This is a genomic window from Cupriavidus sp. FW305-46 (genome assembly GCF_058787075.1).
Genome location: NZ_JBYSZI010000015.1, coordinates 1 through 113,641, shown reverse-complemented (window position 1 = coordinate 113,641; position 113,641 = coordinate 1). Strand labels below are relative to the sequence as shown.

General features: G+C 66.8%; 101 protein-coding genes and 2 pseudogenes (1 of these 103 cut by a window edge). 44 read left to right on the top strand and 59 right to left on the bottom strand.

Features of this window, described 5'->3' with window-relative positions; translation table 11 throughout:
- Positions 1-63 carry the 3' end of a helix-turn-helix domain-containing protein gene (locus AC3WON_RS10135; protein ID WP_010809785.1) on the top strand. It extends 198 nt beyond the left edge of the window, so the window shows 63 of its 261 coding nt (coding positions 199-261); its start codon lies off the left edge, out of view; its stop codon occupies positions 61-63.
- On the top strand, positions 60-1,379 hold the full coding sequence (locus AC3WON_RS10130) for a type II toxin-antitoxin system HipA family toxin (protein ID WP_492351737.1): 1,320 nt from the start codon (positions 60-62) through the stop codon (positions 1,377-1,379). The genes AC3WON_RS10135 and AC3WON_RS10130 overlap by 4 nt, the downstream gene beginning before the upstream one ends.
- A gap of 19 nt (positions 1,380-1,398) precedes the next feature.
- On the opposite strand, the gene AC3WON_RS10125 is transcribed toward AC3WON_RS10130, so the two are convergent.
- Complete coding sequence (locus tag AC3WON_RS10125; protein ID WP_492351736.1) at positions 1,399-2,310, bottom strand: substrate-binding periplasmic protein; 912 nt, start codon at positions 2,308-2,310, stop codon at positions 1,399-1,401.
- An 82-nt stretch (positions 2,311-2,392) separates the two neighbouring features.
- A complete protein-coding gene (gene pedF / locus AC3WON_RS10120) occupies positions 2,393-2,872 on the bottom strand; it encodes a cytochrome c-550 PedF (protein ID WP_492351735.1) in 480 nt (159 codons plus the stop codon).
- A gap of 274 nt (positions 2,873-3,146) precedes the next feature.
- On the opposite strand from pedF, the gene AC3WON_RS10115 reads away from it, so the two are divergent.
- Positions 3,147-5,135 (top strand): sigma-54-dependent Fis family transcriptional regulator, encoded by a 1,989-nt coding sequence (locus AC3WON_RS10115; RefSeq protein WP_492351734.1) that lies wholly within the window; start codon positions 3,147-3,149, stop codon positions 5,133-5,135.
- 30 nt (positions 5,136-5,165) lie between these two features.
- Here AC3WON_RS10115 and AC3WON_RS10110 read toward each other — a convergent pair whose 3' ends face one another.
- Together AC3WON_RS10110 and AC3WON_RS10105 are read right to left on the bottom strand one after the other, a co-directional pair.
- Positions 5,166-6,128 carry an MBL fold metallo-hydrolase gene (locus AC3WON_RS10110; RefSeq protein ID WP_492318606.1) on the bottom strand — a complete coding sequence of 321 codons (963 nt, stop codon included), beginning with the start codon at positions 6,126-6,128 and terminating at the stop codon, positions 5,166-5,168.
- A complete protein-coding gene (locus tag AC3WON_RS10105) occupies positions 6,128-7,087 on the bottom strand; it encodes an alpha/beta fold hydrolase (RefSeq protein ID WP_492351733.1) in 960 nt (319 codons plus the stop codon). Before AC3WON_RS10105 ends, AC3WON_RS10110 begins: the two co-directional genes overlap by 1 nt.
- A gap of 92 nt (positions 7,088-7,179) precedes the next feature.
- On the opposite strand from AC3WON_RS10105, the gene pqqA reads away from it, so the two are divergent.
- From pqqA to pqqE, 5 genes are all read left to right on the top strand, one after another.
- On the top strand, positions 7,180-7,254 hold the full coding sequence (gene pqqA, locus AC3WON_RS10100) for a pyrroloquinoline quinone precursor peptide PqqA (RefSeq protein ID WP_010809778.1): 75 nt from the start codon (positions 7,180-7,182) through the stop codon (positions 7,252-7,254).
- A 132-nt stretch (positions 7,255-7,386) separates the two neighbouring features.
- Positions 7,387-8,304: a pyrroloquinoline quinone biosynthesis protein PqqB gene (pqqB, locus tag AC3WON_RS10095; RefSeq protein WP_492318608.1), complete on the top strand. Its 918-nt coding sequence runs from the start codon at positions 7,387-7,389 to the stop codon at positions 8,302-8,304.
- On the top strand, positions 8,301-9,002 hold the full coding sequence (gene pqqC / locus AC3WON_RS10090; RefSeq protein ID WP_492351732.1) for a pyrroloquinoline-quinone synthase PqqC: 702 nt from the start codon (positions 8,301-8,303) through the stop codon (positions 9,000-9,002). Before pqqB ends, pqqC begins: the two co-directional genes overlap by 4 nt.
- The gene (gene pqqD, locus AC3WON_RS10085; RefSeq protein ID WP_010809775.1) at positions 8,999-9,271 is read left to right on the top strand and encodes a pyrroloquinoline quinone biosynthesis peptide chaperone PqqD; all 273 of its coding nucleotides are present in this window, start codon (positions 8,999-9,001) and stop codon (positions 9,269-9,271) included. The genes pqqC and pqqD overlap by 4 nt, the downstream gene beginning before the upstream one ends.
- Complete coding sequence (gene pqqE, locus AC3WON_RS10080) at positions 9,243-10,394, top strand: pyrroloquinoline quinone biosynthesis protein PqqE (protein ID WP_492351738.1); 1,152 nt, start codon at positions 9,243-9,245, stop codon at positions 10,392-10,394. Before pqqD ends, pqqE begins: the two co-directional genes overlap by 29 nt.
- 80 nt (positions 10,395-10,474) lie before the next feature.
- Here pqqE and AC3WON_RS10075 read toward each other — a convergent pair whose 3' ends face one another.
- From AC3WON_RS10075 to AC3WON_RS10035, 9 genes are all read right to left on the bottom strand, one after another.
- On the bottom strand, positions 10,475-10,798 hold the full coding sequence (locus tag AC3WON_RS10075; protein WP_010809773.1) for a c-type cytochrome: 324 nt from the start codon (positions 10,796-10,798) through the stop codon (positions 10,475-10,477).
- A 100-nt stretch (positions 10,799-10,898) separates the two neighbouring features.
- The gene (locus AC3WON_RS10070) at positions 10,899-12,641 is read right to left on the bottom strand and encodes a PQQ-dependent methanol/ethanol family dehydrogenase (RefSeq protein WP_492318610.1); all 1,743 of its coding nucleotides are present in this window, start codon (positions 12,639-12,641) and stop codon (positions 10,899-10,901) included.
- A 201-nt stretch (positions 12,642-12,842) separates the two neighbouring features.
- Positions 12,843-13,814, bottom strand: coding sequence for a quinoprotein relay system zinc metallohydrolase 1 (locus AC3WON_RS10065; protein ID WP_492318611.1), 972 nt, complete (start codon positions 13,812-13,814; stop codon positions 12,843-12,845).
- Positions 13,811-14,590, bottom strand: a complete 780-nt coding sequence (locus tag AC3WON_RS10060; RefSeq protein WP_492318612.1) for a quinoprotein dehydrogenase-associated SoxYZ-like carrier — start codon at positions 14,588-14,590, stop codon at positions 13,811-13,813. The genes AC3WON_RS10065 and AC3WON_RS10060 overlap by 4 nt, the downstream gene beginning before the upstream one ends.
- Positions 14,591-14,607: 17 nt before the next feature.
- On the bottom strand, positions 14,608-15,420 hold the full coding sequence (locus AC3WON_RS10055) for an ABC transporter permease (protein WP_492351731.1): 813 nt from the start codon (positions 15,418-15,420) through the stop codon (positions 14,608-14,610).
- A 7-nt stretch (positions 15,421-15,427) separates the two neighbouring features.
- Complete coding sequence (locus AC3WON_RS10050; RefSeq protein WP_492318614.1) at positions 15,428-16,633, bottom strand: type 1 periplasmic-binding domain-containing protein; 1,206 nt, start codon at positions 16,631-16,633, stop codon at positions 15,428-15,430.
- Positions 16,626-17,654: a PQQ-dependent catabolism-associated beta-propeller protein gene (locus tag AC3WON_RS10045; protein WP_492351730.1), complete on the bottom strand. Its 1,029-nt coding sequence runs from the start codon at positions 17,652-17,654 to the stop codon at positions 16,626-16,628. The genes AC3WON_RS10050 and AC3WON_RS10045 overlap by 8 nt, the downstream gene beginning before the upstream one ends.
- Entirely contained in the window at positions 17,651-18,427 is a 777-nt protein-coding gene (locus tag AC3WON_RS10040) for an ABC transporter ATP-binding protein (RefSeq protein ID WP_492318616.1), read from the bottom strand. The genes AC3WON_RS10045 and AC3WON_RS10040 overlap by 4 nt, the downstream gene beginning before the upstream one ends.
- Positions 18,427-19,422 carry a tripartite tricarboxylate transporter substrate binding protein gene (locus tag AC3WON_RS10035; protein ID WP_492351729.1) on the bottom strand — a complete coding sequence of 332 codons (996 nt, stop codon included), beginning with the start codon at positions 19,420-19,422 and terminating at the stop codon, positions 18,427-18,429. Before AC3WON_RS10035 ends, AC3WON_RS10040 begins: the two co-directional genes overlap by 1 nt.
- 376 nt (positions 19,423-19,798) lie before the next feature.
- On the opposite strand from AC3WON_RS10035, the gene AC3WON_RS10030 reads away from it, so the two are divergent.
- From AC3WON_RS10030 to AC3WON_RS10020, 3 genes are all read left to right on the top strand, one after another.
- The gene (locus AC3WON_RS10030; RefSeq protein ID WP_492351728.1) at positions 19,799-22,240 is read left to right on the top strand and encodes a TonB-dependent receptor; all 2,442 of its coding nucleotides are present in this window, start codon (positions 19,799-19,801) and stop codon (positions 22,238-22,240) included.
- A gap of 226 nt (positions 22,241-22,466) precedes the next feature.
- Complete coding sequence (locus AC3WON_RS10025; protein ID WP_492297108.1) at positions 22,467-24,011, top strand: methyl-accepting chemotaxis protein; 1,545 nt, start codon at positions 22,467-22,469, stop codon at positions 24,009-24,011.
- Between the two features lie 114 nt (positions 24,012-24,125).
- Positions 24,126-24,458: a hypothetical protein gene (locus tag AC3WON_RS10020; protein WP_492318619.1), complete on the top strand. Its 333-nt coding sequence runs from the start codon at positions 24,126-24,128 to the stop codon at positions 24,456-24,458.
- A 37-nt stretch (positions 24,459-24,495) separates the two neighbouring features.
- Here the strand turns inward: AC3WON_RS10020 and AC3WON_RS10015 are convergent, their stop codons facing one another.
- Positions 24,496-25,371: a GntR family transcriptional regulator gene (locus AC3WON_RS10015; protein WP_492351727.1), complete on the bottom strand. Its 876-nt coding sequence runs from the start codon at positions 25,369-25,371 to the stop codon at positions 24,496-24,498.
- 77 nt (positions 25,372-25,448) lie between these two features.
- Positions 25,449-26,474, bottom strand: coding sequence for an AraC family transcriptional regulator (locus AC3WON_RS10010; RefSeq protein WP_492318621.1), 1,026 nt, complete (start codon positions 26,472-26,474; stop codon positions 25,449-25,451).
- Between the two features lie 128 nt (positions 26,475-26,602).
- Here AC3WON_RS10010 and AC3WON_RS10005 point away from each other — a divergent pair, with 128 nt between their 5' ends.
- The gene (locus AC3WON_RS10005; protein ID WP_492318622.1) at positions 26,603-27,514 is read left to right on the top strand and encodes a TauD/TfdA dioxygenase family protein; all 912 of its coding nucleotides are present in this window, start codon (positions 26,603-26,605) and stop codon (positions 27,512-27,514) included.
- Positions 27,515-27,589: 75 nt separating this feature from the next.
- Here the strand turns inward: AC3WON_RS10005 and AC3WON_RS10000 are convergent, their stop codons facing one another.
- From AC3WON_RS10000 to cyoA, 9 genes are all read right to left on the bottom strand, one after another.
- Entirely contained in the window at positions 27,590-28,585 is a 996-nt protein-coding gene (locus AC3WON_RS10000; RefSeq protein WP_492318623.1) for a Bug family tripartite tricarboxylate transporter substrate binding protein, read from the bottom strand.
- A gap of 259 nt (positions 28,586-28,844) precedes the next feature.
- Entirely contained in the window at positions 28,845-29,906 is a 1,062-nt protein-coding gene (locus AC3WON_RS09995) for a beta-keto acid cleavage family enzyme (RefSeq protein WP_010809758.1), read from the bottom strand.
- Between the two features lie 71 nt (positions 29,907-29,977).
- Positions 29,978-30,958 carry a quinone oxidoreductase family protein gene (locus AC3WON_RS09990; RefSeq protein WP_492351726.1) on the bottom strand — a complete coding sequence of 327 codons (981 nt, stop codon included), beginning with the start codon at positions 30,956-30,958 and terminating at the stop codon, positions 29,978-29,980.
- A 289-nt stretch (positions 30,959-31,247) separates the two neighbouring features.
- The gene (locus tag AC3WON_RS09985) at positions 31,248-32,240 is read right to left on the bottom strand and encodes a Bug family tripartite tricarboxylate transporter substrate binding protein (RefSeq protein ID WP_492351725.1); all 993 of its coding nucleotides are present in this window, start codon (positions 32,238-32,240) and stop codon (positions 31,248-31,250) included.
- Between the two features lie 174 nt (positions 32,241-32,414).
- On the bottom strand, positions 32,415-33,401 hold the full coding sequence (locus AC3WON_RS09980) for a hypothetical protein (protein ID WP_492351724.1): 987 nt from the start codon (positions 33,399-33,401) through the stop codon (positions 32,415-32,417).
- A gap of 59 nt (positions 33,402-33,460) precedes the next feature.
- A complete protein-coding gene (cyoD, locus tag AC3WON_RS09975) occupies positions 33,461-33,886 on the bottom strand; it encodes a cytochrome o ubiquinol oxidase subunit IV (protein WP_013952667.1) in 426 nt (141 codons plus the stop codon).
- Complete coding sequence (gene cyoC / locus AC3WON_RS09970) at positions 33,883-34,539, bottom strand: cytochrome o ubiquinol oxidase subunit III (protein WP_010809753.1); 657 nt, start codon at positions 34,537-34,539, stop codon at positions 33,883-33,885. The genes cyoD and cyoC overlap by 4 nt, the downstream gene beginning before the upstream one ends.
- Entirely contained in the window at positions 34,532-36,535 is a 2,004-nt protein-coding gene (cyoB, locus tag AC3WON_RS09965; protein ID WP_492318628.1) for a cytochrome o ubiquinol oxidase subunit I, read from the bottom strand. The genes cyoC and cyoB overlap by 8 nt, the downstream gene beginning before the upstream one ends.
- A gap of 81 nt (positions 36,536-36,616) precedes the next feature.
- Positions 36,617-37,666, bottom strand: a complete 1,050-nt coding sequence (cyoA, locus tag AC3WON_RS09960; RefSeq protein ID WP_492318629.1) for a ubiquinol oxidase subunit II — start codon at positions 37,664-37,666, stop codon at positions 36,617-36,619.
- Between the two features lie 177 nt (positions 37,667-37,843).
- Here cyoA and AC3WON_RS09955 point away from each other — a divergent pair, with 177 nt between their 5' ends.
- The 3 genes from AC3WON_RS09955 to AC3WON_RS09945 all read left to right on the top strand — a co-directional run bounded on the left by AC3WON_RS09955 (position 37,844) and on the right by AC3WON_RS09945 (position 41,158).
- Positions 37,844-39,163, top strand: coding sequence for an MFS transporter (locus tag AC3WON_RS09955; protein WP_492318630.1), 1,320 nt, complete (start codon positions 37,844-37,846; stop codon positions 39,161-39,163).
- A gap of 182 nt (positions 39,164-39,345) precedes the next feature.
- Positions 39,346-40,254 carry a DMT family transporter gene (locus tag AC3WON_RS09950; protein WP_492351723.1) on the top strand — a complete coding sequence of 303 codons (909 nt, stop codon included), beginning with the start codon at positions 39,346-39,348 and terminating at the stop codon, positions 40,252-40,254.
- 343 nt (positions 40,255-40,597) lie between these two features.
- Positions 40,598-41,158 carry a cysteine peptidase family C39 domain-containing protein gene (locus AC3WON_RS09945; protein WP_492351722.1) on the top strand — a complete coding sequence of 187 codons (561 nt, stop codon included), beginning with the start codon at positions 40,598-40,600 and terminating at the stop codon, positions 41,156-41,158.
- A gap of 338 nt (positions 41,159-41,496) precedes the next feature.
- Here the strand turns inward: AC3WON_RS09945 and AC3WON_RS09940 are convergent, their stop codons facing one another.
- Both AC3WON_RS09940 and ppk1 read right to left on the bottom strand, forming a co-directional pair.
- The gene (locus AC3WON_RS09940) at positions 41,497-42,732 is read right to left on the bottom strand and encodes a hypothetical protein (RefSeq protein ID WP_492351721.1); all 1,236 of its coding nucleotides are present in this window, start codon (positions 42,730-42,732) and stop codon (positions 41,497-41,499) included.
- Between the two features lie 543 nt (positions 42,733-43,275).
- A complete protein-coding gene (gene ppk1, locus AC3WON_RS09935; protein WP_492351720.1) occupies positions 43,276-45,411 on the bottom strand; it encodes a polyphosphate kinase 1 in 2,136 nt (711 codons plus the stop codon).
- A gap of 153 nt (positions 45,412-45,564) precedes the next feature.
- Here ppk1 and AC3WON_RS09930 point away from each other — a divergent pair, with 153 nt between their 5' ends.
- The 6 genes from AC3WON_RS09930 to AC3WON_RS09905 all read left to right on the top strand — a co-directional run bounded on the left by AC3WON_RS09930 (position 45,565) and on the right by AC3WON_RS09905 (position 52,446).
- Positions 45,565-45,891, top strand: coding sequence for a hypothetical protein (locus AC3WON_RS09930; RefSeq protein WP_492351719.1), 327 nt, complete (start codon positions 45,565-45,567; stop codon positions 45,889-45,891).
- 87 nt (positions 45,892-45,978) lie between these two features.
- Entirely contained in the window at positions 45,979-46,209 is a 231-nt protein-coding gene (locus tag AC3WON_RS09925; RefSeq protein ID WP_492318636.1) for a hypothetical protein, read from the top strand.
- Positions 46,210-47,742 carry a CYTH and CHAD domain-containing protein gene (locus AC3WON_RS09920; protein ID WP_492351718.1) on the top strand — a complete coding sequence of 511 codons (1,533 nt, stop codon included), beginning with the start codon at positions 46,210-46,212 and terminating at the stop codon, positions 47,740-47,742.
- Between the two features lie 243 nt (positions 47,743-47,985).
- Complete coding sequence (locus AC3WON_RS09915; protein WP_492318638.1) at positions 47,986-49,026, top strand: isocitrate/isopropylmalate dehydrogenase family protein; 1,041 nt, start codon at positions 47,986-47,988, stop codon at positions 49,024-49,026.
- 187 nt (positions 49,027-49,213) lie between these two features.
- Positions 49,214-50,536: a CitMHS family transporter gene (locus AC3WON_RS09910; RefSeq protein WP_492351717.1), complete on the top strand. Its 1,323-nt coding sequence runs from the start codon at positions 49,214-49,216 to the stop codon at positions 50,534-50,536.
- A gap of 686 nt (positions 50,537-51,222) precedes the next feature.
- Positions 51,223-52,446: a polyhydroxyalkanoate depolymerase gene (locus AC3WON_RS09905; protein WP_492351716.1), complete on the top strand. Its 1,224-nt coding sequence runs from the start codon at positions 51,223-51,225 to the stop codon at positions 52,444-52,446.
- Here the strand turns inward: AC3WON_RS09905 and AC3WON_RS09900 are convergent.
- Complete coding sequence (locus AC3WON_RS09900; protein WP_492318641.1) at positions 52,424-53,713, bottom strand: MFS transporter; 1,290 nt, start codon at positions 53,711-53,713, stop codon at positions 52,424-52,426. The two genes, AC3WON_RS09905 and AC3WON_RS09900, sit on opposite strands and share 23 nt — an antisense overlap.
- Before the next feature lie 24 nt (positions 53,714-53,737).
- Positions 53,738-54,895 carry a pyridoxal phosphate-dependent aminotransferase gene (locus AC3WON_RS09895; RefSeq protein WP_492318642.1) on the bottom strand — a complete coding sequence of 386 codons (1,158 nt, stop codon included), beginning with the start codon at positions 54,893-54,895 and terminating at the stop codon, positions 53,738-53,740.
- 287 nt (positions 54,896-55,182) lie between these two features.
- Between AC3WON_RS09895 and AC3WON_RS09890 the strand changes: the two genes are divergently transcribed.
- Positions 55,183-55,626, top strand: coding sequence for a cupin domain-containing protein (locus AC3WON_RS09890; RefSeq protein WP_492318643.1), 444 nt, complete (start codon positions 55,183-55,185; stop codon positions 55,624-55,626).
- A 79-nt stretch (positions 55,627-55,705) separates the two neighbouring features.
- Here AC3WON_RS09890 and AC3WON_RS09885 read toward each other — a convergent pair whose 3' ends face one another.
- Positions 55,706-56,353 (bottom strand): TetR family transcriptional regulator, encoded by a 648-nt coding sequence (locus tag AC3WON_RS09885; RefSeq protein WP_492318644.1) that lies wholly within the window; start codon positions 56,351-56,353, stop codon positions 55,706-55,708.
- Between the two features lie 164 nt (positions 56,354-56,517).
- On the opposite strand from AC3WON_RS09885, the gene AC3WON_RS09880 reads away from it, so the two are divergent.
- Positions 56,518-59,805, top strand: a complete 3,288-nt coding sequence (locus AC3WON_RS09880) for a bifunctional cytochrome P450/NADPH--P450 reductase (RefSeq protein WP_492351715.1) — start codon at positions 56,518-56,520, stop codon at positions 59,803-59,805.
- Between the two features lie 39 nt (positions 59,806-59,844).
- Here AC3WON_RS09880 and AC3WON_RS09875 read toward each other — a convergent pair whose 3' ends face one another.
- Both AC3WON_RS09875 and AC3WON_RS09870 read right to left on the bottom strand, forming a co-directional pair.
- A complete protein-coding gene (locus AC3WON_RS09875; RefSeq protein WP_492351714.1) occupies positions 59,845-61,341 on the bottom strand; it encodes a M81 family metallopeptidase in 1,497 nt (498 codons plus the stop codon).
- A 29-nt stretch (positions 61,342-61,370) separates the two neighbouring features.
- Positions 61,371-62,690, bottom strand: a complete 1,320-nt coding sequence (locus AC3WON_RS09870) for an MFS transporter (RefSeq protein ID WP_058698529.1) — start codon at positions 62,688-62,690, stop codon at positions 61,371-61,373.
- 137 nt (positions 62,691-62,827) lie between these two features.
- Between AC3WON_RS09870 and AC3WON_RS09865 the strand changes: the two genes are divergently transcribed.
- Positions 62,828-63,790 carry a LysR family transcriptional regulator gene (locus tag AC3WON_RS09865; RefSeq protein WP_010809730.1) on the top strand — a complete coding sequence of 321 codons (963 nt, stop codon included), beginning with the start codon at positions 62,828-62,830 and terminating at the stop codon, positions 63,788-63,790.
- Between the two features lie 26 nt (positions 63,791-63,816).
- Here the strand turns inward: AC3WON_RS09865 and AC3WON_RS09860 are convergent, their stop codons facing one another.
- The 6 genes from AC3WON_RS09860 to AC3WON_RS09835 form a co-directional block, all read right to left on the bottom strand.
- Complete coding sequence (locus AC3WON_RS09860) at positions 63,817-64,158, bottom strand: zinc ribbon domain-containing protein YjdM (RefSeq protein WP_492318647.1); 342 nt, start codon at positions 64,156-64,158, stop codon at positions 63,817-63,819.
- Positions 64,159-64,215: 57 nt separating this feature from the next.
- Positions 64,216-64,599: a hypothetical protein gene (locus AC3WON_RS09855; protein WP_035827758.1), complete on the bottom strand. Its 384-nt coding sequence runs from the start codon at positions 64,597-64,599 to the stop codon at positions 64,216-64,218.
- A gap of 122 nt (positions 64,600-64,721) precedes the next feature.
- Positions 64,722-65,732 (bottom strand): Bug family tripartite tricarboxylate transporter substrate binding protein, encoded by a 1,011-nt coding sequence (locus AC3WON_RS09850; protein WP_492318648.1) that lies wholly within the window; start codon positions 65,730-65,732, stop codon positions 64,722-64,724.
- A gap of 114 nt (positions 65,733-65,846) precedes the next feature.
- The gene (locus AC3WON_RS09845; protein ID WP_492318649.1) at positions 65,847-66,905 is read right to left on the bottom strand and encodes a beta-keto acid cleavage family enzyme; all 1,059 of its coding nucleotides are present in this window, start codon (positions 66,903-66,905) and stop codon (positions 65,847-65,849) included.
- Positions 66,906-66,955: 50 nt separating this feature from the next.
- A complete protein-coding gene (locus AC3WON_RS09840) occupies positions 66,956-67,798 on the bottom strand; it encodes a TauD/TfdA dioxygenase family protein (protein ID WP_010809725.1) in 843 nt (280 codons plus the stop codon).
- Between the two features lie 12 nt (positions 67,799-67,810).
- On the bottom strand, positions 67,811-68,791 hold the full coding sequence (locus tag AC3WON_RS09835; RefSeq protein ID WP_492351713.1) for a quinone oxidoreductase family protein: 981 nt from the start codon (positions 68,789-68,791) through the stop codon (positions 67,811-67,813).
- A gap of 162 nt (positions 68,792-68,953) precedes the next feature.
- On the opposite strand from AC3WON_RS09835, the gene AC3WON_RS09830 reads away from it, so the two are divergent.
- The gene (locus AC3WON_RS09830; RefSeq protein ID WP_492318651.1) at positions 68,954-69,952 is read left to right on the top strand and encodes an AraC family transcriptional regulator; all 999 of its coding nucleotides are present in this window, start codon (positions 68,954-68,956) and stop codon (positions 69,950-69,952) included.
- A gap of 9 nt (positions 69,953-69,961) precedes the next feature.
- Here the strand turns inward: AC3WON_RS09830 and AC3WON_RS09825 are convergent, their stop codons facing one another.
- Positions 69,962-70,381 (bottom strand): PaaI family thioesterase, encoded by a 420-nt coding sequence (locus AC3WON_RS09825; RefSeq protein ID WP_492318691.1) that lies wholly within the window; start codon positions 70,379-70,381, stop codon positions 69,962-69,964.
- Between the two features lie 304 nt (positions 70,382-70,685).
- Between AC3WON_RS09825 and AC3WON_RS09820 the strand changes: the two genes are divergently transcribed.
- Both AC3WON_RS09820 and AC3WON_RS09815 read left to right on the top strand, forming a co-directional pair.
- Complete coding sequence (locus tag AC3WON_RS09820) at positions 70,686-72,092, top strand: selenium-binding protein SBP56-related protein (protein WP_492340454.1); 1,407 nt, start codon at positions 70,686-70,688, stop codon at positions 72,090-72,092.
- A complete protein-coding gene (locus AC3WON_RS09815; protein WP_492318653.1) occupies positions 72,089-72,754 on the top strand; it encodes a hypothetical protein in 666 nt (221 codons plus the stop codon). Before AC3WON_RS09820 ends, AC3WON_RS09815 begins: the two co-directional genes overlap by 4 nt.
- 9 nt (positions 72,755-72,763) lie before the next feature.
- On the opposite strand, the gene uraD is transcribed toward AC3WON_RS09815, so the two are convergent.
- Together uraD and AC3WON_RS09805 are read right to left on the bottom strand one after the other, a co-directional pair.
- A complete protein-coding gene (gene uraD, locus AC3WON_RS09810; RefSeq protein WP_492351712.1) occupies positions 72,764-73,282 on the bottom strand; it encodes a 2-oxo-4-hydroxy-4-carboxy-5-ureidoimidazoline decarboxylase in 519 nt (172 codons plus the stop codon).
- 124 nt (positions 73,283-73,406) lie between these two features.
- Positions 73,407-74,351 carry a LysR family transcriptional regulator gene (locus AC3WON_RS09805; protein WP_011616945.1) on the bottom strand — a complete coding sequence of 315 codons (945 nt, stop codon included), beginning with the start codon at positions 74,349-74,351 and terminating at the stop codon, positions 73,407-73,409.
- A gap of 390 nt (positions 74,352-74,741) precedes the next feature.
- On the opposite strand from AC3WON_RS09805, the gene AC3WON_RS09800 reads away from it, so the two are divergent.
- The 3 genes from AC3WON_RS09800 to uraH (AC3WON_RS09790) are packed head-to-tail and all read left to right on the top strand — an operon-like array spanning position 74,742 to position 76,969.
- Positions 74,742-76,091, top strand: coding sequence for an MFS transporter (locus tag AC3WON_RS09800; RefSeq protein WP_492351711.1), 1,350 nt, complete (start codon positions 74,742-74,744; stop codon positions 76,089-76,091).
- Position 76,092: 1 nt separating this feature from the next.
- Positions 76,093-76,602, top strand: a complete 510-nt coding sequence (uraH, locus tag AC3WON_RS09795; protein ID WP_340526673.1) for a hydroxyisourate hydrolase — start codon at positions 76,093-76,095, stop codon at positions 76,600-76,602.
- Positions 76,603-76,633: 31 nt separating this feature from the next.
- Positions 76,634-76,969 (top strand): hydroxyisourate hydrolase, encoded by a 336-nt coding sequence (gene uraH / locus AC3WON_RS09790; protein ID WP_011616942.1) that lies wholly within the window; start codon positions 76,634-76,636, stop codon positions 76,967-76,969.
- Between the two features lie 66 nt (positions 76,970-77,035).
- Here uraH (AC3WON_RS09790) and AC3WON_RS09785 read toward each other — a convergent pair whose 3' ends face one another.
- The gene (locus AC3WON_RS09785) at positions 77,036-77,482 is read right to left on the bottom strand and encodes a winged helix-turn-helix transcriptional regulator (protein ID WP_492351710.1); all 447 of its coding nucleotides are present in this window, start codon (positions 77,480-77,482) and stop codon (positions 77,036-77,038) included.
- A gap of 103 nt (positions 77,483-77,585) precedes the next feature.
- On the opposite strand from AC3WON_RS09785, the gene AC3WON_RS09780 reads away from it, so the two are divergent.
- Positions 77,586-78,842 carry an MFS transporter gene (locus tag AC3WON_RS09780; protein ID WP_492351709.1) on the top strand — a complete coding sequence of 419 codons (1,257 nt, stop codon included), beginning with the start codon at positions 77,586-77,588 and terminating at the stop codon, positions 78,840-78,842.
- Positions 78,843-78,884: 42 nt separating this feature from the next.
- On the opposite strand, the gene AC3WON_RS09775 is transcribed toward AC3WON_RS09780, so the two are convergent.
- From AC3WON_RS09775 to AC3WON_RS09750, 6 genes are read right to left on the bottom strand one after another with little or no spacing between them, the layout of a single operon-like run.
- Positions 78,885-79,871, bottom strand: a complete 987-nt coding sequence (locus AC3WON_RS09775; protein WP_492318659.1) for a Bug family tripartite tricarboxylate transporter substrate binding protein — start codon at positions 79,869-79,871, stop codon at positions 78,885-78,887.
- Between the two features lie 60 nt (positions 79,872-79,931).
- A complete protein-coding gene (locus tag AC3WON_RS09770) occupies positions 79,932-80,693 on the bottom strand; it encodes a cupin domain-containing protein (RefSeq protein WP_492318660.1) in 762 nt (253 codons plus the stop codon).
- Between the two features lie 14 nt (positions 80,694-80,707).
- Positions 80,708-81,535, bottom strand: a complete 828-nt coding sequence (locus tag AC3WON_RS09765) for a GntR family transcriptional regulator (protein WP_492318661.1) — start codon at positions 81,533-81,535, stop codon at positions 80,708-80,710.
- Complete coding sequence (locus AC3WON_RS09760) at positions 81,532-83,322, bottom strand: acyclic terpene utilization AtuA family protein (protein ID WP_492351708.1); 1,791 nt, start codon at positions 83,320-83,322, stop codon at positions 81,532-81,534. Before AC3WON_RS09760 ends, AC3WON_RS09765 begins: the two co-directional genes overlap by 4 nt.
- A gap of 23 nt (positions 83,323-83,345) precedes the next feature.
- Positions 83,346-84,113, bottom strand: coding sequence for an enoyl-CoA hydratase/isomerase family protein (locus tag AC3WON_RS09755; protein WP_492351707.1), 768 nt, complete (start codon positions 84,111-84,113; stop codon positions 83,346-83,348).
- A gap of 2 nt (positions 84,114-84,115) precedes the next feature.
- On the bottom strand, positions 84,116-85,366 hold the full coding sequence (locus AC3WON_RS09750) for a CaiB/BaiF CoA transferase family protein (protein ID WP_492351706.1): 1,251 nt from the start codon (positions 85,364-85,366) through the stop codon (positions 84,116-84,118).
- 147 nt (positions 85,367-85,513) lie between these two features.
- Here AC3WON_RS09750 and AC3WON_RS09745 point away from each other — a divergent pair, with 147 nt between their 5' ends.
- Positions 85,514-86,107, top strand: coding sequence for a hypothetical protein (locus AC3WON_RS09745; protein ID WP_316154142.1), 594 nt, complete (start codon positions 85,514-85,516; stop codon positions 86,105-86,107).
- Positions 86,108-86,155: 48 nt separating this feature from the next.
- Here the strand turns inward: AC3WON_RS09745 and AC3WON_RS09740 are convergent, their stop codons facing one another.
- Positions 86,156-87,058, bottom strand: coding sequence for a LysR family transcriptional regulator (locus tag AC3WON_RS09740; RefSeq protein ID WP_316154143.1), 903 nt, complete (start codon positions 87,056-87,058; stop codon positions 86,156-86,158).
- A 137-nt stretch (positions 87,059-87,195) separates the two neighbouring features.
- Between AC3WON_RS09740 and AC3WON_RS09735 the strand changes: the two genes are divergently transcribed.
- Genes AC3WON_RS09735 through AC3WON_RS09725 form a run of 3 tightly spaced genes read left to right on the top strand, consistent with a single transcriptional unit; the run spans position 87,196 to position 89,966 of the window.
- Positions 87,196-88,191 carry a hydroxyacid dehydrogenase gene (locus AC3WON_RS09735; protein WP_492351705.1) on the top strand — a complete coding sequence of 332 codons (996 nt, stop codon included), beginning with the start codon at positions 87,196-87,198 and terminating at the stop codon, positions 88,189-88,191.
- Positions 88,192-88,235: 44 nt separating this feature from the next.
- On the top strand, positions 88,236-88,940 hold the full coding sequence (locus AC3WON_RS09730; protein WP_492351704.1) for an RraA family protein: 705 nt from the start codon (positions 88,236-88,238) through the stop codon (positions 88,938-88,940).
- 51 nt (positions 88,941-88,991) lie between these two features.
- Positions 88,992-89,966, top strand: a complete 975-nt coding sequence (locus AC3WON_RS09725) for a Bug family tripartite tricarboxylate transporter substrate binding protein (protein WP_492351703.1) — start codon at positions 88,992-88,994, stop codon at positions 89,964-89,966.
- A 52-nt stretch (positions 89,967-90,018) separates the two neighbouring features.
- On the opposite strand, the gene AC3WON_RS09720 is transcribed toward AC3WON_RS09725, so the two are convergent.
- The 4 genes from AC3WON_RS09720 to AC3WON_RS09705 form a co-directional block, all read right to left on the bottom strand.
- A complete protein-coding gene (locus AC3WON_RS09720) occupies positions 90,019-91,608 on the bottom strand; it encodes a gamma-glutamyltransferase family protein (protein WP_492351702.1) in 1,590 nt (529 codons plus the stop codon).
- Between the two features lie 65 nt (positions 91,609-91,673).
- Positions 91,674-92,651, bottom strand: coding sequence for a Bug family tripartite tricarboxylate transporter substrate binding protein (locus AC3WON_RS09715; protein ID WP_316154148.1), 978 nt, complete (start codon positions 92,649-92,651; stop codon positions 91,674-91,676).
- A 273-nt stretch (positions 92,652-92,924) separates the two neighbouring features.
- A complete protein-coding gene (locus AC3WON_RS09710) occupies positions 92,925-94,376 on the bottom strand; it encodes an NAD-dependent succinate-semialdehyde dehydrogenase (protein WP_492351701.1) in 1,452 nt (483 codons plus the stop codon).
- Positions 94,377-94,385: 9 nt separating this feature from the next.
- Complete coding sequence (locus tag AC3WON_RS09705; RefSeq protein WP_492318671.1) at positions 94,386-95,651, bottom strand: 4-aminobutyrate--2-oxoglutarate transaminase; 1,266 nt, start codon at positions 95,649-95,651, stop codon at positions 94,386-94,388.
- A 140-nt stretch (positions 95,652-95,791) separates the two neighbouring features.
- Between AC3WON_RS09705 and pdxR the strand changes: the two genes are divergently transcribed.
- The 4 genes from pdxR (at position 95,792) to AC3WON_RS09685 (ending at position 100,139) form a co-directional block, all read left to right on the top strand.
- Positions 95,792-97,306, top strand: a complete 1,515-nt coding sequence (pdxR, locus tag AC3WON_RS09700; protein ID WP_492318672.1) for a MocR-like pyridoxine biosynthesis transcription factor PdxR — start codon at positions 95,792-95,794, stop codon at positions 97,304-97,306.
- Positions 97,307-97,371: 65 nt separating this feature from the next.
- Positions 97,372-98,556, top strand: a complete 1,185-nt coding sequence (locus AC3WON_RS09695; protein ID WP_492318673.1) for an amidohydrolase family protein — start codon at positions 97,372-97,374, stop codon at positions 98,554-98,556.
- Between the two features lie 136 nt (positions 98,557-98,692).
- Positions 98,693-99,034 carry a hypothetical protein gene (locus tag AC3WON_RS09690; protein ID WP_492318674.1) on the top strand — a complete coding sequence of 114 codons (342 nt, stop codon included), beginning with the start codon at positions 98,693-98,695 and terminating at the stop codon, positions 99,032-99,034.
- 64 nt (positions 99,035-99,098) lie between these two features.
- Complete coding sequence (locus AC3WON_RS09685; protein ID WP_492351700.1) at positions 99,099-100,139, top strand: ribonuclease Z; 1,041 nt, start codon at positions 99,099-99,101, stop codon at positions 100,137-100,139.
- On the opposite strand, the pseudogene AC3WON_RS09680 reads toward AC3WON_RS09685, so the two are convergent.
- Positions 100,136-102,036 (bottom strand): annotated as a pseudogene (locus tag AC3WON_RS09680) (potassium transporter Kup). The gene AC3WON_RS09685 and the pseudogene AC3WON_RS09680 overlap by 4 nt on opposite strands.
- Positions 102,037-102,254: 218 nt before the next feature.
- On the opposite strand from AC3WON_RS09680, the gene AC3WON_RS09675 reads away from it, so the two are divergent.
- The gene (locus AC3WON_RS09675; protein ID WP_492351699.1) at positions 102,255-102,800 is read left to right on the top strand and encodes a ProQ/FinO family protein; all 546 of its coding nucleotides are present in this window, start codon (positions 102,255-102,257) and stop codon (positions 102,798-102,800) included.
- 27 nt (positions 102,801-102,827) lie between these two features.
- Here AC3WON_RS09675 and AC3WON_RS09670 read toward each other — a convergent pair whose 3' ends face one another.
- Both AC3WON_RS09670 and AC3WON_RS09665 read right to left on the bottom strand, forming a co-directional pair.
- A complete protein-coding gene (locus tag AC3WON_RS09670; RefSeq protein ID WP_439672601.1) occupies positions 102,828-103,967 on the bottom strand; it encodes an acyl-CoA dehydrogenase family protein in 1,140 nt (379 codons plus the stop codon).
- A complete protein-coding gene (locus AC3WON_RS09665) occupies positions 103,960-105,156 on the bottom strand; it encodes a CaiB/BaiF CoA transferase family protein (protein ID WP_492351698.1) in 1,197 nt (398 codons plus the stop codon). Before AC3WON_RS09665 ends, AC3WON_RS09670 begins: the two co-directional genes overlap by 8 nt.
- Positions 105,157-105,271: 115 nt before the next feature.
- Between AC3WON_RS09665 and AC3WON_RS09660 the strand changes: the two genes are divergently transcribed.
- Entirely contained in the window at positions 105,272-106,177 is a 906-nt protein-coding gene (locus AC3WON_RS09660) for a LysR family transcriptional regulator (RefSeq protein ID WP_492351697.1), read from the top strand.
- A gap of 114 nt (positions 106,178-106,291) precedes the next feature.
- Positions 106,292-106,516, top strand: coding sequence for a DUF3820 family protein (locus AC3WON_RS09655; RefSeq protein WP_013952607.1), 225 nt, complete (start codon positions 106,292-106,294; stop codon positions 106,514-106,516).
- An 18-nt stretch (positions 106,517-106,534) separates the two neighbouring features.
- On the opposite strand, the gene garD is transcribed toward AC3WON_RS09655, so the two are convergent.
- Entirely contained in the window at positions 106,535-108,100 is a 1,566-nt protein-coding gene (gene garD / locus AC3WON_RS09650) for a galactarate dehydratase (protein WP_492318681.1), read from the bottom strand.
- A 388-nt stretch (positions 108,101-108,488) separates the two neighbouring features.
- Here garD and AC3WON_RS09645 point away from each other — a divergent pair, with 388 nt between their 5' ends.
- Together AC3WON_RS09645 and AC3WON_RS09640 are read left to right on the top strand one after the other, a co-directional pair.
- Positions 108,489-109,544 (top strand): cyclase family protein, encoded by a 1,056-nt coding sequence (locus tag AC3WON_RS09645; protein ID WP_492318682.1) that lies wholly within the window; start codon positions 108,489-108,491, stop codon positions 109,542-109,544.
- 28 nt (positions 109,545-109,572) lie between these two features.
- Positions 109,573-110,814, top strand: a complete 1,242-nt coding sequence (locus AC3WON_RS09640) for an ABC transporter substrate-binding protein (protein WP_492318683.1) — start codon at positions 109,573-109,575, stop codon at positions 110,812-110,814.
- A 104-nt stretch (positions 110,815-110,918) separates the two neighbouring features.
- On the opposite strand, the gene AC3WON_RS09635 is transcribed toward AC3WON_RS09640, so the two are convergent.
- From AC3WON_RS09635 to AC3WON_RS09625, 3 genes and pseudogenes are all read right to left on the bottom strand, one after another.
- Positions 110,919-111,506 carry a helix-turn-helix transcriptional regulator gene (locus tag AC3WON_RS09635; protein ID WP_492318684.1) on the bottom strand — a complete coding sequence of 196 codons (588 nt, stop codon included), beginning with the start codon at positions 111,504-111,506 and terminating at the stop codon, positions 110,919-110,921.
- Positions 111,507-111,988: 482 nt separating this feature from the next.
- Positions 111,989-113,407, bottom strand: a complete 1,419-nt coding sequence (pyk, locus tag AC3WON_RS09630; protein WP_492318685.1) for a pyruvate kinase — start codon at positions 113,405-113,407, stop codon at positions 111,989-111,991.
- Between the two features lie 56 nt (positions 113,408-113,463).
- Positions 113,464-113,641: pseudogene (locus tag AC3WON_RS09625) on the bottom strand (iron-sulfur cluster carrier protein ApbC); the annotation flags it as partial.

Genomic DNA, 113,641 nt, shown 5'->3' with positions numbered 1-113,641 from the left:
AAAGGCAGCGGGCCCGACCGCAGTGCCCGCAGCGCAGTCGACATCTTCCTGGACCAGGAATGAGCTACGAACTGCATCCGCGCTTTCTTGAGGTCCGGCTCTACGACCAGCTATGCGGCTACCTGTGCGAGGCCAGCGGCAATGTCCGGTTCGTGCCATCCGAAGCCTTTCGGGGCGACACGCGCCGCCCCACGCTGAGCCTGTCGATCAGCGTCCCGACCGAGGCCGGCCGCAAGGCCACCGCCGAGGTGCTGGACAACCCCTTTCATCCTGCCGTCTACAGCACGGGCCATGAACTGCCGCCCTACTTTGCCGGCCTGCTGCCCGAGGGCGAACTGCGCAAGCGGCTCGAGGCAACGCGGAGCAATCCCGATGACAAGGACGATTTCGGCATCCTGGCATCGGCCGGCAATGATCTCCCCGGGGCCGTCGTCATCGTGCCGGCGGACATCGGCGCCTTGCCGGAGTATGCGCGGACGTATGGCGTGACCGGCGGCGCGGACAACCTGGAAATTGCCGTGGTGGAGGGCGCCACCCAGGGCGCGGCCTCGGTGTCCGGCGTGCAGAACAAGCTGGCCCTGTCGACGGTGCTGCAGGACAAGCGCTACACCCTGCCAGCCAAGGGCAGGCTGTCCGACATCATCGCCAAGCTTCCTGCCAGGAACGATGATTCGCAGGTGTTCAACGAATCGATCTCGATGCAGCTTGCGGCCGCCGCCGGCGTCCATGTCGCGCCGACCAGAGTGCTGCCAGTCTCGACCATCGAGGTCGAGGGACTGGTTGAATCGCTGGGCGAAAACCTGCACTACCTTGCGGTGGACAGGTTTGACCGCACCCCGGCCGGGCGTGTGCACGCCGAAGACGGCTGCCAGATGCTGGGCAGGATGCCAGCGAAGAAGTACGCCGGCATCGAGAGCTACATTCAGCTCGTTGCCGCCCTGTATCGCCTGAGCCCGAGCGGGGTCGAGCATGCGCGGCAGTTCTTCCTGCGCCAGGCGGTCAACACGCTGATCGGCAACAGCGATGCGCACCTGAAGAACTTCTCGGTGACCTATCACAACGGGGTCCTGCCGGAACTGTCACCGGCGTACGACATCGTCTGCGTGGCCGCGCTTCCCGGCTTTGCGACCTATGGCCAGAACGTTGCCATCGACAAGCGGCAGCGTGAAGAAACCCTGGCAACGTACGAGACCATCGCGGAGAAGGCCGGCGTCCCGCGGCGCATTGCGACCGCCGCCGTCAGGGAAGCCGTCGCGCTGGCACATGCCAACTGGCCGCGCATGCTGGACGAACTGGACGCGCCGCAGGCGATCCGCAATGTCGTTGCCGAGCGCCTGCAGACGCTGCCGCTTGCACGGGCCGGCAGGCCGGCCCGGTGAGGCGCTCGCCACCCACCCCTCACGGCGCCTGCATCGACACCCCGTAGCCGGCAAAGATGCGCGCCAGCTCGCCATTGCTGCGCAGCGCGCTCAACGCCTTTTCCAGCGCTTCGGCCAGTTCCCGCTCGCCTGCCTTGACCGCCATGCCGACGGCCCACCCGCGCCGCGGCAGCAGCGGCGCGCTGGGTTCCGTCGCGGCAAAGCGCGCCCCGGATTGCCCCGCGGCCTTGAGCGCGCTCTCGTATTGGGCGCGCGTCACCATCGCCGCCGCGATCTCGCCGGAGAACAGCGCGCGCAATGCCGCGTCGGCTTCGGGGTAGATCCTGACCTTGTCGCGCAAGGCGCCGCCCGCGCCGGACAGCAGCGCATTGGCCCCGGCCGAACCGGCTGCGGCGCCGGTCGGCTGCCCGGCCAGGTCTTCCAGGCCGCGCACCGCCGGCACGCGCTCGCGGTCCTGCACCAGCACGAAGGTCTCGCGGTAATACGGCGCGAAGATCAGCGCCTTGTCGTTCTCGCGCATGAAGGCGCGGTCGACCGGCACGTGCAGCATTACGTCGGCCGGTCCGTAACCAAGGTAATGGCCGCGCCAGACCATGGCACGCAAGTCGTCAGCCATGCTTTCATCGGCATCGAACGGCATCAGCGCCACCGACAGGCCCAGCTCCTTGCCCAGTGCCCTGGCCAGGGCCACGTCGATGCCCGCGGCCTGACTGCCCGCGATCGCGGAGAACGGCGGCAAGCCTTTGTAGACCGCCACCTTGAGGGTGCCGGTCTGGCGGATCCTGGCCAGGTCGGCCTGGGCCGGTTGCGCGCAGAAGAGGAGCGCGCCGGCAGCCAGCATGGCGCCGCACAGCCAGCGCACGGCGCCTGCCGGCGCCGCCGGCATGGGGGACACGGAATGCCTGGGGCCGCGGACAGGGCTGGCGGGCATGGGATGGCTCCTGGAAGATGCGTTGACCCGGCACTGCGGGCCGGGGCTGGACAACGTGAAGGACTGCCGGCGCAGCCGCCTCTTACTCGTGGCGCGACTCCAGGTAGGTCTTGATGGCCCACACCGCCTCCTGGCTCAGCACGCCGTCGAACGGCGGCATGTAGACGCGGCCGTCGCGCGTGCGGCCCTTGCGCACGGTGGTGGTGTAGAACTGCGAAATCTCGCTCATGCACGCCTGCTTCTTCTTTGCATCCGCCAGTGAGACGCAGTCGCCGTCAAGCTTGCGCAGGTCCGGCGCGATGCCCCCTGACACCGCTTCCAGGCCATGGCAGCGCGCGCAGTTCTGGTTATAGGCCGAGCTGCCGATGCGCAGCGCCTCCTTGTGCGCATCGCCGCTGCGGTAGGGATTGTCCGGGCGCCATTCGTCGCCCAGCTGTGGTAACGCTTTGGTATCGACGGCCTGGGGCGTGACGTCGCCATGGGCCAGCACGGAGCCGGCCGGGACGGCGGTCAGGGACGCGCAAAGCGCGAGCAAGGCAAGCAGGCGGTGCTGCGTTTTCATGGATGTCTCCTACAGTGGACGGGTCTTGGTTGTTTGCCCTGTTTCCGCAAGAGCCATACCAGCCAGCCGGACCAGGCCCGGAGGCGCCTGCAGGCAGGCTTCACCGCGCCGCCATGGTTCAGTGCAACGCAGCATCGCGGCACGGGTGTCCCGGATTGCCACACCCTGGCAAGTGTTTTGCTTCATGACGCAACACTGTCGACCATGCGCCCCGGCGACGCCGACAGCGACCCGCGCAAAGATCGCGGGCGGACTTTCCACAGGAGACAGAGAAATGACCTTCCAGCCGGAACCGGCCCGCCCCGCGGCGGGCGCCCCGGGTGACACGGGGCAGCCCGAGCGCGACCAACTGATTGCCCAGGCCCACCAGCGTTCCGAGTCCTATGGCCTGCGTCCCTATGAATCGCCCGACTTCTGCCCGGTGCTGCAGAGCGAGCTGAAAACGCGGATCGAGCGTAGCCAGTCGCTGTTCGCCTATGCGCTGCCGGTGATGGAAACGCTCTACGACCAGATCGTGAATACGCAGAGCATGGTCATCCTGACCGACGCCGATGGCCTGATCCTGCACTCGATGGGCGATGACGACTTTCTGGCCCGGGCCAACCAGGTCGCGCTGCGCCCGGGCGCGGAGTGGTCGGAAGCGCGCCGCGGCACCAACGCCATCGGCACGGCCCTGGCCGAGAACCGGGCCACGCTGGTACACGGCGCCGACCACTTCCTGGAGGCCAACCAGTTCCTGACCTGCTCGTGCATGACCATCCTCGACCCTTACGGCAAGACCGTGGGGGCGCTGGATGTGACCGGCGACCAGCGCGGTTTCCACAAGCACACCATGGCGCTGGTGCGGATGTCGGCGCAGATGATCGAGAACCAGCTGTTCGGCAACGCCTTCCGTGACATGGTGTGCATCCGCTTCCATTCGCGCGCGGAGTTCCTGGGCACGCTGGTCGAGGGCATCGTCTCCTTCACGCCTGGCGGGCGCTTCCTGTCAGCCAACCGCAGCGGGCAGTTCCAGCTTGGCCTGTCCAATGGCGCCCTGCATGCGCACACCTTCTCCTCGCTGTTCGGGCTGTCGATGTCGCAGCTGTTCGACGCGGTGCGCGCGGCTCATGCGGGCATCGTCCAGCTGCACCTGCCCAGCGGCGTCAAGGTCAGCGCCCGGGTCGAATGGAAGTCACCCGCCGCATCGTTGCCGGGCAACACCGATGCCGGCCACGCAGTCCAGCCTGGCACCGCCGCCGCACCGCGCAGCCTGGCCGCAGGCCCCGCCCGCTCGCCCGGGCTGGACGACCTGGACACGGGCGACGCGCACATCCGCGCGGTCATCGGCAAGCTGCGCAAGGTCATCGGCAAGGATATTCCGGTGATGGTGCTGGGCGAGACCGGCACCGGCAAGGAGCTGATGGCGCGCGCCATCCACGCCGACAGCCCGCGCCATGCCGGGCCGTTCATTGCGGTGAACTGCGCCTCCATCCCGGAAAACCTGATCGAGTCCGAGCTGTTCGGCTATGAAGAAGGGGCCTTCACCGGCGCCCGCAAGAAGGGCGGCATCGGCAAGATGCTGCTGGCCAACGGCGGCACGCTGTTCCTGGACGAGATCGGCGACATGCCGCTGCATCTGCAAGGGCGGCTGCTGCGCGCGCTGCAGGAACGCGCGGTGTCGCCGCTGGGCAGCAGCAAGGTCATCCATATCGATGTCTCGGTGGTGTGCGCCACCAACCGCAACCTGCGTGATCTGGTCGCCAACGGCCAGTTCCGCGAAGACCTCTACTACCGCCTCAACGGGCTGGTGGTGCGGCTGCCGGCCCTGCGCGAGCGCGGCGACCTCGACGTGGTGGCCGCCAGGCTGCTGCGCCAGGAGCAGGCCGGCGTGCAACCCGGCGAGCCGCCCCGCATCCGCGAGTCGGTGATGGAGATGTTCCGCCGCTACCACTGGCCGGGCAATATCCGCCAGCTGGGCAACCTGCTGCGCACTGCGCGGCTGATGGCGGAAGGCGAAGCCGAGATCACCGAGGACCACCTGCCCGACGACTTCCTCGATGACCTGCGCGAGCGCCAGGGGCATGCGGCGGCGCCCGCGGGCCATATGCTGCCGCGCGCGCAGCCCACGCGGCTGGCCGATGTCGAGGCCATGGCCATTGTCGCCACGGTCAAGGCGCACAACGGGAATATCTCTGCGGCGGCCAAGGCGCTGGGGATCTCGCGCAATACGGTCTACCGGAAAATGGAAGAGGCCCGCGGGCTGCCCCACCAGGCCGGCTGATCCCGGCCACGCACCAGGGCAGCCGCGCGCTCAGGCCAGCGGCTCGCCCTGCATCCACAGGTCTTCGAGCTCGCGCCAGGCGCGCTGCAGGTTCAGCGGGTGGCCCGACTGGAAATGGCGCCAATGCCGGAACGGCTCCGCCGCCACGGCGTCGCTGGCGCGCGAGGCATCGCTGCCCGCGGCCAGCGCGGCGCCGATTCCGTGCGCCAGCGCATCCAGGTAGGCCAGCGTCGGCGCCAGCGTCTGGGCGGGCGTGCCCACCGCCGTGCCCACCACCGTGCGCGCCGGCAGCTCCTGCAGCCGCCGCAGCGCACGGCGCCACCCCTGCAGCGAGGCCTCGTGCATCTCCGGCACGCGCTCGCGGTAAGCCAGGCCACCCGCACACAGCAGCTGCAGCTGCGGCGCGTACAGCACCGTATCCGAGGCACTGTGCGCGTTCGCATAAACCTGCACCTGCCAGGTGGTAGCGCCGGTGTGCAGCCAGCCATCGTGCTGCAGCGCGGGCTGCGGCAGCACGATCGCGGCGCCGCGCATGGCACCGTTGCCGAGCAGCGTGGCCATGCGGGCCAGGCAGGCCGCGCAGCGTTGCCGCATCAGCGCAGCCGTGGCGGCGGAAGCCAGGAACACGGGCCGGGGCCGCAGCCGTGCGAACGCGGCATTGGCCAGCACGTTCTCCGGGTGGGCGTGCGTGTTGACCACCCAACGCACGGGCTGCGGCGTCAGCGCCCGGATGGCGCCGAGCAGCGCACCGCCCCACGCCGCCTGCGGCCCGGGGTCCACCACCAGCACGCCCGCACCGCTCAGATGGACCAGGGTCGGCACCACTTCGGCGGCGTTGGCGCGCGCCGCTTCGGCATTGCCGGCGCGGGCCACGTACACGCCTGGCTGCAGCCGCTCCAGCGTGACCCGCGTGCCGGCAGCGGCCGCCGGGCGCCAGCCGTTCATGGCCAGCGCAAGCGTGGCGCCAAGAAAGCCGCGCCGCGTCGTGGGCATCACCGCTGCCAGCCCGCGGCGCGGATCGCGGCCACCAGGGCGTCGCGCATGGCCCCGGCCGCCAGGTGTCCGCCGTCCACCCATGCCAGCCGTGCGCCCGGCATGGCGGCCTGCAGGCGCAGCGCGTTGGCGGGACGGCAGACCTTGTCGGCGCGGCCATGCAGCAGCGTCACCGGCAGGCCATGCGCGCCGATGACCCGCGCCGCGCTGAGCAGGGCCGGCTTGCCCAGTCCGGCCCGGTTGCGCAGGTAGTGCGCCTGGATCCGGTATTTGTTCACCGCGGCCATGCGCTCAGGCCGCGGCTGCCGGCGCGAATGCGACGCAGGGGAAAGACCCAGCAACGCCTGTTCGCTCGCCTGCCACGCCGCGGCAGTGTCCCGTTTTTGAACAGGCGTACCACTTTGCAACAGCCGTGACACAGTGAGCAGCCGCGCGCGCGCATCGGGCAAGCGCTCGCCCCATGCCTTGACGCAATGCAGCATGCGGCGGCCCCCATGGCGCGGTGAAAACAGCGCGAGCACATCGTCGCGGCCAGTCAGGAAGGTGCCGCGCAGGACCAGCGCCGCCACGGCGTGCGGGCATTGCGCCGCGTACGCCAGGGCAAGTGCCGCACCCCATGATCCGCCCACCACGCCCCAGCGCTCGATGCCCAGCGCGCGGCGCAGCTGCTCCAGGTCGGCCAGCAGCGCGCCCACGGTATTGCGGCGCAGGCAGCCGGCCGGCCTGGAGCGGCCGGCGCCGCGCTGGTCCGGCATCACCACGCGGTGCCGCCGCGGGTCGAACCACTGCGCCATGGCGGCAGAGCAGCCGCTGCCCGGCCCGCCATGCAGCACCAGCCACGGCTGGCCGTCCGCGGCGCCGGCCAGCCGCACATGCACGCGCTGGGCGTCGGGCGTACGCAAGTGGAAGGTGGTGGCCGCGTCGGAAAAGCCGGCAGAAATCGTTGATGCGTCGGGCATGGATGTTGCCTTGAGGGGATGCGGCAGTCGGGCGGCAGCCAGGCGCCGCTGCACAACGATATTCACTAACCATGCCACCCAAGGAGAGAGACATGCGCTGGACCACCCCCGCCTACACCGAGCTGCGGCTTGGCTTTGAAATCACGATGTACATCGCCAACCGCTGAACGTGCCGCGGTGCCTGCGACCGGCGCTGCGCCGACAGGCAAGCCGCGGACCGCAAGCACAACCAACGCAGGCAGGCGCCAGGGCTGGCGCCTGCCCCGTGAAGCCATGACCCAACACCAAGCGCTCACGCCATGACAAGCATCCGGGTACTGGGGTCGGCCGCCGGCGGCGGCTTTCCGCAGTGGAACTGCAACTGCCACAACTGCGACGGCGTGCGCCGCGGCACGGTGCGCGCCACGCCGCGCACACAATCATCGATCGCGCTGACGGGCGACGGGCCTGATGCCATCCTGGTCAATGCCTCACCCGATATCCTGCAGCAGCTGCGCCAGGCACCCGCGCTGCAGCCGGCGCGCGCGCCGCGCGACACCGCGATCGCGGCGGTGGTGCTGATGGATGCGCAGATCGACCACGTCACCGGCCTGCTGATGCTGCGCGAACACCGCCAGGCGCTGCCGCTCTATGCCACCGCCGCCGTGCTCGACGACCTGGGCGCTGCCTTCCCGCTGACGCGCATCCTGTCGCACTACTGCGGGCTGCAGACGCATGCCCTGCCCTGCGACGGCACCGCGTTTTCAGTCCCGCCGCTGGACGGCGTGACACTGACGGCGATACCGCTGGAGAGCAAGGCCCCGCCCTACTCGCCCAACCGCCACGCGCCGCGCGCGGGCGACAACATCGGCCTGCGCATCGAAGACCGCCGCAGCGGCCGCAGCGCCTTCTATGCGCCCGGCCTGGGCCGCATCGACGACCACGTCTTTGCCGAGCTGCACAGCGCCGACATCGTGCTGGTCGACGGCACTTTCTGGCGCGACGACGAGATGCAGGCGCCGGGCTTTTCCGGCAAGAGCGCCGCCGACATGGGCCACCTGGCCCTGTCCGGACCCGGCGGCATGATCGAGGTCCTGGAGCGGCTGCCCGCCAGCCGCAAGATCCTTATCCATATCAACAATACCAACCCGGTGCTGGTGGAAGACTCGCCGGAGCGCGCGGAGCTGGCGCGACACGGCATCGAGGTCGCGTACGACGGCATGGAAATCGCACTATGACATCTGCCATCCTCCCCATCGCCTGGACCGAGGCCGAGTTCGAGGCCCGCCTGCGCGCCATGGAAAGCGGCTACCACATCCACCATCCCTTCAACCAGCGCATGGCGGCGGGCCAGTGTTCGCCCGCGCAGATCCGCGCATGGGTGGCCAACCGCTTCTACTACCAGGACAACATCCCGCTGAAGGACGCCGCCATCCTGTCCAACTGCCCCGAGCGCAACACCCGCCGCGAGTGGGTGGTGCGCATCCTTGACCACGACGGCACCGACACCCAGCCCGGCGGCATCGAGGCCTGGCTGCGCCTGGGCCAGGCGGTGGGCCTGGAGCGCGAAGCGCTGCTGAGCCACCGGCACGTGCTGCCCGGGGTGCGCTTTGCCGTCGATGCCTACGTCAACTTTGCGCGCCGGGCGCCGTGGCAGGAAGCCGTGTGCTCGTCGCTGACGGAGATGTTCGCGCCTGCAATCCACCAGGAGCGCCTGGCCGGCTGGCCCACGCATTACCCGTGGATCGAGGCCGCCGGGCTGGACTACTTCCGCTCTCGCATTCCGCTCGCGCAGCGCGACGTGGACCATGGCCTGCGCGTGACGCTGGGCCACTTCCGTAGCGCGGCGCAACAGCAGCGTGCCCTCGACATCCTGCAGTTCAAGCTCGACGTGCTCTGGTCGATGCTCGACGCCATCCAGCAAGCCAACCCATGACAGCCAGCACGCAAGACCTCGCCAGACCGACCCTGCACCGGACCTTTCGCCTGCAATGGGAAGCCTCCCAGCAAAGCTGGGTGCTGCTGTACCCGGAAGGCATGGTCACCCTCAACGACAGCGCCGCCGCGATCCTGCAGCGCTGCGACGGCAGCCACACGCTGGACATGCTGATCGACGACCTGCAGGCCGCGTTTGGCGTGCAGGGCATCGCCCCGGAGGTACATGCCTTTGTCAAACATGCCATCGAACGCGGCTGGCTGGTCTGAGGCCGCGCCCGGCCCGCCGCTGTGGCTGCTGGCCGAGCTGACCTACCGCTGCCCGCTGCATTGCGCCTTCTGCTCCAACCCGGTGGACTATGCCCGGCATACGGCCGAGCTGAGCACCGCGCAATGGTGCGACGTGTTCAGCCAGGCGCGGGCGCTGGGCGCGGTGCAGCTCGGGCTGTCCGGCGGCGAGCCGCTGCTGCGCAAGGACCTTGAAGTACTGGTCAGGCATGCGCATGGCCTGGGCTTCTACACCAACCTCATCACCTCGGGCGTGGGCCTGACCGATGCCCGCCTTGCCGCCCTGCGCGATGCCGGCCTGGACCATATCCAGCTGTCGTTCCAGGACTCCACCCGCGAGCTCAACGACTTCCTGTCCAGCACGCGCACCTTCGACCTGAAGCAGCGCGTGGCGCGCATGATCAAGGCGCACGGCTACCCGATGGTGATGAACTGCGTGCTGCACCGGCATAACCTGCCGCATGTCGGCACCATCATCGAGATGGCCCTGCAGATGGGCGCCGAATACCTGGAACTGGCCAACACGCAGTACTACGGCTGGGCCTGGGAGAACCGGCTGGCGCTCCTGCCCACCCATGAGCAGCTGCGCGAGGCCGAGGCCGTGGTCCGGCAGTACCGCGCGCGTATCGGCAGGCAATGCCAGATCCTGTTCGTGGTGCCTGACTACTTCGAGGCGCGGCCCAAGAAGTGCATGAACGGCTGGGGCACGACCTTCCTTGGCGTGGCGCCGGACGGCACCGCGCTGCCCTGCCACGCGGCGCGCATGCTGCCGGGCCTGGCGCTGCCCAACGTCGCCACGCAGGGGCTGCGCGAGATCTGGACCGAAAGCGATGCCTTCCGCCGTTTCCGCGGCACGCAGTGGATGCAGGAACCCTGCCGTTCCTGCGACCAGCGCGAGCAGGACTACGGCGGCTGCCGCTGCCAGGCGTTCCTGGTCACCGGCGACGCCGCCGCCACGGACCCGGTGTGCGAGCGCTCCGGCGCGCACGACAAGGTCAGCGAGATCGTGCTGCAGGGCCGGCTGGCCGTGGCGCAGGCGCGCGAGCAAGCGATGGTATTTCGCAGCGATGGCAACTCGCTGCGGCTGAGCAGCGGCCAGCGCTAAGAAAGGGAAAACCCCGGCATGGCAGGCGCCAGCCGGGGTTCCTTGCCGGCATGCCGGCATCGTCCAGACAGTCGCCGGCCTCAGCTGGCACTCAACACCCACTCCGCCAGCTTCTTCGCATCGTCCTCAGCAAGGCTGCCATGCGGCGGCATCGGAATCCGCCCCCACGCGCCCTTGCCGCCTTCGCGGATCTTCTTCGCCAGCCGCTCCGCCGCCTGGCTGTCGCCCTTGTACTTGGCGGCCACCTCGGCAAACCCCGGCCCCACCAGCTTTGACTGCATGCCATGGCAGGAAAAGCAGCCGCTCTTGTCGGCCAGGGCCTGCATGTCGGCGGCCGTGCCGGCCAGTGCCGCGCCCGGCAGCAGCGCCGAAGCCACCGCCAGCGCCATCCATTCCTTCTTCATACCTGAGTCCCGTTTCATCCTGTTGCACCCGCGCCCGGCGCGCGCATCGCACCCATGATGCGATGCGCGCGTGCGCCGGGCAGTGTCATCTCCCGCCAGCTCAGCTCTTGTGCAGCTTGAACACCCACACCGAGCCGCCCTGCTCCAGGAAATTCACGCGCTTGGCCACCTCGCCGCCCCACAGCGGCACCGCGCCGCCCCAGCCGGACACCACGGCCACGTACTGCTCGCCGTTCTCTTCCCAGGTGACCGGGGGCGCCACCACGCCGCTGCCGGTCTGGAACTGCCACAGCTCCTTGCCGGTCCTGGCGTCGGCCGCCTTCAGGTAGCCTTCCGGCGTGCCCCAGAACACCAGCCCGCCGGCAGTGGTCATCACCCCGCCCCACAGCGGCGCGCTGTTCTTGACCTCCCACATGATCTTGCCGCTCTTGGGGTTGATGGCCCGCAGCGTGCCGATGTAGTCCTCGTTCAGCGGCTGGATGGTGAAGCCCGCGCCCAGGAAGGCAGCGCCCTTCTTGTAGCTGATGGGCTCGTTCCAGATATCCATGCCCCACTCGTTGGCGGGCACGTAGAACAGGCCGGTCTGCGGGCTGTAGGCCATCGGCTGCTGGTTCTTGCCGCCAAGGAAGCCCGGCGCGGCAAACACGGACTTGCCCTTCTTCTCGTCGCTGCCGGCGGCGGGGTCGCCGGGGCGGCCTTCGGCGATGTAGTTGGGGCGGCCGCTCTTCAGGTCGATGCCGGTGGCCCAGGTGATCTTCTTGACGAAGGGGAAGGCGTTGACCAGCTTGCCGCTGGCCGCGTCGTTGACGTAGAAGAAGCCGTTGCGGTCGGCCTTGCCGCCCATGCGCTTGCCGTCCAGGTCGAAGGTCACGAACTCATTGACGCCATCGAAATCCCAGCCGTCGTTCGGGGTGTTCTGGTAGTGCCAGGCGATCTTGCCGGTGGCGGGATCCAGCGCCACCGTCGAGGCCGAGTAGAGGTTGTCGCCCTTGCGGATATGGCTGTTCCACGGGCCCGGATTGCCGGTGCCGAAATACACCAGCCCGGTGGCCGGATCATAGGTGCCGCCCAGCCAGGTGGCGGCGCCGCCGGTCTTCCAGGTCTCGCCCGGCCAGCTTGCGTTGGCGGTGCCGGTCACGCCGTTCTCGGTCTTGTTGCCGTCCTTGTCGTACTTGTAGCCCATATGGCCTTCCACCACCGGCCGCGACCACACCAGCTGCCCGGTCTTGGCATCGCGTGCGTCGACCCGGCCCACCACGCCGAACTCGCCGCCCGAGATGCCGGTCAGCACCATGCCCTTGACGATCATGGGCGCCGCCGTGTACGAATAGCCGGCGGCGTAGTCCTCCAGCTTCTCCTTCCACACCACCTTGCCGGTCTTCTGGTCCAGCGCCACCAGTTGCGCATCGAGCGTGCCGAAGATCACCAGGTTGTCGTAGAGTGCCGCACCGCGGTTCACCACGTCGCAGCACGGCATGATGCCTTCGGGCAGCCGGTGCTCATACTTCCAGAGCTTGCGCCCGGTCTTCACGTCCAGCGCATAGATGCGCGAATACGAGGCCGTCACGAACATCTTGCCGTCATGGATCAGCGGCTGCGATTCCTGCCCGCGCTGCTTCTCGCCGCCAAACGAGAACGACCACGCCGGCACCAGCTGCCCGACGTTCTTCGTATTGATGCGCGACAGCGTGGAATAGCGCTGGCCTTGCGGGCCCATGCCCCACGACAACACATCGCCGGGGCTCTTTGCGTCGTTCTCGATCATGGCATCGGTCACTGCCGCCTGCGCGGCCAGACTGGCCGCGGCAGCCGCAACCGCCATCACTACTCGTAACGTCCTCATTGCCATCTCCTCTCTTGTTTTGGGTTTCCCTGGTGCGCCACTGCGCCACACACCAGACATGCCTTTGGCAAGTCCCATGCCAGTCGCATCCCCGCACCAGCACGCCGGTTGCGGCCCGGTTGCGTGATGCCAGCCGTGCCAGCGCGCAACACTGCGTTGCAGCTGCTCCAGAATTGAACAGCCCGCCACGGCTGGCCGGCGTCAGTGGCCAAGCGCGCTTTCCTCGCGCGCCGGGTAGAGATGTCCGACGTTGCGCAGGTACTCCGCGGGCATCGCGGCCCAGTGCGCATAGGGCTGCGGCACCGGCATCGCCATGACCTCGGCCAGGTCCCGCCCCTGCGCCGCGGCCTCGCGCAGGCGCGTATCCAGCCATTGCAGGTAGCCGCGCGTCTGCGCGATGGCCTCTGCGCCGCCGCCGGCCGCAGGCACTGGCCCGTGGCTGGGGACCAGCACGCGCGCCCCGCTGTCGGCCAGCAGCGCCTGCAGCCGGTCCAGGCTAGCCAGCCAGCGGCCGATATCCGCGTGCGGCGTGGTCGGAATGCGTTGCCGGAACACCAGCCCGCCGGCAAAGACCACGCCCGCGCTGTGGTCCAGCACCACCAGGTCGTCGCCGGTATGGCCGTCCAGGCGCACCAGCTCCAGCGTATGGCGCCCGATCGTGCGCCGGCCCGGCGCCAGCGCGTGGGCAGCCGGCGCGGGCTCGGTGCCGCGCATCCAGTCGCCGCACAGGCGGTAGAGGTTGTCGGCATAAGCGGCACCCTCGCGCCGCGCCCCGTCGATGGTGCCGGCCAGGGCGCTGCCGCCCACATCGGCATAGGCCTGGTTGCCGAAGAAATAGTCGGGATGCAGGTTCAGGTTCAGCACCAGCCGCACCGGGGCGGCCGTGACCGATGCAATCGCCTTGCGCTGCTGCTCGCCATACAACCGCGACGGGCCGGTGTTGATCACCACCACGCCGTCGCCGGTGTCGATAAACGCGGTATTGATGATGTTGCAGCCGTTGCCGGGCGCGAAGTCGGCATTGGCGCCTTCCAGCAGCCACACGCCCGCGGCGATCTCGCGCGGGGCCAGGCGGTAGTCGGGAGGCTGCAGCACGGCCTGCTGGGCGAATGCCGGCGGCACGGGCTGGCCCGCCAGGCATAGCAGCAACCACAGTAGTACGCGTCGCTTCATTGCCACACCCGCGCGGCGATGCGGTTGCCGTTGTTGTCGTGGCCGGCCACCGTCATGCCCGGCTGCACGGCATCGCGCAGGTCGAAGGAGAAGATCGGGTTCTCGGCAACCGGCTCATGCAGCGTCAGGCGCAGCAGCGGCTGCCGGGCCGCGTCGGCCAGCACCAGGGTCTCGATATGGAACGCCGGGATGCCCGCCGCCAGGCCGGTATCCATCGGGTGCATCACGCGCAGCCGCACGCGCGCCGCGGCCCCGCCGAAGCCCGGGAACACGCGCGCGTCCACGCGGTTGAGCGTGCGGCTCCAGCTGCCGTCGCGGCGCGTGGCGCCAGGCACCGTGCAGCCCCCGCCGCCGGCATCGACCAGCACGCTGCCGACATGCCAGGTGCCATCGCGCGTGCGCGCCGCCACCCGCACCGGCGAAGCCTGTTCCAGCTTGAAGCGGAACGACAGCGACGGGCGCACCCGCAGCGGTTCGAACGCCAGCACCTCGCGGATCGGGTTGCGGTCCACCGCCACCACGATGCGATCCACTTCGCCCAGCGCCGAGGCATCGAAGGCGATCGGCACGCGCATGGGGTCTTCCGCAAACGCCGGCCCGGTCACCCTGACGCGGCTGTCGAACACCACCGGGCCAGCCTGCAGCAGCTCCTTGTGGATCCAGGCCCATTGCGGCGACTGCAGCGGATCGCCGTGCGCGATGACGGCGCCGTCTGCCGCGGCAGCCGCTACCGCCGGACTGGCCATGCCCAGAGCGGCCGCCATCAGCAGGACCATGCCCCGCGTCCGCCGCCTCATGCCTGCTGCCCCCGGCGCGCCATGCCGCGCTGCGGGTCGTAGCCCTGCAGCGCCAGCGCGAAGAACACCGCCGCGCTGCCCGCCACCACCGCCAGGCTCAGCGGCGCCACCTGCCCGTACAGCGCAAAGCGGATCGCCTCGACCGCGTGGGTGAAGGGATTGAAGCGGGCCAGCTGGTACACCACCTGCGCGCCCGACTCCTGCAGCTTCCACAGCGGGTACAGCGCCGAGCTGATGAAGAACATCGGGAAGATCACGAAGTTCATGGTGCCGGCAAAGTTCTCGAGCTGGCGCACATGGACCGACAGCAGCAGGCCCAGCGCGCCCAGCATCAGCGCGGCCAGCGCCATGGCGCCCGTCGCCGCCAGCAGGTGCAGGGGCTCGAAGCGGATGCCGAAGGCCATCGCCACCAGCAGGAACGCGGCCATCTGCAGCAGCGACAGCACCGTGCCCGCCGCCAGCTTGCAAGCCAGCAGCCAGCCCCGCGGCAGCGGCGCGGTCAGCAGCAGCCGCATCACGCCCATCTCGCGGTCGTACACCATGGCCAGCGACGACTGCATGCCGTTGAACAGCGCGATCATGCCCAGCAGCCCGGGCGCCACGTAGACCTTGTATTCGATGTAGGTGTCGTAGGGCGGCGCAATGGCGACGCCCAGCGCGTTCTGGAAGCCCGCGGCAAACACCAGCAGCCACAGCAGCGGGCGCACCAGCGACGACAGCAGGCGCCCGGGCTGGCGCAGGTACTTGCGCAGCTCGCGCCCGCAAACCGCGCGCAGCGCGCGCCAGCGATGGATCAGGATGGAGGCCATGGGTGCGCTACGCGGATGGGGCCCGGCACGCCGTGTCGGCTTCATCGGCGCCCAGGGTGTCGAGGTTGTTCTTCGGATGCAGCACGCCGTCCACCGGGGCCATGCCGGCCACGCCGTCAGGGTGGGCCAGCAACACCGGCTGGCGCAGCTGGCGGTCCCAGCGGCGGAACGACAGTGGCGGCCCCTTGAAGCCGTCCACCACCACCTGCCCGGCGGCAAGCGCTTGCGCCTGTCCGGCAAACCCGGCCCCGGGCAGGCGCGCCACGCTCTCGGCGATGGCCTTGACCGCCACCCAGGCAGCCCAGTCGTAGCCGGTCATCGGACGGCCCGCCGCGCGCATGAAGCGCCGGTTGAGCTGCGGCCCGCCATTGCGCTCCCAGGCCCAGTGCCACGCCTGCGCGCCCAGCCCGCTGGCGCCCACCACCGGGCGCGGCAGCAGCGTGGCGTAGGGCACGCCGCGCGCGAACTCGCCGTCGGCATCGGCCACCACCACCACGTCATAGTCCACGCCGCCGGTCAGCAGGCCGAGGTTGGCCTGGTCGCGCTCACGCGGGTCGTTGGACAGCCTGAAGGCGCGTTGCGCCGACCAGGCAATGCCAAAGCGCCGCGCCGACGTCACCAGCGCGTCGCGCTGCGCCGCATCGGCCGCGGACGGGCCGCTCAGCAGCAGGGCACGGCGCCATTTGCGCAATACCAGGTACTGCATCAGCGCATCCGCGCGCATGCGCAGGCTGGGCAGCGTGTGCAGCAGCACCGGCGCGCAGCCGGCGCCGCGCAACGCGTCGTCATCGGCCGACACGTTGAACAACAAGGCCTCGCCCGGCTTGACCGCACCCGTGGCTGCCCTGACCGATGCCGACGGCAGGTCCAGCAGGATATAGCGCGTGCCCTGCCGCGCCAGCGCAGCGACCAGCGGGGCCACCTCGGCTTCAGTGCGGGCTTCCTGTGCTTCCAGCCTGAGCGACTGGCCCGCGGCCTCGAGCGCCACGCGCGCTTCGGCGGCCGCCACCTGGGCGCCGTCGAGCGCACGGCCCTGCGGCTGGCCGGGATAGCGCTGCGCCAGGCGCCGGGGCGCATAGCGCGCGTCGTCGGCCTGCGACACGACCGCCACGCGCACCTCGGCAGCGTGCACCGCGGCAGGCAGCCACGCCAGCGCCATGGCGCCCAGCCCGGCACGCCACCACTGCCACCACGCACGCGAGCGCTCAGTCATCGATCGCCACCGAATGCGGCACCCGGCCCGCCTTGAGCGTGGCCACCGCCTTGCGGCTGGCGGTGTCCACCACGCTGACATCGTCGGACAGGCCGTTGGCGACATAAAGCAGTGCGTTGTCGCGGCTCAGCGCCAGCCCCCAGGCGCGGCGGCCGACCAGCACATAGTCATGCACCCGGCGCGACGCCACCTCGACCACCGCGACATGGTTGGCGCGGCCCAGCCCGATATAGGCGCGCGTGCCGTCGCCGCTGGCCGCCATGCCCACCGGGGTCACGTCCTCGGCGCGAAAGCCCCGCGGCGCGAAGGCGATGGTCTGGGCCACCTCGAAGGTATCGGTACGGATCACGCTGACGCTGGCGGAGAGCTCGTTGGACACCCACAGCTCCTTGCCGTCGCGCACCAGCAGCAGCCGCCGCGGCCGGTTGCCGACCTGGATATTGCGGATCACCTTGCGCGCGGCGACGTCGATGACATGGACCAGGTTGGCCACCTCCGAGGTCACGTACACATGCCTGCCGTCGGCGCTGACCTTGACGCCCTCCGGCTCCTCGCCCACCCTGACCGCGAACACGCGCTTGCCCGACGCCGTGTCGTAGGCCGACAGCAACCCGTCTTCTTCATTCGAGACATAGAGCGTGCGGCCGTCCTGGCTGAGATCGAACAACTCCGGATCGTCCCCCACCGGCAGCGATGCCACGGTCTTGCGGCTGGCCACATCGACCACATCCACCCGGTTGTCGTCGCTGCAGGCCACGTACAGGCGCGTGCGGTCGGGCGACAGCTGCAGGTGGCGCGGCCGCTTGCACTGCCGCCATACCGCGACCAGCTGCCGGCTGCGGGCATCGAAGACGGCGAGGGCATCGTCCTTCTCGCTCGAGACAAAGACCTGGTTGCTAGCCTGGCCGACGGGTCGCGCGGCCCCGCCCTGCGCGCCTTCGGCCAGGCCGGCGGCAACCAGCAGCGTCGTGACCAGCAGCAAGGCGCCGGCAAACCAGCGGGGAGATGGCATCTTGTTCATGCGGGTACGCGCCTCACGGCCGGGTCAGTGACAGGGGCCTGCGGCGTCATGGCCAGGAAAGCGCCCTCCAGGGTGTCGCACGCCGCGGCGCCGCGCAGTGCGGCCGGGGTGCCGTCGAAACGCACCATGCCGCGGTCCAGCACAATCACGCGGTCGGCGCGCTCCACCTCCTGCACCAGGTGGGTGGCCCACAGCACGCCGGCCTGCGCCCGCGCCGTCAGGCGCCGGGCATCGGCCACCAGTTGCGCGCGCGCGGCCGGGTCCAGCCCCACCGTGGGCTCGTCCAGCAGCAGCATGGCCGGTTCATGCAGCAGCGCGCGCGCCAGTTCCACCTTGCGCCGGTTGCCGCCCGAAAGCTCGCGCACCGGTGCGCGCGCACGCGCCGCCAGCCCGAAGTCATCGAGCAGCCGGGCGATGCGCTGCGCCGCCACGCCGCGCGGCAGCCCGTGCAGGTCCGCGTGAAAGCGCAGGTTGGCCAGCACCGGCAGGTCCAGGTCGATGGCCGGCTGCTGGAACACGATGCCCAGCCGCGCCAGCGCGCGCACCGGATCGCGCCGCATGTCGCTGCCCATGACCGTGACCTGCCCGGCATCCGCCACGAACAGGCCGCTGAGGATCTGGAACAGCGTGGTCTTGCCCGCCCCGTTGGGCCCGAGCAGTGCCACGAACTCGCCGCGCCGCACGCTGAGCGAGACCCCGTCCAGGGCCGCGCGGCTGCCGAAGGCCTTGCGCACGGCGTCGCAGCACAGCGCCAGCGGCGCTTGCATGGCCATCACAGCTGCCCCCTGGGCCGCGCAGTGCCCACGCGCTCGGCAAAGGTCCGCTCGGTCTCCCACGCATGGCGTAGGAAGGCATCGTATTGCGCGGTATCCAGGTAGGTCAGCTCCTGGTCGTACCTGGCCAGTTCCGCAAGGTGGCGCGGCTGCTGCATCGCGGCGCGGAATGCGTCATGCAGGCGGCGGACGATGGCCGGATCGGTGCCGCGCGGCACGCCGATGCCGTAGGGCGAGTGATGGACCGCATCGGCAAAGCCCAGCTCGCTTACCGTCGGCACCTCGGGCCAGCGCGGTGAGCGCTGCGCGCTGAACACGGCCAGCAGGCGCAGCTTGCCGGTCTCGACGAAGGGCGCGAAGCCGGTGGAATTGACCCCCGCCATCAGCGAACCGTTGGCCACCGCCAGCATCTGGTCAGCGGTGCCGTGATACGGCACGTGGATATAGCGCACGCCGCTGCGCCCGAGCACGTCCTCCATCGCCAGATGGGCGGTGGTGCCGATGCCGGTGGAACCCACGGTCAGCTCGCCCGGATGCGCGCGGCCCCAGGCGACCAGGTCGCGCAGCGAGCGCAACGGGCTGTCTGCGGGCACCACGATGCCGAAGGTATAGCCCGAGATCATCAGCACCGGCTGGATGTCGCGCAGCTGCTGCCAGGCGGTCTTCTGCTGATGCGGGAAGCGATACACCGTCAGCGGCAGCTGGCCGATGGTGTAGCCGTCCGGGCGCGCCGCGGCAAGCAAGCCGCCCACCAGCGTGCCGCCGGCGCCCGGCCGGTTCTCCACCACGACCGGCTGCCCCAGCTCGCGCCCGGCCAGCTCCGCCAGGATGCGCATGGAGATATCGGTGGCGCCGCCCGCTGGCCATGGCACCACCAGCGTGATCGGCCGCGACGGATACCCGTGCGCGCCCTCGGCCAGCGCGTCGCCCGCATGGACCAGGCCGAGGCACGGCAACAGCAGGCAGGCAAGGCAGCGACCAAGGCGGCGGAACATGGCTAAGCACCAGGCAGAGTGTTGATGCAGGTGAACAGAGCAAGGCCGATACCATGTGCAGCGCAGCATCGGGCCGCGCTCCATGCCAGCCGTTGCCTGGCCGCGCCGGACGCTCTGCCGGACGCTGCGGCCAGGCCGTGCCTTGTGCGGTGCGCCGCGAACGACTGTCCCATGGTTGAGCACCGGTCCGCTGCCTGTGTCCGCAGCTGTCCTGTTTTGTGACAGGCGTCGGCGCAAGGAGGGTTCGGCCAGCGCGTTCCCGGGCCGCTCACCGCGCAAGTGCCGGACTCCCGATGCACGGTACGAAACCTGCTCAGCTCCGGACAGGCGCTACCCAATGCAGGTATCGCGCCGCTTATCCGGAGGAGACGGAACCATGCCAGCCAACCCGCGCCCCGCACCGCCAGGGCACGCGCCGCGCGACACCGTGGCTTGCCGCCGCAGGAGCAGCCGCGGCGCCGCCACCGCGATTGCCATGGCGGTCGCCCTGATGGCCCAGCGGCCCGCTGTTGCGCAGCAGGACACCGCTGTCCCAAACCAGGACAGCGCCATGCTGCCGGAAGTCCTGGTGGTGGCCGCCGCGCCGCTGCCAGGCATCGGCGTCGACAGCGACCTGGTGCCCTACACCGTGCAGACCGTGCGCGGCGACGACCTGGACCGGTCGCGCGCCGGCAACCTGGCCGAGTACCTGTCCCGCAACCTGGCCGGCGTCAACGTCAACGACATCCAGGGCAGCCCGTTCCAGACCGACATCACCTACCGCGGCTTCCGCGCCTCGTCCATTGCGGGCGTGCCGCAGGGCCTGTCGGTCTACCTGGACGGCATCCGCGTCAACGAGCCCTTCGGCGACGTGGTCAGCTGGGACATGATCCCGGAAGCCGCGCTGGCGAGCGTGTCGCTGGTGTCCAGCGCCAACCCGGCCTACGGCCTCAATACCCTGGGCGGGGCGCTGGCCATGACCACTCGCTCCGGGCTGGACGCACCCGGCTTCACGGCCGACCTGTCCTACGGCAGCGGCGCCCGCAAGCGCGCCGACCTGTCCGGCGGCGTGCGCAGCGACAGCGGCTGGCACGCATTCGCGGCCGGCACCCTGTTCCAGGAGCATGGCTGGCGCGACCAGTCGGGCGGCCGGCTTGGCAACGTCTTCGCCAAGGCTGGCTATGCGGGCGACACTGACAGCTTGGACGTGTCAGTGCTGCATGGCCGCAGCACGCTGACCGGCAACGGGCTGGTGCCCAGCTTCCACGCCAGCGGCAACGGCACGCTGCCAGACCTCTACCAGGGCAATCGCCACGCCGTGTACACCTACCCCGACCAGACCCGCAACCAGGTGACCCAGGTCGCCGTCAACGGTCGCCACTGGTTCGACGACAAGACCAGCGCCGCCGCGCTGGCCTACGTGCGCACCAGCCGCCGCGACACCACCAACGGCGATGTCAACCCCGCCTACGAGGCCTATGCCGAAGACTGCGAGGACGGCTTTGCGCCCGACGGCAGCCCGCTCGGCGCCGACTGCGGCATGACCCGGGCCGAAGGCGCCGCGCTGCATCCCGCCGTGATCAACACCACCCATATGTGGCAGCAGACCGTCGGCATGGCGCTGAGCATGGCCAGGGAGACCGACCGCCACCTGCTCAACGCCGGCCTGACCCTGGACCGCAGCCGCCTGACCTATTCGCAGTACGCGCAGCCCGGCACCTTCACCGACGACCGCGGCGCCGTGGCCGACCCGGACGCGCCCAACGCCCTGTTCTCCGGCGTCGGCGGCAGCTCGCGCATGCTCGGCCTGTACCTGTCCGACACCTGGTCGCTGACCCCCAGCACCTTCCTGACCGCCTCGGCCAGGTGGAACCACGTCGCGGTAAGCAACACCCTGCGCAACAGCGACGGCAGCGAACAGCCGCGCGAGAGCTTTACCTACCGCCGCCTCAACCCGGCGCTGGGGCTCTCGCAGAAGCTGGGCGGCGGCGTCACCGTGTTCGGAGGCTACGCCCAGAACAACCGTGTGCCGACCGTCCTCGAACTCGGCTGCGCCGACCCGACGCGGCCCTGCCGCCTGCCGGCCGGCCTGCAGGCCGACCCCTACCTGAAGCAGGTGGTCTCGCACTCCTATGAAGCAGGCGTGCGCTGGCACCGCGGCAAGGACACCGAAGTCACCGCGTCGCTCTACCGCGTCGACAATCACGACGACATCCTCTTCCTGCGCGCGCCGAACACCCAGCTCGGCTACTTCGCTAACTTCGACCGCACCCGCAACCAGGGCCTGGACCTCAGCGCCCGCCAGCGCGTGGGCGATGTCACGCTGCGGCTTGCCTACAGCTATCTGCACGCCACCTACCAGGCCGCCGGCCAGCTTGCCGCCGGCGAACGCACCATCGACATCCGGCCCGGCATGCGCATGGCGGGCCTGCCCCGCCATACGCTCAAGCTGGGCCTCGACTGGCAGGCACTGGCCGGCCTGACGCTTGGCGCCGACCTGGTGGCGGTGTCAGGCACCGTCTCCAGCGGCAACGAAGACGGCCTGCGCAGCGACCCGCAGCCGGGCGCGCCGCCGAAGACCGCCGACTGGCATGTGCCCGGCTACGCCACCCTGAACCTGCGCGCGGCGTACAAGGTGAACCAGCGGTTTGAGATCTATGCGCGCGTGGCCAATGTCTTTGACCGGCGCTACGAGACCTACGGACAGATCGCGAACGATGTGTTCCCCGGCGGCAGCCTGGTGCGCCCGCATGTGGCACCGGGGGATGCCGCCAGCGCGCTGTTCGTGGCACCGGGCGCGCCGCGCAGCTTCTGGCTGGGGGTGGTATTCCGGATGTAGCAAGCCAGGCACGCCGGATCCACACCCACGCCCTGCGCCACGGTGTCGCCCTCACTCGTTTGAGTGTATTCAACCCCTCCCCTACGGAAGAGGGGATCAGCGCCAGGGAACTGCGGCCGACATGGCGGGGAGAAGGGGGCGCGGACCGGCAGCCGTGGCGCGCCGGAATCCATGCAAAGCAAACAAGGCATGCGCCCCCTGCCCATCGAGAATGAGGAGGAATGCCGTGCGCGACAACCAGCCCGTCACCCAGCGCGAGTTTGATTTCCCGGACAACGCCACGCTGATGTCGACCACCGACACGCAGAGCTACATCACCTACGCCAACGCCGCGTTTGTCGAGGTCAGCGGATTCACGCGGGAAGAAATCCAGGGGCAGCCGCACAACCTGGTGCGCCATCCCGACATGCCCGCTGAAGCCTTTGCCGACATGTGGGCCACCCTCAAGGGCGGAGAGCCATGGACCGCGCTGGTCAAGAACCGCCGCAAGAACGGCGACCATTACTGGGTCCGCGCCAATGCCACGCCCGTGGTGCGCAACGGCCGGCCCGCCGGCTACATGTCGGTGCGCACCAAGGCAACACGCGAGGAGATAGCGGCCGCGGAAAAGCTGTATCGCGATTTCCGCGAGGGCCAGGCCGGCAGCCGGAAATTCCACAAGGGACTGATCGTGCGCACGGGCCTGATGGCCTTTACCTCGCTGTTCCAGACCATGCCGGTACGCTGGCGTGTGCGGCTGGCGCTGGCCGCCCTGCTCCCCGTCAGTATCATCGGCGCCTGGGGCATGGGCCTTTCCGGCATGGCACTGCCAGGTTTTGCAGGGGTCATGGCGCTTGCCACGTTGCTGGCATCCTGGTGGCTGCAACGGCAGATCACCACCCCGCTGGAACAGGTCCTGCAGCAGGCGCTGCGCGTGGCGTCCGGCGAAAGCCAGAAGGCCGTGCACATGAACCGGGTCGACGAGATCGGCATGACGCTGCGCACGATCAGCCAGCTCGGCCTGATGTTCCGCTGGCTGATCGACGACGTCAGCGGCCAGGTCGTCAATGTCCAGACCGCCAGCAATGAAATCGCGCGCGGCAATATCGACCTGAGCGCGCGCACCGAACAGGCGGCGTCCAGCGTGCAGGAAACATCCGCGTCGATGGCGCAGATGACCTCCACGGTGCAGAGCAACGCGGAAACCGCGGCGCAAGCCAACAAGCTGTCCGGCTCCGCCAGCGTCGCCGCGGAGCGCGGCGGGCAGGCGGTGTCGGAGGTCGTCAACACCATGAACGAGATCACCGAGAGCTCCAGGCGCATCGCCGATATCATCGGCGTGATCGATGGCATTGCCTTCCAGACCAATATCCTGGCGCTCAATGCGGCGGTGGAAGCCGCCCGCGCCGGCGAACAGGGCCGCGGCTTTGCCGTGGTGGCGGGCGAGGTACGCAGCCTGGCGCAGCGCAGCGCCAACGCCGCCAAGGAAATCAAGGGACTGATCGATGTCAGCGTCCACAACGTCGCGTCCGGCGCCAAGCTGGTCGACGAAGCCGGCAAGACCATGGACGACATCGTCTCGCAGGTCAAGCGCGTATCCGACCTGATCGCCGAGATCAGCGCCGCCACCACCGAGCAAAGCAGCGGCATATCCCAGGTAGGGGGCGCGGTCAGCGACCTTGACAACATCACCCAGCAGAACGCCGCGCTGGTCGAGCAGAGCGCGGCCGCGGCGGAAAGCCTGAAGCAGCAGGCAACACGGCTGGTGGAGGCGGTCAGCGTGTTCCGCTAAGCGCGGCGAAGCGGGCCGGCATGCAGTGAACCTGCCGGCCCGCTACCGGGGCGCGCTACTATTCGCCTGACGCGGCGCCTTTGCGTCGAGCGTCAGCCCTGCCCCCGACCTGTCATGACCCGCATTGTCCGCATCGCCCTCCACACCCTGGCATCCGCAAGCCTCATGTTCCTGAGCACCGCGCATGCCACCGACATCGACTGCGATCCGTCCGCCACCGCCGCCAGCGCTACGCAGGCGCAGCGCCTGATCTGCGAATCCGCGCTGTTTTCCATGGGCTACCAACGCATCCATGCCGACCAGCAGCGCCTGCTCAAGGCGCGGGCAATCACCGACGCCGACATTGCAGCATTCCGCAAGAAGCGGGACCGCTGCGATTCGGCATCGTGCCTGGACACGGTCTTCCGGGAATGGAATGCATTCGCCAGCCGGGCGCGGGTCCCTTGACCGGAGAGCCAAAGCGGACAGTCCCGCCCGCGCGGACTCAGAAAGCGCCGGCTGGCACAGCGTCGTTGCCGGCAGCGCCGGCCTTGCCTTTCCGGACGCCGGATGCCAGGGCACGGATGGCGGCTTCGCGGGAGTTTCCGATGCGCTTGTGCGCGGTCTCCAGCACCGCATCGATGTCCCGCCTGGTCACGGCGCGCTGCAGGGCACGCCAGGTCTTGAAGGAATTCTCCAGCGACCCGGGACGGGATGCGAGCCCCAGCCGCACATAGCGCAGGACCCGCAGCGAGATGGAATTCAGCAGCTCCCCGACCAGCCGGTTGCTCGACAGGTCTGCCATGGCCATGTTCGCCAGGAAGGTCACGCTGATATAGGCGTCCACCGATTCCTCGACGGCCTTGCCGAGCCGCGGCATGAATTGCTCGAATAACGCATCAAGCGCGTCCGCGCGCTCTTCCATCAGCTGCCTGAGCAGAATCGCAAACAGTGCGTCCCGCACCACGTAGATATCCCGCAGGTCCTGGGCATTGGGCTCGGTGACAATGGCGCCGCGCCGCGCGCGGAACTCGACCAGCCGCTCCCGCTCCAGGATGCGCAAGGCCTCGCGCACGGGAGCGCGGCTGACCTCCAGGACCTCGCTGATGTCTTTCTCAAGCAGCCGTTGGCCTGCGTGGATCACGTCGATCGTAATCAGTCCCGCCAGCCGCACCGCAATCTGGTCGGCGACGGATGCCGACCAGTCGCGTCCATGCATAAGCGCCTGCTCGACCGCCAGCGTGACCGGATTCTGCGGTGTTTGCGGCGCAAGCAGCGACTGCAGTTCTGGCGTGTTGGTAGTCTTGAGTCTGCCCATGAGGGGTAAGTCCTTCCGATTATTGGGGAACCGGTCGGGTGTTGCCCTCGATCGGCGCTGCACCGCTCGCAGCGCCCAAGATCTTACCTTACGTGGCGTATCGGGCGGATGGCCGAGGGTGGCATCGCGGTCGGTGCAGGCTAGGCAGTCGTCTTTCGGCGCACTGCGCCGCGCGTGGACCGGCTCTCCTTGGGGCTGCAACCAAATTGCGCGTGATACCAGCGCGAGAATCCGCTCGGCGCGGAAAAGCCGAGCAGGGTCGCCACCTCGGTCAACGGACGATCGCTCTCGATGACATGACGCGCGGCAAGCTCCGTGCGGATGTCGTTGACGATCGACGAGAAGCTTTGTCCCTCGTCCGCCAGCCTGCGCTGGACCGTGCGGCACACCACGCCCAGATGATCCGCCACTTGCTCGATGCTGCAACGTCCGCTGGGCAACAGCAGCAGGACAATGCGCCGCACGTCCTCAAGCATGGTCGCGTGCTGCGACATGACAGACGCGTCGATCAGCTGCTGCGCGTAGCGCGCCATGGCCGGATCGGCGGACGGGTTGCGTGCATCGAGATCGGCCTTCGCGCAGATGATGCAGTTGAAGTCATAGTCGAACTCGACGCAAGGCCCAAAAAACCGTTGGTGCGTACCAAGGTCGCGCGGCGCCGGGTGCTCGAAGCATACGCGCCGCGGCTCCCAGTCGGGCTTGAGAAGCTGGCGTATCAGCCGCACCATTACCCCCAGCGCCAGTTCAACCCTTTGGCGCGTGGGCTGATGCGCGCTGCCAGCGATGACCGCCTCGCGAATAATGACCAGTTCGCCGCACTCCTCTACCGCCAGCGACAGCGCACCGTTGAGCAACGCCTGATAGCGCATCAGCATGCGAAGCGAGTCGCGCAGCGTCGCCTGGTCGCGGATCAGCAATCCTACGGCCCCAAGATTGGACAACAGGCGCGACTCGGCCATGCACAGTCCGAAACTCTCGTTGCCTGACATGGTTGCCGACGCCTGCAGCAGTCGCCCGACACGCTCAACCGGAATCATGAGGTCCGGCTCGCGCAGCACGCCCGGACTCAACCCCGCATCAAGGAGCATCCGCACCGGGTCCAGTCCGGCGGCTCGGGCGACCTCGCTGTAGTTGGTGAGGGCCGCAGCGCGGACAAGTGACGACATTGGCGAGCAGAGTAGAACATTGACATGAAATGATAAATCCCGGTCATGTAGTGTCAAGCGGGAGAAACCCGCTGGATCCAGACTCGCAGGAATCGATCGGCCTGTTCGAAAAATCGGAGACAACGTTCATGATCCAACGCCTCAAAGCGGCACCCGCCGTGGTCCGCGCAACCTCTCTGGGCAATTCGATCCAGGTCGAGCCAGTCACCTGCACGATCGGTGCTGAGCTCAGCAACGTCAACCTCGGCGCGGCTGCCGAAGACGACCAGCTGATGGCGGAAATCCGCGCCCTGCTCCTCAGACATCGCGTGCTGTTCTTCCGCGACCAGGACATCACGCGCGCGCAGCACGTGGCTTTTGCGCGCCGCTTCGGCGAGCTGGAGGACCATCCGGTGGTAGGCAGCCATCCCGATTACCCGGGGCTGGTCCAGATCTACAAAACCCCGGACAGTCCTCCCGACCGCAACGAAAATTCCTGGCATACCGATGCCACCTGGCGCGAGAAGCCACCGCTAGGCTGCGTGCTGCGCTGTATCGAGTGCCCGCCCGTGGGCGGAGACACGATGTGGGTCAACATGGTCGAGGCGTACAACCAGTTGCCCGAGGATATCAAGACGAAGATCGCCACATTGCGCGCGCGCCACGGCATCGAGGCGAGCTTCGGTGCCGCCATGCCGATCGAAAAGCGTCTTGCGCTGAAGGCCCAGTACCCGGACGCCGAGCACCCGGTGGTGCGCACCCATCCCGAAACCGGAGAGAAACTGCTGTTCGTCAATGGAAGCTTTACCACGCACTTCACCAACTACAACGTGCCGGCCAACGTGCGCTTCGGCATCGACAAGGCCCCGGGTGCCGCAAATCTGCTTAGCTACCTGGTCAGCCAGGCCACCATCCCCGAGTACCAGGTGCGTTTTCGCTGGAAGAAAAACAGTGTTGCGTTCTGGGACAACCGTTCGACCCAGCACTACGCAGTGATGGATTACCCCCCGTGCCACCGGAAGATGGAGCGCACCGCCATTATCGGTGACGCGCCTTACTGAAAGATCGACATGACCGGTCGGGCATGCCGCAACGGTAGTCACCCAGCCCAGTTGCGCGGCCGGGTGACTGCCGTATTATTCCGGCTGGTAGTTGATGGACTTCAGCAGCGCGGCCTGTTGCTGGTATGCCTGCTTCAGGTCCGCCATCATCTCTTCCGAGGTGGCGGCATTCCCCTGCTCCATGCCCATATCCCTGACGCGGTTCTGCACTGCGGGCTGCTTGAAATACGCCAGCGTCGCCTCGCGGATTTTTTGCTGGACCGCCGGAGCGACATCCGGGCGCGACCACACGGCGAACCAGCCTGCTTGCGCCAGCTGCGGGTAACCGAGCTCCTTGAACGTCGGCACATCCGCCAATCCGGCAATCCGGCTCGGATAGGCCACGGCAATCGCTCTGATCTTCCCCGCCTTGATCAGCGGCATTGAGGTAGTCACCCCATCGAACATCAGCGGCACATGGCCGCCCATCAGGTCGTTCAATGCCGGAGGAGAGCCCTTGTAGCCAACATGCCGCATTTGCACCTGGGTAAGCTGGCCGAGCAGTATGCCCGAGGTGTGGCCCCTCAATCCCGCAGCGTAGGAAGCGAAAACCAGGCCGTCCTTCTGCGATTTGCCGTAGTCCACCAACTGCTTCAGGTTAGAGACCGGCACATCCTTGTTGGCAACCAGCACCAACCCCGTGCGGCTGACCTGGGCCAGGGGCTTCAGGTCGGCAAAGGGCTTGTAATGGACCTTGTAGGCCAACGGCGCTTCGCTGACGACGCCGCCCTGGATGACCAGAAGGGTATGACCGTCCTTGCCGGTGGCCTGCAAATCGGTGATCGCCAGCGCGCCGGCGGCACCAGGCTTGTTTTCCACGATAACCGGCTTGCTCCATGCCTTCTGCAGGCCTTCCGCCAGCAGCCGCGCCAAGGCGTCGGCGCTGCCGCCGGCAGGCCCCGCCACCACCAGGCGGATCGGCTTGCTTGGCCAATCCTCCTGGGCCTGGGCCACGGGCACTCCACCGACGACACCAACTCCGATCGCCAAGGCGTATCCGCGCCACCATAGGTTATTGGTTCGCTTCCTCATGTCTGTACCTCTTGATTGCCGTCTTTTCTCCATTCTCGGATCGCCCTGCGTCAACCGGCTTGACCGATCACGCCAAGTTGTTGTCGATTCGCGCAAACAGAGGGAAAACCCTGCTCGCGGTATCGGCCACACGGCAATTGAGGTCTCGAGGGTCCACGGCAGCAAGGCGAAAGAACGGGCCGCATACCGTCGCGGGTCCCGCCTTCGCCATCACATGTTGGGTCCGGGATGCCCGGCCGTCAGTTCCCCCAAGGGCTCTTTACATGCATTCGGCCTTGCGCAGGAAGCCCTGGTGGCCACCGTTACGATTGGGTGCGAAGCCATTCTTCTGAAGCGTCTCTTCCACCGTGTCGTAGAAGACCCCAAGCTGCAAGATCTCGCGGGTCTGCTGCGCCGTCGCGATGGGGCGGCCAAATTCGCCGGCGATACGCACCAGTTGCTTGATCTGCTCGACGGTGCTCATCTTTCCCGTGCGGGTCTGGTTCCAGAGCACGTCCTCGATGCCACACCGCACATGCAGGCCCAAGGCCATGCCAATCATGTTGATGGGAAGCACATTCAGCACCGAACTCTCCACCGTTACCACGGCTCCGTCCGGCACAGCGCGCAGGATGTTTGCCAGGTTGTAGATGTTCGCCTGATCCATGCCGCCGCTGATCGCCACCCAGTTCATCACCAGCGGGCCCTTGTAGACGCCGCGGCGGATCATCCGCTCAATCGTTTCAAAGCTGTTGATGTTGTAGCATTGAAACTCACTCTGGATCCCCGCGGCTGTCAGACGCCGAACGTGCTCCTCGAACCAGCTGGGATTCGAGGGCACGACCATGTCCTTGTAGGTATCGTAGAGGTGCGCGAACCCTCGCGACAGTCCCTTGAAATCATCCACACCGGCATGCTCCGTCACATTCATCTGCGAGGTGTTGACGGTCACCGTCACCTGGTCGGGCTTAGGATCGAGTTCGGCCAGCATATGCCGCGTGTCATCGCTAAGCCATTTGGCGCCTTGGCCCTCTTCAGGCGCGAAGCTGATAGAGCCGCCCACCTGGATGACCATTTCCGGACAGGCCTTGCGCACGCCGGCGATCAGCTCATTGAACTTGGACAGGCGCTTGCTGCCCTTGCCGTCCTCTTCGCGCACGTGCAGATGCAGCACTCTCGCACCGGCTTCGTAGCAATCCACCGCCTTCTGGATCTGGTCCGCCATGGTGACAGGGATATCTTCCGGGAAGTCTGACGGGATCCAGCCCGGCGCATAGGGAGCGGCGGTGATGATCAGAGGCTGCTGGTTCTCGGGATACAGGTGGCCGTCAAGGAAGTTCATGTTGATGGATCTCCGGGTTGAGATGTGAATCTTGAGAAGGTCGAACTGGATGAGACGGCTGCTTCGTGCCGTCAAATCACGAAAATGGACGAGCCGGTGGTCTTCCGCGACTCCAGGTCCCGGTGTGCCTGCACGGCATCCTCCAGGGCATAGCGCTGATTGATCCCGATGCGGATGCGGCCAGCCGCCACGTGGCCGAACAGCTCGCCGACCAGTTCCGCCTTTTCGGCAGGATCGGCGATATAGTCGGCCAGGCCCGGGCGCGTCAGGAAGGCCGAGCCTTTGCGGGCCAGGATTGCCGGATCGAACCCGGTGACCGGGCCGGAGGCGAAACCCACGCACACCAGCAGGCCGCGGCGCTTGAGGGAGTCCAGCGAGGACATGAAGGTGTCCTTGCCCACGCTATCGAAGACCACGTTCACGCCCACGCCGTCGGTCAGTTCCCGCACGCGCCCGGCCACGTCCTCATGGCTGTAGTTGATGGTGTGGTCACAGCCGTGGGCGCGCGCCACTTCGGCCTTGGCATCGGTGGAAACCGTGCCGATCACCGTCAGCCCCAACAATTTGGCCCACTGCGAAACAATCAGGCCAACACCACCTGCCGCGGCATGCAGCAGGATGGAGTCGCCCGCCTTGAAGGGGTAGATCCGGCGCATCAGGTAGGCCGCCGACAAGCCGCGCATGGTCATGGCCGCCGCGACTTCGCAACTGATTGCCTGCGGCAGCCTGATCAGCGGATCGGCAGAGATCAGCCGCTCCGTGCTGTAGGCGCCCAGCGTGTTGGTGAAGCCCGTATAGGTCACACGGTCGCCGACCGCCAGATGGGCCACGCCGGCACCGACGGCCTCGATCACGCCAGCGGCCTCGTTGCCGATGCCGCTGGGCAGCGGCACCTTGTACGTGCCGCTGCGGAAGTAGGTATCGGCAAAGTTCAGGCCTGCCGCCACGTGGCGAACGCGGACCTCCCCCGCTCCGGGCTCGCCAACGCTGCCGTCCTCAAGACGAAGGACGTCGGGTCCGCCGGTTTCATGGAACTTAACGATTTTCGCCATGCCGTCTCCTGTTCTCTATCGAATATGACCGTTCACCTGCGGATCGCCGCTTGAGCTCGCCGAAGGACAAACCGGTTTGGTGATGCAGTGGATGGGTTGATGTCCGAGTGTGTTTCGCGACGATCGAATCATCTGGCAGGGCGCAACGTTCCGCTTTACCTGGCACGCCTTGGACTTTCCTTCTTATGACAAGGATTCGCTGGTGCAGGCGCACTGGATCGTTGACGGCCGGCTGCCATCATGGCGGGCAATGGGCCGCTGGGCAGGCCGCAATGACGGGGCGCCAGCCCTATTCGTCGACCCTGATCCCTGCGTCGTTGGCGATCCTCGACCAGACTTGCAGATCGCTCCGGACGATCTCGCCCAGCTGCGCGGAGGTCTTTACCGGCGGCGGCTCGAAGTTCAGTTTCTTCATCAGCGCCGCGATCTCCGGCAATGCCTGCACCTTGTTGGCCTCATCGGACAGCCGCTTCACGATTGCCGGACTGGTTCCGGCCGGGGCGAACATGCCGAACCATCCCACCGTGTTGAACTTGTAGCCCTGTTCACTCATGGTCTTGACGTCGGCAAGCTGTGGCGAGCGCACGTTGCCGACGATGGCAATGCCACGCACCTTCCCGGAACGCAGGAACGGAACCGCCACGCTGGGATCGGTCCAGCCGATCTTCAGCACCCCTGAGGAAAGCTCGGTGAGCAGTTGACTTGTTGTCCGATATGCGACGTGCTCGGTCTTCATGCCGGTCTGCTTCTTCAGCCATTCCATGGTCAAGTGCGCGGACGAGCCGGTGGCCCAGCTGCCATAGCTGTACTTGTCCGGATTCGCCTTCACCAGCTCGATGAGTCCTGGCAAGTCGTGCACCGGCAGATCTGGGCTCACCAGCAGCAACACCCCACCCGCGGCTGTCTGCGCGATCGGCATGAGGCTCTTTCTTGCCTCCTGGGATATGGACTTCATGACGGCAGGCGCAACCACCATGTTGGATGCCGTCGTGTAGAGAATCGTGTAGCCGTCCGGCGCCGCCTTGAGAACGGCATTGGTCCCGATCACCCCGCTGCCGCCCGGCCGGTTCTCCACGACCACGGCCTGCTTCAGCGATTCGGAAAGGCGCTGCGCCATGGCCCGCGCCAGCGCGTCGGTTCCCGAGCCGGGAGACGACGGAACGATCATTTGAATCGGGCGTGCGGGCCAGGCTTCCTGTGCCTGCAGCGGCCCTGGCGCGCACAGGGCAATGATTGCCTCCGCGCACAATGTGATGGCGAGCAGCTTGTTCAGTGATGACATCGTCGTCCCCATGTTCTCTCGACTATTTCCCAGCCTGAAAAGTGCTGCCAGCCCCACCACTGTGCGGCAAGCAATTGCTACCGGCTCAGGCTATCGTGCGCAAATCATAGCAGTCGACATTTTTATTGTCGACATGAATATATTTGGCTGGTCGTGAGGTTGCCGGGAATCGATTCAGTCCGGCTTCTTGCCCGTTGGCGCCGTGCCCTCCGTCGCGGGCGCCTCGAAGGCATCGAACAAATGATCGGGGGCGCTGGTGTTGTGACGCGACCGGACCGTACGGCCGAATCGCACCGCGGTCGCCTGCATTGAAGTGACTGCCATCACCGGCTTCCTGATGGCCTCGCCAGCCGGCCCGGTCGTCCAGGTGACCTCGCTCGCGTCTGCGTTGTCGTCGGCAACGTACATGGAGCGCAGCATCGCGAACGGGCGCTTGGCGTCATAGGCCGGCAGGAACCGGACATCGAGCGCCGTACGCATGTCGCTGATTTCAGTGATGGTGACCGTTGCCTGGCCTCCGCCAGTGAAATGCAGCCTGAAAGCCAAGGGCTGCGGCTCGATTTCTATCCGAGCGATGTTGACCACCGGGCGCCCTTCCTGCTCTATCGGCCCCAGCAGGAACGAAGAGCCATAGGCATTGACACCCAGATGACGGGCCGGCAACGGTTTCGCCCGCCAGTAGCCATCGGCGGGATAGAGCACCAGGACCTCGGCACGGGTCCGGCCGGATTTCCGGAACACCTGGATCAGGTGAAAACCGGCATCGGCCCTGCCCGCTACCGTGACCGGCACCCGATGTGGCCGCCAGAAGCTGGCGAACGTGATGCCGACAATGGCAATATTCCTGCCGTCGTAAAGGGTGACCGTGCGCGGCACGAAGACATGGCGGGGATCAGTCGGGTGAGGCGTCTTGCCGAAGTTGCACCCGGAGAAATCCGGCGCGGAGCTGTCAATGCGGATGGCGTTGACGTAGGGGGGATGCAATGCCTGGATGCGGAAGCTGCCAACCGCGGCGGCGGACAGGGCGAACGAGACATTGTCTTCTTCCGCGCATGGGCCTGGCGTGCTGAAATTCTCGACCTCCACGGCCAGCCGCTGCGCGCAAGCCGGCACGGAAAGCAGCGCCAGGCACAGGGCCGCGACAAGGCGCGTTGCGCGCATGCCAGGCTCCGTGAACGGGAATGAGGCGGGATCCGATTCCCGCCTCCGTGAGCCTGTTCCTACTTGGTCCTGGGCGGCACGATCGCAGTGCCGGCGTCGGTGGTGCGCTCGTGCTGCATGGTCGGCATCATGTTGCTGTTCAGGTGGAACATGACCCAGAGCGAACCCGTCAGCGTGATCACCACCAGCACCAGCGTGAACATCAGCGACAGCATGTTCCAGCCGCCCTCCGACCGCGCGTTCATGTGCAGGAAGTAGATCATGTGCACCACGATCTGCACGGCGCCGATCAGCAGGATGACGATGGCGGTGGTGGACGACTTGTCGAACACCTTTCCCATGACCAGCCAGAACGGGATCGCGGTCAGGAAGACGGACAGCACGAAGCCCGTCAGGTAACCGCCCAGCGTGGCGTGCGGCCCCACTTCCTCGTCATGCCCGTGGCTGTGTCCGTGGCTGTCCAGCGTTTCGTCGTGCGCGCTCATGGCAACGCTCCCATCAGGTAGACGAAGGTAAAGACGCCGATCCAGACGACGTCGAGAAAGTGCCAGAACATCGACAGGCACATCAGCCTGCGCTTGTTGGCCGTGATCAGCCCGTGCTGCGCCACCTGGGTCATCAGCACGACCAGCCAGATGATGCCGCACGTGACGTGCAGCCCGTGGGTGCCGACCAGCGCGAAGAACGAGGTCAGGAACGCGCTGCGCTGCGGCCCTGCGCCCTCATTGATCAGGTGCGCGAACTCATAAAGCTCGACCGCCAGGAACCCCGCGCCGAAGACCCCCGTGATGGCCAGCCAGATCTGGGTTCCGGCGATGCGGTTCTGCTGCATCTGCAGCATGGCAAAGCCGTAGGTAATCGACGACAACAGCAGGAACGAGGTGTTCAGTGCCACCAGCGGCAGCTCGAACAGCTCTGCCCCGCTCGGTCCCCCCGCATACTCCCGGCCCAGCACGCCATACGCGGCGAACAGGCACGCGAATATCAGGCAGTCGCTCATCAGGTAAAGCCAGAACCCCAGCAGCGTCCCGTTCTGCGGGTGATGGTCTTCGGGCAGGTAGAACTGGTAGCCCCCCGGCGGGGCCGCGTCAGCGGTGCCGGTGCCGCTCACATGGTTGGGAAAGGTCGTGTCAGCCATGGCCAGCCATCCGCTGTGTGCGCGCCGCTTCGGTCTGGACCACCAGGTCCGCCGGGAGGTAATAGTCGCGCTGGTAGTTGAACGTATGGATGATCGCGCCGATGATCGTTGCCGCGAACGATGCCGCCGCCAGCCACCAGATGTGCCAGATCAACGCGAAACCGCAGAGCGTGGACAGTCCCGCGAGCACGATCCCGGCCGCGGTGTTCTTCGGCATGTGGATCGGAATAAAGCCCTGCTGCGGCCGCGCGTAGCCGTTCTGCTTCATGTGCCACCAGGCGTCGGTGTCGTGCACCACCGGCGTAAAGGCGAAGTTGTACTGCGGCGGCGGGGACGACGTCGACCATTCGAGCGTGCGGCCGTTCCACGGATCGCCGGTCAGGTCGCGCAGCGCCTCGCGGTGGATGAAGCTGACTACCAGCTGGACCAGGAAGCAGGCAATGCCGATGGCGATCAGCAAGGCGCCGAACGCAGCCAGCTGGAACCAGACCTGGTGGGTTGCGTCCTCGAAATGGCTCATGCGCCGGGTCACGCCATGCAGCCCCAGCCAGTACAGCGGCATGAACGCGAAGTAGAAGCCGACCAGCCAGAACCAGAACGATGCCTTGCCCCAGGACGAGACCAGGCGATAGCCGAATGCCTTCGGGAACCAGTAAGTAATGCCTGCCATCAGGCCGAACAGCACACCGCCGATGATCACGTTGTGGAAATGCGCGATCAGGAACAGGCTGTTGTGCAAGGAGAAGTCAGCCGGCGGCACCGCCAGCAGCACGCCGGTCATGCCGCCGATCACGAACGTGACCATGAAGCCGATGGTCCAGAGCATGGGGGGCTCGAAGCGGATCTTGCCGTGGTACATCGTGAACAGCCAGTTGAAGATCTTGGCACCGGTGGGGATCGATATGATCATGGTGGTGATGCCGAAGAACGAATTGACGCTGGCACCCGATCCCATCGTGAAGAAATGGTGCAACCAGACCAGGTACGACAGCACGGTGATCACCACCGTGGCGTAGACCATCGACGCGTACCCGAACAGGCGCTTGCGGCAGAACGTGGCGACCACTTCCGAGAACACCCCGAACACGGGCAGCACAAGGATGTACACCTCCGGATGGCCCCATATCCAGATCAGGTTCACGTACATCATGGCGCTGCCGCCCAGCTCGGTGGTGAAGAAGTTGGTGCCGACGTAGCGGTCCAGCGCAAGCAGCGCCAGCGCCGCGGTCAGCACCGGGAACGCGGCGATGATCAGCACGTTGGTGCACAGCGCGGTCCAGGTGAAGATCGGCATGCGCATCAGCGTCATGCCGGGCGCCCGCATCTTGACGATGGTCACCAGCAGGTTGATCCCGGATAGCAGCGTCCCTACCCCGGCCACCTGCAGCGCCCAGATGTAGTAGTCGACGCCGACGTCAGGGCTGTGGATGATGCCGGACAACGGCGGATAGGCCAGCCAGCCGGTGCGCGCGAACTCGCCCACGAACAGCGACATCATGACCAGGATGGCACCGCCCGTGGTCATCCAGAAGCTGAAGTTGTTCAGGAACGGGAAGGCCACGTCGCGCGCGCCGATCTGCAGCGGCATGACGAAGTTCATCAACCCCGTGACCAGCGGCATGGCAACGAAGAAGATCATGATCACGCCGTGGGCGGTAAAGATCTGGTCGTAGTGGTGCGGCGGCAGGTAGCCAAGGTTGTCGCCGAACGCGATGGCCTGCTGGATGCGCATCATGATCGCATCGGCAAAGCCCCGCAGCAGCATCACGATGCCCAGGATCACATACATGATGCCGATCTTCTTGTGGTCGATGCTGGTGAACCATTCCCGCCACAGGTAGCCCCAGAGGCGATAGTAGGTGAGCGCCGCGACGATTGCGCCCCCGCCGATCACCACCACGATGAAGGTGCCGAGCAGGATGGGATCGTGCAGCGGGAGGGCCTCCCACGAAAGCCGGCCGAAGATCAAATTGGCGAGTTCCGAGCGCTCGGGCATGTTTGTCACCTGGGGCCTGAATTAACCAACCATGGCCGATGGGGCTGGCCAGTACCGCGAGGGAAGATCCGGATCCGCACCCTACTGCAGCAGCACCCGGCCGTCATTGCGCGCGGACTCCGACGCGAACACGGGCGCTGTGGCCGCGGTGTTGCGCGCCGTGCAGATGCCGGCGAACGGGTCGAATTTGCCGCGGCTGCGGTCAAGCGCCATGGTGTCTGCCATGCACCGCCCGCCGCCCACACAACGGTTCAGGATCAGGTCGTAGAGGCCTGGCGCCACGCTGGCATAGCGTTGCACCGCGTCGCGCTCGCTGGGCTGCGCGAGCTTGAGGTACATATCCGTGGACAGGCCATGGCCCGATGACTTGACCTGCTGGATCCAGCGCTCGAAGTCCTGGTTGGACAGCCCATGGAACTTGAAACGCATGTGGGAGAAGCCCGCACCGCTGTAGTTGGCGGAGAAGCCTTCATACACGCCGGACTTGTTGATCACGGCATGCAGCTTGGTTTCCATGCCGGGCATGGCGTAGACCATGCCCGCCAGCGACGGGACGAAGAATGCGTTCATCACCGAGGTGGCGGTGATGCGGAAAGCGATGGGCCGGTCGACCGGCGCCGCCAGCTCGTTGACGGTGGCGATGCCCTGCTCGGGATACAGGAACAGCCACTTCCAGTCCATTGCCACCACCTCCACCGTCAGCGGCTTCACGTCCGCCGGAACCGGCCGGCCTGCGTCGATCCGCGTCAGCGGCCGGTACGGATCGAGCTGGTGGGTGCTGACCCAGGTCACGGCGCCCAGCGCGATGATGATCAGCAGCGGCGCGGCCCAGATCGCCAGCTCGAGCACCGTGGAATGATCCCAGTCGGGGTTGTAGGGCGCGTCGGTCGCGCTTTCCCGATAGCGCCACGCAAACAGCAGCGTGAGGATGATCACCGGAACGATGATCAGCAACATCAGGCAGGTGGCGATGATGATCAGGTCGCGCTGGCGCAGGGCCATGTCGCCGGATGGCGCAAGCAGCACTGCGTTACAACCGGCCAGGCACGCCAGCATGACTGCGGCGGCGCATCGCAGCAGTAGTCTTCCCTGCACACGTCTTGGCGGCACTACAGAGTCGAAGCGGCCCATAGTCTCGGAAGTGGCGTCTGAGGAATATCGGCAAACTGCCGGCGAACTCACCTTTCGTTTTTCTAAGGCAGTTTAGGCGCTATTCTTGTCAGTGCGAGACTTAAGAGCCAATTTCATCGGAATGGGGTCGGCTCCATGTGCAGTATCGACGCACTCCTGCCAGAAGGAGACTTGACGATGGCCAGCCTCACCCACCAGCATCGCGCATCGCCGACTGCACCTCCGGCACCCGGCCACCACCAGGTGGCGCCTGCCGAGATCGCCACCGGGGTGGTGATCGGTCGGGCCTCCGAGTACTTCGACTTCTTCGTGTACGGCATCGCCTCCGTGCTTGTCTTCCCGGCGGTCTACTTCCCGTTTGCAAGCGAGCTGGCGGGGTTGCTCTTCAGTTTCACGATCTTCTCGTTTGCGTTTATCGGACGCCCGTTCGGCACCGCGCTGTTCATGCGCATCCAGCGGCGCTGGGGCCGCGGCATCAAGCTGACGGCGTCGCTGTTCCTGCTCGGCACGGCCACGGTGGGGATTGCGTTCCTGCCGTCCTACGCCTCGATCGGGGCCGCGTCGATCTACCTGCTGGCGCTGTTCCGCTTCCTGCAGGGCATTGCGTTCGGCGGGTCGTGGGACGGGCTGCCGTCGCTGCTGGCGCTCAACACGCCGGAGGACAAGCGCGGCTGGTATGCGATGGTGGGCCAGCTCGGCGCACCCACCGGGTTTATCGTCGCCAGTTCGCTGTACCTGTTCCTGCATGCCAGCCTGACCCCGCCTGAATTCATCGAGTGGGGCTGGCGCTATCCGTTCTACGTGGCCTTCGCCATCAACGTCGTGGCACTGTTTGCACGGCTGCGCCTGGTGGTGACCCATGAGTACACGCAGCTGCTCGAGGAAGACGAGCTGGAGCCGATCAGCACCTTGCAGATGGTGAACGCGCAAGGCTTCAACATCTTCCTGGGGGCCTTTGCTGCGCTGGCCAGCTATGCGCTGTTCCACCTGGTCACGGTGTTCCCGCTCTCCTGGGTAATCCTGCACCGCACCCAGAGCATCTCCGACGTGCTGGCCGTGCAGATCGTGGGCGGCTTCATCGCGTTCATCGGCACGCTGCTATCCGGCTGGATCGCGGACCGCATCGGCCGGCGCACCACGCTGTCGGCAATGGCCGTGCTGATCGGCATCTTCAGCCTGGCAACGCCGTGGCTGCTCGGTGGCGGCGCGACCGGCCAGGACATCTTCATCCTGGTCGGCTTCGGCTTGCTGGGCCTGTCGTACGGACAGGCTGCCGGCGTGGTGACGTCGAACTTCGAACGCCGCTTCCGCTACACCGGCGCCGCGCTGACCACCGACTTCGGCTGGCTGTTCGGCGCCGCCTTTGCGCCGCTGGTGGCGCTGGGCCTGTCTTCGCTGTTCGGCCTGGCGGCGGTCAGCCTCTACCTGCTGTCTGGCGTGATCGGCACGCTGGCCGCCTTGCGCATCAGCCGGGCGCTCGGGACGCCTGACATGTGACAGCGGTCATGGCCTGCGCAAGGCCATGACGATTCCCCTGCGACGGGCGGGCTGATTCGCCGCCCGATTTCCTCGTGCGCTTCCTTGCTTGCTGGCCCCTGCCCGGCTGCCTGACCCTTGGCGCCCGGCGCCCCGGCGCCGCATATGGCGGATAATGCGCTATTTGCAAGCACCTCCCTCCCATGCCCGCAAGCAGCAACACCACTGGACGCATCGACTGGACAACGCTGTTCCTGCTTACCTTCCCGCCACTGAGCTGGGCCGGCAATGCCATCGTCGGCCGCCTGGCCGCCGGCACTGTGCCGCCCATCACCCTGAACTCTGTGCGCTGGGTGCTGGCAGGGCTGCTGCTGGCACCCTTTGCCTGGCGCGGCGTGATCGAGCACCGCGCGGCACTGCGCCGGCACGCCGGCGTGATCACCGCCCTGGGCGTGCTTTCGATCGCCAGCTATAACGCCCTGCAGTACCTGGCGCTGACCACCTCGACCCCGATCAACGTGACGCTGATCGGCGCATCCACGCCGCTGTTTCTGATCGTGATCGGCGCGATCTGTTTTGGCGAACGGGTGAAGCCATGGCATGTCGCCGGGGCGCTGCTGTGCATGGTCGGCGTGACCTTCGTCCTGGTACGCGGCGAGCTGGGCCGGCTCGCCCAGCTGGACCTGGTTGCCGGCGACCTGTTCATGCTGGCCGCCACCATCGCCTGGAGCGGCTATACCTGGCTGCTGCGCAAGCAGCGCCCCGCCATGCCGCTGCCGGTGCTGCTGTTCGCGCAGATCGTCACCGGCGTACTGGCAAGCGCTCCCGTGACGGCATGGGAGCTGATGACGCTGGACCAGCCGCTGCAATGGAACGGCAAGGTCGCCGCCATCCTGCTCTATGTAGCGACCATTCCCTCGCTGCTCGCCTACTTTGCCTGGGACCGCGCCATCGCCCGCGCGGGCGCGCAGTTGCCGGTGTTCTTTATCACCCTGACGCCGGTGTTCGCCGCCCTGCTGTCCACGCTGCTGCTGGGCGACTGGCCCCGCTGGTACCACGCCGTGGGACTGGCCGCGATCGCGGCGGGGATCTGGCTGGCGCAGCGGCGTTGAGGGGGGCGGCCGGTCCACGCCAGCGAACAGGCACGCCCCGGGCGTTTCAATCCTGAATCAGTCTTGCCGCGTCTGCACTAGCCTGTTTGCAGGATGGGCTCGCGCACCGTGGTGCACTACCCTCGCAGTAGAGCTCACGCCACTGAAACCGGGGGGAATCATGGGTGAACAGAGTCCGCGCGGGCGACATGCGTCGGCTGACCTTGCACTATGCGAGGCGCCAGCAGAAGACATCGAAGCTGGATCAGCGCCACCGCGGCGCACACACAGCACAACGCCCGCTGTGCATCCCGGGACTTCCGGCCTGTACGTCATGGCTGGCCGCCAGGAGCCTCCTGCCGCAATGAGCCGGCCCACGGGTGCGGACGATCCGATGCTGGGCTGCCTGCTGTTGCTGAACCGGGCCCTGCAACGGACGGTGCCTTCAGCGGTCCTGCTGGAAGGACTGCCGCTGGATGGACAGGCCCTGACGTTGCCGATGCTCTGCGCCGCAGCGGCGCGCGCCGGCTTGTCGGCCCGGCTGGCGGAGCGCGACCTCGACGATATCCCGGATACCTCGATACCGGCAATCCTGTTGCTGGACAAGAACAAGCCGTGCGTACTGCTGCAGCGCTGCGAGCACGGACGGTTTCTCGTCGCCCTGCCAGGCTGGGGCGGTGGGGTGCAGGAAGTCAGCCGCGAGGAACTGCTGGCCCAGTACAGAGGGCACGCCGTCTTCGCGCAGCCCGTGCTGCAAGCGGACGTGTCAGCCGATACGGAGCCGGCACAGCCGTGCCCGTGGCCCGACGACGCGATGCGGCCATCATGGCGGCGCCGTTGCGAGCGGCTGCTTGCCTCGACGCTCAGGGCACTATGCCTGCGGGGCAGGCTTCCGGCTGAAGATGTCGCCCGCGCTGGTGGCTAGTCAGTGTCCGGCCAGATAGGCGCGGCTTTGATGACGCATCAGGACGCCGGCGCTGCCGATGTGTTGCCCGAACTGCTCTGCCAGATCCCCACCGACAGGTCGCGTTGAGCGGCCACCGCTCGTCATAGCGGTGACCGACATCCTCGGTCAACCCGGCCGGGGCCATCCGCGATCCGCGCTGTCCCGGTATGCAAAAGGTCAAGCCGAACGGGCTGCACGCAGTCGTTCACCATGCCAGGCGTCTTGAGCAAACAAAAGGAGGCAGGACAATTTTCCCTGCCTCCGCACAAGCGCGCGCCTGCCCCCCCGGCACAGACGCGCGCCCCCATTCAACCAGCTTATTTGACGCAGGCGAGGTTGACGGCGAGGCCTCCCCATTCGGTGGCCTGGTTGTTGTCGACCTGTACCTGCAGCTTGTCGTTGTGGTTGACGATGCCGGCCGGCACCTCCTCACTGCAGTTCTGCAGGCCGTTGGTGACTTTGCAGCTCAGATCGTTGAGGGGCGCGATGGTCGCTGACGCGCCGGACCCTGACACCTTGTACACCGAAATGTCCAGCGTTCCCCTGACCTTGCCGAGTGTGCTGGCAGTGAGCGTGACCTTGGTGCAATCGTAGGGGATCACGACACCGAAGTCCGTCGGCAAAGGCACCGCCCCGCCGGCGCCGGTCATGGCATAGCGGCCGCGGCTGAGCGTTTCTGGCACGTTGAAGTTGCCGTTGTAGACGGTGCCTGTCCCTGCGGTCACGCCCGAGGTCGGCCACTTGCCGCCCGCCTTGGGACCGTACAGCGTCGAGGTCGTGGTGTCGAAATAGAAGTCGCCATCGACGCCGATGTCGTCGGTCGGCGCACCGCTGCCATACAGGATGTGGCCGCCGTTGCCTGCAGTGCCGCCACCGGTGCCGCCGGTGCCGCCGCTGCCGCCCGGCTGGGTGACCAGCGAGACCCCTGCCGGCCACACGTCATTGGCCTTGGGGCCGTACAGCGTCCAGGTGTTGGTGTCGAGGTAGTAGTCGCCATTGTTGCCGACGCTGTTGGCTGGCGCGCCCGCGCCCGTCAGGACGACGCCGCCGCCGGTGCCCGACCCGGTGCCGCCCCCCATCGGGACACCCGGCGGCCACGTGCCGTTTGCCTTGGGCCCGAACAGGGTCGAGGTGGTGGTATTGATGTAGTAGTCGCCATTGTTGCCGACGCTGTCGGTCGGATCGACCGAGCCGGACAGGATGGTGTTCCCGGCCGAGCCGGTATTGCCGGTACCCGCTATCGAAATCCCTGCCGGCCACACGCCGTTTGCCTTGGGCCCGAACAGCATCCAGGTCACGGTATTCAGGTAGAAATCCCCGTCCTTACCGATCTCGGGCCCCGGATCGGTGGTACCCGACAGCATGACGCTGCTGCTGCCCGCGGTCTCCGTTGTTGGCGACGTTGGTGACGTTGGCGTTGACGTTCCGGTGCCTGGTGCCGTGGTGGCGGCAGTGGTAGACGTCGAGTCGCCCCCGCCTCCCCCGCAACCTGCGACCGTGATGACGAGACAGGCGAGCGGCAAGGCCGCCAGCTTCATGTGGATGCGTTTCATGGATGGACCCCCTTTCCTTGGCCTATTAAGCACGCGAAATTCGATGGCTTTGGCCGCGCCAGCGATGAGGTCAATCTAGCTGGCGGAATTGGAATGGAAAATCGGCTCTATGGACGAGTCGCGGTTATACGGAATGCCGCACCGCGCGCGGATGAAAATGCGCCGCGCCACCGGCGCGCGGGATAATGTCGGAGCCCGCGGCACTGGTCACGGGTACTGTCGCCGCGGGACTGCGGAATTCCCTTGAAGCCTTGCAGGACAAGGCATCGCCAGCCATGGGAATTCGTTTGCGGAGGCTCCGGCAGGCACGGCGGACACGGATATCCAACGCCCCGAATCATGCGGTCAAGCCCCACTGGAGGGGAATGCTGGCGCGAGCCGAACGGCTTAGCGAGGAAGTATTAGGCAGGCCGCCAGAGCGGCCGGAAAAAGTATGTATAGGAGATGAAACGTCTCGGGCAACATCAAATTCATGATGAAAACAGGCCACCGGCCGATCCAGGACGATCTCGGTTGATCAAGGGCACGATCACGCGGCAGGGCTCACGTCAAAGCCGACAGCAGGATATCCTGCACCCCCTCGCCGTCACGCGAGGCCTGACGCTCGTAGGTTCCGTCCGGCGCCATCTGCCAGGTGTCACGCCGGTCTGCCAGGTACGGTTTCAGCCCTTCCGCGATAACGCGCTCCTTCAACCCGGCATCAAGGATGGGAAAGCAGATCTCGATCCGCCGGGACAGGCTTCGCTCCATCCATTCACCGCTGGACAGCATGACCTTTTCCGCCCCGCCATCGTGAAAATAAAAGATGCGCGAGTGCTCGAGAAACCGGCCCATGACGGATTTCACCGTAATGTTCTCCGACAGGCCGGCAACGCCGGGGCGCAGCGCACAGGCGCCCCGGATGATCAGGTCGATACGGACACCGTCGCGTGAGGCGTCGTACAGCGCCTGAATCAGGTCGGGTTCCAGCAGCGCATTCATCTTGACCACGATCCATCCCTTGCGGCCGGCCCTGGCGTGCCCGGCTTCGCACCGGATCGCTTCAAGCAACGCCTGCTTCATGGTGAAGGGCGATTGCCAGATATGGGTCATGCTATGGGTCTGGCCGCGGCCGGTCAGCTGGCTGAACACTTGCGCCACATCCTGCGTCAGCGACTCACTGCAGGTGAGCAAGCCAAAATCCGTGTAGGTGCGCGTGGTCTGGTGGTGATAGTTCCCGGTTCCGAGATGCACATAGCGGCGGAGCTTCGCGCCCTCGCGCCGCAATACCATGACCATCTTGGCGTGCGCCTTGAAACCGACGACCCCATAGATGACATGCGCGCCGACTTCCTCCAGTTGCGTCGCCCAACCGATATTGGCCTCTTCATCGAAGCGCGCCAGCAGTTCCACCACGACGGTGACTTCCTTGCCGTTGCGCGCGGCCTCGATCAGTGCCGAGAGCAGGACCGAGTCGTGCCCGGCCCGATATACCGTCTGGCTGATTGCCACCACATCGGGGTCCTGTGCCGCCTGCCTGACAAAGTCCACCACCGGAGTGAACGACTGGAACGGGTGATGCAGCAGGATGTCGCCCTCGCGAATGGCGCGGAAGATATCGGATTGCTCGTGCAGCACCTTCGGCAGGCCGGCCCGGAAAGGCAGGTACTTCAGTTCGGGCCGGTCCACCTGGTCCGGCACCTGCATCAGGCGAACCAGGTTGACCGGTCCGTTGACGGAGAACACCTCGCTTGCCGCCAGGCCGAACTGCTGCTGCAGGAACCCAGTCATTGCCGGCGTGCAGTTGTCAGCCACCTCCAGCCGGACCGCGTCACCATAATGACGGTGCGGCAGTTCGCCTTGCAGCGCCTCGCGCAGGTTCTTGACCTCTTCCTCGTCCACGAACAGCTCGCTGTTGCGGGTCACGCGGAACTGGTAGCAGCCGCGCACCGTCATGCCACTGAACAGCTCGCCGACGTGGGCATGCAGGATGGAAGACAGGAACACAAAGCCATGCTCGCATCCGGCAGTCTCCGGCGGCAAGACGATGACCCGCGGCAGCGCTCGCGGCGCCTGCACGATGGCATAGCCGGAGTTGCGCCCGAACGCATCCTTGCCCTCGAGTTCAACGGCGAAGTTCAGGCTCTTGTTGAGCACCCGTGGAAACGGATGCGCCGGGTCCAGCCCGATCGGCGTCAGGACCGGCATCAGCTCGGCGAAGAAGAACTCCCGGATCCATTCCGCCTGCGCGGGGTTCCACGTGGGCCGCCGCAAGAAGCGGATCTGCTGCTCGGACATGGCCGGGATCAGCATGTCATTGAACAGCCGGTACTGCTGGTCGATCAGCTCCCGGACCCGCTGGTTGACCCTGGCATAGACCGCCTGCGGCGTCAGCCCGTCCGGGCCCGCCACCGGGGATTGAAGCAAGCACTGCTCCTTCAGGCCTGCGACGCGGATCTCGTAGAACTCATCCAGGTTGCTGCTGAAGGTGCACAGGGCACGCAGCCGCTCCAGCAGTGGCACCGCGGGATCGGCGGCCTGCTGCAGCACGCGGCCGAAGAACTCCAGCTGGCTGAGTTCGCGGTTGATATAGAGCTCATTGCCATTCGGCAGGCCATCCGCGTCGACCGGGGTGCCGAGGCGCCCCTCCCCCGCGACCATCGGTGACGCATTCTGCATGGGATCGGATTCGGGTTTCATGATGTGAGTGCCTGTGCGGGGGAATCCTTCCCGATTCTAGCTGGCGTATCGCGCATATCGGGGCGAAACTGATCGCACTGCTCCCGCGAAATACGTACCATCTTATGAGCATCCGATGCGTAGAATGATCTGACGCGCCCACTGGAGCTGCCAATGACCCACGTAATACCATCTGCGACCGAGACCACCCCGGAAGGGCTGATGCGCTTGATCGAGCATATTGGAGGTGCTGCAGCGCAAGGTCACCTTGACCCGGAGTTTGTGCGCAAGTTGGGGAAGCGCATTGCCAACGAATTGCAGGATATGAAAGCGACCAGGCTGCCGGGTGACCGCGAGCTTGCCGGGCTGGAGGACGGCATAGAGGCACTGCTGCTGGCCGCGGACCGCAAGCACGGCGCCAGGCTGACCCAATCGCTGCAGAAGTTGCGGGAGCACGAAATCCCCTTCGGCGGGGAGTCGAATGCCAGCCAGTCTCACTAGCAGGGGTGCCTGGCGAAGCGTGAGCTCATTAAGCAGGTAGTTCAATGACCTGGGTCGTTATTGCCACCGCAGATAACCTTGGAACCTATGTCGAAGACTGACAAGAAACGATACCTGAAAGCACTTAACCGGCGCCTGAAGAAAGAGTCGGCCGGAAAGTTCGATACGCTCTTTATCTTCGACCCGCCCGGCTCGAAGCCGAAGAACGCCACCGGGGTGACCACCAGCGGCCCTGCCAGTGACGAGACCCTTGCAGTGATGAACGCAGTCCAGGCCAGGGTATTCGCAAAATTCGAGGGCACGGCAAAGCTCGGATAAATGGAACGCGAACTCAAGCTCGAGTTGCTGCAGGACCAGGCCGAAGCGCTGATCGGCTTGCCCCTGGTGTCGTCCTGCTGTGTGGAGCCGCCGCACGAAGACAGGCTCGTGAGCACGTATTTCGATACGTCGGACCTTGCTTTTCGGCGTATGCACGCGTCGCTGCGCGTGCGGCAAGCGGGTGAACATTATGTGCAGACCTTGAAGACCTGGGGCACGCAGCATGGGGCGCTTTACGAGCGGGAAGAGTTTGAGTCGGCGGTCCCCGGAAATACGCCAGATCTGGGTGCACTGCGAGACAAGCTGCCCGAAGGCACTGCGTTGGGGACGCTGCTGCGTGAAGGCGACCTGGCACAACGCCTGAAGCCGATCTTCATCACGGATGTCCGGCGCACGGTCCTGCTGTTGCGCTTGCCACAGGGGGACGAGGTCGAACTGGCGGTCGATCGCGGCGTTGTCCGCGCGAACGACGCCACGGAGCCGATCCGCGAGCTTGAGATGGAGATCCAGGCCGGGGAGCCGGCCCATCTGTCAGCGTTTGCCCTGCGGCTGCTCGACGCAGTGCCAATGCGCCTGAGCCGCGCCAGCAAAGGCGACCGTGGCTATGCGCTGGTGGCTGCCGAGGCCGAAGAAGCGGTACGGGCGCAGCCCCTCAGGCTGGCCGATGCCGGCTCGGCGGAGGCGGTGTTTCGGTGCATTGCCCAGAACTGCCTGGCGCAAATCTCCGGGAACGAACGCGGCGTGGTCAACGGCTCCAATCCGGAAAGCGTGCACCAGATGCGTGTCGGCCTGCGTCGCCTGCGCTCCGCGCTCGATATCTTTGAGCCGCTGCTTGCCTGCCCGCCGGCACTGCAATCGGACCTCAAATGGATTGCCGATGAACTCGGCCCCGCACGAGACTGGGAAGTGCTTGCCAATACCACCTTGCGTGACGCGTTCGATGGGGCGCCGGAGGACGTGGGCGCCGGCGCGGTGCTTGCCGCGGCGAAGGCAGTCGCAGCCGATGCCCGGCAACGCGCGGCCCAGGCCGTGAATTCCGATCGCTACACCCGGCTGATCCTGACGCTGAGCCATTGGCTGGGCAGTGCGGGCTGGCGCGATGGCCTTGGCGAGGCGCAGCGCACGGCACTCACCGGACCCGCCAGGGATTTCGCGCTGACCACGCTGCGCAAGCGGCAACGCAGGCTGCTCAAGCGGGGACGGGGCATGGCAAAGCTCGATGAGCAGCGGCGCCATCGTGCGCGTATCGCCGCAAAGAAGCTGCGCTATGCGACCGAGTTCTTTGGATCCTTGTTTGCCGCGAACAAGGTGCACCGCTATCGCCGGCAATTGTCGCGCCTGCAGGATGACCTCGGATGGCGCAATGATATGGCGGTTGCAGCGGGGTTGTTGCTGCGCCTGGGGACAGAACGGCAGCAACTTGCCATTGGCTGCGGCTATGCGCGCGGCTATATCGCAAGGGGTGTCAGCGTTGACCGGCAGCCGCTGCGCCGCCTCTGGAAACAATTCAAGGCGGCACGCCTGCCCGCCTAGCCCGGCTTCCGGGCATCAGCGCCCGTTCAACGTCGCGGCCAGCCGCTCTCCGTCAGCAGAGATCGTCCCCCTCCGCGTAAACCCCAATGACATAGCCGGCACATTGACAGTTTCCTGACAGCCTTCCCCGCCTAGAATCGGGCCCCTGGTCACCCGGACCGGCGCCCGCCCGGCGACGAGAAACATAGCCTCCCTGGCGCCCTGGCCGGCCAGCGAAACGCTCAATTCACGACAGGAACGCAAATGGAAAACGGTGCACGCGAACAGATCCCGGCCACGCTGATCCCCGGCGACGGGATCGGTCCCGAAGTTGTGGACGCCACCGTCAGGGTGCTGGAAGCGCTGGACGCCCCGTTTGCCTGGGATATCCGGCGCGCGGGGATGGCCGGCGTCGAATACAGCGGCGATCCCCTGCCGCAAGACACGCTGGACAGCATCGGCCGCACCGGCCTGGCCCTGAAGGGGCCGCTGACCACGCCGGTGGGCGGTGGTTTCCGCTCGGTCAATGTGCGCCTGCGCGAGACGTTCAACCTCTATGCCAATGTACGCCCGGCCCGCACCCTGGTGCCGGGCCGCTTCGAGAATATCGACCTGGTGCTGGTGCGCGAGAACGTCGGCGGCTTCTATGTGGCCCATGACTACTACATCCCGGTTGGCGACGACCCGCATGCGGTGGCGGTGTCGACCGGCACCAACACGCGCGACGCGTGCCGGCGCATTGCCCGCTTCGCCTTCGAGTACGCCGTCAAAAACGGCCGCAAGAAGATCACGGTGGTGCACAAGGCCAATATCCTGAAGGCGCTCACCGGCATCTTCCTGGAAGCGGCGCGCGAGGTCGCCAAGGACTACGCGGGCCGCGTGGACATGGACGACATCATTGTCGACGCCTGCGCCATGCAGCTGGTGCTCAACCCGTGGCGCTTCGACATGCTGCTCTGTACCAACCTGTTCGGCGACATCCTGTCGGACCAGATCGCCGGCCTCGTTGGCGGGCTTGGCATGGCGCCGGGCGCCAACATCGGCGACCAGGCGGCGATCTTCGAGGCCGTGCACGGCTCGGCGCCAGACATCGCCGGCAAAGGCATTGCCAACCCGATCTCGCTGATGCTGGCCGCCGGCCTGATGCTCGACCACGTGGGCCGCCAGGACCTGGCCACGCGCCTGCGCACGGCCATCGAGCTGACGCTCGTCCAGGACCAGGTGAAGACCGGCGACCTCCACGGCACGGCCACCACGCTGCAGTTCGCGGACGCGGTAGTGAAACGCATCGTTTCCGCCAGCTGAGCCGCGCCCGCGCGGCCCGCCCGGGCCAGCGCGCAAGACTGCCACCCTCCGCGGTCATTCCATACCCGGCACGCCCTGGCGTGCCGGCGGGATCGGCCTTGCTTTTAACCTCGTGCGCCGCACGGACGCACACACACCCGCCCGCATGCACCCCACGCTGCAGGGCGGCAAAGAGATCCAGAAAAAGATGTTGACCCTGCTCGCCTATTCGATGGTGATCGTGTTCATGGCACTGATCATGACCAAGCGGCTCTCCGCCATGGTGGCGCTGATCCTGGTTCCGATTGCGTTTGCCGCGATCGGCGGTTTCGGCCCCGAACTCGGCCCGATGATGCTGGACGGCGTCAAGAAGCTGGCGCCGACCGGCGTGATGCTGATGTTCGCCATCCTGTATTTCGGCCTGATGATCGATGCCGGGCTGTTCGATCCGGTGGTGCGCGCGATCCTGAAGATAGTGGGCGGCGATCCGGTCAAGATCATCATGGGCACCTTCGTGCTGGCCGCGCTGGTGTCGCTCGACGGCGACGGCTCGACCACTTACATGATCACCTGCGCCGCCATGCTCCCGCTCTACAAGCGCCTGGGCATCAGCCGGCTGGTGCTGGCCTGCGTGATCATGATGGCCGGCGGGCTGATGAACATCCTGCCCTGGGGCGGACCGACCGCGCGTGCCGCCAGCGCACTGGGCGTGGACGTGGGCTCGCTGTTCGTGCCGATGATCCTGCCGATGATCGTCACCGGCATGTGGGGCCTGTTCGTGGCATTCCTGCTCGGCCGCCGCGAACGCAACCGGCTTGGCAGCATCGCCCTGATGCGCACCGGGGCCGGCGATGACGGCCATGCCATGCCGGAGGCTGCCACCGGCGATCCCCGGATCGCCAGGCCCAAGCTGCTGTGGTTCAACTTCCTGCTGACCAGCGGCCTGATGGTGCTGCTGATTCTCGGCACCTTGCCGCTGCCTGCGCTGTTCATCATCGCGTCCGCCATCGCGCTGATGGTCAACTACCCGAGCCTGCACGAACAGAAGGAGCGCATGAGCGCGCATGCCGCCAACGTCGTGCCGGTGGTGTCGCTGATTTTTGCCGCCGGCATCTTCGTCGGGATCCTGTCCGGCACCAAGATGGTCGACGCCATCGCCAACAGCGTCATCAGCGCCGTGCCGGACTGGATGGGTCCCTACATGGCCCTGGTGACCGGGGTGCTGAGCATTCCGTTCACCTTCTTTATCTCGAACGACGCGTTCTACTTCGGCATCCTGCCGATCCTGGCCAAGGCCGCCGCCGTCTATGGCATCAGCGCGGCGGAAATCGGACGCGCCTCGCTGATCGGGCAGCAGGTTCACCTGCTGAGCCCGCTGGTCGCGTCGACCTACCTGCTGGTCGGCCTGGCCGAGGTCGAATTCGGCGATCACCAGCGCTATACGCTGCTCTGGGCGCTGTCGGCGGCAGTGGTCATGATGCTGGCTACCGTTGCCTTCGGCGTGATTCCGGTCATTGGCCGGGCAGCTTGACAGCGCGGAAGCGGCACCGGGCGGGTCAACCGCATCCGCCTGCCTGGCGTTTTACCCGAACGTAACTTGCAAAGATTTACAAATAGCCCAGCAGACGGCCTGACGGCATCCGCCCTGCTGGCTATAGAGGATCACATCGCGGCAGCACATGAGCCGCATTCGCATCGAATGAACCAGCCAGCCTTCATTTCGTTGCAAATGACGTATGCAAAGCGTTGCAATAGGGTTAGATCGAATATGTTACTGAATGTAAATGACGTAACTTGATTGCAAGCTGTACCGCTGGCATTGCGACGCAATGCCGGTGGCTTGAGTAGTAGGGGGGCATCATGCAGCATTCCAGCCGATTCGCGTGCGACCTGGGCCGCGCGCACCTGTCCGGCCGCAACGGCCGCCACGGCAACGCCGGTGCTTCCCGCAACCAGTCCATTCGACATCGACGGCACCTGAGCCGCGCGCAGCACTTCTCGGTGCACCAGCGCCACCTTCCCACTGACGCACCCGCGGCAGAAGCCTGTCGCCCGCCCAGCCATCTTGCACGAAGCCGGCCGTGCGGCTGCCGGGCGCGCCACCTGCGCTGACGCCCGCATCGCGCAGCACCTGCAAGAAAGCACTGGTCTCTGCCCGCTTTGCCGGCCCCTGTGCCAGAACAACACACCAACCCTATCAGGAAGGCGGGAATCGCCATGGCGCTCTACGCTCTGCGGGAACTCACGCTGCAATCCCTTGGCCCGCTCGGGGCGATGATCGAAGCGGGTTATCGTGCAGTCAATTTCTGGGGTGAGTCGGTCGCCTGGCTTCCGGGGCTGCGCGAGACCGACGCCGCGCTTGAGTTGTTCACCCGGCTGACCAAGGCCTACGGGAAACCTCGCTTTGAGATCGACGAGGTCCTGGTGCGCGGGCAGCCGGTGGCCGTCACCGAGACCGCGCTCATCGAAGCGCCCTTCTGCCGGCTGCTGCATTTCAGGAAGGACATGTCCAGCCCTGGGCCCCGCGTGTTGCTGGTGGCACCGCTCTCCGGCCACTACGCCACCCTGCTGCGCCCGACGGTCGAGGCATTGCTGCCGGAGCACGATGTCTACATCACCGACTGGGCCGATGCGCGCCAGGTCCCGCTTGACGCCGGGCACTTCGATCTTGGCGGCTATGTCGACTACCTGAAAAAGTTCTTGCGCTACCTCGGCGCCAGCACGCATATCGTCGCGGTTTGCCAGCCCGGGGTCCCGGTGCTTTGCGCGGTCGCCCAGATGGCCGAAGACAACGAGCAGGTGCAGCCTCGCTCAATGACCCTGATCGCCGCGCCCATCGACACGCGCGTCAGCCCGACGGCGGTCGACCAGTTCGCGCAGCAATATTCGCTGGCGTGGTTCGAGGCCAACGTCATCGAACGGGTGCCCGCCGGCTACCCGGGAAACGGGCGCCGGGTTTATCCGGGCTTCCTCCAGCTGGCAGGCTTCGTATCGATGAACGTCGCACAGCACGCCGGTGCGCACCTCGACTTCTACCGCGACCTGGTCGATGGCAGGCAGACCGAGGCAGCCAGGCACCGCAAGTTCTATGACGAGTACAACGCCGTGCTCGACGTGCCGGCCGAGTACTACCTGGAAACCATCCAGAAGGTTTTCCTGGAGCATCACCTGTGCCGCGGCTGCATGGAAGTCGGCCAGCGCCGCGTCTACCCCGAGGCCATTGCCAACGTTTCATTGCTGACCATCGAAGGCAGCGACGACGACATCACCGGCCGCGGCCAGACCGAAGCGGCTCACGCGCTCTGCGCCGGTCTTGCGGCCGACCGGAAGGAACACCTGGTCGTCGATGGCGTGGGTCACTACGGCACCTTCGCCGGCCAGCGTTTCCGGCAATCCATCCTGCCCGCCATCACGCAGTTCATTCAACGGTGCGCTGACTGAGGACCTCCGGATTTGCTTCGCCGTCCCGGGTAGCAATCAATGCTTTTGGCGCCAGCGGGATCAAAAACAGGATCAGTGCGTACACCACCGTAGTCGCGATCACACAATATGTGAAACCGTGCGTCGGGCTGCTGTTATAGATCCATGATCCCAGGACATCGCCGGCACGCGCCGAGAGCGCAAGAACGCCATCCACCAGCATCATCAGGGTTCCTTGCAGGCCCGGCGGACAGGACCGCATCGCGAGATCGAAGTATGCCGCCGTGGCGACACCGCCCATCAGCCCTATCGGTGCCGCCAGTACCAGGGCAAGATTGGCTGAGTCGATGAATGCCAGCGGAACCATCTGCGGCACTGCGACGATCGTTCCCCACCACAGCAGCTTGTTCAGCGATACCTTCTTGCACAGAAAGCCATACAGCAGGAATGTCGGGATGAACGCGGCGGCAAAGATCCCGTTGTAGTACGAGTAAACGGAATCCGATGCATGCAGCTCATTGCTCAGATAGAACTGCAGCGGCGTGGCCGCGCCTGGCGCAAAGTTCCACAGAAAGCAGATGAGAACCGCTGGATAGACAGCCTTATGTCTCACCAGCCGCCTGACATTGCCAACGAGATCCGTGCCCCTGGCTTGTGGCTTCTCGTAGATGTGGCGGAAGACCGAAGCGGGCTTCCAGAGCCCCAGCACCGCAATCGACAAGGCGAACATCGCCATCAGGAGGAAGGCTTCCTTTGCGGCAAGATGATCCGAGATGTACCCGGAGGCGAACGCCCCCGCAACCACCGGGACGGAGCCGACCACGTTCAACAGCGCGCTCAGGCGCCCGGACATGAGCTTCTCCTGGCCCACCAGCGCGATCAACCCCTGATAGGCTGCAGCGATAAATCGGGACGACAGCATTGCCAGCAGCATCCCGATGACCAGTCCCGCGTATGAGAAACCTGAATACGCCATCCAGATGAATGCCGCCGCGGTCGCCGGGGCGAAAATCAGGAAGAAGCCCCGATCGCGCAATCCCAGCGGGTTCCATTGGTCGCGCGCGAGGCCAAAAACGAACGCAAGGTAGACTGGTATGCCCGTCACCAGCCGGAATATCGATATCTCAGTCGCCGTCGCATGCAACTGGTTCTTGAGCAGGTACGACGTCTGTATATCGACCAGGTAGCCGGCCGGCGTTGCCAGGGCGATGAACAGGGTCAGCCAGCCGAAATACAGCAGGGTCCGGTCGTTGCCCTCGGAACCACCATGACCAGAAGCGGCCGGCATTTTCGTCGCTCAGCGTTGCACGTGTCAGAGGTCCCACGCCAGGCGAATCCGCTCGCGAATGTCAGCCAGGCGCTGGACCGGCTCATTGGCAAAGACGAAGCGCAGGTACCGGATGCCGCTTGGCCCCCAGTTATCCATCGGCGTGGCCGCCACGTCGCCGCGCGCCAGCAAGCGCCTGGACGCTTCAGACGGTGCAAGACCGAGCCGTTGGGTATCCATCAGAAGCGACCATCCGCCGTGCGGGCGAATCACGGGGAGATCGGCCAGCGCGGACAACATCATATCGCGGCGTGATTCCCACTCTGCCGTTGCCGCGGCCACGCCATCGTCGCTGGCAGTCAGTGCGGCTGTGGCCCCTGGCATGGCGATACCGACCTGGCACACGACGTTCGACAAGCTGGTCAGCCGCACGTCGGCCATCAGCGGCTCCGGCCCGACTATCCAGCCGACTCTCCAGCCAATCATGCGATATTCCTTGGAGACCGAACCAACGGTGATGGTGCGCTCGCGCATGCCAGGCAGAGAAACGGGGTGGATCACCTGCCGACCGTCGAACAGGATTCTTTCCATGGCTGCGTCATATACCAGCCACGCACCGACCTGCTCGCAGTGCCGGGCGATCTCCTCCCACTCCGGCGCGGACACGACGAAGCCAGTCGGCATCGACGGCGACATGATGAGCAATGCCCGTGTGCGGGGCCCGATCGCGTCGGCGAGGCTGTCCAGGTCGAGTCGCCAGCCGTCGACCCCTGGCATGAGGCGCGCAAATCTTGGCAGCCCGCCTGCGAGGTAGACACGATTGATCAGGCCTGCGTAGGTCGGATCCGTCAGTACCACCTCGTCCCCCGTCTCGATTGTGGATAACAGGACATTCAGAATCCCGGCCAATCCACCCGCGGAGATGATGCATTCGGTATCAGGGTGGTATGTGACGCCGGAGATGCGCCGGACACGCGCCACCGCGGCTTCCCGCAGTGCACGCTGGCCCATGAATGGCAGATAGCTGTTGGCAGCATCGTCATCGATTGCCTCATGCGTGCGCCGGATTGCTGCTGGCGGCGGCCGCAAGTCAGTGTCGAGGTTCTCCAGTCGCAAGATATTGGCGTTTCGCATCGAGTCAGCCTTGTCGGCCATCCTGTCAACCCCGATGCCGGGAATGCTCTGCAAGCGAGTGACTGTCATGATGTCATCCCCTCTCCCTGTCAACTCCATTGAAATGGGAAAGCGAGCCAGGGGCAAGTGACATTGCGCATGGGAGGAACGTTTGCTGACGCACATTGGCCATGGCAATCCTCATTCCTGGCGATGACTTCCGATCGTGGGCCGCCTAAAATTCCCAGACATCAAATATGGGAGCAGCCCATGCCCCGCCCGTCCGGCATCGTGGCCGGCTCGCTTTGGAGCTGCCGCATGCCTCACACCTGGACAGCATCGCCACGTCGACGTTCTCACTGACGGAGCAGAACAGCATGAAACCAGAACCATTTGCGGTGACTCCGGATGCGTATGGACGCGCGCTCAACGTGGTGGGAGAAAGGATCACGGTGCTGGCATCCAGGACCGCCACGCAAGGCTATGAGGTGTTTCTGCAGCAGGGCGAAGAAGGCAGTGGCCCACCGCCCCATAGCCATGACTGGGACGAATCGTTCTTCATTACCAAGGGGACGGTCGAGATCGGCTATGGCGATCAAGCGATCACTGCTGCCGCTGGCACCTTTGTCCATGTGCCAGCGGGCACGGTGCATTACTTCCGTTTCGGCTTCGGCGGCGGCGAAATGATTTCAGTCACCAGCCATGGCGGAAACGCATCGCGCCTGTTCACGCGGCTCGATGAGGAAATTGCGCCAGGCGCGCCGGACATGGAAAAGCTCCTGGCGGTGGCGCAAGAGTGCGGCATCACGATTTCAGGGTGAGCGCTGGCCCGGACACACGCCTTCGCTTCGGCCACTGCTTCGGCTGAATTCTTCCTTCCGCGTGTTTCGTCACAGCAGGCTACGCCGCCACGGCCTTGCGCTCCCTGCCTGATTTCGTTCCCGGCTGGGCATTCGGCCCTGCCGCGCCCTGCAGCAGCCAGCAACTCAACTGCACCGAGCGCGCCATCAGCCTGCGCCGTCCGGCGGCATCGGCTTCGATGTAGTCGACGCATTGATGGAAAAGGTAGGAAACGACGTACGCGCAGACGTCGTCAATGACCGGGCGTGAGAGCTTGGGACACAACCCCAGCCGCTCGATGTCTTCCGCCATCTCGGCGGCGATGTCATCCAGCACCGTGCGAATGGCAACGCGAAGCGCGGGCTGCGGGCCCGTGATCCCGCACACACCAACGATGAATGCATCCGGGTGATGCTGCGCGTACAAGAACAGGGCTTCGCAGGCACGCTTGGCCACTTCACCCGGGTTGTCGCGGGCAGCGGCCCATCGGACCGCACGCAGCATCGGCCGCAGTTCAGCGCTGACTTCGGCCATGGCGGTGATGGCCAGGTCTTCCATGTCGCTGAAATGCCGGTAGAACGTGTTGGGATTCAGGCCGGCCTCGCGCGCGATCTCGCGCAGCTTGAGTGCCGCAAAGCTGCGCTTGGCTGCGGCCAGCCGCAACGCGGCGTCGATCAGGCGGCGTTTGCCGTCGGCAATGGCTTCCATGAATGTGGTTTAGTAGCAGGACTCGGTTTTTGCCCGACAGGCTTCGTTGACAGCATGTCTACGGTTGTCTACGCTTGGGCCGGTAGACAGATGTCTACGTTAAATGAAACGGCCGCACGTGGCAAATCGCGTGTCAGCGCCCGTTCAGGAGACACCGCCCCGCCATGCCGCCGCCCATTGAGCTATCCAGCCCCGACCAGGCGTCCGACGCGCCGCATCAAACCCCTGCCCGCTCCATGCATGCCCCCATCCCCGAGCCCATCCCGCGCGACCCGGGTTGGCCGCTGGTCGGCAACCTGCTGCAGATCACGCCTGGTGCGCTGGGCCAGCACCTGCTGGCGCGCAGCCGCCACCATGACGGCATCTTCGAGCTGAATTTCGCCGGCCGGCGCGTGCCGTTCGTGACGTCGGTGGCACTGGCCTCCGAGTTGTGCGATGCCGCGCAGTTCCGCAAGTACATCGGCCCGCCGCTGTCCTACCTGCGCGGCATGGCCGGCGACGGGCTGTTCACCGCACGCTCCGACGAGGCCAACTGGGGCAAGGCGCACCGCATCCTGATGCCGGCGTTCAGCCAGCGCGCGATGAAGGGCTACTTCGACGTCATGCTGCGCGTGGCCAACCGGCTGGTGGACAAATGGGACCGGCAAGGCCCGGATGCCGATATCGCGGTCGCCGACGACATGACGCGGCTGACGCTCGATACCATCGCGCTGTCCGGCTTTGGCTATGACTTTGAATCGTTCGCCAGCGCGGAACTGCACCCCTTCATCGAGGCCATGGTGGGCGCGCTGGAAGAGGCGATGTCCAAGCTGACGCGCTTTGCCCTGCAAGACCGCTTCATGCACGCGGCACACCAGAAGTTCGACCACGACACCCGCTTCATGCGCGACCTGGTGGACGACGTGATCCGGCGGCGGCGCGCGGGCGACGCGGGCGAACGCAGGGGCGGCACGGCCAACGACCTGCTCGGCCTGATGCTGGAAGCGCGGGACCCGGACACCGGCCAGCGGCTGGACGACGAGAACATCCGCAACCAGGTGATCACGTTCCTGATTGCGGGCCACGAGACCACCAGCGGGCTGCTCACCTTCGCGCTGTATGAACTGCTGCGCAACCCGGGCGTGATGGCACAGGCCTACGCGGAGGTGGACGCCGTGCTGCCCGGCGACGCGGCGCCGGTCTACGCCGACCTGGCGCGGCTGCCGGTACTGGACCGCGTGCTGAAGGAAACCTTGCGCCTGTGGCCCACCGCGCCCGCCTTCGCCGTGGCGCCGTTTGAAGACACGCTGCTGGGCGGCCGCTACCTGATCCGCAAGGACAGGCGCCTGTCGGTGGTGCTGACCGCGCTGCACCGCGACCCCAAGGTGTGGGCCGACCCGGAACGCTTTGACATCGACCGTTTCCTGCCTGAGCAGGAGGCAAAGCTGCCGCGCCACGCCTACATGCCTTTCGGCAACGGGGAACGTGCCTGCATCGGCCGCCAGTTTGCGCTGACCGAGGCCAAGCTGGCACTGGCGCTGATGCTGCGCAATTTCCAGTTCACCGACGCGCACGACTACCAGTTCCGCATCAAGGAAACACTGACGATCAAGCCCGACGGATTCACGGTGCGTGCGCGCCGGCGCCGGCCGCATGAGCGCATCGCTGCGGCGCCGCTCGCCGGGATCGCGCAAGCGCCGCAGGCGGGCCCCGATGTGCGGGGCGGCGGCAGGACGCTTGCCGTGCTGTACGGATCCAGCCTTGGCACCGCGCGCGAACTGGCTGAGCAGGTGCATGCCGGCGCGCTGGCGGCGGGCTTTGATGCGACGCTGCGCGACCTGGACGACGTGGCCGACGCGCTGCCGGCCACCGGCCTGGCCGTCATCATCGCCGCCACCTATAACGGCCGCGCGCCGGACTCGGCAAGGCGGCTCGAAGCACTGCTCGACAGCGGCGCCGCCAGCGGCTACCGGGCAGAAGCGCTGAGCGTGGCCGTGCTGGGCTGCGGCAACTCGCAATGGCCGACGTACCAGGCCTTCCCGCGCCGGGTCTATGAATTCTTCACCAATGCCGGCGCCAGTCCGCTGCTGCCGCGTGGCGAAGCTGACGGCAACGGCGACTTCGACCAGGCCGCGGAACGCTGGCTCGCCTTGCTGTGGCAAGCCTTGCAGGCCGGTGACGGCGTGGGCGGGCCGGCCCAGGGAACGCCGCCGGTCCGGGTGCAGGTGAAAGACGTCGCCGAAATCCGCGCATCCACGCTGCCGGCGAACACCCAGGCCTTCACGGTCCTGGCCAACACCGAGCTGGTGAACGATCCAGCCGGCCTGTGGGATTTCTCGCGCGAGGCGCCGCGGACTTCCACGCGCGATATCCGCCTCAGGCTGCCCGAAGGCGTGCGCTACGCCACCGGCGACCACCTCGCCGTCTATCCGCAGAACCAGCCCGGGATGGTCGCGGCCCTGTGCGAGCGGATCGGCATCGACCCGGACGCCATCGTCACCTTGTCCGCCTCCGGCGGGGCCGCGCGCGGCCTGCCGCTGGGCGAGGCCCTGTCCGTGCGCCAGTTGCTGACCCATTTTGTGGAGCTGCAGGACGTGGTGTCGCGCCATACCCTGCGCCTGCTGTCGCAGTCTTCGCGCTGCCCGGTCACGCGCCAGGCCCTGCAGCAGCTGGCCTCGGACGACGCCGGGAGCGGGTACGCCGCCCAGGTGGCGCCGCGCCGGCTCGGGCTGGCCGACGTGCTGGACCGCTTTCCAGCGATCGAGGTGGGTCTGGCCGGCCTGCTCGCTTGCACCGTGCCGATGCGGCCGAGGTTCTATTCGATTGCCTCATCGCCGCTGGTCTCGCCCGACGTGGCGACCATCACCGTCGGCACGGTCTGGTCACCGGCGCTGTCTGGCCGCGGGCTCTTCCGCGGCGTGGCTTCCACCTGGCTGCAAAGCCTGGCGCCAGGCGCCATGATGGCGGGCGCCATCCGCACGCCCAATCCCACCTTCGCGCCCGCGGCGGACCCGGCCACGCCCATGATCCTGATCGGCCCCGGCACGGGCATCGCGCCGTTCCGCGGCTTCCTTGAGGAGCGGGCCGCGCAACGGGCAGCCGGGCAGCCGCTGGCCCCGGTGCAGCTGTACTACGGCTGCCGCCACCCCGCGCACGACTGGCTCTACCGCGACGACGTGGAGCGCTGGCAGGCACAGGGCGTGGTGCAGGTCCACCTGGCCTGTTCAGTCGTGGATGGCGAGCCGCGCTACGTGCAGGACCTGCTGTGGCAGCGCCGTGCCGATGTCTGGGCGCGGCTGAACCAGGGTGCGATCATCTACGTGTGCGGCGACGGCCGCCACATGGCGCCCGCGGTCAGGCAGGTGCTGATTCAGATCTGCGCAGAGCAAGAGGGGATGACGGCAGAGGCGGCGTCTGACTGGCTGGCGGAGATGGTCAGCGCGGGCAGGTACCGGCAGGATGTCTTCAACTGACGCCCCGCCGGGTCGCCCGGCCGCGCCGCTGGCGCGGTACTAGCCCTGGAAGGGCTTGCCCATCGGCTTGAGACGGATGCCGGGGGCAAGCCTGGTCCAGGGCAGGTCCGCGGGATCCGCCGTCATCGGGCCGGGCGCCTTGGCCACCAGCACGGCGTGCGCAATGCCCTGGAAATCGGCCCGGAAATGCACCGAACTCTTGTTGACGAGAATCTTCATGGCCTCGGGCTCCACCCCGCCCACGCGGAACAGGTTGCGGTCCAGCATCTGGGCCTTGCCGGCACTGACGACCACCAGCACATCGTCGATACGCAGCAGCGCAACGGGCCCGACATCCGCCAGCATGCCGTTCATCATCGGCCCGCCGTAGCGGCATACGCCATCGGAGAGCTTCAGCACCTTGAAGCGCCCCCGCAGCGGCTCGTCACCGGGCACCCCGGAAACCCCGCCGAGAGCGACGTCGATGGTGGCTCCCACGCCGGCGCGGTGCGCCTCGGCCGCCACGGCCGGATCCCAGATCAGCCCGATGGCCGCGTGCCGCGCGCCGTGGCGCAGCAAGGCGCGCAGCATGCCCGTGGTGTTCGAGTCGCCACCGGCCCCGGGGTTGTCCTGCGTGTCGGCAATGACCACCGGGCGCGTCGCCCCCTCGGCCAGCCGCATGGCCTCGAGCACGGCTTCGTCCGGCGAGAGGAACGGGACCTCCCAGGCAGGCTCATCGGCCAGCATCCGGTCGTACAAGGCCTGCACCGCCGCGTCGACCGCTGCGGCGTCCTCGCCGTATCCCCAGACCACCGGCCCGCATTCCGGGAAATCGGCTGCGGGAAAGCCCGGCGCGAACGACAGCGACACCACGGCGCCGCTTTCCCCCTGCTGCAGCAGCGAATACATGGCGCGGGCAGGCTCCAGCATCGTGCACATGCCGTTGATCGGGATCAGGAACGGCAGCCGGCGTACTGCGCGATGCAGCGGCCCCCTGCCCTCCAGCAAGCGCTGCAGCAATGCCGCGGCCCGCTCGCCGGTCTCGGCCATGTCCACGTGGGGATACGTTCGATAGGCCACCAGTGCGTCGGCGGCCTCGAGCATCGCCCGCGTGACGTTGGCATGCAGATCGAGCGATGCGACCACCGGCACGCCCGGCCCCACCACGGCACGGATGCGCGCGAGCAAGGTGCCTTCGCCATCGTCCCTATGTTCGGCAACCATCGCGCCGTGCAGGTCCAGATAGACCGCATCGAATCCGCCGGCGCGCGTGGCCTCGACGATTTCGCCGGCAATGCGCTCGAACGCATCCTCGGTCACGTGCGCGGATGGGCTGGCGCCGGCCCAGATCACCGGCAGCAGCATCCAGCCGCGCCGCTCAGCCGCGACAATGAAGCCGCCGGCCGGAATGTTGACGTCGCGCAGCGACAGCACGTCATCGCCACGCACCATCGCCGGAAAGCCTTCGCCGCGCTCGAAGCTGGCATAGGTGGCCTTTGACGGCGCAAAGGTGTTGGTCTCGTGCTGAAATCCGGCGATCAGAATCCGTGTTGCCAATGTTCTCTCCGTGAATTGAATGGCCAGCCTCAGGCGGGCGAGACCGCGCCCTGGGGCGAGGGCATCCGGTTGGCTACCAGTACGGCCGCTCCGGCCATCAGCAGCGCCACCATCACCAGCAGGCCGGCCTGCATGCTGCCGGTGGCGGTGCGCACCGCGCCAATGATGGTCGGGCTCAGGAAGCCGCCAATCAGGCCGATGGTATTGATCAGCGCGATGCCACCGGCGGCGGCATCGCCCTTCAGGTATTGCGACGGAATCGCCCAGAACACGGTATAGGCGGCCCACATCATCGCCGTGGCGACGGTCATGCAGAGCAATGACAGCGGCAGGTTTCCACTCGAGACCGTGGCCAGGGCCAGCGCCACGGCGCCGACAAATGCGGGGACCGCGCTGTGCCAGCGGCGCTCGCCGCGGCGATCCGAGCTGCGGCCGATCACGACCATGGCAATCGCCGCCGCCATGTACGGAATCATCGAATACAGCCCGATCTGCATGGTGTCCGTGACGCCGTCGGCCTTGAGGATCGACGGCAGCCAGAAGCTCACGGCGTAGATGCCGCAGATCATCGTGAAATAGGCAAAGGCCAGCAGGTAGACGCGCCGGTCGCGCGCGACCTGGCCGAATGACTGGTGGCCGCCTGCCGGCACCTGCAGTTCAGCCGCCAGCATGCGCTTCTCTTCGTCGCTGAGCCACTTCGCCTCGGCGGGCCGGTCGGCCAGCACGCGCAGCGCCAGCGCACCGAGCAGCACGCAAGGCAGCCCTTCGACCAGGAACATCCATTGCCAGCCCGCCAGGCCGTAGGCGCCGGACAGGCCTGTCATCAGCCACGTCGACAGCGGCGAGCCGAAGATCCCGCCGATGGGCCCGGCCAGCATCACCACGGCCATCACGCGCGCCATGCGACGCTGCCCGTACCAGTAGGTCAGGTAGAAGATCATGCCCGGTGCAAAGCCGGCCTCGAACACGCCGAGCAGGAAGCGCAGCACATAGAACGTGGTCTCGTCACGCACGAACATCATGCCCGCGGAAGTGAGACCCCACAGCACCAGGATGCGGCTGATGGTCTTGCGGGCGCCAATCCGGGGCAGCAGCAGGTTGCTCGGGATTTCGAACAGGACGTAGCCGAAGAAGAAGATGCCGGCGCCCAGCCCGTACACCGCATCGGAAAAGCCGAGATCGCTTTGCATCTGCAGCTTGGCAAAGCCGATGTTGACGCGATCCAGGTAGGCAAAGGTGTAGCAGAGCAGCAGGAACGGCAACAGGCGCCAGTTCAGCTTGCGGTACAGCGCCTGCTGCGCGGCGCTGCCGTACTCCGGCGTGGTACGTGGGGGCAGGGTTGCGGACATGTCGGTCTCTCCCGTGGTCGGCTCTATCTCTTGTGGATGCGATGTCGTTCAGGGTCGATCGTCTGGCATATGAAAAAACAGAGCAAGAGCAACTTAAGTCAGCTATCGTTGCCCTATTGGCAACAGCGGGATCCGATATGCGGGAACTGAACCAGCGCAGGCTGCGCTATTTTCACGAGGTACTGACACATGGCTCGATCCGTGGCGCGGCCGACAGCATCAACACCTCGCCATCGGTGATCACGCGCCAGATCCGGCTGCTGGAAGATGAGGTCGGCGCGCCGCTGTTCGACCGCCATGCACGCGGGGTGCAGCCGACCGAAGCCGCGGTGCATCTGCTCGAGTACTGGCGCGGCTGCCGCGCACAGCAGGAGCTCTTCGAAGACCGCCTGCAGGCCTTGCGCGGCCTGCAGCACGGCCAGGTGCGCATCGCCACCAGCGAGGGCTATGTCGACGGACTGATGGACGAAGTGCTGACGGACTTCTGTGCGCGCTATCCCAGGCTCGACGTGACCGTCGACATCCTCCCGGTCAACAACGTCCTGCAAGAGGTAGCGGAAAGCCGCGCGCATATCGGGCTGGCCTACAATCCGCCTGCGCATGCCGATATCGCCTGGGTTGCCACGTCATCGCAGCCGGTGGTGCTGCTGGTGCATGCCGGGCATCCGCTGGCACGCCGGGGCGGCAAGGTCGACGTGCACGAACTGGGCGACTACCCGCTGGCGATGATGCCGCCGGCATTCGGACTCGGGCAGGTCGTGCAGATGCTGGCCTACACGGAGAATGTCCAGATCCGCCCGACGCTGACCACGAACTCCCTGGCCGTGCTGCGCCATTTCGTGAAGCGGCATGATGGCATCACGCTCATCGGCGGGTTCGCGGCCTATCGTGAATTGCAGTCCGGCGAGCTGGTGACGCTGCCTATCGCCCATCCGCTGTTCGAGGCCGCCAAGGCACGCCTGCTGGTGAAGGCTGGCCGCCCGATGGGCGTGGCCGCGAATACGCTGCTGGACTGTATCCTGCGCGACATGCAGATGTTCGCGGCAGCCCGTTCGCGCAGCCGGGGGACAACCCCGTCCCGGAAGCCGCCGCGCAGGTGACTGAGCGGCGAAGGTGCAACGTCCGTTCAAACCTTCCTGACGAACTCCGATTTCAGGCTCATGGCACCAAAGCCGTCGATCTTGCAGTCGATATCGTGGTCACCGTCGACCAGGCGGATGTTCTTCACCTTGGTACCCATCTTGACCACACCGGCCGACCCCTTCAGCTTCAGGTCCTTGATGACGGTGACGGTGTCCCCGTCCTGCAGGACATTGCCTGCCGCATCGCGATAAACCCTGGCCTCCGGTTCGGCCGGCGCCGCTGCCTGCGCCGACCATTCATGCGCGCATTCCGGGCAGACGTAGAGGCCCCCGTCTTCATAGGTGAACTCGGAATGACATTTTGGGCAGGGAGGCAAAGCGCTCATGGGAACTCTCGGGTGTCCGGCCAGGGCCGTAAAGGAGCGGAAGTATACCGCCCCCGCCTATGGCAACATCTCGGGCGGCAGCACGCTCCATCCCGAAATGCTGCCGGACGTGGTCAGGCGCTGGCTCCTGAGGACGCCGTTCTCGTCGAACTCGAAGAAAACCGTCGACGACCGGATCGCGCCGCCGGCGAACAGCGGGCCAATGAACGGGATAAAGCTCTCAGGGTGCGGCCTGGAGGCCGCAAACGAATAGATCAGGATGGTCGACCCGTTGACCAGGGTGGTCTGCGACGAGGGCTTCCCCAGCTGGGTGGTAACGTCGTCGAGGGTGGAGAAACCGAGCAGGAAGTTCGCCATCTGCTCCTGTTTCACCTCGACGCCCGTCGATACGCAGGCGGCCAGCATGACGCAAGTCACAATCAATGCGTGAGCAGGCTTCATATCGTCACCGCCATACTTTTTGCGCCGGGGCCGGGACGCGCTGAAGGCGCCCGGCGCGCCATGCAGAAAGCATACAACTTTGCTGAACGATTCGCCGAGGCCCGCGCAAGGCGGGCCTCCCCCTACTCCGGCACGAAATGTATCGACCGCAGCAACTCCGCCTGCCGCTCATGGGCGGCGCGCGCATCCCTGGACAGCGCCTCGCTGCTGAGCGGTTGCCCGGCGTCCATGCCCATGGCCTCCACGCGCTCGCGGTAGCCGGGCTGCTGCACGATGGCCAGCGTGGCGTTGCGGATCTTTTCCTGCACCGCCGCCGGCACGTCCGGCGGCAGCCACACCCCCATCCAGCCGGGCTCGGTCATCGCCGGGAAGCCGACTTCGGCGAAGGTCGGCACATCCGGCAGCGCGGGAATGCGCCTGGGATACGCCACGGCATAGGCCTTGAGCTTGCCGGACTTGATCAGCGGCAGCGACGTGGCCAGGCCGTCGAACATCAGCGGCACATGGCCGCCCATCACATCCTGCAGCGCGGGCGGCGATCCCTTATAGCCGACATGCTTCATATCCACGCCGGCCAGGCGGTTGAACTGGACGCCGATGGTCTGGCCGCGCATGCCGGCGGCATAAGAGGCATAGTCGATCTGCCCGGGCTTGCTCTTGATGTAGGCAAGCAGTTCGCTGAAGTTCTTCGCCGGCAGCTTGGGGTTGCCCACCAGCACCAGCCCCGTGCGTGCCACCTGGGCAACGGGTTTCAGGTCCTTGAAGGGATCGAACGAGACCTTGAGCGCCAGCGGCGTTTCGGAAACGATGCCACCCTGGATCAGCAGCAGCGTATGCCCGTCATGCGGTGCGGAAAGCAGTGTGTTGACCGCGATCGCGCCAGCGCCGCCCGGCTTCTGCTCGACGATCACCGGCTTGCCCAGCGACTGCGTCAGCCCCTCGGCCAGCATGCGCCCGAGGATATCGGCGGTGCCGCCGGCGGGGCCGCCGACCACGATCTTGACCACCTTGGTCGGCCACGCCTGGGCATAGGCGATCGATGGGAGCGCAGCCGGCAGCGCCACCGACAGCGCCAGGCCGAGCATGCATGACAGCGACGCCCTGCGGCGTGCCGACGGTTGTGCTTGATTCATGGTTGTCTCCGAATGTTCGAGGGTTGTTCAGGGCAGCAGCCGGCTTCATCGTGAGCCGGTGATCTGCCACCCCCGCCCTTCTGCTGGCGCATCGCCAGTGCCGACCGACCCGGGTCAGGCGGCCTTGCGCAGGAAGCCCTGATTGCCGCCATTGCGGTTCGGCGCGAAGCCGTTGGCCTCCAGCGTCTCTTCGACCGTGTCGTAGAACACGCCGATCTTCTGGATCTCGCGCGCTTCCTGGGCCGTTGCCACCTTGCGGCCGAATTCGCCCGCGATGCGCACCAGTTGCTCGATCTGCTTCACCGTGCTCATCTTGGCCGTGCGCGACTGGTTCCAGAGGCAGTCCTCGGTCCCGCACCGCACATGCAGGCCCAGGGCAATCCCCATCATGTTCACAGGCAGCACGTTGCGCACGGAGCTTTCGACGGTCAGCACCGCGCCATCCGGCACGGCGCGGACGATGTTGGCGAGGTTGAAGACGCTCGGCGCATCCATGCCGCCGCTGATCGCCACCCAGTTCATGACCAGCGGGCCCTTGTACACGCCGCGCCGGATCAGCCGCTCAACGGATTCGAAGCTATTGATGTTGTAGCACTGGAATGCGCTCTGGATGCCGGCAGCGGACAGGCGGCGGATGTGCTCTTCGACCCAGCCAGGCTGGGCGGGAACCGTCATTTCCTTGTACGCGTTGAAGATCGCGGGGTTCTCGCGCGAGGTGCCCTTGAAATCCGCAAGTTCCGCATGCTCCGTCACGTTCATCTGCGACGTGTTCACCGTGACGGTCACCTGGTCCGGAACGGGGTCGAGTTCGGCAAGCATGTGGCGCGTGTCGTCGGAAAGCCACTTGGCGGCATCCCCCTCGTTTTCCGGGGCGAAGCTGATCGAACCGCCCACCTGGATGACCATCTCCGGCACCGCCTTGCGCACCCCGGCGATCAGCTCGTTGAACCTGGACAGACGCTTCGAGCCCTTGCCGTCGAGTTCGCGCACATGCAGGTGCAGCACAGTCGCGCCGGCGTTGTAGCAATCCACGGCCTTCTGGATCTGGTCTTCCATCGTCACGGGGATGTCTTCCGGGAAATCGGAGGGCAGCCAGCCCGGTGCGTACGGTGCCGCGGTGATGATCAGCGGCTGCTGGTTTTCAGGGAACAGGGATCCATCGAGGTAGTGCACGGCATGTCTCCATTGATAAAGGCACGTGGCCTGGCGGCGGCTGGCGCGCCTCAGAACGGCTTGTCGCCGATGATGGCGGCGCGCTCCATCTTGCGCGGCGCCGGCCAGTAGTCCTGCACCGCGTAGTGCTGGGTGCAGCGGTTGTCCCAGATGGCCACGCTGTTGGGCTGCCAGCGGAACCGCACCTGGTATTCGGGAATCGCCGCCTGGCTGATCAGGTAGTTCAGCAGATGGCTGGCGCCCGGGGTCTTGTCCTGTCCGTAGCGCACGTTCTCGGGCGTATGGAAGTTGGCGAAATGCGTGGAGAAGCCGCAGACGTAGAGCGCCTTCTCGCCGGTTTCCGGATGCGTGCGCACCACCGGGTGCTCGACCATGGGGTACTGCGCGGCAAGGCTGGCGCGCTTTTCCGGGCTCATCGCCGCGCCGAACGAATGCTCGATGCTGTGCTTGGCGCGCAGGCCGGCGATGCGCTGCTTGATTTCCTCGGGCAGGTGCTCGTAGGCCGCCGCCATGTTGACCCAGATGGTGTCGCCGCCGACCGGCGGGCATTCGATGCAGCGCAGCACGCAGCCCATGGGCGGGGTTTCGCGCCAGCTGCCATCGGTGTGGTAGCTGTTCTCGTAGTTCTCGCGCTTGTCGCTGCGATAGATCTGGACCAGCCCCGGATGATCGGGATCGCTGCCGGCGACGGGATGGTCTTCCAGTTCGCCGAAGCGGCGCGCGAACGCCACGTGGTCCGCGCGGGAGATTTCCTGGTCGCGCAGGAACAGCACCTTGTGCGTGAGCAGCAGGGACTTGATCTCGGCAAACAGCGCGTCGTCGCGCGCGGCATCGGCCAGGCTGACGCCGCTGACTTCGGCGCCGATATTGCAGGTAAGAGGTTGGGCTCGCATGGGGACGCTCCTTTACAGCACAAAGATCGAAGACCCGGTGGTGTTGCGTGATTCCAGGTCGCGGTGGGCCTGCACGGCATCCTGCAGCGCATAGCGCTGGTTGATTTCGATGCGGATACGGCCGGCGGCAACATGGCCGAACACCTCGGCGGCCAGTTCCGCCTTTTCGGCGGGGTCCGCAATGTAGTCGGCCAGCGCCGGACGGGTCAGGTAGACCGAACCCTTCCTCGCCAGCAACTGCGGATCGAATGGCGGGATGGTGCCGGAGGCCGTGCCGACGCAGACCATCAACCCGCGCCGCTTCAGCGAGTCCAGCGACGCCATGAAGGTGCTCTTGCCCACGCTGTCGAAGACCACCGACACGCCTGCGCCATCGGTCAGTTCCCGCACCCGCTTTGCCACGTCCTCATGGCTGTAGTTGATGATGTGGTCGCAGCCATGGGCGCGCGCCACCTCTGCCTTGGCCTCGGTCGAGACAGTGCCGATCACGGTCAGGCCGAGCAGCCTGGCCCATTGCGCGACGATCAGCCCCACGCCGCCGGCAGCCGCGTGCAGCAGGATGGTTTCGCCACCCTGGAACGGGTAGATGCGGCGCATCAGGTAGGCGGAGGTCAGGCCGCGCATGGTCATTGCTGCCGCGGTCTCGAAGCTGATCGCTTCCGGCACGCGGATCAGCGGTGCGGCGGGCACCAGGCGCTCGGTGCTGTACGCACCCAGGGTGTTGATAAAGCCGGTGTATGTGACGCGATCGCCCTCCGCGACATGGGTCACGCCCGGCCCGACCGCCTGCACCACGCCGGCTGCCTCCACGCCCATGCCGCTAGGCAGCGGCACCGGGTAGGTGCCGTTGCGGAAGTAAGTGTCGGCATAGTTCAGCCCGACCGCGGCGTGGCGGATCCGCACCTCGCCCGGGCCCGGGTCGCCTACCTCGGCGTCCTCATAGCGGAGGACTTCGGGCCCTCCGGTCTCGTACATGCGAATGGCTTTTGCCAAGGCTGTCTCCTGATTGTCGTGTCCTGCCCGCGCCGCTATCATTGGCGCGACGGAAACGATTGTCAGACAGCCATGGCGCGGCACCCTTGACCGATTGCGCCAGGATTTGACATTTGATGACGGACACGACCGACGCCCCCACCCCACTCTCGCGGCAGCCTTATGACCGTCCTTGTTCGCAGCGCTTCCCTGACCAAATACCTGGCGATTGCCCGGGGCGCGGGCCTGGATCCGGTGCGCATGGTGGCCCAGGCAGGCCTGGACCAGGCCTGCCTGTACACCCCGGACCTGCGCATCCCGGAAGCGCGCCTGGCCGAAGTGCTGGAGGCCTCGGCGCGCGTCACGGCCTGCCATTCGCTTGGCCTGATGGTGGGGGAATCGTGGCGCCTGTCAGACTTCGGCCCGGTCAGCCTGCTGCTGCAGCACCAGCCCACGCTGCGCCACGCGCTGGCGGAGATCGAGCGCTACCGCCACTGGCTCAGCGACTCCATCTCCATCCTGGTCACGGAGTATCCCGAGATCGCGGTGCTGCATGTGACGTTGCAGACCGGCCGGCACCAGCCCGGCAGGCAGGCCATGGAACTGACCGTGGCCGCCCTGTACAGCCTGATCCGCGCCATCCTGGGCGCGTCCTGGAAGCCGCACAGCGTGCACTTCGCCCATGCGGCGCCGGCCGACCTGCAAATCCACCGGCGCCTGTTCGGGCAGCACATTGAGTTCGGTTCGGAGTTCGACGGGCTGGTGCTCGCCAGCGGCGACCTGGATCGCATCAACCCGCTGGCCGATGCCAGCCTGGCCGGGTATGCCAGGGGCTTCCTCGACCTGCAGCCGGGGGCCGGCAAGCCTTCGATCGCGGCCGACGTCCGGCGCACCCTGCACCAGCTGTTGCCGCGCGGGCGCGGCGCGGTGGAACAGGTCGCGCAAAGCCTTGGCATCAGTCCGCGCACCCTGCAGCGCCAGCTGGAGCAGGATGGCGATACCTTCTCCGCGCTGGTCAATGAGGTGCGCCGCGAGCTTGCGCAACGCTACCTGCAGGATCCGCAGCGGCCGCTGGCCCGGGTCGCCACGCTGCTGGGGTTTTCGGAACCCAGCGCGTTCTCGCGCTGGTTCGCGGCACAGTTCGGCAAGTCGCCGACACGCTGGCGCCAGGACGGCGCCTGAGCGCACTGCCTACTTCAGGTACTTCATCGTGGCGACGCCCGTTGCCACCAGCAGCTCCCCATCCAGCCACACCTCTGCGCGCGCAAAGAAGATCGAGCGTCCGCGCCGGTCGACCATGCCCTTTGCGGTCAGCAGCTTGCCCGTGCCGTTGCTCAGGAAGTTCGAGGTCAGCGACAGCGTGACCGCATGGCGCGCGGCCTCGCCCGGCGCCGAGTAAAGGCCCGAATAGCCAGTGGCGGCATCGAGCAAGGTGCAGATGGTGCCGCCATGCACGACCCGGCTGCGGTTGAGCATACTGGGCGCGAGCGGCAGCTCAAGTTCTACATAGTCGTCGCGCCACTCGGTGATCCTGACACCGATGCTCTCCAGTGCCGGATTGTCCAGGCAGAACTTCTCATCGCCCTCGCCTTGAGGTTTCACCGCATCCATTGCTTGGGTTTCCATTTCGCTGATCGTTTCGCTGATACCGGCGTGGCGCGCGTCGCGCGCTGGCCCGGAGCCTCATTTCTGCTTGATTTATGGCTTTTCGTAAATCTCTATTTCACGAAGCGCATCTTTTGCCAGCATGAATCGGCACCCTGGAGGTCATTCCTTTGCCGCGCCTGTGCCGCCTTTGACTCGGTATTGAGAACGACCTAGGCTAAGTAGGCTTCCCCTGCACCTTGGCCACGCGCCACGGGCAAGTGATGTACCGGCGACGTTGCGACGTCCTGCATAACCAGGAGGGTTCCCCATGAACATGCGGCCAGATCCGACATTTCACGCCTCGCCGGAACTCGCGATCAGCGCACCAGCGGAATCATTTGCCTATACGGTGCTGCTAAGCCCCGACGCATCGCAGCCAGACGCGCTCGCGGTGATCGACGCCAAACCCGGCTCGCCCACCTACAGCCAGGTGGTGCATACCGTGCCGATGACCAACAAGGGCGACGAGTTGCACCATTTCGGCTGGAATGCGTGCTCGTCGTCGTTGTCGCCGCTGACCGGCCATGCGTTTCTCGAACGGCGCTACCTGATCATTCCGGGCATGCGCTCGTCGCGCCTGTATATCATCGACACCAAGCCGCACCCGACCCAGGCACGGATCCACAAGATCGTTGAACCGGACGAGATCTTCCGCAAGACCGGCTACTCCAGGCCGCACACCGTGCACTGCGGGCCGGAGGGCATCTATGTCAGCACGCTCGGGGGCGGTGGCCCGGATGGCACGGACGGCGCGCCCGGCATCTTCATCATGGATTGCGAGACCTTCGACGTGCTGGGCCGCTGGGAAATCGACCGCGGCGAGCAGGAAAAACACTACGACTTCTGGTGGAACCTGCCGCGCGACTACATGGTGTCGAGCGAATGGGCCCTGCCGCCGCAGTTCGAGAACGGGCTGGTGCCCGAGGACCTGCTGGGCAACCGCTACGGGCACAAGCTGCATTTCTGGGACCTGCGGGCGCGCCGCAACGTGCAGACCATCGACCTTGGCGCCAACCACCAGATGGCGCTGGAAGTCCGGCCTGCGCATGATCCGATCCGGGAATACGGCTTTGTTGGCGTGGTGGTCGATACCACCAACCTGGAAGGCTCGATCTGGACCTGGTGGCGCGAAGGCGGCAAGTTCCACGCCGAGAAGACCGCAACCATCCCGCCCGAAGCCGCCGACGCAAGCCTGCTGCCGCCGCTGCTGCAGGGCTTCGGCGCCGTGCCGCCGCTGGTGACCGATATCGATCTGTCCCTCGACGACAAGTTCCTCTACGTGTCCTGCTGGGGCACCGGCGAAATGCGGCAGTATGACGTGAGCGATCCGCGCAACCTGAAGCTCGCCGGCTCGGTCCATATCGGCGGCATCGTCCGCCGCACGCCGCATCCCAACGGCAAGCCCTTCACCGGCGGCCCGCAGATGGTCGAGATCAGCCGCGACGGCAAGCGCGTCTACTGGACCAACTCGCTCTACTCCACCTGGGACAACCAGTTCTACCCAGACGGCATCCCCGGCACGCAGGTCATGGCGCATGCCGGCCCGGACGGCGGGCTGACGCTGGCCGATGACTACTGGGTCGAGTTTCCGGAAGGCTACCGCGCGCACCAGATCCGGCTGGAAGGCGGCGACTGCTCGACCGACTCGTTTTGCTATCCGTCGGTCAAGGCTTGACCGGTCACGCCTGGGAACAGATCGGCCTCTGGTCGGCAGTGCTGGCCAGCGGCCTCTATCACGGCATCAACCCGGCCATGGGCTGGCCGCTGGCGGTAGCGAACGGCCTGCTGGCGCATAGCAGCCGCGCCCTCCTTGCCGCGCTCGGATACCTGGCTTTCGGGCATGCGCTTGCGGTATTGGCGGTGACGCTGCCTTTCGGCATGCTGGCGGCCCTGGTCGCCTGGCAAGCGCAGATCCGCATCGGCGCCAGCGTGCTGCTGATCGGCTGCGGCATCGTGCTGCTGCTCAGGCGAGGCCACCCGCGCGCACTGGTGCGCATCGCGCCATCGCGGCTGGCGCTATGGTCGTTCGCGGTGGCGATCGCGCATGGTGCCGGCCTGATGCTGGTGCCGATCTATCTTGGCCTCTGCCGTGTCGAGACGGACCTGGGGCACCAGGCCGCCGCCACGCTCGCCAGCGCCAACCTGGGCATGGCGCTGCTGGTGTCCGTCATCCACACCCTGGCCATGTTCGCCGTGGGCGGCGCCATGGCATGGCTGGTCTACCGCTACCTGGGACTGAAGTTCGTGTCGCGGAGCTGGTTCAACCTGGAGGCGGTCTGGGCCGCCAGCCTCATCCTGGTGGGGATGCTGGCGCTGGCGCTTGAAGCCTTTGGATAGGCGCTGGACTCAACCGGCCAGCCGCGCCGCCAGCCGCCCGCGCGTGATCGCGGCGATCTGTGCCAGCGCTTCGTCAAGCTCCTGCTGCGTGCTCCGGCCAAGCCGGCGCTCGAACGCGGCGAAGATGCCTTCGCGGGTGTAGTGGCGCACGCAGATGATGAACGGGAAGCCGTGGCGCGCCTGGTAGTCAGCGTTGAACTGGTCCAGCGTGGCCTCTTGCTGCGCCGACATCGCATCCAGGCCGGCGCTCTTCTGCTCGGCGTTGGAATCGGCCGTCATCGTGCCCGCGCGGATATTGCGTGCCGACAACTGCGGGTGCAGGTTCAGGAAATCACGCTGGCGCGGCTCGTCGAGCTTGCGCACCACGTCCATCATGGCGCCATGCAGCGCCGTTGCCGATGCGAACGGCCGCTGCGCCCAGGCGCCCTCGGCGGCCTGCGGAAAGTGTTCGAACACGCTGCCGAAGGCATCGGCAAAGGCCGCTTCGTCCAGGGCGTTGACCGACGCCAGGTCGAGTGGTTGAGACATGGATGCTTCTCCCGTAGGGATCCCGCGCATGGGGAATCGTTGGATACGGGGCCGAGTATAGGAACGGCCCGCCGCAGCGGCGAGAGCCCGCGCCCTATAGATCCCATAACAGAAACCGATACCGCTAGCGGCGCATATCGCGCAGGTCGCGCAACTCCTGCGAGGCGGCGGTCAGCATGCCGCGCAGCCAGACATGCGCGGCCGAGCGGTGGCGCGACGGATGCCACAGCTGGTAGAAGCGCATGAACGGGAACTCGATCGGCGGCTCCAGCACCGCAAGCGGCACATGCTGCGCATGATAGTTGGCGAAGTGGCGCGCGGTGGTCAGGATCAGGTCGGTGCCGGGGATCAGGCTGGGCGCCAGGTTGAAGTAGGGACAGCTGACGCGGTTGTCCCGGTGCACGCGCATGGTGCTCAGCCCGGCATCGACCAGGCCGCGCTGGTCGCGCGAATACGGCGTGGGCACGATATGCGAGGCGCCCAGGTAGGCCTGGGCCGTAAACTTGCCGGGCTGCGCATGCACGCTGTCCTGCGCCACCACGCACACCACCTCGTCTTCCAGCAGCACCGACAGGTGCAGGTGCTCAGGCGGGTTGGGCCAGTTGCCGATCACGATGTCGACCGTACCCGCAGACAGCGCCTGCTCGTAATCAAAGGTGGCCCCCAGCGGCAGCGCCGACAGCCGCGCGTGCGGCGCCGCACGCCGCACCGCGCGCACCACGTGCGCGAAGAACGGCGGCGCCAGGTAGTCAGGCATGGCCACCACGAAGCTCTGCTCGGTGGTGGCGGGATCGAAGCGCTCGTCCGAGACCAGCAGGTTGTCCAGCGCGCTGAGCGCGGCCTGGGCATTGCGCGCCAGCTGCAGCGCGCGCTCGGTCGGCACCATCACGTTCTTCTCGCGCGTGAGCAGCGGGTCGTTGAAGATCGCGCGCAGGCGCTTGAGCGCGGCGCTGATGGCCGGCTGCGACTGGTTCAGGCGGATCGCCGTGCGCGACACGCTCTGCTCGGCGATCAGGATGCACAGCACGCGCAGCAGGTAGGTATCGAACGGGTCGTCGGCGCGAATCATGTTGGGTCCGTGGCAGCAAAAGTGGAGGCCTGGCGGGTGCGGCCGCCGCCGCTCCGGGCGGCAACGCCATGCCGGGCAATGGCAACTTTGTAGCGTGTCGCGCACCGCACGGCAACCGGTACAACCCGGACGAGCCTGCCCGGCGCGCGTGCGCGCACCCCCGAAAACGCCCTGACTAGGGTAATCCATAGGTACGCCGAAGGTCCGCCCCGTCTCCCGCAAACCCGCGCCACACAAGGGATTGCAGCCCATATCGGCGCTGCTATGGGGCCTATACCAGCCCCCTCGTTTCGCATTGGCGGGCCATTCATATACTTGCTCCCAACCCGGCGGACGGCATGCACCGCCGCCAAGCAAGACCTGGCAGAACACGACAAGACAGGAGACATCATGTCGATCACGAAACAAGGCATCCCAGTATTCGCCGGCACCGCCGACGACGCCGAGGACAGCGTCTACCGCAAGGTAACCTGGCGCCTGCTGCCCTTCCTCGGGGTGCTGTGGGTACTGGCCTGGCTGGACCGGGTCAACATCGGCTTCGCCAAGCTGCAGATGCTGGACGCGCTGCAGTTCAGCGAGGCCGTGTACGGGCTGGGCGCAGGCATCTTCTTCCTTGGCTACTTCTTCTTCGAAGTGCCGTCGAACATGCTGCTGCAGAAGATCGGCGCCAAGAAGACGATCATGCGCATCACCATCTGCTGGGGCGTGATCTGCATGCTGCAGAGCTTTGTCACCACGCCCACGCAGTTCTACATCCTGCGCTTCCTGCTGGGCGCGTTCGAAGCCGGCTTCTACCCGGGCGTGATCCTGTACCTGACCTACTGGTATCCGTCGCAGCGCCGCGCGCGCGCCTTCGGCACCTTCATGTCCGCCTCGGCCATCGCCGGCGTGCTGGGCGGCCCGCTGGCCGGCTGGATCATGACCGGCATGGCTGGCGTGAACGGCATGCACGGCTGGCAGTGGCTGTTCATCCTGGAAGGCATCCCGTCGGTGCTGGCCGGCATCTTTGCCTGGTTCTACATGACCGACAAGCCGGAGCAGGCGCGCTGGCTCTCCGACGACGACAAGCGCGTGCTGCAGGACGCCCTCAAGCGCGACAACGCCGCCCTGGGCGAGCGCGGCCACGACTGGCGCACGCTCTTCACCAACCCCAAGGTGTGGCTGCTGATCGCGATCTTCTTCTGCCTGCTGTGCGCCAACTCGACGCTGACCTTCTGGATCCCGACCATCATCAAGGACGTGGGCTTCACCACGCCGATGGCGGTGGGCTGGATCGCGGCCGTGGCCTACCTGTGCGGCGCCGCCGGCATGATCCTCAACGGCGCGCATTCCGACCGCCGCAACGAAGTGCGCTGGCACTTCAGCGGCGCGGCGCTGGTCGGTGGCGGTGCCATGGCCGTGCTGGCCGTGCTGCTGGGCGCGCAGGTGCTGTCGCCGGTGATCGCACTGCTGGCCATGACTGCCGCGCTGGTCGGCACCATGAGCGCCATCCCCGTGTTCTGGCAGCTGCCCAACCGCTACCTGGCAGGCAGCGCCGCCGCGGTGGGCGTGGCCCTGATCAACTCGGTGGCCAACCTGGCCGGCTTTGGCGCGCCTTATGTGATGGGGCTGGTCAAGAACACCACCGGCAAGCTCACCTCCGGCCTGTACCTGGTGGCGGCGATCGAGGTGCTGGCCGCGGTGCTGGTGCTGATTGGCATCCGCAAGCTGGGCGGCAAGCACGGCAAGCAAGGGGCCTGACATGGACGACCATAGCTTCGATCCCACCCGCCGGCGCTTCGCGCTGCAATCGATGACGCTGGGCGGCGGCGCGCTGCTGGCCGGTGCCAGCTGGGGCGCAACGCCCGATGCGGCGGCCCCCAACCAGACCGCAGCACCGGTGCAGCAAGGCGGCCTGAGCCCGCGCCTGACGCTGCACGCGCTGGACACCTATCACGGCACGCCCGCGGCCGGCATGCGCGTGGAGATGTTCCGCATCGACAATGGCCAGCGCACGCCGCTGCAGACCGTCACGCTGGCCGCCAACGGCCGCAGCGAACCGCCGCTGCTGATCGGCGACAGCTACCGCACCGGCACCTACGAACTGATCCTGCACGCGGACGAGTACTTTGCCGCGCGCAAGGCCAGCCTGCCGCAACCCTCCTTCCTGTCGAAGATCCCGCTGCGCCTGCGCGTCACCGACGCCAGCCAGCGCATCCACCTGCCCGTGCTGTTCGGGCCGTGGAGCTACAACTACTACCGCGGCAGCTGACGCCGCGGCCCTACCCGGAGACAAACGCATCATGGCAGGCATCAGCACACATGTGCTCGACGTATCCCTGGGCCGCCCCGTGGCCGGCATGCAGGTCGAACTGTTCGACGTCGCAACCCAGCCGCCACGGCTGATCGCGCGCACCCGCACCAACCACGACGGCCGCACCGACACGCCGATGCTGCCGCCGGCCCAGGCGCGCACCGGCGAGTTCGAGCTGCGCTTCTGGGTGGCGGACTACTTCCGCACCCCCGACGTGTTCGCCGACATCGTTCCCGTGCGCTTTACCATCGCGGACGCCGCGCAGCACTACCATGTGCCGTTGCTGTGTTCGCCGTGGAGCTTCGGGACGTATCGGGGCAGCTAAAGGCAAGAACCATGTCGCCCGTGCTGGAAAGCGGGCGACTGTTGACGACCTCGTCACCGCCCGCCCCTAGCGCGGCTTGCGCACTTCCGCTTCCCCCGGCAAGAGCACATCACCGTCGCTGGTCCGGGGCATCATCAACGGCACCGGCTTCCCGGTCCGCTTTTCCACCATCTGCGAGCGCCGCTCGCCCCGCGCAAACAGATGGTGTTCGCCCCATTGGCGCAAGGCCAATACGATGGGGAACAGGCTCTCTCCCTTCTTCGTCAGCACATACTCGTGATACGCACTGCCATCGGAAGCCGGCTGCGTCGTCAGGATGCCGGCTTCCACCAGCCGGCGCAGGCGGTCGGACAGGATGTTGCGCGCGACCGCCAGGCTGCGCTGGAAGTCGCTGAAGCGGCGCATGCCGTCGAAGGCATCGCGCACGATCATCAGCGACCAGCGCTCGCCGACCAGCTCCAGGGTGCGCGCGACGGGGCAGGTTTCATCGCTCGGGTCTTTGCGGGTGGCCATGTCTTGGTTGCCTTGGGGCTGTGCAGCCCGTCAATGTAGTTGCATTTTAAAACCAGTAGGCTTACGCTTCAACTGGTTTTATTTTGCAACCACATGGACTGGTATGGAAACCTCCCCCGCTACGCCGGTGACGGCACCGCCTCCGACTTGCCCTGCGGCACCGCGCGCGAACCTGCCGCGCGGCGCCGTGCTGCTGTTCGCCTGCGCCAGCGGCCTGAGCGTTGCCAATGTCTATTACGCCCAGCCGCTGCTGGATGCGCTGATGGCGGATTTCTCCATCAGCGCCGGGGCCATCGGCGGCGTGGTCACCGCCACCCAGCTTGGCTGTGCCCTGGCACTGCTGTTGCTGGTGCCGCTGGGCGACCTTGTGCAACGCCGCCGCCTGATGCTGGCACAGGTGTTTGCCCTGGCCGGCGCGCTGGCTGCCGTGGCACTGGCGCCGTCCGTTGCGGTGCTGCTGGCGGGGATGCTCCTGACCGGCTTGCTCGGCACCGCCATGACCCAGGGACTTGTCGCCTATGCGGCCGCGGCAGCAGGGCCGCATGAACGCGGGCACGTGGTCGGCACCGCGCAGAGCGGCGTCTTCATCGGACTGCTGCTGGCGCGTGTGGTTGCCGGCGGCGTCAGCGACATGGCCGGGTGGCGCAACGTCTATGTCTGCGCCGCAGCGGCGATGCTGGTGCTTGCGTGGCTGCTATGGCGTGCGCTGCCAGTGGTGGCCAGCGCCGGCCAGCGGATGCGCTATGCCAGCCTGGTCGCATCGATGTTCCTGCTGCTGCGCCGCGACCGGGTCTTGCAGATCCGGGGAACGATCGCGCTACTGATGTTCGCGGCGTTCAACATCCTGTGGAGCGCCCTGGTATTGCCGCTGAGCGCTCCGCCCTACGGGCTGTCGCATACCGCCATCGGCGCTTTCGGGCTGGTTGGCGCGGTGGGTGCCCTGGCGGCCGCGCGTGCGGGACGCTGGGCGGACCAGGGCTTCGGGCAGCGGACCACGCTCGCGGCACTGGTGCTGCTGGTGGCGGCCTGGCTTCCGCTGTCGTGGCTGGAGACATCGCTGTGGCCGCTGGCCATTGGCATCGTGCTGCTCGACCTGGGGGGCCAGGCCATCCACGTCACCAACCAGAGCATGATCTTCCGCACCGATCCCGCGGCGCACAGCCGGCTGGTCGGCGCGTACATGCTGTTCTACGCGGCGGGCAGCGGGCTGGGCGCCATTGCCACCACGGCGGTCTATGACGCCGCCGGCTGGCGGGGCGTCTGCGTGCTGGGCGCCGTGGTCAGCTTGCTGGCACTCGTGTTCTGGGCCGCCACCCGCCGCTTCATGCCGGCGCAAGCCGCGCAAGCGCATAAGGTGTAGGGCCTGCAGGGAACGTTCCGCGCATCAATGCCCCCCTCTGCGTCACTCGGGCTCGATTCCCGCTGCCTTGATCACCTTGGCCCATTTCAGGGTCTCGCTGCGGACAAAGGCGGCCAGTTCCTCGGGCGTCGACGGCGCAGGCTGGCCTCCGGTGCGGGCAAAGTAGTCGGTGGCAGCCGGGCCGGTCAGGCCATTCCGCATCAGTTCGCTCATGCGGTCCACTACGGGCTTTGGCGTTCCGGCCGGGAAGAAGGCCGCCGACCATGCCACCATCTCATAGCCGGGCAGGCCGCTCTCCGCCATCGTCGGGACATCCTTGAGCACCGGATTGCGCTGCGCGGTGGTCACCGCGACCGCGCGCAGCTTGCCGCCCTGGATCAGCGTCATGGCCGGCGATATATCGGAGATCATGAAATCGACCTGGTGCCCCATCAGGTCGGTCAGGGCCAGCGGCACCCCCTTGTAGGGCACGTGCAGCGCCTGCACGCCGGCCAGCATTTTGTAGAGTTCGCTGGCGATGCGGGTCGACGAACTGCCGCTGGCAAACGTCAGCGCGCCATTTTTTGCCTTGGCCAGCGCGGTCAGGTCTGCCAGCGTGCGTACCGGACTGTCGGGCGGCACCACCAATACCAGCCCGCTCTTGGCGATCAGCGATGCCGGGGCGAAATCCTTGATCGGATCATAGGGCAGCTTCTTGAACAAGGACGCATTGGCTGCATGCGTGGTGTTGGTCGTCACCAGCATGGTGTAGCCGTCGCCGGTAGCGCCGGCTACAGCCTTGGCGGCAATGAAGCCGTTGGCGCCCGGGCGGTTGTCCACCACCACCGGCTTGCCCGTCTGCGCGGTGATCCGCTCGCCGACGAAGCGCGCGCTGCTGTCGGTGCCGCTGCCCGCGGGAAACGGCACGATGACGCGGACTGCCTTGTCGGGATATTGGCTGGCGTCCGCGGCCTGCGCCGTCCCGGCTGCGACCGCGGCCAGCGGCAACAGCAGCCCGATGGCCATATTGCGCATGCATGGATGAATCATGCTTTGTCTCCTCGTGCCTTTGGCATCTGTTGATGGTTCGGACCCTGGCGCGGGCCGGGTTCAGGGCACCGCGTCGTGCGCCCGCACCAGGATGGCCTCGCACGGGCCACCCTGCGCCGCAAAGCTGAAAGTGCCGCCCTCCGGCACAAAGACCCAGTCCCCCGGCTTCGCTGAGAAGCGCTGGCCGTTGATCTCGCCGCAGACCGAACCCGACTGCAGGAACAGCACCTGCTCCGTTGCCGCCACCGCGTGCGCTTCGGCGCCGCCCGTGGCTTCCAGTTCCAGTGCGCGGATATCCAGGTGCCGGGCGCCGACCGTGTCGCGCGTAATCACGGGCCTTGCACGCACGCGATGGTAGTGAGGCAGGCTTTGCGCCGCCTCATGCGCCGGCACCTCGCGCAGGCTGTCCGCCTGCGCGCGGCAGCGGGGGTCATCCGCTGCGCTGGCGACCACGGCGGCGTTCGGGTTTTCACTGTACGGCGGCGCGTACACCACCATGACCCGCACCGGCTCGTCGCTGACGACCTCGAAGCGGTGGAATACCCCCATCGGATTGAAACCCCAGTCGCCCGCACGCAAGGTGCGCGCCCTGCCGGCGACCTCGCCGATGCCCTCGCCTGCCAGCAGGTAGGACGCCTGCTCCAGGTTCGGATGCGCATGGGGCAAGGCGCCATGGCCGCGAGAAATCGTGCCCAACAGCACCTCGATGCGCCGCGCCCCGACTGTCTCCTTGCCGATCACGCGCTGGTTGGCGGTTCCGGTATGGTTTGCCGGGGAATAGGCGGGCACATCGGCGGCGCGCCTTACGAATTGCGATGTCATGCGTTGTCTCCTGTTTAGTCCTCTTGTCGGGGAGCAGCTTTCGGCACGGCCAGTTCGGGATAACGATCGGTCAGCTGCGCGGGCATCTCCACGTCGAGGATGAAGCGGTCGCCTCGGTACCAGAACCGGCCTGCCGTGAGCACGTTGCCGTCGACATCCAGCGTGGTACGGACAATGCGCGCGACTGGTGCCGCAAAGGCATAGTCCAGGTCGCGCGCCAGCATGGCGTCGGCCGGCTCCACGGTCATGGTCTGGCGCATCGTGCCAAGCCGGTCGCCCAGCTGCTCCCGCAGCAAGTGGGCAATCTTGTGATGCTTCTCACCGCCGCGCGGGAACCTGGCGAACACCGCTTCGGCCACGTACAGCTCGATCAGGCAGAACGGCATCCCGTCATGCACATGCAGCTTGCGCAGCATCACATAGCGGTCCATTGGCGCGCCGCAGGTGGCAAGCCCGGGCGGCAGGGCCATATCCTTGCGCTTTTCCAGGATGCGGATCTCGAGGTCGCTGGCGCCGACCGAGACATCATTGATGGCCGAACGCATGCCTTCGCCCGGGCCGGACGGCACCATGATGACGTGCGTGCCCCGCCCGCGCTGGCTGCTGATCAGCCCCTCCTCGGTCAGCAAGGCAAAGGCCTGCCGCACGGTGACCTTGGCAATGCCGTACGCCTGCGCGAGGTGCTCCACCGTGGGCAGCTGGTGCCCGACCGGATACTCGCCGGCGACGATCTTGTGGCGCAGCACGCTTGCCAGCTGCCGGTAGCGGGTCACGCCGCCGGCGCTGTCGTCGGCCAGCGCGATGCCGTCATTGGCTGCGACACTTGCGGTGGCGCGCGTCATGACAGCAGGCTCCGCGGCACGCGCACCGGCATCGTCAGCAGGATCTGGGCCATTCCCTTGCCAAGCGGATCATTGCGCAGCGATGCCATGCCGCCGCCATCGAGCGCCGACTCGCAGACGAAGTTCATCGCGTCGAAGCCCGGCAGGTCAAAGCGCGACACCGGCCCCAGCACCAGGTGGCCCAGCCAGTCAGCCACCCGCGCGGCCGTGACCTCGGCGCGCAGCAGCGCGAGGTATTCCGGCCGGCGCGCAATCAGGCCGATATTGGAGATATCGCCCTTGTCGCCGCTGCGCCCGTAGGCAAGCCGGACCAAAGGGACTTCAATGCTGTCGCCACCGGCGGGGCTGGCGGCGGCACCCTGCGCCTGCGCCGTCGCGCGGGCGGCGGCGTCCGTCGCTGCGTGCCCGGCCGGGATGGAGACGGCAGTCCGCACGCCATCCATGACCACCGCCGGCGACAGCGCGCCCTTGTCCAGCAGGAAGGCGTATTGCCGGATCGATGGCGACGGGCTCGCGCGTCCGCCGCCCGATCCCGTGGTGCCCGGCGACCAGCTCGTGCCGGCTGCCGCGATTTCGCGCGCGAACAGTTCAAGGGCCGCCTTCTCGGAATGCATGACCGCAAGCCGCATGATCGCCTCGCGGGTATGGCGCGCCGCGGCGTGTGGCCCGAAGCAGGATTCGGCGCCCAGCACTTCGACCCGGGTGCGGGTGTAGTCGCCCCATCCGTTTTCCGCGAAGAGCCTGCGCGTGCGGGCCAGGATGGCCTCGGCCGTGCGCTCGGCCTTGGCCACGGCGTCAATGCCGACGATGGTCAGCTGGGCATTGCAGCGGAAGCCATCCATATAGGTGGCGCTGACCTTGTAGCAGTGGCCCGGCGCACGCCCACGTGCGCCGCGCACCTCGACCAGGTCCGGCCCGGCCTGGCGCAGCGTCACTTGCGTGAAATCGCAGGTCACGTCCGGCAACAGATAGGCCGAAGGGTCGCCGATCTCATACAGCACTTGCTCGCCGACCGTGGCAACAGTGACCAGCCCGCCCGTCGCGGGTGGCTTGCCCACCAGGAAGCTGCCGTCCGCCCGGCACGCCACCACCGGATAGCCGATGCCCGGCCAGTCCGGCACCTGCTCCCAGTCGGTATGCAGCCCGCCTGTCGCCTGGCAGCCGCACTCGATGATGTGGCCGGCCAGGCTGCCCTGCGCCAGCCGGTCATAATCGTCCGCCTGCCAGCCGAACTCATGCATCAGCACGCCCAGGGTCACCGCGCTGTCCACGCAGCGGCCGGTAATGACGATCTGCGCGCCCTGGTCCAGCGCCTTGCTGACCGGCAGCGCGCCGAGATAGGCATTGGCGCTGACCAGCTGGTCCGGCAGCGGCAAGCCCTTCTGCATGTCGGTGATGCCTGCCTGGCGCAGCGACGCCACCATCGGCATGACATCATCGCCCTCCACCACCGCGATGCGCACGGCAATGCCCTGCTCGGCGGCGATCGCCGCCAGCGCCTGCGCGCAGCCCCGCGGATTGATGCCGCCGGCATTGCTGACCACGCGGATGTTGCGCTCAACGATCTCCCGCAACAGGCTCTTCATCGTCACCGTCACGAAGTCGGTGGCGTAGCCAAGCTCCGGCTTGCGCAGGCGTGCCGAGGCCAGCACGGACATGGTCAGCTCCGCAAGGTAGTCGAACACCAGGTAGTCGATCTCGCCGTGACGCACCAGTTGCGGCGCGCCCACGCTGCTGTCGCCCCAGAAGCCGGACGCGCCGCCGATGCGCACTGTCTTGTCATGCATGGTCCTGTCTCCTTGCCTTTGGCTTACTTGCCGGTCCAGTTCGGCTTGCGCTTTTCGCGGAAGGCGAGCTGGCCCTCGCGCGCGTCCTCGGTCATGGCGAACAAGCCGATCTGGCTTTCCGTGAACGCCATCGACTGCTCGAAGGACATCGCATCGATATGCTTGAGGGTATAGAGCCCACGCCGGATCGCCGCGGGCGACTTGTCGAGCAGCCGGCCCAGCAGCCAGTCAAGCTTGCCATCCAGGTCCGCACTGACGTGGTTGACCAGCCCTGCCGCCAGCGCTTCCTGCGCGGTCAGCGGCTCGCCGCAGAGGCAGAGCTCATTGAGCACGCGCCGCGGCACCAGCTGCTGCAGCACGCTCAGCACCTGCGCCGGGAACACGCCCACCTTGACCTCGGGCAGGCCGAACACGGCCCGCTCGCTGGCCACCGCCATGTCGCACATGGCCATCAGCCCCATGCCACCCGCCATGCAGGCGCCGTTGACGCGAGCGACCAGCGGCACGTTGGAGCGCCGCGCCTGGCGCAGCAGGTCGGCAAGCCGCTGGCCCGGCTCCGAATAGTCGAACGCAAAGGACTTGCCGCTCTGCAGGTCGGCGCCCGCGCAAAAGGCCTGGTCCCCGGCCCCGGTGATGACCACGGCGCGGATGGCCTCGTCATGGCTGGCACGATCGATTCCCGCGTGCAGCCCGTCCAGCACCGCCGGATTGATCGCGTTGCGGCGCTCGGGCCGGTTGATGGTCAGCCAGAGGACCGCGCCGCGGACTTCGCTCAGGAGTTCTTCGTTCATGTTCAGGCCTCGCTTGCCGTGCCGGTCGCATGCGCCGATGCCTGGCGCGGTTCGCGGGATGCGCCGGATGCCATCAGGCTGTCGATGTCGGCCTCGTTGTAGCCGGCCTCGCGCAGCACCTCGCGGCTATGCTCGCCCAGGGCCGGGGCATGACGGCGCTGCGATGGCGGCGTGCCGTGCCATTCGCTGGGCACTGCCATTTCGCGGATGCGGCCCACCGCCGGGTGGTCGGTTTCGCTGAAGAAGCCGATGTCATTCAGGTGCGGATCATCGAGCAGCGATTCAAAGGTGTGCATCGGGAACACCGGAATATCCGCCTCCTTCAGCAGCACCTGCCATTCCTCCGTGGTCCGCCTGGCCAGTTCGTCGCTGACCATGCCGTAGAGCTCGGTGATGTGCGCCGTCCGGGTGGTGATGTCCGCGAAGCGCGGATCGGTGTCGTACAGGCCGGGCTTGCCGATCACCCTCAGGAAGGCACGCCAGTGATGGTCGTGATAGATCAGGCAGCAGACATGGCCGTCGCGGGTCTGGTAGGGCCGGCGCTCGGGAGACAGCAGGCGCGGATAGCCAAATCCGCCCTTGGCTGGCACGAAGGTCTCGCCATAGAGATGGTCGCCCATCACGTAAGGCACCATGGTTTCGAACATCGGCACATCGACGCGCTGGCCGCGGCCGGTGCTCGCCCGCGCGTAGAGCGCGGCACAGATCACGCCGAAGGCATAGAGCCCGACGGAACGGTCGGCAATGGTCAGCGGGAGATAGCGCGGAATGTCGCCGGTGCCCATGGCGACCGCCTGGGGCAGCCCGGTGGCCGCCTGGATCAGGTCATCGAACGCCGCCTGCGGGGCATAGCGTCCGCGCTGCGAGAAGCCGAACATGCCGACATAGACCAGGCGCGGATTGATCTGCGCCAGCGTCTCGTAGTCCAGGCCGAGCCGCTGCATCGCCTGGGGCCGGACGTTGTAGGCCAGCACGTCCGCATCCGCCACCAGGCGCAGCAGCGCCTCGCGCCCCTGCGGCGACTTCAGGTCCAGCACGATGCTGCGCTTGTTGCGGTTCAGCCCCAGGAAAAGCGGCCCCATCTTCTCATTGCCGCAAGGTCCGATGCCACGGGTGCTGTCGCCCGTGGGCGGCTCCACCTTGATCACATCCGCGCCGAGGTCGCCCATCATCTGCGTGGCCGAGGGGCCCATGAACACGGCCGTGATGTCCACAACCTTGACGCCAGCCAGCGCTCCCGTCCTTGTCTCCATCCTTGCTCCTGTCTTACTTCTATAGTTCTATTAATAGAACTATATGACAAGCAGCCCGGCGGTGCAAGGGCCACGGGCAGACGTGGAGATGCATGGCAGGAGGCAAGAAAGCCGTAGAATCCCCGGCTGACAACTTCCCTCAAGACCGTGAAAGCACTTTCCCGCCTGAACCTGAAGCAGGTCGCCCTGCTCTGCGCCACCCTGCTGGCATCTGTTTCGATCCATGCCGCATCCCCTGCCCAACCTGACGCAGCCAGCAACACCGCGGCGCCGCTGGGACTGGAGCTGGGCAAGGCCAGGTGCTCTCGCCTGGCGCCGCCGCAAAATCACGCCAGGACCGGCAAGTCCGAGTGGGCCGGTGGCGACGCCGTTGAGCTCAGGCACCTGGAGCGCTTCCACCTCCCGGGCCTGACGCGCGTGATCCTGAACTGCGACGCGCAGGACACCGTGGCGCTGATCACGATGACATTCGAGCGCACGGCCCTGGATGAGGTGCGCAAGAAGCTCGACGAACGCTATGCGCCCCTGCGCAAGACTGAAGGCGCGGCGGAGAATGGCTACGCCGAGTGGGCCGCCGCCAATGGCAGCCTGGAATTGCTCTATGGGCGCGACAGCAAGCACTTCACCGTGGCGTACTGGGCCAGGGGCGCGAAGGCGAGGTACTTCTCATATAGCGGCACTGACAACAAGAAGCCCGCCGCGGCCACGCCTGCCAGCCAGCCCCAGCCTGCGCCGCTGTGACGGGCCCCGCGCTCCACGCAGGCGCCGTGGACGCGCTAGCCGCACGCCTCAGTGGAGTTGGTCGAAGAGCGTCTTGCCAAAGTCATGCAGCAGGCGGATCAGCCGGTCTGCCACGGGCGAAAGCGGCTGGTCCTTGCGAAACGTGATGCCGAAGTTCCGCACAAGCGTGGCAGCGGGCAAGGGCACTTCCACCAGCTCGCCACCACTGGCGCGCAGGGTGCGGCGCGAGACAAAGGTCAGCAGCTCGGTATCGGCGACCACACGGGGAATCAGCGGGATCGAGTTGGTCTCGATCTGCACCACGGGCCGCGGCAGGCTGCGCGACTCCAGCGTGTGGTCGAGCCAGGTCCGGCTGGGGACGGCGCGATTGGGCAGGGCCCAACGATATCCGGTCAGCGCTTCCAGCCCCGGCTTGCGCACCCGGAAGATCGGATGCCCCCTGACTGCCGCTACGACCACGGTGTCTTTTAGCAGCGTCTCGCAGTGAAACTCGTCTTCCTGTTCCGGCACGAAGCCGAGAATCACGTCCACGCGCCCCTCCCGAAGATCGCCGCGTAGCTCGTAGTTGTTGCGAATACTCAGTTGCAGCACCACGTTGGGGGCTTCGCGCAGCAGCATTCTGCAGATCGGCGGCAACAGGTATTCCGCGCCCAGCGGTCCGCTGCCCAGTCTCACCGTACCCGCAACGCCCCGGGCAATGGCCCCGACTTCATCACGCACCAGCTCCGCCTCCTGCAACAGGCCGGCGGCCCGGGCGCGCAGCGCGGTCCCTGCCGCGCTCAGCTTCTGTCCCCTGCCGTCACGTTCGAACAGTGCCGCGCCCAGCGAGGCTTCGAGCCGGTCCACCGCCTTGGTCAGGGTTGGCTGGCTACGGTGCACAAGCTCGGCCGCACGCCGGAAGTTGCCGGCATTCGCCACGGCAAGAAAGTACTTGAGGTCACGCAAATCCATTACCGGCACTCCGCATCGGGTGGTCGGGAAGTCGGGGCACGACTGATTACTTATATTTATCGAATAAGGAAAATTATAAGCTGGACGGAATCTGACTGGCGGTACAAGAATGGCCCCATACCAAACCGATCGCAGCCATGCCCTACACCGTCCTTGTTACCGCGCCCCGCCTTGCCGATGCCGGCGTCCGCCTGCTGGAAGCCGCCAACGCCAGGTTGCACTGCCTGGCCAACCCCAATGACTCGCAGGAGCTGCATCACCTGCTCGGCACACTGCCGGTAGACGCGGTGATCTCGCGCACCGTGGATCTGACCGGTGCCGCCATCGACGCCTGCCCCACGCTGAAGGTGATCTCCAAGCATGGCGTGGGCGTCAGCAACATCGATGTCGGCGCGGCCACCAAGCGTGGCATTCCCGTCTACGTGACGCCCGGCGCCAATGCCCAGTCGGTGGCGGAACTCACGCTTGGCCTGATGTTCGCCGCCGCCAGGCGTGTGACGTGGATGGATAGCGAGTTGCGCGCGGGCCGGTGGTCGCGCGCGCAGGATGGGGTGGAACTGCATGGGCGCACCATCGGCCTGGTCGGATTCGGGCAGGTCGCGCAACGCGTGGCGTGCGTCTGCCTGGCACTGGGCATGCAGGTCGCGGCCTTTGATCCCGCCCTGGCCGGCACTGCAGTGCCGGCCGCCGGCGTCACCCGTTTCGACACGCTGGAAGCATTGCTTGCCGTGAGCGATGTGGTCAGCCTGCACGCTCCCCTGAACCCGCACACGCGCGCGATGATCGGCCCCACCCAGCTTGCATGCATGCGGCATGGCGCCATCCTGATCAACACTGCCCGTGGCGAGCTCGTCGACGAAGCGGCCCTTGTTGCCGCCTTGCGCGGCGGGCAGCTCCATGCCGCGGGCCTCGACACCATGGCCGTCGAGCCGCTGCCGGCAGGCAGCCCGCTGCTCACGCTCGACAACGTCGTGCTGACGCCGCATGTCGGCGGCTCTACGCCGACGGCGCTGGCGGCCATGGCCAGCGATGCCGTGCGCAATGTGCTCGGCTACCTGCAAGGGACGCCGCCGGCGCCGGCCTGGTGCGTGAATCCCGGCGTGCTTGCCGGGCTGGGCCAGCGCATCGCATAGCGGCTGGCTGCCACCCTTCCCACCCGGTTTTCCAGGAGATACCCATGCACACCGAGCAAGCCACGGCCCTGTCATGGCCGGCGGGATACCGCATCAACCCCTGCGCCGACGGCTTTCCGGCCCCGCTGATCGCGGCATTCCGCGAGCTGCCGGTGCCGGCCGTCGGGGACGCCATGAGCCGCCAGATCGGCACGATCGGCCTGCGTCCCTACCATCGGCGGCCGGAGGCAGTGCTGTGCGGCCCGGCCGTTACCGTGCGCGTGCGGCCCGGCGACAACCTGATGATCCACAAGGCCCTGATGATGGTCCGCCCCGGCGACGTGCTCGTCATCGACGGCGCAGGCGATGTCACCCAGGCGCTGGTGGGCGGACTGATGCGCACCACCTGCGTGGCAAAACGGCTTGCCGGCCTGGTGATCGACGGCGCGATCCGCGACGTGCTGGAATGGGCCGAAGACGGCATGCCCATCTTCGCGCGCGGCAATACCCATCGCGGCCCGACCAAGGACGGTCCCGGAGAGATCAACGTGCCGATCACCTGCGCGGGCATGGCGGTGATGCCGGGAGACCTGATCGTGGGCGATGCGGATGGCGTGATCGCGGTGCCGGCAGCGCAGGCCGCAGAGATCCTCGCGCGCACGCGCGCCCACCTGGAGAAGGAAACGAAGATCCGCGCCGGCAATGCCACGGGAACGTCGGATCCGGAGCGCTTCGATGCCACGCTGCGGGCCAAGGGGCTGCCGGTCTGACGGGCCTTCGCCTTACGTCATGGCCTCACAACAAAGATTACGGAGACAACGATGCAACGACGTCAGTTTATCCAGGCCGGCGCAGCGATGACGCTGGCCGCCTCCGGCTTCGTCCGGGCGCAAGGTCCCTGGCCGCAGAAGCCTGTCCGGCTGGTGGTGCCCTTCCCGCCCGGGGGCGGCACCGATGCCACCTCGCGGCTGATCGCCGAGAAGCTGGCAACGCTCGAGCGCTGGACCGTGGTGATCGACAACAAGCCCGGCGCCGGCGGCAACATCGGCCTGGACATGGTGGCCAAGGCCGCGCCGGACGGCTACACCATCGGCATGGGCCAGGCCGCCAATCTCGCCATCAACCCCGGGCTCTACCCGAAGATGCCGTTCGATCCGCTGAAGGACTTCACGCCCATTGCCGGCGTCGCGGCGCAGCCGGTGGTGCTGGTCGTGCGGCAGGACTCCCCGCTGCGCACGCTCGCCGACTTCATCCAGGCAGCAAAAGCGCGCAGCGGCGAGACCGGCATTGCCCAGCCGGGCAACGGCACGGTCGCACACCTTGCGGGAGAGATGCTGGCGCGGCAGGCCGGCGTGCGCCTGATGCAAGTGCCTTACAAGGGAGCGGGCCCGGCCATGAACGACCTGCTTGGCGGCCAGGTGGCTGCCTGCTTCGGCAACACGGTGTCGGTCATGCCGCAGCTTGCTGCAGGCAAGATCCGCGCACTGGCGGTGACCTCGGCGCAGCGCCTGTCCGCGCTGCCAGCCGTTCCCACCGTCGCGGAACAGGGCTTCGCGGGCTTCGAGGTAACGACCTGGCTCGGCCTGGTCGCGCCGGCGGGCCTGCCGGCCGAGGTGACAGCAAAGCTCGCGGCAGCAACCCTCCAGGTCATGAGCCGGCCGGATGTCCAGCAACGGCTGAAGCAGGAAGGCAGCATCGCAACCCCGACGCCGCCCGCCGCATTCGCCGCGCATATCCGTGCGGAGCACGCCAGATGGGGTGCGCTGATTCGCGAGGCACAGATCAAGCTGAGCTGACCAGGCCATCGACGCCGACGCGGCCGGGTTGCCCCGCAACGCCCGCGCCCGCCTAAAACCCCACTGCCTGCCCGTCGCGCCGCGAGTCCGAGGCCGCGATATAGCCGTCCGGCGCCTTGTAGATGAGCTGCGCCGAGCCGAACTCCAGGCTGTCGCGCGGCGCCACCTCGACGCGATGGCCCATGCCGCGCAGCGTGGCGACCACGTCCGGCGGCAGGTGCGCCTCGACATTCACCACCGGCCCGTGCTCCACGCGGAAGCGCGGGGCATCGCTCATGGCCTGCGGATTCTGGCCGAAGGCAGCGAGCCGCGCCATCATCTGCACATGGCCCTGCGCCTGCATCGAGCCGCCCATCACGCCGAATGACATCACCGGCGCGCCATTGCGGGTGACGAAGCCCGGGATGATGGTGTGCATCGGCTGCTTGCCCGGCGCCACGCAGTTGGCGTGGCCGGGCTTGAGGTTGAAGCCCGCGCCGCGGTTATGCAGCGCGATGCCGGTGCCGGGCACCACCACGCCAGAGCCGAAGCCGCGGTAGTTGGACTGGATATACGACACCATCGAACCCGCCGCATCCGCGCTGGACAGGTAGACGGTGCCGCCGCTCTTCGGGACGCCAGCGGTGGGTGTGCCGGCGCGTTTCATGTCGATCAGCGCCGCGCGCTCGGCAAGATAGGCCGGATCCAGGAAGGCGGCGGGCGCGTGCTGCATGGTGGCCGGGTCCGACACGTGGCGGTGCAGGTCGGCGAAGGCTAGCTTCATCGCCTCGATGCTGACGTGGTAGAAGCCGGCGCTGTCGCAGCCCATGCTTTCCACGTCGAAGCGGTCCAGGATGCCAAGGCCGATCAGCGCGGCGATGCCCTGGCCGTTCGGGGGAATTTCATGGAGCGTGTAGCCGCGGAACTGCTGCGCCATCGGCTGGACCCAGGCGGCGCGATGCGCGGCCAGGTCGTCGGCGCGGATGGCGCCTCCGGTTTCCTCGGCGAACGCGACGATGCGCGCGGCGAGTTCACCCGTGTAGAAGCTCTCGCCATCGCTCTCGGCGATGCGCTGCAGCGTGGCGGCCTGCTCCGGGAAGCGCCAGCGCTCGCCTGCCTGCGGTGCCCTGCCATCGCGCAGGAACGCCTTGGCAAAGCCAGGCTGGCCGGCCAGCACCGGCACCTGCGCGGCCCATTGCCGTGCGATCTGCGGCGACACCAGGAAACCCTGCTCGGCGTACTCGATGGCCGGCGCGAACAGCCGCGCGAACGGCAGCTTGCCGAAGCGGGCCGACAGCGCCTTCCAGCCCGCGACCTGGCCCGGCACGGTCACCGTATCCCAGCCCACCTGGGGCATGCTGTCGTGGCCGGCGAAATGATCCAGGGTCCAGCGCGCCGGCGCCCGGCCGCTGGAGTTGAGCCCGTACAGTTGCCCCTCGTGCCAGACCAGCGCGAACATGTCCCCGCCAATGCCGTTCATGACCGGCTCCACCACGGTCAGCGCAATCGCACTGGCAATGGCGCTGTCGATGGCATTGCCGCCTTCGTACAGCATGCGCAGCCCCGCCTGCGCGGCGAGCGGCTGGCTGGTGCTGACCGCGTTGGCGGCCAGCAGCGGCATTTTTTGCGACGGGTAGGGAAAGGTCCAGTCGAAAGGCAACATCGAGAACTCCACTCAGAACAGATGAAAGGGCGCGCGGGCGGCGCCCCAGGGTTGCTGCACGCGGCTTATTGCAAAGTCACGCCGGACTGCTTGACCAGCTTTTCGGTACGCGGGATCTCCGCGCTGACCATCGCGCTGAAATCGCCGACGCTGCCGCCGCGCGGCTCGGCACCGGTGGCAGCCAGGCGTTCACGGAACTCCGGCGCTTTGAGCAGCTTGTTGATCGAGACATTGAGCTTGCTGACCACGTCGGCCGGCGTGCCCTTGGGCGCGACAATGCCATACCAGGGCGCGATATCGAAACCGGCATAACCCTGCTCGGCAATCGTCGGAATCTCCGGCGCGTTGGGCGAGCGCTTGCCGGTGGACATGCCGAGCGCGCGCAGCTTGCCTGCCTTCACATACGGCAGGCCGGTCATGATGGTGTCGAAATACATCGACACCTGGCCGGACAGCAGCGCCGGGATCGCTTCGCCGGCGCCCTTGTACGGCACATGGACGATATCGATGCCGGCCGCGGCCTTCAGCATCTCCCCGGCGATATGCGAAGTGGTGCCGGCACCGAAGGAGGCATAGGTCAGCTTGCCCGGATTGGCCTTGGCATACGCGACCATTTCGGGCAACGTCTTGAACGGCAGCGACGGGTTGGACAACAGGATATTCGGCGTGACCGCGACCACCGCCACCTTCTCGAACGCATCCGGGTCATAGCTGAGCTTCTTGTACAGGAACCGGTTGGTCACCATCGACGCCGGCCCGGACATCAGCAGCGTATAGCCATCGGCCGGCGCGCGTGCGGCCACTTCGCTGCCGATCATCGCGGCGGCGCCCGGCCGGTTTTCAACCACGAAGGTCTGGCCGTATTCCTTGCCGAGCCCGATGCCGATCTGCCGCGAGATCAGGTCGGTGGCCGAGCCGGCCTGGAATGGCACGACAATACGCACCGGCTGGCTGGGCCAGTCGCGGGCGCCTTGCGCAAGTGCCAGTGAAGAGGCCGCCAGCATGGTAACTGCAAGCAGGCTGCGGATAGCAGTGGAACGCATCTTTGTACCCTCATCGATAGAAGAAATGGCATCCGCTGACAGCAACGGATGGCACTTCCCAGTCCGCAATATGCGTGCCATTGGCGTTGGGCTGATCCCGGCGCGCGTCCTGTCCGCCCCCTTCCGTTTCCTGGAAGTTTGCGCAGGTCATGCACCGGAGTCGCCCACCTGGCGCCGGCATTTGCCGGACTGTCTTGTCTCCGTGGGGCCAGCGCACTGCGTGGGTGCGCCGTGCCCCGCCCTGGTGGTGGGGTGTTCCTCACCCCATTGTTGTTATTCGACTTCCATGCAGAGGTACTTCGTCTCCAGATACTCGTCGATGCCATGACGTGAGCCTTCGCGGCCCAGCCCCGATTGCTTGACGCCGCCGAACGGCGCCACCTCGTTGGAGATCAGCCCGGTATTGATGCCGACCATGCCGTACTCGAGCGCCTGCGCCACGCGCCAGATCTTCGCCATGTCGCGCGAGAAGAAGTAAGCGGCCAGCCCGGATTCGGTATCGTTGGCCATCGCCACCACTTCTGCTTCGCTGGTGAAGCGGAACAGCGGTGCCAGCGGGCCGAAGGTCTCCTCGCGCGCGACCCGCATCGACGCAGTCGCATTGGCCAGCACCGTCGGCGCGAAGAAGGTGCCGCCGAGCGCATGGCGCTGGCCGCCCGTCAGCACCGTGGCGCCGTGCGCGAGCGCATCGGCGATATGCGCTTCGACCTTGGCCACCGCATCGGCGTCGATGAGCGGGCCTTGCGTGACCCCGCTGTCGACGCCATGGCCCGGCCGCAACTGTTCGACCGCGCTGACCAGCCGGCGCGCGACCTCGTCGTAGACGCGGTCGTGCACATAGATGCGGTTGGCGCAGACACAGGTCTGGCCGCTGTTGCGGAACTTGGAGGCAAGGATGCCCTCGACCGCGCGATCCAGGTCGGCGTCGTCGAAGATGATCAGCGGCGCGTTGCCGCCCAGTTCCAGCGAGAGCTTCTTCACGGTGCCGGCGCACTGCGCCATCAGCAGCTTGCCGATCGCGGTCGAGCCGGTAAAGCTGAGCTTGCGCACCACCGGGCTGGCGCACAGCACGCCGCCGATCTGCACGGCGTCGCCGGTCACCACCTGCAGCACGCCACGCGGCACGCCGGCCTGTTCGCCCAGCACGGCCAGCGCCAGCGCCGTGAGCGGCGTCTGTTCGGCCGGCTTGACGATGATGGTGCAGCCGGCGGCGAGCGCCGGGCCGACCTTGCGCGTGATCATCGCCGCGGGGAAGTTCCACGGCGTAATGGCCGCGCACACGCCCACCGGCTCGCGCAGCACCAGCATCTTCTGGCTGCTGCGCGGGCTGGCCAGCACCTCGCCATCGACCCGCTTGGCTTCCTCGCCAAACCACTCGAGGAAGCTCGCGGCATACGCCACCTCGCCACGCGCCTCGGCCAGCGGCTTGCCTTGCTCGGCGGTCATCAGCCGGGCCAGGTCTTCCTGGTGCGCCAGCATCAGGTCGGCCCAGCGGCGCAGCACGGCGGCACGCGCCTTGCCCGTCTGCGCGCGCCATGCCGGCAGCGCGCGCTCGGCGGCGCGCACCGCCTGTTCGGCTTCAGCCGCGCCGGCCAGGGGCACCGAGCCGATCCGTTCCTGAGTCGCCGGGTTGAAGACGGCGAGTTCTGCGCCGCTTTGCGCTCCGCTCCATTCGCCGTCGATCAGGCAATGGCTGCGCAACAGCGCGGTATGTTGGAGTTCCATGTGTTCCCCTTATTCGGCCAGCGCCTGGGCCAGCACCGCCAGCGCCGCGTCGAACTGCGCCTGCGGGATGGTGAGCGGATAGAGGAAGCGGATGACGTTGCCATAGGTGCCGCAGGTCAGCAGCACCAGGCCGGCTTCCAGCGCACGCGTCTGTACGCGCTTGGCATGCTCGGCACTTGGCTGGCCCGTGGCGGGATCGCAGAATTCGGCGGCAACCATCGAACCCAGCCCACGCACCTCGGCCATTGCGGGGCAGTGCTTGCGCTGCGCCAACAGGTGCTCGCGCAACTGCTGGCCCAGGCTGGCGGAGCGCTCGCACAGCTCTTCTTCCTCGATGACATCGATGACCGCGTGCGCCGCCGCCACCGCCAGCGGATTGCCGGCATAGGTGCCACCGAGGCCGCCGGGCAGCGGCGCATCCATGATCGCGGCCCGGCCACTGACCGCCGACAGCGGCATGCCGCCAGCCAGGCTCTTGGCCATGGTAATCAGGTCCGGCTCCACGTCATGGTGCGACATCGCGAACATCTTGCCGGTACGGCCAAAGCCGGTCTGCACTTCATCGGCAATCAGCACGATGCCGTGCTGGTCGCACACCGCCCGCAAGCCCCGCATGAAATCGGCCGGCGCCGCCTGGAAGCCGCCCTCGCCTTGCACCGGCTCAACGATGATCGCGGCCACGCGGCCCGGATCGATATCGGTCTTGAACAGGCCTTCAAGCGCCTGCAGCGCCCGCTCAGTGCTGACGCCATGCAGCGCGCTGGGGAACGGGGCGTGGTAGATGTCGGAGGGGAACGGGCCAAAGCCGATCTTGTACGGCGCCACCTTGCCGGTCAGCGCCATGCCCAGCAGCGTGCGTCCATGGAAGGCGCCCGAGAAAGCGATCACGCCGGGGCGGCCGGTATGCGCACGGGCGATCTTGATGGCATTCTCCACGGCCTCTGCGCCGGTGGTGAACAGGGCCGTCTTGTTCAGGCCCTGGATCGGCACCAGCGCGTTGATGCGCTCGGCCAGCGCGACATAGCCCTGGTAGGGCACGATCTGGTAGGCGGTATGCGTGAAACGCTCCAGCTGCGCGGCGATGGCCTGCATCACGCGCGGGTGGCGGTGGCCCGTGTTGAGCACGGCGATGCCGGCGGCGAAGTCCGTGTAGGCACGGCCTTCCACGTCCCACAGCGTGGCGTTCTCGGCGCGGTCGGCGTAGAAATCGCACATCACGCCCACGCCGCGCGGCGTCGCGAGGGTACGGCGTTGGTTCAGTTCGAGGTTTTTCATGGTCTTTGTGCGGTGAGGACTGTCGGCACCGGCCGACTCGCGAAACGGGCACCGCTGGCAGGGGCCCAGCGATGCCAGCCATTTCAACCGGCCTTGGCCCTATAATCCAGTACCGCTTTTGCAATTCCGATGGTGCCAATTTGAAATCGATCTGCGGCGACCAGCTGCTCCAGCGCCTGGGCCCCGAAGGCACGGCGGCACTGGGCAAACCGCTCAACCGGGGCCTCTACGAATGCATCCGCGGCGCGATACAGGACGGCAGCCTTGCGCCGGCCACGCGCCTGCCGCCGCAACGCGACCTGGCCGCCGAGCTGGGGTTGTCGCGCAACACGGTGATGTTTGCCTACGACCAGCTGCTGGCCGAGGGCTACCTGTACGCGCGCACCGGCAGCGGCACCTTCGTTGCCGCCACCGCGCCGGAGCGCTACCTGAACGCCGCCGCCGTGCCGGCGACCGAGGTCGGGCCGCAGGCCATGCCCGGGCTGTCGCCGCGCGGACAGCGGCTGCTGGCCAATGCCTCGGCCTCGCCCACGCAATGGGGCGCCTTCATGCCGGGCGTTCCCGACGTCACGCGCTTCCCGCATCGCCGTTATGCGCAGATCTCGGCCCGCCTGTGGCGCAACCCGCACCCGGAGTGGCTGAGCTACAGCCATGGCGGCGGGCTGCCGGCGCTGCGCGAAGCCCTGGCGGCGCACCTGCGCGTGGCGCGGTCGGTGCGCTGCGATCCGGACCAGGTGCTGATCACCGAGGGCATACACCAGGCCATCGACCTGGTGGTGAGGATGCTGGGCTCGCCCGGCGACCAGGCGTGGGTGGAGGAACCCAGCTATTGGGGCATCCGCGGCGTGCTGCAGGTCAGCGATATCGGCATGGTGCCGAAGCTGGTGGACGACGAGGGCCTGACGCTGCCCGACACCGAAGCCGGCAGGGAGATGCCCGCGCCGCGCTTTATCTTCGTCACGCCCTCGCACCAGTACCCGCTTGGCGCCGTGATGAGCCTGAAGCGCCGGCGCGCGCTGCTGGAGTACGCCCGCCAGCGCGGCAGCTGGATCGTGGAGGACGACTACGACAGCGAGTTCCGTTTTTCCGGACAGCCGGTCCCGTCGTTGCAGGGCATGGAACCGGATGCGCCGGTGATCTATATCGGCACCTTCAGCAAGACCCTCTATCCGGGCTTGCGCATGGGCTACCTGGTGCTGCCGCGCAGCCTGGCCGGCGCCTTCCAGACCGCGCACGCCGAGCTATACCGGGCCGGCCACCTGATGACGCAGGCAACCGTCGCCGAATTCATGCAGGCGGGCGACTATGCCGCCCACATCCGCCGCATGCGGCCGCTGTATGCCAGGCGGCGCGCCATCCTGGCCGCGTTGCTCGAGCGCTACCTCGGCCCCGGCGCGCTGCACGAGCACGGCAGCAATGCCGGCCTGCACCTGGTGCTGCGCCTGCCCGACGATGCCGACGACGTGGCCATCACCGCCGCCGCCCGCGAGCGCGGCATCATGGTGCGGCCGCTGTCGCGCTATTTCATCGGCGCTGCCGTGCAGCGCGGCCTGCTGCTGGGGTATGCCTGCGTGCCGGAGGAGGACATCGCGCCGGCCTTCGACAGGCTGCTCGGCTGCCTGCCGCGCGGCGGCATGCGCGCCCCGCAGCGTTGAACCGTGCCGAGAGACAAGCCCCGCCGTCCTGAAGGCGACTTCATCCTGAAATAACGGAAGATGCAATGAATCAACTGTTGGTCCGCAATGTCCGGCTCGCAGCCGGGAACCAGGTCGATATCCTGATCGCAGACGGCCAGTTCGCGAGCATCGGCGCCGGGCTTGACACGCCGGCCGGATGCCAGGTCGAGGACGGCGCCGGCGCGCTGGCGCTTCCCGGCCTGGTCGAGGCGCACACCCACCTGGACAAGACCCTGTGGGGCATGCCCTGGTATCGCAATGAGGTCGGTCCCAACCTGACCGACCGCATCGACAACGAGCGCCGCTGGCGCGCCGCCACCGGCCACGATGCCCGCGCGCAATCGCTGGTGCTGGCGCGCGCCTTCCTCGCGGCGGGCACCACGCGGCTGCGCACCCACGTCGACATCGACACCGACGCGGGGCTGCGCCACCTGCAAGGCGTACTGGCCACGCGCGACCAGCTGTCCGCGCAGATGGACATGCAGATCGTCGCGTTCCCGCAGTCGGGCGTGCTGGGGCGCCCCGGCACGGAAGCCCTGCTGGATGCGGCGCTGCGCGATGGCGCCGACATCCTCGGCGGGCTGGACCCGTGCGCCATCGAAGGCGACCCGGTGCGCGCGCTGGATGTCCTGTTCGGCCTCGCGCAGCGCCATGGCCGCCCGCTCGACATCCATCTGCACGAGCCCGGCACCATGGGCGCCTATTCCCTCGACCTGATTCTGCAACGAACGGCCGCGCTGGGCATGCGCGGCATGGTCACGGTCAGCCACGCCTTCTGCCTGGGCGATATTGCCGAACGCGAGCGCGACGCGCTGCTGCGGCGCATCGCCGACCTTGGGGTTGTCATCGTCACCACCGCGCCGCCGTCGCGCCCGGTGCCGCCGGTCGCCGCGTGCCGCGCGGCCGGTGTCAGGATTGCCGGCGGCAACGACGGCATCCGCGATACCTGGACCCCATACGGCTCGCCCGACATGCTGGAGCGGGCCATGCTGATCGGCCTGCGCAACAACTTCCGCCGCGACGACGAACTCGCGCTTGCGCTCGATTGCGTGACGCACGCGGCCGCCGGCGCATGCGGCTTCCAGCGCTATGGCCTGGCGCCGGGCGACCGGGCCGACCTGGTGCTGGTCGCCGCGCAAACGGTGGCCGAGGCGGTCGTGGCAAGGCCGGTGCGGCAACTGGTGGTGTCGGCCGGCCGGGTCGTGGCACGCAACGGCGCGCTGGCATGAACGCATCCGTCAAATAAACTAGCTGCAGGGCGGCGTTGAAATCGTGCTCTTGCGTCGCGCGGCAGTCGCCTGCAAAGCACATTGCGCGCCGGGGCCAGGTGACAAGCGGCCCGCAACCGCACGGAGGTGGCCTTCAATGAAGCCTCGTCACGATCCACAGCAATGGCGCCGCTTCTATATCCTGGATGAGAAGAACCGGCCAGTGCAGGTAACCGACCACGACGAATGGTCGCGCTGGATGGCGGACAACGACCTGGTATTCCGCCGCACCCTGCTGGAGCAGTCCGGCGGCATGGTGACGACCCGCTTCCGGGGCGTGTCCGAGGCCGCACCGACGGACACCCCCTTGTTCATCACCCGTGTGACCGGGCTGGCCGAGCAGGACAATGAAAGCTATGGCGCGCAGACGCTTGACGCGGCGCTGGAAGAGCATGAGCGGATCGTGCAGAAGCTGCTGCGCCAGCTGACCGGGCGGTGACAGGCAGCCCGGACCAGCATGCGCCTTTGCCTGGGCCCTGGTGCCGGTCGCACCGCGAGTGAACATGCGTCACCTGCTGGAAGCCCGCCTCGTCAACGATGCCTTTGGCGATCCTGGGCTGTTCGTAAGCTTCCTGGACGAACGGCGCGCGCTGCTGTTCGACCTGGGCGACATCGCCCGGCTGATGCCGCGCGAGCTGATGCGCCTGTCGCATGTGTTTGTCACGCATGCGCACATGGATCATTTCTCTGGCTTCGACAAGCTGCTGCGGGTGCTGCTCGGGCGCAAGCCGCGCATCGTGCTGGTCGGCGGGCCGGGATTCCTGGCACAGGTCGAGCACAAGCTGCTCGCCTATACCTGGAACGTGGTGCATCGCTACGCCATCGAACTGGTCATCGAAGTGGCCGAACTTGGACTGGACGGGCAGATGCGGCGCGCCTGCTTTTCCAGCCGGCACGGCTTTGCCAGGGAGGCCGAGGCGTGTGTCGAGAGGGCCGGCGATATCGTCCACGACGAAGCGACGTTCCGGGTGCGCGCCTGCTTTGTCGACCACGGGATTCCATGCCTGGCCTACCTGGTGGAGGAAAAGGCCCGGCTCGGCGTCAACAAGGAACGCCTGGCTGCATCGGGCCTGACCACCGGCGCCTGGCTGCGCGAACTCAAGCATGCGGTCCTGACCGGCGCGGCCGGCGATACCCCGATTCTTGTGCAGTGGCGGGACAGGAGCGGCGACCATGCGTCGGCGCGAACGGTCGGCGAGCTGAGCCGGCTGATCCTGGCTACCGAGCCCGGCCGGCGCATCGGCTACGTGACCGACCTGCGCTATACGAGCGCGAACGTGCAAGCATTGTCGCAACTGATGCAAGGCGTCGACCAGCTCTTCATCGAGAGCGTGTTCCTGGATGTCGACCGGGCACACGGCCTGCGCAAGAACCACCTGACCGCTGCCCAGGCCGGATGGATTGCGCGCAGCATAGGTGCGCGCGCGGTGACGCCGTTCCATTTTTCGCCACGCTATCAAGGGCGCGCCGATGAACTGGCCGCCGAGGTACGGGACGCCTGGGCCACGGAGTCCTTTGCAGAACAGGTACCGCCGGCGGTCTAGATCTTGATCTGCGTGCCAATCTCGATCACGCGATTTGCCGGTATGTTGAAGTAATCAGCAGCATTGCCGGCGTTCCTGCTCATCGTGGCAAACAGACGTTCACGCCATGACGCCATGCCACTGGGACCGCCGGCTGCAGCGACGATGGCCTCGCGACTCAGGAAGAACGAGGTGTCCATGATGTCAAACTCCAGGCCAGCCGGCGGAGGCAGCGCGCCGAGCGCCTGCGCGACATCGGGCCGGTTCATGAAGCCGAAGCGCAGCGTTATCCGGTAGCAGGCGTGTCCGAGCGCTTCAACGGCTGCGCACTCGGTCGCCGGCACCGATGGTACATCCTTCATCTTCACGGTAAGAAACACGACGCGCTCGTGTAGCACCCTGTTATGGTTGAGGTTATGCATCAACGCGTGTGGCACCACATCCGGTGTCGGGGTGAGGAACACCGCCGTGCCGGGCACACGCGGCGGTGGTGCGAGAAACAGCGAATCCAGGAACGACTTGAGGGGCACGTCGGTACTTTGGAGCCGCTCCAACAGGGCTTGCCGGCCGCGAACCCATGTCAGCATCACGACGAATATCCCGGCCCCGACAACGAGCGGGAACCAGCCCCCTTCGGCAACTTTCAACAGGCTGGAGGAAACGAAAGCCATATCCACCGCAATAAAGAAGCCGGTTGCGACAAGGCTTAGCAGCAGGTTGTAGCGCCAACCGTAGTGGATCACAAAGAAGGTGAGAAGCGTCGTCACCAACATCGTGCCGGTGACCGCGACCCCATACGCCGAAGCGAGATTGGACGGGATCCGAAGCCGAGCACGGCAACCAGAACCGCAACAAGCAACATCCCGTTGAGAGTCGGTATGTAGATCTGACCGATCGCTCGCTCCGATGTGTGCACCACGTTCATGCGTGGCAGATAGCCCAGCTGGATTCCCTGTTTCGTCAGCGAGTAGGCACCCGAAATCGTCGCCTGCGACGCGATCACTGTTGCCGCTGTCGCGAGTGCAACCATCGGATAAAGGGCCCACGACGGAAACAGCAGGTAGAAGGGGTTCTCGATTGCTTTTGCATTCACAATGATCAGCGCGCCCTGCCCCAGGTAATTGAGCGCAAGCGCCGGGAATACCAGCCCGAACCAGGCCAGGCGAATCGGGGCACTGCCGAAGTGCCCCATATCGGCGTAGAGCGCTTCGGCACCGGTGAATGCGAGCAGCACCGCCCCAAGCACCGCGAACGAGGCGAACCCGTGCTGCGTCACGAAACCGAGCGCGTGCAGCGGGCTGAGCGCGCCCAGGATTGCGGGATACCGGGCGATGCCGTGGATGCCCGCGGCGGCCAGGGCGAGAAACCACACGATCGTGACAGGCCCGAACAGCGCGCCGATGGCGGCGGTGCCATGCCGCTGGAACAGGAACAGCGCGATCAACACACCCACCGATGCCGGCAAGACATAAGGCTGCAGCGCGGTAGTGCCCACCTCGATGCCTTCGAGCGCCGAGAGCACCGACATGGCAGGTGTCAGCACCGCATCGCCATAGAAGAGCGCCGCGCCGAACAGGCCCACCAGCAGGATCGGCGTCGGCGAGCGGCCGACCTTTTTCACTGACGACAGGGCGAGCGCGAGCAGTGCCATGATGCCGCCTTCGCCCCTGTTGTTTGCCCGCATGATGAGGATCACGTACTTGAGCGAAACCACCACCATCAGCGCCCAGAGGATCGCGGAGATGCCGCCAAGTATGTTCTCGGTTACGAGCGGAATCCCGTGGGCTGGATTGAAGGTTTCCTTGACCGCATAAAGGGGGCTCGTGCCGATATCGCCGTAGACCACGCCCAACGCAGCAAGCGTGAGCGCTGCGCGGGATTGCTGCGGGTGCGACGCGGCTGGCGTTTCACCGTTCATGGCATGGGAATCCACCGCTGCTCCTCGATTTTCGAACGGATGGTCCGCCTGCTCAGGGCAATCACGTGAGGGCGCCCCCGCCGCGAGCCATTCTGTCCGGGCCCCGCCTTTCGGCAGCGAGAGACGTATTCGACCCATGCCCGCCGCATGCAAATTGCCGCCAAACCTGTCGTTGGCCCAGCCTTGCTACAATTCTGGTTCACAGAACGGCAAATATCATGGGCTTTGAACAACTCGCAGCACTAAGGGATCAACTGGCAAGCAAGGCGAAGGCCGAATCTCGTACGGAAGGCAAGCGCCGGCGCCCTGCGCCGGCTGCCGCGCAGGCTGCGGCGCCCGCGAAGCCGCCCGTCGATCCGGTGGTGCATTCCATTGCCCGGCTGCAGAAGCACTTCCCCAAGGCGTTTCCGAAGAATCCGGCGCCCAAGGTGCCGCTGAAGGTCGGCACGTTCGAGGATCTGGCCCAGCATGCGGGCAAGCTAGCCCTGACCGAGGCGGAGCTGCGTGAAGCGATCCGCACCTGGTGCAGCGGCGCACGCTATTGGTCGTGCATGGTGGAAGGCGCCAAGCGGCTGGACCTGGAAGGCAATGAGGCCGGCGTCGTCAGCGTGGCGGATGCCAAGCGGGCCCAGCAGCTGAAGGCCCGCCGCGGTGCGGGCACCCGGCCGCGGAAAGCCAAGCCCGCCACGCCCGCTGCCACGCCTGACACCCCTGCCGCGCCCGCCGCCACGCCTGACAGCCCCGACACGCCTGCCGCGCCCTGATCCCCACCGTCGGATCTGCAGCGGCGCTTACGCCAGCACCGCGCGCGCGATCACCGTCCGCTGGATTTCCGACGAGCCTTCATAGATGCGCAGGATCCGCGCATCGCGCACCAGCCGCTCCAGCGGCATTTCGCGCGTGAAGCCGTAGCCGCCGTGGATCTGCAGCGCGGCGTCGGTGACAAAACCGACCATCTCCGAGGCATAGAGCTTGGCCATCGATGCCTGCTCGGTGAAGGGCTCGCCGTCCCGGCGCCGCACCGCTGCCTGCAGGGTCAGCAGCCAGGCCGCCTCCAGCCGCGTGCGCATGTCGGCGAACATCCATTGCAGGCCTTGCTTGCGCGCCAGCGGCTCGCCGCCGACCTGGCGCTGCCTGGCCCAGTCCGCCGCGCAGGCCAGCGCTGCCTCGGCAATGCCCAGGCTGGTGGCGGCCACGTCCAGGCGGCTGTTGTCCAGCACCTTCATCGCGGTACGGAAGCCCGTGCCTTCCGGCCCCAGCCGGTTGGCGGCGGGGACGAAGCAGTCCAGCGCCACCTCATGGGCCGGCGCCCCGCGAATCCCCATCAGTTTCTCGGCGGGTGCGATCTGCACGCCCTCGCTGTGCCGGTCCACCACGAAGGCGCTGATGCCGCGCGTGCCGGCGGCCGGATCGGTCTTGGCGTAGACGACGATAAAGTCCGCAGCGTCCGCATTGGAGATGAAGTGCTTGACCCCGCGCAGGCGGTAGCCGTCGCCCTCCGGGGTGGCGCGCGTGGCCATGTCGGCCGGGTTGGAGCCGGCGCGCGGCTCGGTCAGCGCAAAGGCGCCCAGCTTGCCGCCGGCGGCCGCATCCGGCAGGTAGCGCTCGCGCAGGCTGTCGTCGCCGCCGATCAGGATGGAATCGGTCGCCAGGTAGTGCGCGCCGATCATCGACGAGGTCGAGGCGCAGGCCTTGGCAACCTCCGCCAACGACAGGATCAGTGCCACCGGCGAGGTCTCGGTCCCGCCCCAGCGCTCCGGCAGGTTCATCCCCATCAGGCCGAGCTCGGCAAGTTGCGGCACATAACACGTGGTGGAGGCTTCGGCCCGGTCCACCTCGGCCGCCTTCGGGGCCAGTTCGCTTTGCGCGAAGCGGCCGATGGCGTCGGCAATCTCGAGATCGCCCGGCTCGACGCCCAGTCGTTTATGCATGTTGTTTCTCCTTGCTGAACACTTGCGGATGCGCCGTGGCAGCGTTGGCCAGCTCGGCCAGAATGGCTTCGGTATGCTGCCCCAGCGCAGGCGCGGGCGTCACGCGATTGGCGCCGTAACCGGAAAACTTCACCGGCTGCGAGGGCAGCCGCACGGTGCCGCCCTCCGGCCCGGGCACTTCGGCAAGCAGGCCGCGGTGGGCGGCATGGTCGCTCTCCAGGGCGTCCTTGACGTTGCGGATGGGCGCGACGGGAATGCCCGCCTCGCTCAGCAGGCGGTTCACCTCGGCCACGGAAAGGCCGGCCGACCAGGCTTCGAGACCGGCGCGCAGATCGCCCTCGAAGCGGCAGCGCGTCTCGTCGTCGGCAAAGCGCGGGTCCTGCGCCATCTCCGGCCGGCCGATGGCATTGGCCAGCGCCTGGAACAGCTTGTTGTTCAGCACCGCCACCACATAGAAGCCGTCTGCGGCGCGGTACACGCCGAACGGCGCGGACGAGGGATGGCGGTTGCCGACGCGCCGCGGCGCCAGGCCGGTCGCGGCATAGCGCGCGACCAGGGTGGCGCTCAGGCTCAGGGTGGCGTCGAACATCGAGACATCGACATGCGTGCCCCGCCCGGTCTTCTCGCGCGCCAGCAGCGCGGCCAGCACGCCCCATGAGGCGAACAGGCCGCTGACCGCATCGGAGATGGCCTCGCCCAGCATGGTCGGGGTGCCGTCCGGGGCGCCGGTGGCATCCATCAGCCCGCACATTGCCTGCAGGATGATGTCGTAGGCCGGGCGGTGCGATTCCGGCCCGGTCTGGCCGAAGCCCGACACGCTGGCGTAGACCACCGGCGGATTCAGCGCACGCAGCGCCTCATAGCCGATGCCCAGCTTGTCCGCGACACCCGGGCGGAAGTTCTCGACCACCACGTCGGCCCGGACGCAGAGCGAGCGCGCCAGCTCCAGGCCCGCTGCCGTCTTCAGGTCGATCACGATGCTCTGCTTGTTGCGGTTCATGGCAGAGAACAGGCCGCTCTTGCCATCGACAAAGGGACCGACCGCGCGGTAGTCGTCGCCGCCAGGCGGTTCGATCTTGATCACCTCTGCGCCAAGGTCGCCGAGCAGCGCCGTGCAGTAAGGGCCCGCCAGCACGCGCGAGAAATCGATCACGCGGATGCCGGCAAGCGGCAGGTCGGAATGGGTCACGTCTTGGCCTCCAGGCTTGCAAACCCGCGGGCTTGCGTTTCAGTGACACCGATTCTGCGCAGCGCAGGCTATCAAGTAAAATATTGAATTCGACTAGCACCTATAGGATTTCCTGATGCGCGTCTCCTTGCGGCTGTTGCGCTACTTCGCCGCGGCGGCGGAAACCGGCAGCACCACGGCGGCGGCGCGGCTGCTGAACGTCTCGCAGCCCTCGATCTCCGTTGCCATCCGCGAACTGGAGACGCTGTTCGAGGAAGCCCTGTTCGCCCGCGATGTCGGCGCAAGGATGACCCTGACCCGCTTCGGCGTGCGCAAGCTGGCGGAAGCGCGCCACATCCTTGGGGCAGCAACGGCATTTGAAGTGGACAAGAGCGGCGATGCCGCCGCGGGCGAGGTGCAGATCGGCGTGTTCCGCACGCTGGCGCCGGTCTACCTGCCGGTGGTGCTGCGCCTGGCACGCGAGCGCTATCCCAAACTGTCGGTCCGCTTTGTCGAAGGAGATCTCGCCCAGCTGGAAGACTGGCTGCACGGTGGGCAGATCGAGCTGGCGCTGACCTACGACGTCGGCATGCCCAATGACATCGAGCGCGAACTGCTGGCAGAGCTGCGGCCCTACGGCCTGCTGCCTGCGGGCTCGCGGCTGGCCAGGCGCAAAGGCAGCCTGTCGCTGCACGAATTGGCGCAGGAACCGCTGATCCTGATCGACCTGCCGCACAGCCGTGAATTCCTGATGGCGCCGTTCTGGCAATTCGGGCTGCAGCCCGAGGTGCGCTACCGCGCGACTTCGCTGGAACTGGCGCGCGGCATGGTGGCGAACGGACTGGGCGCGGCGCTGCTGATCACGCAGGCGCCGGCGTCGTCCCAGATTACCGCCGTCGTGGAAAAGCCGATACGGGAAGATACCGTGCGCCAGCCGCTGGTGATCGCGCGCACGGCCCGCGCGACGCGCACGCGGGCGTCAGAGTTGCTGGCTGAATGCGTGCGCGCGGCCGTGCAGGAAGCGATGATCAAACGCGCCTGACCGCAGGCGGTGTCCACGAGCCGTCGAACACCGGCGCCTTCGGCCAGCAGGCCCGGGCATCACGAGCGCATTCTGACTGTGATAGCGTGGAGCCTTCCGACTTTCCGCCCACCCATGACCGATTTCGACGCCGACGCCCTCAAGCGGCTGGTCACAGTCACCATGCCCTTTGGCAAGCACAAAGGCACGGTGATCGCCGACCTGCCAGGCAACTACCTGAACTGGTTCGCGCGCGAGGGCTTCCCGCCGGGGCAGATCGGCGCGCTGCTGGCGCTGATGCATGAGCTGGACCACAACGGCCTGTCGCATCTGCTCAAGCCGTTGCGCGGGCGCACGTAGCGCCCTCGGGCCTGAGGCTCAGGTCACCGGTGCCGGATTGAACAGCACCAGCGCATTGCGGATCTTCCAGTGCTCGGCCCATGACTTCTTGCCACTGGCCACGGCCAGGAGCGTGTGGAACAGCTCCCAGCCCACTTGCTCGATGGTGGCCTCGCCGGTCGCGATGCGGCCGGCGTTGACATCCATCAGGTCGTGCCAGCGCCGTGCCAGGTCGTTGCGGGTGGACACCTTGATCACCGGCACCTCGGCCAGCCCGTACGGCGTGCCGCGCCCGGTGGTGAATACGTGCAGGTTCATGCCGGCAGCCAGCTGCAGCGTGCCGCAGACAAAATCGCCCGCGGGCGTGGCGGCGTAGATCAGCCCCTTCTGCGTGACCTTCTCGCCGGGGCCAGTGACGCCGTGGATCGGGCCGGTGCCGGACTTGACGATCGAGCCCATCGCCTTTTCCACGATATTCGACAGGCCGCCCTTCTTGTTGCCCGGCGTGGTGTTGGCGCTGCGGTCGACCTTGCCCTGCTCCAGATAGCGGTCGTACCAGGCCATCTGCCGCACCAGCGCCTCGGCCACCTCGGGGGTGGCCGCGCGCGCGGTCAGTTGGTCGATGCCGTCGCGCACCTCGGTCACTTCGGAGAACATCACCGTGGCCCCGGCGCGCACCAGCAGGTCGGTGGCAAAGCCCACCGCGGGGTTGGCGGTGACGCCGGAGAAGGCATCGCTGCCGCCGCACTGCACGCCGACCACCAGGTCCGACGCCGGACAGGTCTCGCGCCGGCGTGCGTCCAGGCGCGCCAGGTGCTTCTCCGCCGTGGCCATGATCGAATCGATCATCGAGGCAAAGCCCACATGCTGCTCGTCCTGCAGGCAGACCACATCGGGCTCGCCCTCCTTCTGGATCGGGATGGTGCCGGCGCCGATCAGGCGCGCCGGCTGCAGCTTCTCGCAACCCAGGCTGACGATCATCACCTCGCCGCCGAAATTGGGGTTCAGCGCGATATTGCGGATGGTGCGGATCGGGATGCCGGCGTCGGGCGCGTCGATCGCCACGCCGCAGCCGTAGGTGTGCTCAAGGCCCACTACGTCGTCGACATGGGGATACTTGGGCAGTAGTTCTTCCTTGATGCGCCGCACGGCAAACTCCACCACGCCCTCCACGCACTGCACCGTGGTGGTAATGCCCAGGATATTGCGCGTGCCGACCGAGCCGTCCGCATTGCGGTAGCCCTCGAAGGTATAGCCATCCAGCGGCGGCAGCGGCGCCACGCGCGTGCCGACCGGCAGGTCGTGCAGTTCAGGCGCGGCCGGCATGCGGGTCACCCGCTCATTGACCCAGCTGCCGCGCGGCAGGCCTTTCAGCGCGTAGCCGATCACCACGTTGTAGCGGATCACCGCGTCGCCCTCGCGCAGCTCAGTCAGCGCCACCTTGTGGCCCTGCGGCACGCCCTCTGCCAGCACCAGGCCGCAGGGGAATTCCGTTCCCGCCGGCAGGCCGCCGTCGTTGGCCACGATCGCGACGTTGTCGTTCGCGTGCATCGTGATGTACAGGGGGCGGGCCGCCTTCCCACCTGCCGTCGGGGTCACTGCCATGTCATCTCCAGCCTGGCGCTGTCGCGCACCTTTAGTGTTACGTTGTCTGACAACATTCTATCTGCTTATGCTTGTCTATGGCCTCGGGAATTCCCTATCTCTTGCCATCTCAGGGCAAACATAAGCCACTTTCCTAGGTTTGTTGTACGACAACACATCATGAACCAGGATTGTCCGCCCCAGGAACGAGGCCAACCCGCCGAAATCCTGTTGCACCGCAAAATGACCATTCCCCGCAATATGGCCTATAAGGATGCAACCGGTTTCATGCCACGAGAACCGGACAGGAGACCTTCCGCGCGGCGACGCACATCGCGCAGCCACGCCGCACTGATACCCCATACACCGGCTGCTCCCTCGGCCACGCCCACGACAGGAGGCATGACTCATGCGCTGGAAGCAACGTCCGCAAGGTTCCAACTGGGGTGATTTCGGCCCCGACGACCAGCTTGGCCGCGTCAACCTGATCGGCCCGGAACAAGTCGTCAAAGGCGCGCGCGAGGTGCAGGCCGGCATCAGCTTCTGCCTGTCGCTGCCGCTGGACTACCCCGGCGGCAACAAGCTCAACCCGCGCCGGCATCCGCCGGTGCTGCGGCCTACCCTGCGCGACGACATCCCCTATTTGAACTTCCCGCTGGCCAAGGTCGATCCCACCGCCACCGACGTCATCAGCGACGACCAGGTGCTGCTGTGCCTGCAATACAGCACGCAATGGGATGCGCTGGCGCACGTGGGGGCGCTGTTCGATGCCGACGGCGACGGCCGCCCGGAGCGCGTGTATTACAACGGCTACCGCGCCAACGAGCATATCGTCGGCCCGGTCGACTATGCCGAGGACGACAACTTCGCCGCGCACCCTTGCGGCCACGACCACAGTGCCGCGCAGGCGCTGGGCATCGAGAACTTCGCGGTCAAGGGCATGCAGGGCCGCGGCGTGCTGGTGGACCTGGCGCATGCCTTCGGCATGGACTTCCGCAATGTCGGCTACGACGACCTGATGCACGCGCTGGACGCCGGCAAAGTGGAGGTCGAACGCGGCGACATGCTGCTGCTGCGCACCGGCTTTGCCGAGGTGGTGCTGTCGATGCAGCGCAACCCCGATGAAGCCGTGCTGCACCACAGCTGCTGCGCGCTGGACGGCCGCGACGAGCGCCTGCTGAACTGGATCACCGATGCCGGCATCGCCGCGCTGATCGCCGACAACTACGCGGTGGAACGCTACCCCGCCCGCCCCGCGCCCGACGGCGACAAGAGCCACCCGCTGCTGCCGCTGCACCACCATTGCCTGTTCAAGCTGGGCCTGCCGCTGGGCGAGCTGTGGTACCTGCGCGAACTGGCGGACTGGTTGCGCGCCAGCGGCCGCACCCGCTTCCAGCTCACCGCCCCGCCGTTGCGCCTGCCCGGCGCGGTGGGGTCGCCGGTGACGCCGATCGCCACGGTATAAGCCAACAACAATAAACCAGGGAGACACCATGAACCATCGCCACGCGCTCCGCCGCATTGCCGCCAGCGCCCTCGCCTTCGCCGCGGCGCTTGCCTGCGGCACCGCCCAGGCCCAGCCCAGGGCCGCCGTCTCTGACGATGTCGTCAAGCTCGGCATGCTGCTCGACATGAGCGGCCTGTATGCCGACGTCACCGGCCGCGGCAGCGCCACCGCCGCGCAGATGGCCATCGACGATTTCGGCGGCAAGGTGCTGGGCAAGAAGATCGAGCTGGTGGTGGTCGATCACCAGAACAAGGCCGACATCGCCGCCAACAAGGCGCGCGAATGGTTCGACACTGCCAATGTCGACGCCATCCTCGACGTGGCCGCGTCTGCGCCGGCGCTGGCGGTGCTTGAGGTTGCAAGACAGAAGAACCGCATCGTGGTGTTCTCCGGCCCGGGCACCGAGCGCATCACCAACGACCTGTGCACGCCGGTGTCAGTGCACTACGCCTACGACACCTACGCGCTGGCCAACACCACCGCGCGCGCGATGGTGCAGCGCGGCGGCAAGTCCTGGTTCTTCCTGACGGCGGACTACGCCTTCGGCCACACGCTGCAGGACTCGGCCACCGCGGTCGTCAACGAGACCGGCGGCAAGGTGCTGGGCGCCGCGCGCCACCCGCTGGCCACCAGCGACTTTGCCTCTTACCTGCTGCAGGCGCAGGCCAGCAAGGCACAGGTGGTGGGCCTGGCCAATGCCGGCGGCGATACCGTCAACGCGATCAAGGCCGCCTCTGAATTCGGCCTGACCCGCAACAACACGCAGCGCATGGCGGGCCTGCTGCTCTATATCAACGACATCCACGCCATCGGCCTGAAGACCGCCTCCGGGCTGGTGCTGACCGAAGCATTCTACTGGGATATGAACGATGCCACGCGAGCCTGGTCGCGCCGCTATTTCGACAAGCTCAGGAAAATGCCCAACATGAGCCAGGCGGGTGCGTATTCATCGGTGACGCACTACCTGAAGGCCGTGCAGGCAGCCGGCACAGACGAGACCGCGGCGGTGATGAAGAAGATGAAGTCGATGCCGATCAACGACTTCTTCGCCAAGAACGGCCGCATCCGCGAAGACGGACGCATGGTCCACGACATGTATCTGTTCGAGGTCAAGACGCCGGCCGAGTCCAAGTACCCATGGGACTACTACAAGGTGCTGGCCACGGTGCCGGGCGAGCAGGCGTTCATGCCGGTGTCGAAATCGCAGTGCTCGCTGGTCAGGCGCTGATGGCGGCGCCGGTAGAGATAAGCGGCGTAGAGGCGCGGGGCCGAGGTTTCTGACCAATACAGATCATGGTTTGTATTCGAGAAATACAATCCATATTGCGCATTTTAGTCCCTGGTCAGGTTTTCCAGCCACAGGCTCATCAACCCCGCCCGGCCCCTGACGCCGAATTTCCGGAAAATGCCGGTCACATAGGAATGGGTCGTTGAAACGGCCAGGCCGAGGCGCTGGGCAATCTGCTTTTCCGATGCGTCGGTCAACAGCAGCCGCAAGACCTTCTGCTCGTGGGGCGCCAACGGAACGGAGGAAAGCGCCAGCCCAAGGTCAAGAATGCTCTCCTTCTTCAGCGCAGTGACATCGCGGGCAACCCCGACGCGCAACCGTTCCGACTGGAGCCATCCGGCGGACCACATGATATGGACGGCGCTGCCGTCCTTGTGGCGATAGCGGTTTTCAAAACCGATCCGCTTCTTTCCCGACATCACCTGCTTGGCCTCGACAATGGTCCGGTCCCGGTCGCCAGGCATGACCAGATCGATGATGAACTCACCCGCCATATCCTTCGGCGTATAGCCAAAAATGCCCTCGCACGCTGCGCTGACATACTGGATGCGGCCGCCTGTGTCGACCAGGAATACGGCGTCCAGCAATTGGTCGGCAAACGCAGTGATGTCTTTTCCGATCTCGATACTCATGGCAGTCCAGACCCCCGATACTGGCGCTTTTACTGGCGCCTTGATTGGCCCCTTCGCCCGGATTTCACCCGAACGCGAGTCAACGTGAAGACTAGACCACGCGCCAGCGCATGTACAGTGTTGGCATCGATAAAAACCGTGCAAGGATCGCCAGCCGGAAGGCCTTTAACGGCGCCACTGATGCCTGCGCGCCGTCAAAGGCACCCTGCTGATTAGCAGGGTATGACTTTTGCACCGTTTCGATACCATCATGGCCATCATTTGCCCTGGTCTTCGGCCAGATAACAATGGCCCCGCCGGGGCGCCGCCAAAGCCGTAGTCAACGAGAGTCGGGGCAAATGAGCCAGGCCTCGGCATTGCCTGCCTCTTTCGAGGGGGGATGGAGGTCAGGAGGGGAGCGGCCCGGCCCGCTGACAGAGGTGGCAGTGGCCTCTGTCAGCGGGGACCGTGCAACGCCGCCGCAATACGTGGTGGCCATCGCCTCATTGAATCTGCGCGATGCGCAGCAGGTTGGTGGTTCCCGCCACCAGGAACGGCAGCCCGGCGGAGATGACGATGGACTGTCCGGATTCGCCGAACCCCTCGGCCAGCACGGTGCTGCTGGCCAGATCGGTCATTTCCAGCACGTCCACCACCTCGCGGCAGAGCACGGCGTGCACACCCCAGGTGAGCGTCAGCCGCCTGGCCGTTGCCATGCGGGGTGTCATGCCGAGAATGGGCACCTGCGGCCGCTCGCGCGCCATGCGCAGCGCCGAGTAGCCCGAGCTGGTATAGGCCACCGTCGCCGGCACCTTGAGCAAGCGCGCGATGTGGCGCACCGCGTAGCCGATGGCATCGGCCGCTTCCGCGCGCGGCGGGGTGTGGGATGCCTCGATGGCGTCGCGGTACAGCGGGTCGGATTCCGTGCGGGAGATGATGCTGTTCATCATTCGCACCGCCTCCACCGGATACCGGCCGGATGCCGACTCGGCCGACAGCATGACCGCGTCGGCACCGTCGTAGATCGCCGTCGCCACGTCTGACGCTTCCGCGCGGGTGGGCACGGGGGCGGCAATCATCGATTCGAGCATTTGCGTGGCAACGATGACCGGCTTGCCGGCCTTGCGGCACGCGCGGACGATCTGCTTCTGCAGCGACGGCACCTGCTCGGCCGGCATCTCCACGCCCAGGTCGCCGCGCGCCACCATGATGGCATCGGCCTCGGCGACGATCAGGTCCAGGCTCTGGATGGCGGCGGGCTTCTCCAGCTTGGCCACGATACCGGCGCGGCCGTTGACGATTGCCTTGATCTCCCGGATGTCCTCAGGCCGCTGCACGAAGGACAGCGCGATCCAGTCCGCACCCAGGGCCAGACCGAAGTCGAGGTCGCGCCGGTCCTTTTCGGTCATGGCAGACAGCGGCAGCACCGCATCCGGCACGTTCACCCCTTTCCGGTCCGAAAGCGTGCCGCCGTTGACGACCGTGGTCTCGGCGAAGCCGGCGCCGCACTGCTCGACGCGCAGCCGGATCTTGCCGTCGTCCAGCAGCAGCTCCACGCCTTCGCTCAGCGCGGCGAAGATCTCCGGGTGCGGCAGGCAGACCCGGCTGGCCGAGCCAGGCGCCGCGCTGTCCAGGTCCAGCCGGAAGCCGGCTCCCGCGGCCAGTTGCACCGGCCCGCCGGCGAAGGTGCCGATGCGCAGCTTCGGACCCTGCAGGTCGAGCAACACACCGATGGGACGGCCCCGTTCGCGCTCCACGGCGCGGATCGCCTCGAACCGTTGCCGGTGGTCGTCGTGGGTGCCGTGGCTGAAGTTGAGCCGGAAGACATCGGCGCCGGCCTCGAACAGCGCGTCGATGAGCTCCAGGGTGCTACTCGCGGGGCCGAGCGTGGCCACGATCTTGGCGTTGCGAAGGCGTCTCATGCCATTGCTCCATGTCAGCGCGCGACAGGAGCCGCGCGTAAATCGTTCACCCCCGGTCAGGTGTTCTGCACGACGATGCTCGGGAACTTGCTGGTCATGTCGCGCGCCTTGTCGGCGATCTTGATCGCCACCTTGCGCGCCATGGCGCGGTACATCCCGGCCACCGGGCTGTCGGGCTCGGCCACCACGGTCGGACGGCCGGAGTCGGCCTGCTCGCGGATCTGCAGGTTCAGC

Coding starts and splice junctions, on each gene's coding strand:
- AC3WON_RS09940 (WP_492351721.1), bottom strand. CDS start 42,732: ATGAAACGCATCCACATGAAGCTGGCGGCCTTGCCGCTCGCCTGTCTC.
- AC3WON_RS10115 (WP_492351734.1), top strand. CDS start 3,147: ATGACCTTCCAGCCGGAACCGGCCCGCCCCGCGGCGGGCGCCCCGGGT.
- AC3WON_RS09870 (WP_058698529.1), bottom strand. CDS start 62,690: ATGTCCGCAACCCTGCCCCCACGTACCACGCCGGAGTACGGCAGCGCC.
- AC3WON_RS09925 (WP_492318636.1), top strand. CDS start 45,979: ATGTCGAAGACTGACAAGAAACGATACCTGAAAGCACTTAACCGGCGC.
- cyoA (WP_492318629.1), bottom strand. CDS start 37,666: ATGGGCCGCTTCGACTCTGTAGTGCCGCCAAGACGTGTGCAGGGAAGA.
- AC3WON_RS09775 (WP_492318659.1), bottom strand. CDS start 79,871: ATGATTCATCCATGCATGCGCAATATGGCCATCGGGCTGCTGTTGCCG.
- AC3WON_RS09755 (WP_492351707.1), bottom strand. CDS start 84,113: ATGAACGAAGAACTCCTGAGCGAAGTCCGCGGCGCGGTCCTCTGGCTG.
- AC3WON_RS09690 (WP_492318674.1), top strand. CDS start 98,693: ATGAAGCCTCGTCACGATCCACAGCAATGGCGCCGCTTCTATATCCTG.
- AC3WON_RS09950 (WP_492351723.1), top strand. CDS start 39,346: ATGCCCGCAAGCAGCAACACCACTGGACGCATCGACTGGACAACGCTG.
- AC3WON_RS09930 (WP_492351719.1), top strand. CDS start 45,565: ATGACCCACGTAATACCATCTGCGACCGAGACCACCCCGGAAGGGCTG.
- AC3WON_RS09640 (WP_492318683.1), top strand. CDS start 109,573: ATGAACCATCGCCACGCGCTCCGCCGCATTGCCGCCAGCGCCCTCGCC.
- AC3WON_RS09900 (WP_492318641.1), bottom strand. CDS start 53,713: ATGCCGGCCGCTTCTGGTCATGGTGGTTCCGAGGGCAACGACCGGACC.
- uraD (WP_492351712.1), bottom strand. CDS start 73,282: ATGTCTCAACCACTCGACCTGGCGTCGGTCAACGCCCTGGACGAAGCG.
- AC3WON_RS09915 (WP_492318638.1), top strand. CDS start 47,986: ATGGAAAACGGTGCACGCGAACAGATCCCGGCCACGCTGATCCCCGGC.
- AC3WON_RS09955 (WP_492318630.1), top strand. CDS start 37,844: ATGGCCAGCCTCACCCACCAGCATCGCGCATCGCCGACTGCACCTCCG.
- AC3WON_RS09660 (WP_492351697.1), top strand. CDS start 105,272: ATGCGCGTCTCCTTGCGGCTGTTGCGCTACTTCGCCGCGGCGGCGGAA.
- AC3WON_RS09735 (WP_492351705.1), top strand. CDS start 87,196: ATGCCCTACACCGTCCTTGTTACCGCGCCCCGCCTTGCCGATGCCGGC.
- AC3WON_RS09910 (WP_492351717.1), top strand. CDS start 49,214: ATGTTGACCCTGCTCGCCTATTCGATGGTGATCGTGTTCATGGCACTG.
- pqqC (WP_492351732.1), top strand. CDS start 8,301: ATGACATCTGCCATCCTCCCCATCGCCTGGACCGAGGCCGAGTTCGAG.
- AC3WON_RS09655 (WP_013952607.1), top strand. CDS start 106,292: ATGACCGATTTCGACGCCGACGCCCTCAAGCGGCTGGTCACAGTCACC.
- AC3WON_RS09885 (WP_492318644.1), bottom strand. CDS start 56,353: ATGGAAGCCATTGCCGACGGCAAACGCCGCCTGATCGACGCCGCGTTG.
- AC3WON_RS10020 (WP_492318619.1), top strand. CDS start 24,126: ATGACCCGCATTGTCCGCATCGCCCTCCACACCCTGGCATCCGCAAGC.
- AC3WON_RS09730 (WP_492351704.1), top strand. CDS start 88,236: ATGCACACCGAGCAAGCCACGGCCCTGTCATGGCCGGCGGGATACCGC.
- AC3WON_RS09725 (WP_492351703.1), top strand. CDS start 88,992: ATGCAACGACGTCAGTTTATCCAGGCCGGCGCAGCGATGACGCTGGCC.
- AC3WON_RS10010 (WP_492318621.1), bottom strand. CDS start 26,474: ATGTCGTCACTTGTCCGCGCTGCGGCCCTCACCAACTACAGCGAGGTC.
- AC3WON_RS10125 (WP_492351736.1), bottom strand. CDS start 2,310: ATGCCCGCCAGCCCTGTCCGCGGCCCCAGGCATTCCGTGTCCCCCATG.
- AC3WON_RS09990 (WP_492351726.1), bottom strand. CDS start 30,958: ATGGCGAAAATCGTTAAGTTCCATGAAACCGGCGGACCCGACGTCCTT.
- AC3WON_RS09905 (WP_492351716.1), top strand. CDS start 51,223: ATGGCGCTCTACGCTCTGCGGGAACTCACGCTGCAATCCCTTGGCCCG.
- AC3WON_RS10105 (WP_492351733.1), bottom strand. CDS start 7,087: ATGCCCGACGCATCAACGATTTCTGCCGGCTTTTCCGACGCGGCCACC.
- AC3WON_RS10000 (WP_492318623.1), bottom strand. CDS start 28,585: ATGAGGAAGCGAACCAATAACCTATGGTGGCGCGGATACGCCTTGGCG.
- AC3WON_RS10040 (WP_492318616.1), bottom strand. CDS start 18,427: ATGGCCATGCAAGCGCCGCTGGCGCTGTGCTGCGACGCCGTGCGCAAG.
- AC3WON_RS09780 (WP_492351709.1), top strand. CDS start 77,586: ATGGAAACCTCCCCCGCTACGCCGGTGACGGCACCGCCTCCGACTTGC.
- AC3WON_RS10075 (WP_010809773.1), bottom strand. CDS start 10,798: ATGAAGAAGGAATGGATGGCGCTGGCGGTGGCTTCGGCGCTGCTGCCG.
- AC3WON_RS09890 (WP_492318643.1), top strand. CDS start 55,183: ATGAAACCAGAACCATTTGCGGTGACTCCGGATGCGTATGGACGCGCG.
- AC3WON_RS09720 (WP_492351702.1), bottom strand. CDS start 91,608: ATGTTGCCTTTCGACTGGACCTTTCCCTACCCGTCGCAAAAAATGCCG.
- AC3WON_RS09945 (WP_492351722.1), top strand. CDS start 40,598: ATGAGCCGGCCCACGGGTGCGGACGATCCGATGCTGGGCTGCCTGCTG.
- AC3WON_RS10035 (WP_492351729.1), bottom strand. CDS start 19,422: ATGTTCCGCCGCCTTGGTCGCTGCCTTGCCTGCCTGCTGTTGCCGTGC.
- AC3WON_RS09710 (WP_492351701.1), bottom strand. CDS start 94,376: ATGGAACTCCAACATACCGCGCTGTTGCGCAGCCATTGCCTGATCGAC.
- cyoB (WP_492318628.1), bottom strand. CDS start 36,535: ATGCCCGAGCGCTCGGAACTCGCCAATTTGATCTTCGGCCGGCTTTCG.
- AC3WON_RS09740 (WP_316154143.1), bottom strand. CDS start 87,058: ATGGATTTGCGTGACCTCAAGTACTTTCTTGCCGTGGCGAATGCCGGC.
- ppk1 (WP_492351720.1), bottom strand. CDS start 45,411: ATGAAACCCGAATCCGATCCCATGCAGAATGCGTCACCGATGGTCGCG.
- AC3WON_RS10065 (WP_492318611.1), bottom strand. CDS start 13,814: ATGAAGCGACGCGTACTACTGTGGTTGCTGCTATGCCTGGCGGGCCAG.
- AC3WON_RS09980 (WP_492351724.1), bottom strand. CDS start 33,401: ATGCGCGCAACGCGCCTTGTCGCGGCCCTGTGCCTGGCGCTGCTTTCC.
- AC3WON_RS09985 (WP_492351725.1), bottom strand. CDS start 32,240: ATGTCATCACTGAACAAGCTGCTCGCCATCACATTGTGCGCGGAGGCA.
- pyk (WP_492318685.1), bottom strand. CDS start 113,407: ATGAGACGCCTTCGCAACGCCAAGATCGTGGCCACGCTCGGCCCCGCG.
- AC3WON_RS09920 (WP_492351718.1), top strand. CDS start 46,210: ATGGAACGCGAACTCAAGCTCGAGTTGCTGCAGGACCAGGCCGAAGCG.
- AC3WON_RS10070 (WP_492318610.1), bottom strand. CDS start 12,641: ATGAGGACGTTACGAGTAGTGATGGCGGTTGCGGCTGCCGCGGCCAGT.
- AC3WON_RS10055 (WP_492351731.1), bottom strand. CDS start 15,420: ATGGCCTCCATCCTGATCCATCGCTGGCGCGCGCTGCGCGCGGTTTGC.
- AC3WON_RS09685 (WP_492351700.1), top strand. CDS start 99,099: ATGCGTCACCTGCTGGAAGCCCGCCTCGTCAACGATGCCTTTGGCGAT.
- garD (WP_492318681.1), bottom strand. CDS start 108,100: ATGGCAGTGACCCCGACGGCAGGTGGGAAGGCGGCCCGCCCCCTGTAC.
- AC3WON_RS10060 (WP_492318612.1), bottom strand. CDS start 14,590: ATGGTCCTGCTGATGGCGGCCGCTCTGGGCATGGCCAGTCCGGCGGTA.
- cyoC (WP_010809753.1), bottom strand. CDS start 34,539: ATGGCTGACACGACCTTTCCCAACCATGTGAGCGGCACCGGCACCGCT.
- AC3WON_RS09670 (WP_439672601.1), bottom strand. CDS start 103,967: ATGCATAAACGACTGGGCGTCGAGCCGGGCGATCTCGAGATTGCCGAC.
- AC3WON_RS09765 (WP_492318661.1), bottom strand. CDS start 81,535: ATGACGCGCGCCACCGCAAGTGTCGCAGCCAATGACGGCATCGCGCTG.
- pqqB (WP_492318608.1), top strand. CDS start 7,387: ATGACAAGCATCCGGGTACTGGGGTCGGCCGCCGGCGGCGGCTTTCCG.
- AC3WON_RS10045 (WP_492351730.1), bottom strand. CDS start 17,654: ATGAACAAGATGCCATCTCCCCGCTGGTTTGCCGGCGCCTTGCTGCTG.
- AC3WON_RS09850 (WP_492318648.1), bottom strand. CDS start 65,732: ATGAATCAAGCACAACCGTCGGCACGCCGCAGGGCGTCGCTGTCATGC.
- AC3WON_RS09880 (WP_492351715.1), top strand. CDS start 56,518: ATGCCGCCGCCCATTGAGCTATCCAGCCCCGACCAGGCGTCCGACGCG.
- uraH (WP_011616942.1), top strand. CDS start 76,634: ATGGCAGGCATCAGCACACATGTGCTCGACGTATCCCTGGGCCGCCCC.
- AC3WON_RS09675 (WP_492351699.1), top strand. CDS start 102,255: ATGGGCTTTGAACAACTCGCAGCACTAAGGGATCAACTGGCAAGCAAG.
- AC3WON_RS10005 (WP_492318622.1), top strand. CDS start 26,603: ATGATCCAACGCCTCAAAGCGGCACCCGCCGTGGTCCGCGCAACCTCT.
- AC3WON_RS10050 (WP_492318614.1), bottom strand. CDS start 16,633: ATGACTGAGCGCTCGCGTGCGTGGTGGCAGTGGTGGCGTGCCGGGCTG.
- AC3WON_RS09840 (WP_010809725.1), bottom strand. CDS start 67,798: ATGCGAGCCCAACCTCTTACCTGCAATATCGGCGCCGAAGTCAGCGGC.
- AC3WON_RS09865 (WP_010809730.1), top strand. CDS start 62,828: ATGCGGGAACTGAACCAGCGCAGGCTGCGCTATTTTCACGAGGTACTG.
- AC3WON_RS09830 (WP_492318651.1), top strand. CDS start 68,954: ATGACCGTCCTTGTTCGCAGCGCTTCCCTGACCAAATACCTGGCGATT.
- AC3WON_RS09820 (WP_492340454.1), top strand. CDS start 70,686: ATGAACATGCGGCCAGATCCGACATTTCACGCCTCGCCGGAACTCGCG.
- AC3WON_RS10030 (WP_492351728.1), top strand. CDS start 19,799: ATGCCAGCCAACCCGCGCCCCGCACCGCCAGGGCACGCGCCGCGCGAC.
- pedF (WP_492351735.1), bottom strand. CDS start 2,872: ATGAAAACGCAGCACCGCCTGCTTGCCTTGCTCGCGCTTTGCGCGTCC.
- AC3WON_RS10130 (WP_492351737.1), top strand. CDS start 60: ATGAGCTACGAACTGCATCCGCGCTTTCTTGAGGTCCGGCTCTACGAC.
- pqqD (WP_010809775.1), top strand. CDS start 8,999: ATGACAGCCAGCACGCAAGACCTCGCCAGACCGACCCTGCACCGGACC.
- AC3WON_RS09715 (WP_316154148.1), bottom strand. CDS start 92,651: ATGCGTTCCACTGCTATCCGCAGCCTGCTTGCAGTTACCATGCTGGCG.
- AC3WON_RS09770 (WP_492318660.1), bottom strand. CDS start 80,693: ATGACATCGCAATTCGTAAGGCGCGCCGCCGATGTGCCCGCCTATTCC.
- AC3WON_RS09825 (WP_492318691.1), bottom strand. CDS start 70,381: ATGGATGCGGTGAAACCTCAAGGCGAGGGCGATGAGAAGTTCTGCCTG.
- AC3WON_RS09860 (WP_492318647.1), bottom strand. CDS start 64,158: ATGAGCGCTTTGCCTCCCTGCCCAAAATGTCATTCCGAGTTCACCTAT.
- cyoD (WP_013952667.1), bottom strand. CDS start 33,886: ATGAGCGCGCACGACGAAACGCTGGACAGCCACGGACACAGCCACGGG.
- AC3WON_RS09750 (WP_492351706.1), bottom strand. CDS start 85,366: ATGGAGACAAGGACGGGAGCGCTGGCTGGCGTCAAGGTTGTGGACATC.
- AC3WON_RS10110 (WP_492318606.1), bottom strand. CDS start 6,128: ATGCCCACGACGCGGCGCGGCTTTCTTGGCGCCACGCTTGCGCTGGCC.
- pqqE (WP_492351738.1), top strand. CDS start 9,243: ATGCCATCGAACGCGGCTGGCTGGTCTGAGGCCGCGCCCGGCCCGCCG.
- AC3WON_RS09785 (WP_492351710.1), bottom strand. CDS start 77,482: ATGGCCACCCGCAAAGACCCGAGCGATGAAACCTGCCCCGTCGCGCGC.
- AC3WON_RS09895 (WP_492318642.1), bottom strand. CDS start 54,895: ATGACAGTCACTCGCTTGCAGAGCATTCCCGGCATCGGGGTTGACAGG.
- AC3WON_RS09705 (WP_492318671.1), bottom strand. CDS start 95,651: ATGAAAAACCTCGAACTGAACCAACGCCGTACCCTCGCGACGCCGCGC.
- AC3WON_RS09760 (WP_492351708.1), bottom strand. CDS start 83,322: ATGCATGACAAGACAGTGCGCATCGGCGGCGCGTCCGGCTTCTGGGGC.
- AC3WON_RS09855 (WP_035827758.1), bottom strand. CDS start 64,599: ATGAAGCCTGCTCACGCATTGATTGTGACTTGCGTCATGCTGGCCGCC.
- AC3WON_RS09645 (WP_492318682.1), top strand. CDS start 108,489: ATGCGCTGGAAGCAACGTCCGCAAGGTTCCAACTGGGGTGATTTCGGC.
- AC3WON_RS09635 (WP_492318684.1), bottom strand. CDS start 111,506: ATGAGTATCGAGATCGGAAAAGACATCACTGCGTTTGCCGACCAATTG.
- AC3WON_RS09805 (WP_011616945.1), bottom strand. CDS start 74,351: ATGATTCGCGCCGACGACCCGTTCGATACCTACCTGCTGCGCGTGCTG.
- AC3WON_RS09800 (WP_492351711.1), top strand. CDS start 74,742: ATGTCGATCACGAAACAAGGCATCCCAGTATTCGCCGGCACCGCCGAC.
- AC3WON_RS09995 (WP_010809758.1), bottom strand. CDS start 29,906: ATGAACTTCCTTGACGGCCACCTGTATCCCGAGAACCAGCAGCCTCTG.
- uraH (WP_340526673.1), top strand. CDS start 76,093: ATGGACGACCATAGCTTCGATCCCACCCGCCGGCGCTTCGCGCTGCAA.
- AC3WON_RS09695 (WP_492318673.1), top strand. CDS start 97,372: ATGAATCAACTGTTGGTCCGCAATGTCCGGCTCGCAGCCGGGAACCAG.